At 40.2% G+C, this 115,343-nt stretch carries 124 protein-coding genes, 1 other RNA gene, 3 pseudogenes and 3 riboswitches (2 of these 131 cut by a window edge); of the genes and pseudogenes, 20 read left to right on the top strand and 108 right to left on the bottom strand.

Going from position 1 to position 115,343, the window contains the following annotated elements:
• Both BK583_RS06060 and BK583_RS06055 read right to left on the bottom strand, forming a co-directional pair.
• Positions 1–232 carry the start of an aminotransferase gene (locus BK583_RS06060; protein ID WP_055737474.1) on the bottom strand. 962 nt of this gene lie to the left of the window's left edge, so only the first 232 of its 1,194 coding nucleotides appear in the window; its start codon is at positions 230–232; its stop codon lies beyond the left edge, outside the window.
• Complete coding sequence (locus BK583_RS06055) at positions 232–729, bottom strand: Lrp/AsnC family transcriptional regulator (RefSeq protein ID WP_038482354.1); 498 nt, start codon at positions 727–729, stop codon at positions 232–234. The genes BK583_RS06060 and BK583_RS06055 overlap by 1 nt, the downstream gene beginning before the upstream one ends.
• 129 nt (positions 730–858) lie before the next feature.
• On the opposite strand from BK583_RS06055, the gene BK583_RS06050 reads away from it, so the two are divergent.
• Positions 859–1,407: a cysteine hydrolase family protein gene (locus tag BK583_RS06050; protein ID WP_055737475.1), complete on the top strand. Its 549-nt coding sequence runs from the start codon at positions 859–861 to the stop codon at positions 1,405–1,407.
• Positions 1,408–1,460: 53 nt separating this feature from the next.
• On the opposite strand, the gene BK583_RS06045 is transcribed toward BK583_RS06050, so the two are convergent.
• Complete coding sequence (locus tag BK583_RS06045; RefSeq protein WP_038482360.1) at positions 1,461–1,931, bottom strand: S-ribosylhomocysteine lyase; 471 nt, start codon at positions 1,929–1,931, stop codon at positions 1,461–1,463.
• A 121-nt stretch (positions 1,932–2,052) separates the two neighbouring features.
• Between BK583_RS06045 and BK583_RS06040 the strand changes: the two genes are divergently transcribed.
• Together BK583_RS06040 and BK583_RS06035 are read left to right on the top strand one after the other, a co-directional pair.
• A complete protein-coding gene (locus BK583_RS06040) occupies positions 2,053–2,877 on the top strand; it encodes a YihY/virulence factor BrkB family protein (RefSeq protein WP_055737476.1) in 825 nt (274 codons plus the stop codon).
• Positions 2,878–2,947: 70 nt separating this feature from the next.
• Positions 2,948–3,220 carry an HU family DNA-binding protein gene (locus tag BK583_RS06035; protein ID WP_035397595.1) on the top strand — a complete coding sequence of 91 codons (273 nt, stop codon included), beginning with the start codon at positions 2,948–2,950 and terminating at the stop codon, positions 3,218–3,220.
• Between the two features lie 34 nt (positions 3,221–3,254).
• Here the strand turns inward: BK583_RS06035 and BK583_RS06030 are convergent, their stop codons facing one another.
• From BK583_RS06030 to BK583_RS06020, 3 genes are all read right to left on the bottom strand, one after another.
• Positions 3,255–4,580, bottom strand: coding sequence for a Na+/H+ antiporter family protein (locus BK583_RS06030; RefSeq protein ID WP_055737477.1), 1,326 nt, complete (start codon positions 4,578–4,580; stop codon positions 3,255–3,257).
• A 122-nt stretch (positions 4,581–4,702) separates the two neighbouring features.
• Positions 4,703–4,984 carry a hypothetical protein gene (locus BK583_RS06025; RefSeq protein WP_038482368.1) on the bottom strand — a complete coding sequence of 94 codons (282 nt, stop codon included), beginning with the start codon at positions 4,982–4,984 and terminating at the stop codon, positions 4,703–4,705.
• Between the two features lie 135 nt (positions 4,985–5,119).
• Positions 5,120–6,604, bottom strand: coding sequence for a leucyl aminopeptidase (locus tag BK583_RS06020; RefSeq protein ID WP_055737478.1), 1,485 nt, complete (start codon positions 6,602–6,604; stop codon positions 5,120–5,122).
• 139 nt (positions 6,605–6,743) lie between these two features.
• Here BK583_RS06020 and BK583_RS06015 point away from each other — a divergent pair, with 139 nt between their 5' ends.
• Positions 6,744–7,217 carry a divergent PAP2 family protein gene (locus BK583_RS06015; protein ID WP_038482374.1) on the top strand — a complete coding sequence of 158 codons (474 nt, stop codon included), beginning with the start codon at positions 6,744–6,746 and terminating at the stop codon, positions 7,215–7,217.
• A 31-nt stretch (positions 7,218–7,248) separates the two neighbouring features.
• Here the strand turns inward: BK583_RS06015 and BK583_RS06010 are convergent, their stop codons facing one another.
• From BK583_RS06010 to BK583_RS06000, 3 genes are all read right to left on the bottom strand, one after another.
• Positions 7,249–7,872: a 3D domain-containing protein gene (locus BK583_RS06010; protein ID WP_038482377.1), complete on the bottom strand. Its 624-nt coding sequence runs from the start codon at positions 7,870–7,872 to the stop codon at positions 7,249–7,251.
• Between the two features lie 85 nt (positions 7,873–7,957).
• Complete coding sequence (locus tag BK583_RS06005; RefSeq protein ID WP_055737479.1) at positions 7,958–8,284, bottom strand: YuiB family protein; 327 nt, start codon at positions 8,282–8,284, stop codon at positions 7,958–7,960.
• Between the two features lie 121 nt (positions 8,285–8,405).
• Complete coding sequence (locus BK583_RS06000) at positions 8,406–9,608, bottom strand: NAD(P)/FAD-dependent oxidoreductase (RefSeq protein ID WP_038482382.1); 1,203 nt, start codon at positions 9,606–9,608, stop codon at positions 8,406–8,408.
• A gap of 250 nt (positions 9,609–9,858) precedes the next feature.
• Here BK583_RS06000 and BK583_RS05995 point away from each other — a divergent pair, with 250 nt between their 5' ends.
• The gene (locus BK583_RS05995; RefSeq protein WP_038482385.1) at positions 9,859–10,854 is read left to right on the top strand and encodes an NAD(P)/FAD-dependent oxidoreductase; all 996 of its coding nucleotides are present in this window, start codon (positions 9,859–9,861) and stop codon (positions 10,852–10,854) included.
• A 287-nt stretch (positions 10,855–11,141) separates the two neighbouring features.
• On the opposite strand, the gene BK583_RS05990 is transcribed toward BK583_RS05995, so the two are convergent.
• Genes BK583_RS05990 through BK583_RS05975 form a run of 4 tightly spaced genes read right to left on the bottom strand, consistent with a single transcriptional unit; the run spans position 11,142 to position 16,543 of the window.
• Positions 11,142–12,272, bottom strand: a complete 1,131-nt coding sequence (locus BK583_RS05990) for a mannitol-1-phosphate 5-dehydrogenase (RefSeq protein WP_038482388.1) — start codon at positions 12,270–12,272, stop codon at positions 11,142–11,144.
• The gene (locus BK583_RS05985) at positions 12,272–12,703 is read right to left on the bottom strand and encodes a PTS mannitol transporter subunit IIA (protein WP_038482391.1); all 432 of its coding nucleotides are present in this window, start codon (positions 12,701–12,703) and stop codon (positions 12,272–12,274) included. The genes BK583_RS05990 and BK583_RS05985 overlap by 1 nt, the downstream gene beginning before the upstream one ends.
• Entirely contained in the window at positions 12,700–14,766 is a 2,067-nt protein-coding gene (locus tag BK583_RS05980) for a BglG family transcription antiterminator (RefSeq protein ID WP_055737480.1), read from the bottom strand. Before BK583_RS05980 ends, BK583_RS05985 begins: the two co-directional genes overlap by 4 nt.
• Before the next feature lie 55 nt (positions 14,767–14,821).
• A complete protein-coding gene (locus tag BK583_RS05975) occupies positions 14,822–16,543 on the bottom strand; it encodes a PTS mannitol transporter subunit IIBC (protein WP_055737481.1) in 1,722 nt (573 codons plus the stop codon).
• 211 nt (positions 16,544–16,754) lie between these two features.
• On the opposite strand from BK583_RS05975, the gene BK583_RS05970 reads away from it, so the two are divergent.
• A complete protein-coding gene (locus BK583_RS05970) occupies positions 16,755–17,582 on the top strand; it encodes a transporter substrate-binding domain-containing protein (RefSeq protein WP_038482401.1) in 828 nt (275 codons plus the stop codon).
• An 18-nt stretch (positions 17,583–17,600) separates the two neighbouring features.
• Positions 17,601–18,275, top strand: a complete 675-nt coding sequence (locus BK583_RS05965; protein ID WP_055737482.1) for an amino acid ABC transporter permease — start codon at positions 17,601–17,603, stop codon at positions 18,273–18,275.
• A gap of 284 nt (positions 18,276–18,559) precedes the next feature.
• Here BK583_RS05965 and BK583_RS05960 read toward each other — a convergent pair whose 3' ends face one another.
• Entirely contained in the window at positions 18,560–18,913 is a 354-nt protein-coding gene (locus tag BK583_RS05960; protein ID WP_035398272.1) for a HesB/IscA family protein, read from the bottom strand.
• A gap of 63 nt (positions 18,914–18,976) precedes the next feature.
• Positions 18,977–19,147, bottom strand: a complete 171-nt coding sequence (locus tag BK583_RS05955; protein ID WP_078440065.1) for a Spo0E family sporulation regulatory protein-aspartic acid phosphatase — start codon at positions 19,145–19,147, stop codon at positions 18,977–18,979.
• Between the two features lie 213 nt (positions 19,148–19,360).
• Here BK583_RS05955 and mqnE point away from each other — a divergent pair, with 213 nt between their 5' ends.
• Positions 19,361–20,455 carry an aminofutalosine synthase MqnE gene (mqnE, locus tag BK583_RS05950; protein ID WP_038482408.1) on the top strand — a complete coding sequence of 365 codons (1,095 nt, stop codon included), beginning with the start codon at positions 19,361–19,363 and terminating at the stop codon, positions 20,453–20,455.
• Positions 20,456–20,494: 39 nt separating this feature from the next.
• On the opposite strand, the gene dapF is transcribed toward mqnE, so the two are convergent.
• Genes dapF through BK583_RS05935 form a run of 3 tightly spaced genes read right to left on the bottom strand, consistent with a single transcriptional unit; the run spans position 20,495 to position 21,862 of the window.
• A complete protein-coding gene (gene dapF, locus BK583_RS05945; RefSeq protein ID WP_038482411.1) occupies positions 20,495–21,346 on the bottom strand; it encodes a diaminopimelate epimerase in 852 nt (283 codons plus the stop codon).
• A gap of 7 nt (positions 21,347–21,353) precedes the next feature.
• Positions 21,354–21,593, bottom strand: a complete 240-nt coding sequence (locus tag BK583_RS05940) for a hypothetical protein (RefSeq protein WP_038482414.1) — start codon at positions 21,591–21,593, stop codon at positions 21,354–21,356.
• Between the two features lie 44 nt (positions 21,594–21,637).
• Positions 21,638–21,862, bottom strand: a complete 225-nt coding sequence (locus BK583_RS05935) for a YuzB family protein (RefSeq protein ID WP_038485985.1) — start codon at positions 21,860–21,862, stop codon at positions 21,638–21,640.
• 213 nt (positions 21,863–22,075) lie between these two features.
• On the opposite strand from BK583_RS05935, the pseudogene BK583_RS21260 reads away from it, so the two are divergent.
• A pseudogene (locus tag BK583_RS21260) lies at positions 22,076–22,240 on the top strand (TetR/AcrR family transcriptional regulator); the annotation flags it as partial.
• Positions 22,241–22,633: 393 nt separating this feature from the next.
• A complete protein-coding gene (locus BK583_RS05930) occupies positions 22,634–23,701 on the top strand; it encodes an NAD(P)/FAD-dependent oxidoreductase (RefSeq protein ID WP_038485988.1) in 1,068 nt (355 codons plus the stop codon).
• 40 nt (positions 23,702–23,741) lie between these two features.
• Here the strand turns inward: BK583_RS05930 and BK583_RS05925 are convergent, their stop codons facing one another.
• Positions 23,742–24,074, bottom strand: a complete 333-nt coding sequence (locus BK583_RS05925; protein ID WP_038482417.1) for a YuzD family protein — start codon at positions 24,072–24,074, stop codon at positions 23,742–23,744.
• Positions 24,075–24,304: 230 nt separating this feature from the next.
• Between BK583_RS05925 and BK583_RS05920 the strand changes: the two genes are divergently transcribed.
• Both BK583_RS05920 and BK583_RS05915 read left to right on the top strand, forming a co-directional pair.
• Positions 24,305–24,544 (top strand): NifU family protein, encoded by a 240-nt coding sequence (locus BK583_RS05920; RefSeq protein ID WP_035398283.1) that lies wholly within the window; start codon positions 24,305–24,307, stop codon positions 24,542–24,544.
• A 102-nt stretch (positions 24,545–24,646) separates the two neighbouring features.
• A complete protein-coding gene (locus BK583_RS05915; protein ID WP_055737483.1) occupies positions 24,647–24,865 on the top strand; it encodes a hypothetical protein in 219 nt (72 codons plus the stop codon).
• Positions 24,866–24,910: 45 nt separating this feature from the next.
• On the opposite strand, the gene BK583_RS05910 is transcribed toward BK583_RS05915, so the two are convergent.
• From BK583_RS05910 to yutH, 4 genes are all read right to left on the bottom strand, one after another.
• Positions 24,911–25,132, bottom strand: a complete 222-nt coding sequence (locus tag BK583_RS05910) for a transcriptional regulator SplA domain-containing protein (protein ID WP_038482423.1) — start codon at positions 25,130–25,132, stop codon at positions 24,911–24,913.
• Positions 25,133–25,177: 45 nt separating this feature from the next.
• Positions 25,178–26,068, bottom strand: coding sequence for a homoserine kinase (gene thrB, locus BK583_RS05905; protein ID WP_038482425.1), 891 nt, complete (start codon positions 26,066–26,068; stop codon positions 25,178–25,180).
• 2 nt (positions 26,069–26,070) lie between these two features.
• Positions 26,071–27,132, bottom strand: a complete 1,062-nt coding sequence (gene thrC / locus BK583_RS05900) for a threonine synthase (protein WP_055737547.1) — start codon at positions 27,130–27,132, stop codon at positions 26,071–26,073.
• 125 nt (positions 27,133–27,257) lie between these two features.
• Positions 27,258–28,304: a spore coat putative kinase YutH gene (gene yutH, locus BK583_RS05895; RefSeq protein WP_055737484.1), complete on the bottom strand. Its 1,047-nt coding sequence runs from the start codon at positions 28,302–28,304 to the stop codon at positions 27,258–27,260.
• Positions 28,305–28,421: 117 nt separating this feature from the next.
• On the opposite strand from yutH, the gene BK583_RS05890 reads away from it, so the two are divergent.
• A complete protein-coding gene (locus BK583_RS05890) occupies positions 28,422–28,904 on the top strand; it encodes a phosphatidylglycerophosphatase A family protein (protein ID WP_095150575.1) in 483 nt (160 codons plus the stop codon).
• A gap of 75 nt (positions 28,905–28,979) precedes the next feature.
• On the opposite strand, the gene BK583_RS05885 is transcribed toward BK583_RS05890, so the two are convergent.
• On the bottom strand, positions 28,980–29,744 hold the full coding sequence (locus BK583_RS05885; protein ID WP_055737486.1) for a TIGR01457 family HAD-type hydrolase: 765 nt from the start codon (positions 29,742–29,744) through the stop codon (positions 28,980–28,982).
• Between the two features lie 2 nt (positions 29,745–29,746).
• On the bottom strand, positions 29,747–30,199 hold the full coding sequence (locus tag BK583_RS05880; protein ID WP_206698889.1) for a DUF86 domain-containing protein: 453 nt from the start codon (positions 30,197–30,199) through the stop codon (positions 29,747–29,749).
• Positions 30,200–30,263: 64 nt separating this feature from the next.
• Between BK583_RS05880 and BK583_RS05875 the strand changes: the two genes are divergently transcribed.
• The gene (locus tag BK583_RS05875; RefSeq protein WP_038482437.1) at positions 30,264–30,509 is read left to right on the top strand and encodes a hypothetical protein; all 246 of its coding nucleotides are present in this window, start codon (positions 30,264–30,266) and stop codon (positions 30,507–30,509) included.
• A gap of 38 nt (positions 30,510–30,547) precedes the next feature.
• On the opposite strand, the gene BK583_RS05870 is transcribed toward BK583_RS05875, so the two are convergent.
• Positions 30,548–30,823, bottom strand: a complete 276-nt coding sequence (locus BK583_RS05870) for a YutD family protein (RefSeq protein WP_038482440.1) — start codon at positions 30,821–30,823, stop codon at positions 30,548–30,550.
• 170 nt (positions 30,824–30,993) lie between these two features.
• On the opposite strand from BK583_RS05870, the gene BK583_RS05865 reads away from it, so the two are divergent.
• Complete coding sequence (locus BK583_RS05865; protein ID WP_055737488.1) at positions 30,994–31,599, top strand: YhcN/YlaJ family sporulation lipoprotein; 606 nt, start codon at positions 30,994–30,996, stop codon at positions 31,597–31,599.
• A gap of 39 nt (positions 31,600–31,638) precedes the next feature.
• On the opposite strand, the gene lipA is transcribed toward BK583_RS05865, so the two are convergent.
• Positions 31,639–32,565: a lipoyl synthase gene (gene lipA / locus BK583_RS05860; protein WP_038482443.1), complete on the bottom strand. Its 927-nt coding sequence runs from the start codon at positions 32,563–32,565 to the stop codon at positions 31,639–31,641.
• Positions 32,566–32,738: 173 nt separating this feature from the next.
• Here lipA and BK583_RS05855 point away from each other — a divergent pair, with 173 nt between their 5' ends.
• Positions 32,739–33,734, top strand: a complete 996-nt coding sequence (locus BK583_RS05855; protein ID WP_055737489.1) for a M23 family metallopeptidase — start codon at positions 32,739–32,741, stop codon at positions 33,732–33,734.
• Positions 33,735–33,764: 30 nt separating this feature from the next.
• Here BK583_RS05855 and BK583_RS05850 read toward each other — a convergent pair whose 3' ends face one another.
• From BK583_RS05850 to BK583_RS05725, 27 genes are all read right to left on the bottom strand, one after another.
• Positions 33,765–35,384: a Na+/H+ antiporter NhaC family protein gene (locus BK583_RS05850; RefSeq protein ID WP_307188693.1), complete on the bottom strand. Its 1,620-nt coding sequence runs from the start codon at positions 35,382–35,384 to the stop codon at positions 33,765–33,767.
• Between the two features lie 84 nt (positions 35,385–35,468).
• A riboswitch (Lysine riboswitch) is annotated at positions 35,469–35,641 on the bottom strand.
• Between the two features lie 83 nt (positions 35,642–35,724).
• Positions 35,725–36,471 (bottom strand): sporulation protein YunB, encoded by a 747-nt coding sequence (gene yunB / locus BK583_RS05845; protein WP_055737491.1) that lies wholly within the window; start codon positions 36,469–36,471, stop codon positions 35,725–35,727.
• Between the two features lie 61 nt (positions 36,472–36,532).
• Positions 36,533–37,015: a dihydrofolate reductase gene (locus tag BK583_RS05840; protein ID WP_055737492.1), complete on the bottom strand. Its 483-nt coding sequence runs from the start codon at positions 37,013–37,015 to the stop codon at positions 36,533–36,535.
• Positions 37,012–37,806 carry a thymidylate synthase gene (locus BK583_RS05835; protein ID WP_055737548.1) on the bottom strand — a complete coding sequence of 265 codons (795 nt, stop codon included), beginning with the start codon at positions 37,804–37,806 and terminating at the stop codon, positions 37,012–37,014. Before BK583_RS05835 ends, BK583_RS05840 begins: the two co-directional genes overlap by 4 nt.
• A 16-nt stretch (positions 37,807–37,822) precedes the next feature.
• Positions 37,823–38,134 carry a YunC family protein gene (locus BK583_RS05830; protein ID WP_038482457.1) on the bottom strand — a complete coding sequence of 104 codons (312 nt, stop codon included), beginning with the start codon at positions 38,132–38,134 and terminating at the stop codon, positions 37,823–37,825.
• 38 nt (positions 38,135–38,172) lie between these two features.
• A complete protein-coding gene (locus tag BK583_RS05825; protein ID WP_367576384.1) occupies positions 38,173–39,510 on the bottom strand; it encodes a bifunctional metallophosphatase/5'-nucleotidase in 1,338 nt (445 codons plus the stop codon).
• Positions 39,511–39,556: 46 nt separating this feature from the next.
• On the bottom strand, positions 39,557–40,375 hold the full coding sequence (locus BK583_RS05820) for a sulfite exporter TauE/SafE family protein (protein WP_055737494.1): 819 nt from the start codon (positions 40,373–40,375) through the stop codon (positions 39,557–39,559).
• 18 nt (positions 40,376–40,393) lie between these two features.
• Positions 40,394–41,239 carry a DUF72 domain-containing protein gene (locus BK583_RS05815; RefSeq protein ID WP_038482466.1) on the bottom strand — a complete coding sequence of 282 codons (846 nt, stop codon included), beginning with the start codon at positions 41,237–41,239 and terminating at the stop codon, positions 40,394–40,396.
• A 183-nt stretch (positions 41,240–41,422) separates the two neighbouring features.
• Positions 41,423–42,820, bottom strand: a complete 1,398-nt coding sequence (sufB, locus tag BK583_RS05810; protein WP_035398621.1) for a Fe-S cluster assembly protein SufB — start codon at positions 42,818–42,820, stop codon at positions 41,423–41,425.
• Positions 42,821–42,839: 19 nt separating this feature from the next.
• Positions 42,840–43,283, bottom strand: a complete 444-nt coding sequence (gene sufU, locus BK583_RS05805; protein ID WP_038482469.1) for a Fe-S cluster assembly sulfur transfer protein SufU — start codon at positions 43,281–43,283, stop codon at positions 42,840–42,842.
• Complete coding sequence (locus BK583_RS05800; RefSeq protein WP_038482472.1) at positions 43,270–44,493, bottom strand: cysteine desulfurase; 1,224 nt, start codon at positions 44,491–44,493, stop codon at positions 43,270–43,272. The genes sufU and BK583_RS05800 overlap by 14 nt, the downstream gene beginning before the upstream one ends.
• Positions 44,490–45,800 (bottom strand): Fe-S cluster assembly protein SufD, encoded by a 1,311-nt coding sequence (sufD, locus tag BK583_RS05795; RefSeq protein WP_055737495.1) that lies wholly within the window; start codon positions 45,798–45,800, stop codon positions 44,490–44,492. Before sufD ends, BK583_RS05800 begins: the two co-directional genes overlap by 4 nt.
• Positions 45,801–45,850: 50 nt before the next feature.
• Positions 45,851–46,642: a Fe-S cluster assembly ATPase SufC gene (gene sufC / locus BK583_RS05790; protein ID WP_038482479.1), complete on the bottom strand. Its 792-nt coding sequence runs from the start codon at positions 46,640–46,642 to the stop codon at positions 45,851–45,853.
• Positions 46,643–46,840: 198 nt separating this feature from the next.
• A complete protein-coding gene (locus BK583_RS20650; RefSeq protein ID WP_169789539.1) occupies positions 46,841–47,017 on the bottom strand; it encodes a YuzK family famiily protein in 177 nt (58 codons plus the stop codon).
• A 192-nt stretch (positions 47,018–47,209) separates the two neighbouring features.
• Positions 47,210–47,575, bottom strand: a complete 366-nt coding sequence (locus tag BK583_RS05785; RefSeq protein WP_055737496.1) for a carboxymuconolactone decarboxylase family protein — start codon at positions 47,573–47,575, stop codon at positions 47,210–47,212.
• A gap of 63 nt (positions 47,576–47,638) precedes the next feature.
• Positions 47,639–48,553 carry an ABC transporter substrate-binding protein gene (locus BK583_RS05780; protein WP_055737497.1) on the bottom strand — a complete coding sequence of 305 codons (915 nt, stop codon included), beginning with the start codon at positions 48,551–48,553 and terminating at the stop codon, positions 47,639–47,641.
• On the bottom strand, positions 48,550–49,089 hold the full coding sequence (locus BK583_RS05775; RefSeq protein WP_245804416.1) for a cobalamin adenosyltransferase family protein: 540 nt from the start codon (positions 49,087–49,089) through the stop codon (positions 48,550–48,552). Before BK583_RS05775 ends, BK583_RS05780 begins: the two co-directional genes overlap by 4 nt.
• A 252-nt stretch (positions 49,090–49,341) precedes the next feature.
• The gene (locus BK583_RS05770; RefSeq protein WP_055737499.1) at positions 49,342–50,187 is read right to left on the bottom strand and encodes a MetQ/NlpA family ABC transporter substrate-binding protein; all 846 of its coding nucleotides are present in this window, start codon (positions 50,185–50,187) and stop codon (positions 49,342–49,344) included.
• An 18-nt stretch (positions 50,188–50,205) separates the two neighbouring features.
• Positions 50,206–50,874, bottom strand: coding sequence for a methionine ABC transporter permease (locus tag BK583_RS05765; protein WP_038482491.1), 669 nt, complete (start codon positions 50,872–50,874; stop codon positions 50,206–50,208).
• Positions 50,867–51,889: a methionine ABC transporter ATP-binding protein gene (locus BK583_RS05760; protein ID WP_055737500.1), complete on the bottom strand. Its 1,023-nt coding sequence runs from the start codon at positions 51,887–51,889 to the stop codon at positions 50,867–50,869. The genes BK583_RS05765 and BK583_RS05760 overlap by 8 nt, the downstream gene beginning before the upstream one ends.
• Before the next feature lie 62 nt (positions 51,890–51,951).
• Positions 51,952–52,059, bottom strand: a riboswitch (SAM riboswitch).
• Between the two features lie 68 nt (positions 52,060–52,127).
• Entirely contained in the window at positions 52,128–53,402 is a 1,275-nt protein-coding gene (locus BK583_RS05755; RefSeq protein ID WP_055737501.1) for an MFS transporter, read from the bottom strand.
• Positions 53,403–53,476: 74 nt separating this feature from the next.
• Entirely contained in the window at positions 53,477–53,698 is a 222-nt protein-coding gene (locus BK583_RS05750) for a DUF2553 family protein (RefSeq protein ID WP_038482497.1), read from the bottom strand.
• Positions 53,699–53,803: 105 nt separating this feature from the next.
• Positions 53,804–54,193 (bottom strand): glycine cleavage system protein GcvH, encoded by a 390-nt coding sequence (gene gcvH / locus BK583_RS05745; protein WP_038482500.1) that lies wholly within the window; start codon positions 54,191–54,193, stop codon positions 53,804–53,806.
• Positions 54,194–54,277: 84 nt separating this feature from the next.
• A complete protein-coding gene (locus BK583_RS05740; protein ID WP_055737502.1) occupies positions 54,278–54,634 on the bottom strand; it encodes an arsenate reductase family protein in 357 nt (118 codons plus the stop codon).
• A gap of 158 nt (positions 54,635–54,792) precedes the next feature.
• On the bottom strand, positions 54,793–56,577 hold the full coding sequence (locus BK583_RS05735) for an acyl-CoA dehydrogenase FadE (RefSeq protein WP_038482506.1): 1,785 nt from the start codon (positions 56,575–56,577) through the stop codon (positions 54,793–54,795).
• A 21-nt stretch (positions 56,578–56,598) separates the two neighbouring features.
• Positions 56,599–57,777 carry an acetyl-CoA C-acetyltransferase gene (locus tag BK583_RS05730; RefSeq protein WP_055737503.1) on the bottom strand — a complete coding sequence of 393 codons (1,179 nt, stop codon included), beginning with the start codon at positions 57,775–57,777 and terminating at the stop codon, positions 56,599–56,601.
• Positions 57,778–57,789: 12 nt separating this feature from the next.
• Positions 57,790–60,159: a 3-hydroxyacyl-CoA dehydrogenase/enoyl-CoA hydratase family protein gene (locus BK583_RS05725; protein ID WP_055737504.1), complete on the bottom strand. Its 2,370-nt coding sequence runs from the start codon at positions 60,157–60,159 to the stop codon at positions 57,790–57,792.
• 214 nt (positions 60,160–60,373) lie between these two features.
• Here BK583_RS05725 and BK583_RS05720 point away from each other — a divergent pair, with 214 nt between their 5' ends.
• Both BK583_RS05720 and BK583_RS05715 read left to right on the top strand, forming a co-directional pair.
• Positions 60,374–60,649, top strand: a complete 276-nt coding sequence (locus BK583_RS05720) for a YvdQ family spore coat protein (protein WP_055737505.1) — start codon at positions 60,374–60,376, stop codon at positions 60,647–60,649.
• 12 nt (positions 60,650–60,661) lie between these two features.
• Positions 60,662–60,985 (top strand): spore coat protein, encoded by a 324-nt coding sequence (locus BK583_RS05715; protein ID WP_038482518.1) that lies wholly within the window; start codon positions 60,662–60,664, stop codon positions 60,983–60,985.
• Between the two features lie 86 nt (positions 60,986–61,071).
• Here the strand turns inward: BK583_RS05715 and BK583_RS05710 are convergent, their stop codons facing one another.
• The 23 genes and pseudogenes from BK583_RS05710 to rpoN form a co-directional block, all read right to left on the bottom strand.
• Complete coding sequence (locus BK583_RS05710; RefSeq protein ID WP_055737506.1) at positions 61,072–63,105, bottom strand: catalase; 2,034 nt, start codon at positions 63,103–63,105, stop codon at positions 61,072–61,074.
• 88 nt (positions 63,106–63,193) lie between these two features.
• Positions 63,194–63,859: a glycosyltransferase family protein gene (locus BK583_RS05705; protein WP_055737507.1), complete on the bottom strand. Its 666-nt coding sequence runs from the start codon at positions 63,857–63,859 to the stop codon at positions 63,194–63,196.
• A 73-nt stretch (positions 63,860–63,932) separates the two neighbouring features.
• Positions 63,933–65,222, bottom strand: a complete 1,290-nt coding sequence (locus tag BK583_RS05700) for an aspartate aminotransferase family protein (RefSeq protein WP_055737508.1) — start codon at positions 65,220–65,222, stop codon at positions 63,933–63,935.
• 15 nt (positions 65,223–65,237) lie between these two features.
• A complete protein-coding gene (locus BK583_RS05695; protein WP_055737509.1) occupies positions 65,238–66,626 on the bottom strand; it encodes a YjiH family protein in 1,389 nt (462 codons plus the stop codon).
• A gap of 33 nt (positions 66,627–66,659) precedes the next feature.
• Positions 66,660–67,262: a histidine phosphatase family protein gene (locus BK583_RS05690; RefSeq protein WP_055737510.1), complete on the bottom strand. Its 603-nt coding sequence runs from the start codon at positions 67,260–67,262 to the stop codon at positions 66,660–66,662.
• Between the two features lie 91 nt (positions 67,263–67,353).
• Positions 67,354–67,707: a transfer-messenger RNA gene (ssrA, locus tag BK583_RS05685) on the bottom strand.
• Between the two features lie 77 nt (positions 67,708–67,784).
• On the bottom strand, positions 67,785–68,252 hold the full coding sequence (gene smpB / locus BK583_RS05680) for an SsrA-binding protein SmpB (RefSeq protein WP_035394583.1): 468 nt from the start codon (positions 68,250–68,252) through the stop codon (positions 67,785–67,787).
• Positions 68,253–68,285: 33 nt separating this feature from the next.
• Positions 68,286–68,699, bottom strand: coding sequence for a DoxX family protein (locus tag BK583_RS05675; protein WP_055737511.1), 414 nt, complete (start codon positions 68,697–68,699; stop codon positions 68,286–68,288).
• Between the two features lie 110 nt (positions 68,700–68,809).
• Positions 68,810–71,149, bottom strand: a complete 2,340-nt coding sequence (rnr, locus tag BK583_RS05670; RefSeq protein WP_055737512.1) for a ribonuclease R — start codon at positions 71,147–71,149, stop codon at positions 68,810–68,812.
• Between the two features lie 25 nt (positions 71,150–71,174).
• Entirely contained in the window at positions 71,175–71,921 is a 747-nt protein-coding gene (locus tag BK583_RS05665; RefSeq protein WP_055737513.1) for an alpha/beta hydrolase, read from the bottom strand.
• On the bottom strand, positions 71,918–72,634 hold the full coding sequence (locus tag BK583_RS05660) for an alpha/beta hydrolase (RefSeq protein ID WP_038482547.1): 717 nt from the start codon (positions 72,632–72,634) through the stop codon (positions 71,918–71,920). Before BK583_RS05660 ends, BK583_RS05665 begins: the two co-directional genes overlap by 4 nt.
• Before the next feature lie 98 nt (positions 72,635–72,732).
• The gene (locus BK583_RS05655; protein WP_055737514.1) at positions 72,733–73,608 is read right to left on the bottom strand and encodes an MsnO8 family LLM class oxidoreductase; all 876 of its coding nucleotides are present in this window, start codon (positions 73,606–73,608) and stop codon (positions 72,733–72,735) included.
• 97 nt (positions 73,609–73,705) lie between these two features.
• Positions 73,706–73,936 (bottom strand): preprotein translocase subunit SecG, encoded by a 231-nt coding sequence (gene secG / locus BK583_RS05650; RefSeq protein WP_035394589.1) that lies wholly within the window; start codon positions 73,934–73,936, stop codon positions 73,706–73,708.
• Positions 73,937–74,002: 66 nt separating this feature from the next.
• A complete protein-coding gene (locus tag BK583_RS05645) occupies positions 74,003–74,452 on the bottom strand; it encodes a hypothetical protein (RefSeq protein ID WP_055737515.1) in 450 nt (149 codons plus the stop codon).
• Positions 74,442–75,026: pseudogene (locus BK583_RS05640) on the bottom strand (UbiX family flavin prenyltransferase); the annotation flags it as partial. The pseudogene BK583_RS05640 and the gene BK583_RS05645, both read right to left, overlap by 11 nt.
• Positions 75,027–75,240: 214 nt before the next feature.
• A complete protein-coding gene (eno, locus tag BK583_RS05635) occupies positions 75,241–76,530 on the bottom strand; it encodes a phosphopyruvate hydratase (protein WP_038482562.1) in 1,290 nt (429 codons plus the stop codon).
• Positions 76,531–76,558: 28 nt separating this feature from the next.
• The gene (gene gpmI / locus BK583_RS05630) at positions 76,559–78,091 is read right to left on the bottom strand and encodes a 2,3-bisphosphoglycerate-independent phosphoglycerate mutase (protein WP_055737517.1); all 1,533 of its coding nucleotides are present in this window, start codon (positions 78,089–78,091) and stop codon (positions 76,559–76,561) included.
• Positions 78,088–78,843 (bottom strand): triose-phosphate isomerase, encoded by a 756-nt coding sequence (gene tpiA / locus BK583_RS05625; protein WP_055737518.1) that lies wholly within the window; start codon positions 78,841–78,843, stop codon positions 78,088–78,090. Before tpiA ends, gpmI begins: the two co-directional genes overlap by 4 nt.
• A gap of 24 nt (positions 78,844–78,867) precedes the next feature.
• Entirely contained in the window at positions 78,868–80,052 is a 1,185-nt protein-coding gene (locus BK583_RS05620) for a phosphoglycerate kinase (protein ID WP_055737519.1), read from the bottom strand.
• A gap of 84 nt (positions 80,053–80,136) precedes the next feature.
• Entirely contained in the window at positions 80,137–81,144 is a 1,008-nt protein-coding gene (gene gap / locus BK583_RS05615; RefSeq protein WP_035394596.1) for a type I glyceraldehyde-3-phosphate dehydrogenase, read from the bottom strand.
• A gap of 46 nt (positions 81,145–81,190) precedes the next feature.
• On the bottom strand, positions 81,191–82,240 hold the full coding sequence (locus tag BK583_RS05610) for a sugar-binding transcriptional regulator (RefSeq protein WP_307188694.1): 1,050 nt from the start codon (positions 82,238–82,240) through the stop codon (positions 81,191–81,193).
• A 99-nt stretch (positions 82,241–82,339) separates the two neighbouring features.
• On the bottom strand, positions 82,340–82,588 hold the full coding sequence (locus BK583_RS05605) for a glutaredoxin family protein (RefSeq protein WP_055737520.1): 249 nt from the start codon (positions 82,586–82,588) through the stop codon (positions 82,340–82,342).
• On the bottom strand, positions 82,588–83,904 hold the full coding sequence (gene rpoN, locus BK583_RS05600) for an RNA polymerase factor sigma-54 (RefSeq protein WP_055737521.1): 1,317 nt from the start codon (positions 83,902–83,904) through the stop codon (positions 82,588–82,590). The genes BK583_RS05605 and rpoN overlap by 1 nt, the downstream gene beginning before the upstream one ends.
• A gap of 250 nt (positions 83,905–84,154) precedes the next feature.
• On the opposite strand from rpoN, the pseudogene clpP reads away from it, so the two are divergent.
• Positions 84,155–84,748 (top strand): annotated as a pseudogene (gene clpP, locus BK583_RS05595) (ATP-dependent Clp endopeptidase proteolytic subunit ClpP); the annotation flags it as partial.
• A 42-nt stretch (positions 84,749–84,790) separates the two neighbouring features.
• Here the strand turns inward: clpP and BK583_RS05590 are convergent.
• The 26 genes from BK583_RS05590 to uvrB form a co-directional block, all read right to left on the bottom strand.
• Complete coding sequence (locus BK583_RS05590; RefSeq protein WP_307188695.1) at positions 84,791–85,234, bottom strand: DUF4870 domain-containing protein; 444 nt, start codon at positions 85,232–85,234, stop codon at positions 84,791–84,793.
• Complete coding sequence (locus tag BK583_RS05585; protein WP_038482583.1) at positions 85,234–85,491, bottom strand: HPr family phosphocarrier protein; 258 nt, start codon at positions 85,489–85,491, stop codon at positions 85,234–85,236. Before BK583_RS05585 ends, BK583_RS05590 begins: the two co-directional genes overlap by 1 nt.
• A 31-nt stretch (positions 85,492–85,522) precedes the next feature.
• The gene (whiA, locus tag BK583_RS05580; RefSeq protein ID WP_055737522.1) at positions 85,523–86,473 is read right to left on the bottom strand and encodes a DNA-binding protein WhiA; all 951 of its coding nucleotides are present in this window, start codon (positions 86,471–86,473) and stop codon (positions 85,523–85,525) included.
• 48 nt (positions 86,474–86,521) lie between these two features.
• On the bottom strand, positions 86,522–87,475 hold the full coding sequence (locus tag BK583_RS05575; protein WP_055737523.1) for a gluconeogenesis factor YvcK family protein: 954 nt from the start codon (positions 87,473–87,475) through the stop codon (positions 86,522–86,524).
• Entirely contained in the window at positions 87,472–88,362 is an 891-nt protein-coding gene (gene rapZ / locus BK583_RS05570; RefSeq protein ID WP_095150596.1) for an RNase adapter RapZ, read from the bottom strand. The genes BK583_RS05575 and rapZ overlap by 4 nt, the downstream gene beginning before the upstream one ends.
• A gap of 13 nt (positions 88,363–88,375) precedes the next feature.
• Positions 88,376–88,849, bottom strand: coding sequence for an NUDIX hydrolase (locus BK583_RS05565; protein WP_307188696.1), 474 nt, complete (start codon positions 88,847–88,849; stop codon positions 88,376–88,378).
• Between the two features lie 205 nt (positions 88,850–89,054).
• A complete protein-coding gene (trxB, locus tag BK583_RS05560; RefSeq protein WP_035394612.1) occupies positions 89,055–90,008 on the bottom strand; it encodes a thioredoxin-disulfide reductase in 954 nt (317 codons plus the stop codon).
• A gap of 110 nt (positions 90,009–90,118) precedes the next feature.
• Entirely contained in the window at positions 90,119–91,198 is a 1,080-nt protein-coding gene (locus BK583_RS05555; RefSeq protein WP_055737524.1) for a tetratricopeptide repeat protein, read from the bottom strand.
• 130 nt (positions 91,199–91,328) lie between these two features.
• Complete coding sequence (gene hisIE / locus BK583_RS05550) at positions 91,329–91,943, bottom strand: bifunctional phosphoribosyl-AMP cyclohydrolase/phosphoribosyl-ATP diphosphatase HisIE (RefSeq protein ID WP_055737525.1); 615 nt, start codon at positions 91,941–91,943, stop codon at positions 91,329–91,331.
• Positions 91,940–92,698, bottom strand: a complete 759-nt coding sequence (hisF, locus tag BK583_RS05545) for an imidazole glycerol phosphate synthase subunit HisF (RefSeq protein WP_055737526.1) — start codon at positions 92,696–92,698, stop codon at positions 91,940–91,942. Before hisF ends, hisIE begins: the two co-directional genes overlap by 4 nt.
• Positions 92,688–93,428, bottom strand: coding sequence for a 1-(5-phosphoribosyl)-5-[(5-phosphoribosylamino)methylideneamino]imidazole-4-carboxamide isomerase (gene hisA, locus BK583_RS05540; protein WP_055737527.1), 741 nt, complete (start codon positions 93,426–93,428; stop codon positions 92,688–92,690). The genes hisF and hisA overlap by 11 nt, the downstream gene beginning before the upstream one ends.
• A complete protein-coding gene (hisH, locus tag BK583_RS05535; protein ID WP_038482609.1) occupies positions 93,429–94,061 on the bottom strand; it encodes an imidazole glycerol phosphate synthase subunit HisH in 633 nt (210 codons plus the stop codon).
• Positions 94,061–94,648: an imidazoleglycerol-phosphate dehydratase HisB gene (gene hisB, locus BK583_RS05530; RefSeq protein ID WP_038482612.1), complete on the bottom strand. Its 588-nt coding sequence runs from the start codon at positions 94,646–94,648 to the stop codon at positions 94,061–94,063. Before hisB ends, hisH begins: the two co-directional genes overlap by 1 nt.
• Entirely contained in the window at positions 94,645–95,928 is a 1,284-nt protein-coding gene (hisD, locus tag BK583_RS05525) for a histidinol dehydrogenase (protein ID WP_055737528.1), read from the bottom strand. Before hisD ends, hisB begins: the two co-directional genes overlap by 4 nt.
• 11 nt (positions 95,929–95,939) lie before the next feature.
• A complete protein-coding gene (hisG, locus tag BK583_RS05520; protein ID WP_038482617.1) occupies positions 95,940–96,560 on the bottom strand; it encodes an ATP phosphoribosyltransferase in 621 nt (206 codons plus the stop codon).
• A gap of 4 nt (positions 96,561–96,564) precedes the next feature.
• A complete protein-coding gene (locus BK583_RS05515; protein WP_055737529.1) occupies positions 96,565–97,725 on the bottom strand; it encodes an ATP phosphoribosyltransferase regulatory subunit in 1,161 nt (386 codons plus the stop codon).
• 141 nt (positions 97,726–97,866) lie between these two features.
• The gene (locus tag BK583_RS05510; RefSeq protein ID WP_038482623.1) at positions 97,867–98,355 is read right to left on the bottom strand and encodes an acyltransferase; all 489 of its coding nucleotides are present in this window, start codon (positions 98,353–98,355) and stop codon (positions 97,867–97,869) included.
• Complete coding sequence (ppaX, locus tag BK583_RS05505; RefSeq protein ID WP_055737530.1) at positions 98,352–98,993, bottom strand: pyrophosphatase PpaX; 642 nt, start codon at positions 98,991–98,993, stop codon at positions 98,352–98,354. The genes BK583_RS05510 and ppaX overlap by 4 nt, the downstream gene beginning before the upstream one ends.
• Positions 98,983–99,939 (bottom strand): nucleoside recognition domain-containing protein, encoded by a 957-nt coding sequence (locus BK583_RS05500; protein ID WP_055737531.1) that lies wholly within the window; start codon positions 99,937–99,939, stop codon positions 98,983–98,985. Before BK583_RS05500 ends, ppaX begins: the two co-directional genes overlap by 11 nt.
• Positions 99,940–99,953: 14 nt before the next feature.
• A complete protein-coding gene (gene lgt / locus BK583_RS05495; protein ID WP_236702478.1) occupies positions 99,954–100,787 on the bottom strand; it encodes a prolipoprotein diacylglyceryl transferase in 834 nt (277 codons plus the stop codon).
• Positions 100,788–100,813: 26 nt separating this feature from the next.
• Entirely contained in the window at positions 100,814–101,749 is a 936-nt protein-coding gene (gene hprK / locus BK583_RS05490; protein ID WP_038482632.1) for an HPr(Ser) kinase/phosphatase, read from the bottom strand.
• 152 nt (positions 101,750–101,901) lie between these two features.
• Positions 101,902–102,246, bottom strand: a complete 345-nt coding sequence (locus tag BK583_RS05485) for a phage holin family protein (RefSeq protein ID WP_038482635.1) — start codon at positions 102,244–102,246, stop codon at positions 101,902–101,904.
• 16 nt (positions 102,247–102,262) lie between these two features.
• The gene (locus tag BK583_RS05480) at positions 102,263–102,448 is read right to left on the bottom strand and encodes a PspC domain-containing protein (RefSeq protein WP_038482637.1); all 186 of its coding nucleotides are present in this window, start codon (positions 102,446–102,448) and stop codon (positions 102,263–102,265) included.
• A gap of 29 nt (positions 102,449–102,477) precedes the next feature.
• Positions 102,478–103,545 carry a DUF4097 family beta strand repeat-containing protein gene (locus BK583_RS05475; protein ID WP_055737532.1) on the bottom strand — a complete coding sequence of 356 codons (1,068 nt, stop codon included), beginning with the start codon at positions 103,543–103,545 and terminating at the stop codon, positions 102,478–102,480.
• An 81-nt stretch (positions 103,546–103,626) separates the two neighbouring features.
• Positions 103,627–106,488: an excinuclease ABC subunit UvrA gene (gene uvrA / locus BK583_RS05470; protein ID WP_038482643.1), complete on the bottom strand. Its 2,862-nt coding sequence runs from the start codon at positions 106,486–106,488 to the stop codon at positions 103,627–103,629.
• Between the two features lie 4 nt (positions 106,489–106,492).
• Positions 106,493–108,475, bottom strand: coding sequence for an excinuclease ABC subunit UvrB (gene uvrB / locus BK583_RS05465; protein ID WP_038482646.1), 1,983 nt, complete (start codon positions 108,473–108,475; stop codon positions 106,493–106,495).
• Positions 108,476–108,751: 276 nt separating this feature from the next.
• Positions 108,752–108,878, top strand: a riboswitch (FMN riboswitch).
• Between the two features lie 112 nt (positions 108,879–108,990).
• Between uvrB and BK583_RS05460 the strand changes: the two genes are divergently transcribed.
• On the top strand, positions 108,991–109,971 hold the full coding sequence (locus tag BK583_RS05460) for a DMT family transporter (protein ID WP_236702479.1): 981 nt from the start codon (positions 108,991–108,993) through the stop codon (positions 109,969–109,971).
• Between the two features lie 49 nt (positions 109,972–110,020).
• On the opposite strand, the gene BK583_RS05455 is transcribed toward BK583_RS05460, so the two are convergent.
• The 5 genes from BK583_RS05455 to ftsE all read right to left on the bottom strand — a co-directional run.
• Positions 110,021–111,190, bottom strand: coding sequence for a PDZ domain-containing protein (locus tag BK583_RS05455; RefSeq protein WP_055737533.1), 1,170 nt, complete (start codon positions 111,188–111,190; stop codon positions 110,021–110,023).
• Between the two features lie 84 nt (positions 111,191–111,274).
• Entirely contained in the window at positions 111,275–112,741 is a 1,467-nt protein-coding gene (locus BK583_RS05450; protein ID WP_078440061.1) for a S41 family peptidase, read from the bottom strand.
• A gap of 151 nt (positions 112,742–112,892) precedes the next feature.
• Entirely contained in the window at positions 112,893–114,305 is a 1,413-nt protein-coding gene (locus BK583_RS05445) for a murein hydrolase activator EnvC family protein (RefSeq protein WP_055737534.1), read from the bottom strand.
• A 29-nt stretch (positions 114,306–114,334) separates the two neighbouring features.
• Positions 114,335–115,225 carry a permease-like cell division protein FtsX gene (gene ftsX, locus BK583_RS05440; RefSeq protein ID WP_055737535.1) on the bottom strand — a complete coding sequence of 297 codons (891 nt, stop codon included), beginning with the start codon at positions 115,223–115,225 and terminating at the stop codon, positions 114,335–114,337.
• On the bottom strand, positions 115,215–115,343 hold the 3' end of the coding sequence (gene ftsE / locus BK583_RS05435; RefSeq protein WP_038482661.1) for a cell division ATP-binding protein FtsE. 564 nt of this gene lie beyond the right edge of the window; the window shows 129 of its 693 coding nt (coding positions 565–693); the start codon falls outside the window, past its right edge; its stop codon occupies positions 115,215–115,217. The genes ftsX and ftsE overlap by 11 nt, the downstream gene beginning before the upstream one ends.

Raw genomic sequence — 115,343 nt, 5'->3', positions numbered from 1 at the left:
GTCGAAGTTCCGGTAGGCCAGCGTTTGCTGTATAAGCGGTAAATCCTCTTTCCAAGGAGGAAATGCTTGCTTCACGTACATTCCATGGCGTGACAAAATCAGGTTCACCAACGCCTAGGGAAATAATATTGTCCATTTTAGATGCCAAATCAAAAAAACGTCGAATGCCTGAAGGCTGGATACTTGATGCCTTTTGTGATAAGCGCTCTTTTTTTATAACAGTATGTTTCATTACGGTGTCACCACAATTCTACGGTCTTCTTCAGGTTCTTTAAAGATGACGCCATCATGTTTGTAGGTTTTCAACTGAAAGTGCGTTGTGGTTGATAAAACCGAATCAATTGTAGACAAGCGTTCTGAAACAAAACGAGCCGTTTCTTGCATAGTCTTTCCTTCCACAACGACTGATAAGTCATAGGCTCCTGACATTAAATAAAGAGCCTTCACTTCTGGAAAGCGATAAATTCGCTCAGCAACTTCATCAAATCCGACGCCTCGTTTAGGCGCGACTTTCACATCAATCATCGCTGTGACTGCTTCTTGGACTGGAAGCTTTGCCCAATTTACAACTGCCGAGTAACTTAAAATTACGTTATTGTTTTCTAATTCTTCAATGTACGAATCGACTTCTTTCGCAGTCAAATCAACCATCTTTGCGATTTTCTCTGAATCGATTCGACCATTTGCTTCTATAATTTGCAAAATTTCAATTGATTTTTTATCAAACATAGCCATCTCTCCTCGCCAAATCCTTCTCCTAAAGAGTAATTATACATTGTTTGTTTATCCTAATCATAACACAGGAATTTCCCAATCTCTTGTTTAAAATTAAGGGATCCTTTAGGAGTGTACACAACAATGGATAAACAGACTGCCTTACTTATTATTGATATGATTAATCCGCTCTCGTTTGAGCATGGAGAAGATATCTATCCACAGACAAAAGAGATCGCTGACAAGATCGCCTTACTAAAAGATGCAATGAAAGCTCGGGGTTGCCCAATTCTGTACGTTAATGACAACTACGGTAAATGGCAATCTGACTTTAACCAACTTGTTTACGACATTAAAACAAGCAATGAGTTGGGCGCTTCCATTGCCGCTCGCCTCGAACCAACTGAAGAGGATTATTCTATCATTAAGCCGAAGTACTCTGGTTTTTTTAACACACCACTTCACTTATTATTAGAACATCTTGAGGTCCACACCCTCGTCTTAACAGGCATTGTCGGTAATATGTGTGTACAATTTACAGCGAATGATGCCTACACACTTGAGTATACCCTCGTTATTCCTCAAGATGGCATTGCTAGCTTTACACAAAAAGACACCCATGTTGCCCTCCATCATTTTGAACACATTTTAAAAGCAGACGTACGACCCATTCAAATATGGTTAAAGAAATAGAAAAAAAGCGCAAACTAAACGTTAGCGCTTTTCGAATACTTTCTGAACGGCATTTAAAAAACCTGCTTCAGCTTTTCTTTATCTTCTGCAAGCCATTTCCGCATTCTTTCTTTTGTTCCTTCTAGATCATGCAGAACTGCCTGACCACACTCTTTTTCAGTTGCAGCAGGAACTTGTTCTGTTTGAAGAGAATAAGTCATAGTCTTTTCGAGAACATCAATAATCTCAGCTACAGTTGGTGTTCCACTCATAATAAGGTAATAGCCAGTTTGGCAGCCCATCGGAGAAATATCAATTACATCAAAATGATGATAGTCCTCAGAAAATCGACGAATGTTAATGGCTAGTAAGTGTTCCAAAGTATGAATGACGTCAGGTTTAAGTGCGTCTTTGTTTGGCTGACAAAATCGAATATCGAATTTATTCACTTCCCCATCCGTTCCGATTTTGTGTGTTCCGCAATGTCGAACGTATGGCGCCTTTACGATTGTATGATCGAGCTCAAAGCTTTCTACTGATGGCATTTGCTACACTCTCCTTTCGTATTCGTTTATAGTATAAAGGATAGCAGTCTGTCCTGTCGAAGCTTTGATGGATTTTATCTAAAATAAATTTATTAGGGGATTGATCTTTTAGGAGGAACGAATGAATGTTAAGCTTTTTTTAAAAAAATTAATGGAACAAATTAAAAAGGATCCGATTCCCGACTTAGCCGCCACTCTGTCTTTTTATTTTTTACTCGCCATATTTCCTTTAATGATTTTTGTATTAGCTGGCGTATCTTTTTTTGACATTGACAATGATCAAGTTTCCGAAATGATCACGGAATTCTTTCCTGGTGAAATTGGCATTACCTTTAGTGAGATTGTGTTGAACACCATTGGCGAGCCACAAGTTGGTTTGTTTTCTATCGGCATCATTGGCACACTTTGGTCTGCATCAAATGCCATTAATTCTTTTATTCGCTCTGTTAATCGGGCGTACAATATCGAGGAAACGCGCCATTTCTTACGCTTAAGAGGAACCGCGATCATCCTTACAGTCGCAATGGTTATCGTTATCATTATTACCCTTGCGCTACCTGTATTTGGCAGCCTTATTCTAGATTTCTTGGAGAATTTTTTATCTGTTCCATCTGAATTAATCGCTATCTTGAATAACCTTCGTTGGGTTGTCGCTGTTATTGTGATGATTTTTTCCCTTATGGTACTCTACCGTATTGCACCGAATAAAAGGCTGCAATTAAAAGATGGTCTTCCAGGCGCTGTTGTTGCCACAATAGCGTGGCTGCTTATCTCGTTTTTCTTTTCTCTTTATGTAAATGATTTCACCAACTTTGAGAGTACATACGGACCATTAGCTGGTGTGATCATTTTAATGTTTTGGTTCTTTTTAACAGGGGTTATTTTAATTATTGGTGCTGAAATTAATGCCACTCTCCATCAAATGAAGAAAAAAAACGAGGGATAATGTATAAACTTATGTCAGCTGGGCATGATGGTACCAGTAATTAACTTATACGTTTTAAGGAGTGTTCGTTATGAATAAAACAGAATTAATTAACTCACTTGCGGAGCGAGCAGAGCTCTCTAAAAAAGATGCAACAACAGCGGTTAACAGTATGTTCGATTTAATTGCCGAGTCATTAGGAAAAGGCGAAACCGTTCAGCTAATTGGGTTTGGAAACTTCGAGGTTCGCGAACGTGCCGCTCGAAAAGGACGTAATCCACAAACGGGAGAAGAAATTGATATCTCTGCAACGAAAACACCTGCTTTTAAAGCCGGTAAACAGCTTAAAGACGCTGTAAAATAAAACAAAACGCAGTCGCTGACTGCGTTTTGTTTTTTTATAAAATTAAAGCTGCAATACAGCCAACAAAGAAGAGAGGTACCGTTAAATGAAGAAAAGTAGGAACACATGTATCCCATATATGATCATGTTGTCCATCTGCATTTAACCCTGCAGTCGGTCCTAACGTCGAGTCGGAAGCAGGTGCCCCAGCATCGCCAATGGCTCCAGCTGATCCAATTATAGAAATAATAGCTAGTGTCGATAACCCCACCTCTAAGCCGAGAGGCACAAAAAGCGTTGTAATAATGGGGATGGTCGAAAAGGAAGAACCGATACCTAACGTAATGATTAAACCTACTACCATCATAAGAAGAACGGCAATCACTTGGTTCCCATTAATCATACCTGCTACATTTGTCACTAAACTTTCCACATGCCCAGTTTCACGAATAACAGCTGCAAACCCAGCTGCGGCTAACATAACAAACCCAATAAAACCCATCATTTTAATGCCTTCAGACATTACTTCATCGGTTTTTTTCATTTTAACAGCACCAGAAACAAATAGTACGAGTAAGCCAGCTAAAGCAGCTGGAATCATTGAATCGCGATAGAAGCTCTGAACGATGACTGTCACCACAACAGCAAAAACGGCTAATGATAGTGACGTTACGCTATAGCTTTTCGTTTCGTCATGGTTTTCTTCAGATAATGGTACATCTTTATAGATACGTCGCTGGCGGTACGTAATAAATACAGCCACAAGTAAACCAATGAATGTACTGATTGTTGGTAAAAGCATGGCTTCAGGAATTAAATCAATATTAATTGAGAGTCCACTTGCTTCCATATTATCTGCTATTGTCTTATGAAAAATCTGACCGAACCCATAAGGCAATAACATGTATGGAGCTGTTAACCCAAAGGTTAAGATGCAAGCAATTAACCGGCGATCCACCTCTAAACGATTGAGAATAAGTAAGATAGGTGGTATTAGAATAGGAATAAATGCAATGTGAACTGGCACGGCGTTTTGGGACATACAAGCTACTACAAGTAGCATAAGAAACAATAACATTCTTGTTAATGTATCACGATCACGGTCCCCTTTACGCTTCATCCATAATTGCAAACGATCTACTAGGAAGTCTGGCAAACCAGTTCTAGATAGTCCAATTGCAAATGCGCCAAGTAGTACATAGCTAAAAGCAATCTCGGCGTTTCCGCCAAGTCCACTTCCATATATTTCAACTGTATCTGAAAATCCTAATCCACCTATAAGCCCCCCAATTAAAGCTGAAAGTGTAATAGCTAGGACAACATGCACCCGGGCTAAACTGAGTATAATCATTAAAAGTACTGCAATAATCACTGCATTCATAACCATCATCCTTTAGTCTGATAAATCACTAAAACATTTGTCTAATTTATCACCCTTTCCATTCTTTTGTCAAGACGAAAAAAACCGAAAGACTTATTTAGCCTCTCGGTTTTCTATACTGTTTATATTGCTAGGATTTTTGTAAAAGATAATGATTTATCGCGACACCCTTTTAACTGATAAGAGACTTTGTCACCTTCTTGAATGGATAATTCAAGGGTCTCCGTAAAAGATGCGTCATTTGTTGCGAAAAGTTTATGGGTTCCTGCTGGTACTTCAATCGTCATTTTTTGCCTACGTTTTAACGACCCTACAAAGTGATCATTAATAAAGACTCGATATTTTCGACTTGCGGCATAAAGCTCACGTGCACACTTTATCTCCACATAAGCAGTATCAATCATTTTGTTCCCCTTCCTCATACAGAAACGTTCTGCTTGAATAGGTTCCACTCATTAATACCCTTCATTATAACGATATGCTTCTGACGGTACAAGTATTAATCTCTATTTATCTGTTTACGATTTGTTAATCGCTTTTTATGAATGAGCCACAAACCATGCAAGTGTTCGTGCCATAATACCCGTCGCCCCAGCTGGTCCAAGAGATGATCCTTTGTCTTTAGAAGCTGTGCCAGCAACATCTAAATGGACCCAAGGCGTAGTGCCAACAAACTCTCCAATAAATAAGCCAGCTGTAATGCTTCCACCAGCTCGACCAGGAGCGTTATTCAAATCGGCAACATCACTTGTTTTAAGCATATCCTTGTAAGGTTGGCTGTTTGGAAACGCCCAGACAGGTTCACCTGTTTCTTCACCAGCGCGTCTTACACGTTCCATCAGCTCGGTGTCATTTGTAACCGCTCCTGTTGTCTCATGACCAAGGGCGACCACACATGCGCCTGTCAATGTTGCCACATCAATTAGACGCGTTGCACCAAGCTGTACAGCATAAGCTACGCCATCTGCAAGAATGAGTCGACCTTCTGCATCTGTATTTCGTACTTCTATTGTTTTCCCATTCATTGCTCTTAATACATCACCAGGCTTCATTGCTGAACCATTGATTAGGTTCTCACTAGAAGGAATGACACAAAGAACATTATGCTTCGGCTTTGTTTGACCAATGATATCCATAGCGCCAAGGACAGCACCAGCTCCACCCATATCTGTTTTCATTGTATGCATATTGGCAGCAGGCTTAAGAGAATATCCACCTGCATCAAACGTTAATCCTTTTCCGACAAGTGCCGTTACTTCTTTGCTGTCTTTATTACCGTTATAGCGCATGACAATCATTTTCGCTTCTTGATCACTTCCTTGCGAAACAGCTAGAAGCGCACCCATGCCAAGAGATTCCATTTCATCTTCTTCAAGCACATGAAAGTCGAACCCATGCTTTTCAGCAAGAACTTTCGCTTCGTGAGCAAGATCTGTCGGCGTTAACAAATTTCCAGGAATATTAACTAATCGACGAGCAGTGTTTGCGCCCTCTCCATATGTATATCCAAGCTCTGCCTGTTTTGTGAAACCTTCTTCGTCTACGTAAAAGCTAACGGCTGAAAGGTTTTTCTTCACTTCATTGCTTTTTTCTTTATACGTCACTTTATCGTAAGAACTTAACGCAAGGGCTTCTCCAAAGGTAAATGCAACCTCATCCGTTGATAATCCCCCTTGTAAGAAGCTATCGACAACAAACCCAACTTGTCCTACTTTTTCTTTCTTCAATTTCAATCCAACGTTACCAAGCGCATGACGCAATTCGTCTTTATGTAGCTCCCCTTGCTTGCCTAAATAAACCGCATAGATTTTTTTTGCTCCTACCGTCCCTAGTGTGAAAAAGTCTATACATTCTCCTTTCTTTATAGGAAACGCTTTCTGCTTTGACAATTCGGTTAACTGTTCATTCATTTCACGATCAATCGCTTGAACCCCTTGTGTAAACTCACCTTTACTCCAAACGGCTAATACGAGCACTTCCTCGTCTAGTTGCCCAACATTCCATTGTGCTTTTTCTTTAAACATCCTTACAACTCCTCTCTTTAAAAACTAGTATAGCATGTAAAAAAAATGTCTCAAACAAATCGTACTGCCGGGCAATCACCGTTTCGGTATGCTATAATAGCCTCATTATGATTAACGAGAAGAGCGAAAGGAAGACACTATGGAAATCTTTCAGAACTATCCGCTTTGGACAGCGTTAATTGCGATCGTATTAGCTCAGGCGATTAAGATTCCTCTCGCATTTATTGCTACCCGTAAGCTAGACTTATCGCTTCTAACGAGTACAGGCGGTATGCCGAGTTCCCATTCGGCTGCAGTAACAGGGGTATCAACAGCTATTGCAATCGAACATGGTTTAGACTCTTCTCTCTTTGCCATTTCAGCCGTATTTGCTGTTATTGTCATGTTTGATGCCACTGGTGTCAGAAGACATGCTGGGTATCACGCAACCGTGTTAAATCAACTCGTATTAGACTTTAATCGCCTTGTTGAAGAAGTCAAAACATGGCCGAAAAAGGAAAACGAACAAAAATTAAAAGAACTGCTTGGACACCAACCAATTGAAGTTTTCTTTGGGGCGGTACTAGGGATTATTCTCGCCTTTGTTCTTTATCCACTTTTAGGCTCTATATAAAAAAACAAGCTCTGTCAGTGAGCTTGTTTTTTTAGGTTTCACGGGTACGCTTAAAATCATGAATAGTAGTCCGCTCATTTAATTGGTTTAATTCCTCTTGTGTAATGTTTCCAGTTCCTTCTTTTATTACAAAAACATCTAAATCTTTCTTTCCCCACTCATTAAAGACATCTTCAATGGAATCATAGTACAAGTCAATTTTGGTTCCTTTTATAGCCGATCCTGTATCAGCTACAACGCCATAACCATATCCAGGTATAAACAATACGGTTCCCAAAGGAAATACCGTGGGATCAGCCGCCACTGTTGAATAAGAATCTCTTAAAACTGGCAATCCAGAATACGTAATGCCGTAAGCGGGGTCTCCTGGATTTTTCCCAGTCGATTCTTCACCAGCAGTATAGCCTGTCGCTGTCACATGAACACGATGGTAGTCACTTGTCTCTAATTCTTGTTCCATTAACGTATAAGTAGGCACGGTTAACCCTGGTATCGATCGATCATGTTCATGAAGCGTCTTTTCTCCCACGTCTTGCACATAAAGTTTAGAAAAAGGTACATTAGTAAAAACAAAAATTGTCATAAACACTGCGCCTATAAACAATGCACTCATTAGTAGGCGAAATGCCCATTTAAACGTTGAATTACCATACATGCTTCATTTCACACTCCTCTACTACAGCTTTTCCAGTAGAGAGAACATTATGCAAAAAAAAACAGACCATTTGTGTTAGTCTGTTTTAAAACATTTGATAGCCTGCTTTTCTTAGTAATTTCATTATTATCCCAGCGGCAATAGCACCTAAAAAACCACTCGTTAACACAATGATGTCTGCAACATATAGAGACGATAATCGCTCGAATAGCTGTGTAAATGCCTCCCCAGGCTGTTGAATAAATGCTCCATAAGGTGCTCTGTTCACAATGAGCAGTACAACGATTGGGTATACAAATGCCATAATCCATGTTAATCGTAATACCATATTTAATAGAAAGCCAATTCCGGCAAATAAAATAAAAAACAGTATAATTGATACAATTAATTGTAAAATATGTAAACCTTCCATTGTCCATCCTCCCCTCTCAGTGTACGAAAAAGCGCTTCCTAAAGTCAATATGAATCTACACTCATGAAAAAACAGTAAGGCTTATTCGCCATACTGTTTTTTAATAATCCTCAAATCCATTTTATAGAGGGAACTTTCCTTTTTTAAGGGTAAGCATTGGTCCACCAAGAATGAATAAGGCACGGTTATCAATCATTTTTTTCATGAAGTTCGCTGTTCCACCGTAAATTTTCTTCGAACCAACAACACCAATTGCTTCTTTTCCACCAAGAGAAGCTACAGTACCTTTTATATCTGGCTTAAAGCTCTCAAGGTTTGAACCACCTTTGTTAAGTGTTACGATGTTATTCGCACATGTTTTAGCCATTTGCATGGCAATTTGTGCTGTCGGCGGGTAAGGACGGTTTATTTCTTCATTAATAATCAGCGCACAGTCACCGATTACGAAGACATCATCAAAGCCTGGTGCACGTAAATCCGGCTCCACTTTAATACGTCCGCGATTCGCTTCAAAACCTGATTGATCAATAACTGGATTTCCGCGAACTCCTGTCGCCCACACGATTGTCTCAGATTTAATCTCTTCGCCTTCTCCAACGATAACACCTGATGCTGTAACTTCTTTAATAGGTGTGTTAATTTTGAACTCAACGCCACGACTTTCAAGCAAGTTCATTCCGTATTCAACAAGCTCTGGATCAAAACCAGGAAGGGCACTTGGAGCTGCTTCCACTACGAATAAACGAACTTTTTCACGTGGTACATCATATTTTTTACACAGCTCTGGAATACGCTCAGATAATTCACCGATAAATTCAATACCTGTAAAGCCAGCGCCAGCTACTACAAATGTTAACATGCCTTCATGAGGATCAGCTGTGTTGTTATAGTTAGCGAACTGGGCATCAATGTGATCTTTCACTTGACGCGCGCCGTTTAACGTCCATTTTGTAAAGGCATGCTCATGAACACCTGGAATTCCAAATGTTTCTGATACTGCACCTAACGATACAACTAAATAGTCGTAATCTAGCTCACCATCTTTAAGCATCACTTTTTTGTTGTCTGTTTTAATTTCTAGTACTTCATCTTGAACGAAATTCACTTTGTTTGTATTTAAGACATCGGAAATCTTAACTCGAGTACGGTCTGGGTCCATTGTTCCCGCTGCTGGTTCATGCAACCACGTTGTTTGATAATGGTAGTCGTGCTTATTAACAAGTGTAATGGATGCTTCGTTGTGCCCTAATTTTTTTGACAACGCTACAGCGGTATTCATTCCACCATATCCAGCACCTGCGATAACGATCTTTGCTTTGTTCACTTCAAATCACTTCCAATTTAGTATTTTATTTCTTATGGCGTTAATGTTTGTGAGAAATTTCACGTTCTTATTCACAACAAAGGAATTTCATAGAATCGTCATATAATCCAACACTCTAATAATATTCGTTTTTTCTTCAAAATTCAACTCCAATATACAAAAAAATTATCTTTCATTCCTGTCCTTTGTATTTGTTTCTTCCTCCATGTATAATGAGAAAGGATCTCAATTCAGTCGGGGGTGTAACACATTGGAAGAAAGAGAAGATTTGTATGATTTAACGATTATCGGCGGTGGTCCAGCCGGACTATTTGCTGCCTTCTACGCAGGTATGCGTCAAATGAAAGTAAAAGTTGTTGAAAGTATGCCTCAACTAGGTGGTCAACTTTCAGCACTGTATCCAGATAAATATATTTATGATGTGGCAGGTTTTCCAAATGTAAAAGCGCAGGACCTTGTTGATCAGTTAACTGCTCAAGCCCAACAATTCAATCCTACACTTGCATTAGAGGAAGCTGTTCAAACATTGGTAAAGGAACAGGACGATACATTTACATTAACCACAAATAAGCAATCTCATGCAACTAAAGCGGTGTTAATTACAGCTGGTGCTGGTGCTTTTGCTCCGAGGAAACTAAAAGTAGCAGATGCTGAGCAATATGAAGATAAAAATATTCATTATTTCATACGTGATTTAAGCGCGTTTACTGGAAAACGCGTTGTTGTAATTGGCGGTGGCGACTCTGCTGTTGACTGGGCACTCATGCTTGAGCCAATTGCAAAAGAGGTAACCCTTGTACACCGACGTGATGAGTTCCGCGCTCACGAACATAGCGTCGAATTACTGAAGAAGTCGAAAGTGCGTTTGTTAACTCCATTTGAAACAACAGCACTTCATGGTAACGGTGAACGCGTTGAATCACTTACATTCACGAAAGTAAAAGGAGAAGAAACTGAAACCATTCATGTAGACGATGTTGTTGTCACATTTGGCTTTGTTTCTAGCCTAGGCCCAATTAAAGAATGGGGTTTAGACATTCATAAAAATGCAATTAAAGTGAATTCCAAAATGGAAACAACGATTGAAGGGGTTTACGCTGCTGGTGATGTGAGTACGTACGACGGAAAAGTAAAACTCATTGCTACTGGTTTTGGTGAAGCCCCAACAGCTGTAAACAACGCAAAAGTTTATATTGATCCAAAAGCCCGTGTCTTCCCTGGTCACTCAACAAGCCTTTTTGAATAAGAAGGAGAGGCTGGGACATAACTGAAAGTAGTATTTGAAAAGACGAATAGTCTAAAATATGCTGAGTAGCACCGCTACAGGAGAATCCTTCGCTTTCCGGGGACACGGCCTCAGCCTCCTCCATGGAAAACCGCCACTCCAGAGTCTTCAGACACGTGCTGATCCCCCAGGAGTCTTCGGATTCTCCATCCGCTCATTTTCATAGAAAACAAACGACGAACGTTCCTATTTTCAGGAATGTTCGTCATTTTGGTCTGTCTATCTACTTTTGTCCCAGCCTCTTCTCTTTATTCATGTCGTTTTCGTAGTAATTCAACAAGAGGATGTGAGTCTTCGATGCCCGTTATACTTGTAAATGCCCCGATTTTCCCTTTTTCCTCAATGAGCTGTTTAAGCTTTACACTTTCCTCATCTGTTTCATCATAAAAGTGTAGAGCGTCATCAATCGTTTCTACAAGTGATTCAGGATGCAAGCCTTTTTCCGCTAATGCCTTTGCTGGTTTGACTAAACGATCCTTTACTCCTAATTTACGAATAGGACCTCGACCGACGCGCTGAACTTTATCCTCTAAATAAGGATTTTCAAATCGCGTAATAATTTTATCAATATATGCTTCCTGTTCATCAGGGTCAAATCCATGATCGTCAACAAGAATGGCTTTTGTTTCATTCAAAGCCCCGCGTACACGATGTTTAATATAATCACTCGCTAATGCCTCTTTAATCGTTTCAATCCCTGCTCGAAATCCTGCATAAGAAGCTACAGCATGTCCTGTGTTGACTGTAAACAGTTTTCGTTCGATAAAAGGAGCTAAATCTTCAACCAGTTTCGCTTCACCTAGTGATACAGGATCACCTATTAATGACGGCTCCTCCACCACCCATTCAAAAAATGGTTCCACTGTGACAGCTAAAAGGTCGTCAGACTGTACATTTGGTACAATACGATCTACAGCAGCATCCGCAAAGCCTGTGTATTCTTGAATCGTTTCCCATTCAGCTTGACCTAGCTTTTCGATGACCGCTTCTTTCAGCTGCGACGTAGCGCGAATCGCATTTTCACAAGCAATAATATTAACCGGCTTTACCCCTTTACGCGCAAGCAACCCTTTGGCAATTGTGCTAGCAAGCATTGGCAAAATATGCGGTCCTACAGCTGTTGTAATCACATCAGCATCTTGAATCGCTTCTATTACAGCACCTTCGTTTTCTTTACTGTTGATTCCGGACACATTGTCCACAGTAAACGTCGTATGCTCTTCTCCAACAACATGAACGGTATAACTACCACGCTCATTTAATGCTTGAATAACGGTATCATTCACATCAACAAATTGTACGTGGTAGCCAGCATCAGCTAACAAAGCACCAATAAAGCCTCTACCAATGTTTCCTGCCCCGAAATGAACAGCCTTCATTATTCAGCAACCTCAGAGAAAAAATCAAGTACGTCTTTTTCAGATTTCGCTTTAAGTAGTTCTCGAACATTTTCTTCTTCCGAGCAAGCAATGGCGATCTGAGAAAGAATAGCTAAATGCTCGTCTCCTTTTCCAGCAATACCGATTACTAACTGTACAGGATTTCCGTTCCAATCCATTTCTTCCTCTAATAGCTGAATGGATAACCCAGAAGAACGAACTTCATCTCGAGCATCTTCTGTCCCGTGAGGTATTGCAAGTAAATTTCCCATGTACGTAGACGTTACCTCTTCACGTTCAAACATTTTATCAATGTATGTTTCACTAATGTAACCTTGTTCAGCTAAAATTTCTCCAGCTTGACGAATGGCCTCTTCTTTAGAGCTTACGTTCACGTGTAAACGGATGTTTTCTTCTTTTAAAATACTCATAGTGTATCGACTCCTTCGTTAATATATCGAATTAAGAATGATTTACTTTTTTCTTCAAGCAACGATTGGATACTTGAAATGGTTTCTTCTTTAAAGATTTTCGTTTGTTCTTCGGATTCAATTAACAAGATACTTAAGTAACTCATGTAAGCAAGCTGTTGCTCAGTTAAATCAAGAGGCGCCAGCATCAAAATCACTCTAGCAATGTCTTCTTTTTCTCCTGCCATTGATAACACAGATGTGGATCGGTTTAATGTTAGTATCCCAAAAACAGGCGCAACTATATCTTCTGTACGTGTGTGATATAAAGCCATACCCGCATTTGGAATTGCTAATCCTCCAAGTTCCTCTCGCTCCCTTAAAGCCTTAAGCACCTCGTCATGTCTTTTTAGTTTCTCTTTTTTTTCAAGATCCTTAATGACGTTATCAAGACCGCCCTCAATGATGTCAATTTGACAATGAAACACAGAATCAAGAACTTGCTCCATAAACAAGCTCATTGTTGTAATGTCTTTCATCGTTACAGGTGTCTGTAGTTCTCTTACTGAAGGAACGGTTACCATTGGCGGTTGTTCATGTTGTCGATCTAAAGACGTTCGAATCATCTTCACTTCATTGTCTGTTAAAACAGGACTTACATGGATGGCTTGACGCTTCCGCTCATTAATACGAACCGTAGACAAAAATAGATCAAAGGAATGAGGATCATATTGGTTTAAATCTAATAGTGAGGCTAACGTAATTGATTGCACTTCAGGAAATACATCCCGAATTCGACTAGAAAGCATACGTGCTGATCCTATTCCGCTTGAACAGACAACAAGTGCACGAATGGGTCCACGGTTACGATTTCTTGTAATGACTGCACCGAAATGTAACGTTAAAAAACCAATTTCTTCATCTGGTAGCTCAATTGGTGAAAACACTTTTCCTGCTTTTTCTTTTGTTACATTGAAAAGGGGTCCGTAGTCTGCTTTAATTTTGTCGAGAAGCGGATTGTGTATTTTCATATGCTGCTCAACTCGATAAATGGTTGGTCTTAAATGTGCAAGAAGACCTTGAAAAAACGAAGGATCGCTAAAAGAAATACGCAATGCCTCTTCCATTTCTCTTATAAGCGCTTTTACCCGATAAGACAGCTCAGGGTTCCCTTTAATAAATGTTTCTTCAATTGGTTGAGATGTTCTTGTTCCTCGTAAATGCATAACTAAATAGCCGACTTCTTCTTTTGGAATATGAATGTGAAACGTCTTCTCAAGTGCTTTTGCCAAGCTCTGCGCTAACGGCAACACGTCTTTTTCTCGTTGAAGCACTTCTAGCTGGGTAGCGTCCATTTGAATCTTTTCACCTTGACGGATACGCTCGATTGCTAACGTAATATGGACAACAAGAGCAATATACGATTGGTCGGTTAGTCGCTCTAAAGCTTCGGCATGAAGTTGTGTTAATGTTTTCTGGACGTTTCGTATTGTCCCTAGATCAACGAAATGAAGCAAGCGATTCGCTACTTCTTGCTGTAACTCTTCAGAGAAAACAGCGTGGTAAAACGTTTCTTCCGTTAAATGCTCTGAAAGAACAGCCGACATTGCTCGTCGAATAGACGTTTCGGTTCCAATTGCTTCAACCCCAAACCCTCTTTTTCGCACAAGATCAATCCCAAAATGTTCAAGCCATTCACTCGCCTTATATAAGTCAGAACTGACAGTTGCTACGGCAACGTCTAACTCTTTTGCAAGGGCATAAAGCTTTACTGGTTCTTTTGCATCCAATAAGGTCGCAATGAGTAGACTCACTCGCTCTTCTGCCGTTAAATGCTCTTGTTTATTATCCGCTAATTTATTTGCAAGCTTTTGTTTCGCATCTAATTTGCCAAGTATCCTGACATGCGGCTTTCGTTGTAACGTCAATTCATTTGTTCTAAGCGTATTTTCAACGTCCTTTAAATCACGTTGAACGGTACGGAGACTAACCGAAGCTATATCCGCTAGTTCTTTTATACTCAATCCCAGTTCATGATCCAGAAGCGTTTTTATGAGAATACGCTCTCTCGCCGTTAAGAACACAATAAAAACCTCCAATTACAGCAGGAAGCACCCCTAGAGTTAGGGATGCTATTTTTTATTTCAAGCGTTCAATTAACTCATCATACTTCGGACTGTTCATGAAGTTTTCCACGGAAATGTGTTCAGCGTTTGGCTGTTTTTGTTTTGCACGCTCCGTTAAGTCTTTATGGGTAATCACAATGTCAGCATCCGACGGAATAGAATTAATTGCTGTATTAGATATATGAATACCCTCAATATTCGCCTTCTTAAACTTATTTTTTAATAAAGAGGCACCCATTGCACTTGACCCCATTCCGGCATCACACGCAAAGATAATTTTATCAACTTCTTCTTTTGTCGCTTCTGATGAAACAGGCTCCTCTATCGATTGACCACCTTTTAAATCTTCAATAATTTCATTATAGCGTGGGCTATTCATAAAATTATCCACAGATACGTGTATAGCAGATGGATTCTTTTGCTTAGCACGCTCGGTAAGATCCTTATGGGTAATCACAAGATCGGCACTATCTGGAATATTGCTAATGGACGTATTCGAAACCGACACGCCTTCAATTCCTGCTTTCTTCACGCGATCTTTCATAATGGACGCACCCATTGCACTCGAACCCATACCAGCATCACATGCGAAGATGATAGATGAAACGTTTTCGTATCCATTTCCTGTTTTTGAACCGCTTGTTGAAACAACAGAAGATTTCTTACCTTTCATATCTTGCATCTTTGCTTGTGCTTCCTCAATATTGTCTTCCTCGCCTTTTTTGTCGAAGCGGAGGATAAGAGAAGCAATTACAAAGGAAACAACCGTCGCCACTAAGACTCCTAAAATAACACCTAGATAATCTCCCTGTGCTGTTAAAGCCATGATTGGAATAATACTTCCTGGTGAAGCTGGAGCAACTAAACCAACTTGGAAGAGGTTAAATACAAATACTCCAGATGCACCACCAAAGATGACGGCGAGAAACATTAATGGTTTCATTAATACATAAGGGAAGTAAATTTCATGAATACCACCAATAAAATGAATGATACCAGCTCCATATGCAGAGCCTCGAGCAACACCTTTACCAAATATCATAAACGCTAGTAAAATACCTAAACCTGGACCAGGGTTAGCTTCTAATAAGTAAAAGATTGATTTACCAAGAGTTTCAAATTGTGTTGCTGCTAAAGGTACGAGCACGCCATGATTGATGGCATTGTTTAAGAACAAGATTTTTGCTGGCTCAATAATAATACTTACAAGCGGTAATAAGCCAGTAGAGATAAGAAAATCTGCCCCTGCTCCTAGCGCACTTGTCAGTCCTTTTACAATTGGTGCTACAAGGAGTGATCCTATTACTGCTAAAGCAGCACCAATTAATCCAGCCGAGAAGTTGTTAACAAGCATTTCAAACCCTTGTCTAATCTTCCCATCAACCAATTGGTCAAACTTTTTAATGGCATAACCACCAAGTGGCCCCATAATCATTGCTCCAATAAACATTGGTGCGTCTGGTACAGCGGCAATGACACCCATTACTGCGGTTGCCCCTACTACACCACCGCGCATATCATGAACTAACTTACCACCTGTATAAGCAATTAGTAGTGGTAGCAAGTAGTAGATCATTGGTACAACCATGTTATCTAAAGTTTGTATAAAGAAGAATGCATTAATAGCTGTGATAGTACCAAAAGCAATAAACGCGCCAATGTTTGGCATGATCATGCTGCTTAAATTACTTCCGAATCGTTGTACACGGGATCGGATGCTTTTTTTCTCGGTCATATTCGTTCCTCCTATTCAAGTAAGTACTTTACTTGCATTGTATCCACGAATAGCTTGCCCTTCAAGAAAAGGAAAATACAATTTCGTCGCACTCGTTGCGACAAAACTGTTAAAAGTGCTTTCTTTTATAATAGAAGAAACTGTTTTCAACTTGATTGTTTTATACTTTCGTTGCATACTTACAAAGGACATAGAATTAGGGGGAATTACGATGATTAAAAAACTTATTTTTCCTTCTTTGATTGCGACGGTTTTCCTTACCGCTTGCGGATCAAATGAAGACAATATAGCATCTGAAAACACAGCTTGGAATGCCATTCAAGAATCGGGAACGATGACAGTTGCTACGGCTGGTACTTTGTTTCCGACTTCTTACCATTCGGAAGATGATCAATTGACTGGTTATGAAGTGGAACTGGTTAAGGAAATTGCTTCCATCCTTGATGTTGAAGTTGAATTTGAGGAAATTGGAGTAGATACAATGACACAGGCCTTAAATAGTGGCCGTGTTCATATTGCAGCCAATAGTCTTACAAAAACAGATGAGCGTGAACAAAACTTTGATTTTTCTACTCCGTATAAATACTCGTTCGGAAGTGCCATTGTTCGTGAAGAAGATCTGTCTGGAATTGAAACGTTGGAAGACTTAGATGGAAAAATTGCGCTAGGAGCAATGAATACGACCTATATGCAAAAAGCTGAAGAATACGGCGCAACGCCAAAGTTCTTTGATAATGTCACAAATGACGTCTATTTAAGAGCCGTTGAGAATGGTCAAGGAGACGTTATTCTAAACGATTATTACCTTCAATCCATTACAGTTAATCATCTAACAGATATAGATGTTCAAGTACATCCGACGCTCTTTTACGATCCAAGCGAGCAAGGTATTATGCTTGCTAAAAACGAGCCTCTTTTACTTGAAGCGATAAACGATGCCATTACGCAGCTAATCGAGGATGGAACAGCTACATCACTGTCTGAAGAGTTTTTTGATGGCTATGATGTCACTCAACTTCCTGATATTGATTTTGAATAATGTAAAGGGTGTTTAAGAATGAGTTCTTTTGATCTGACACTTGCCATTGAATCATTTCCCTATATTTTAAAGGGACTTCAATATACCATGCTCGTCGCAGTTGTAAGCATGACTATTGCTTTAGTACTTGGCTTCTTTCTAGCTTTAGGTAGGATGTCCCAGCATGTTTATTTTCGCTGGCCAAGTATGCTTTTCATTTCCTTTAATCGCGGTGTACCGATCCTTGTTCTACTTTTTCTTCTTTACGCCGCACTACCCGAACTTGGGTTTAGTTTAAGCACTGTCACTGCAGCAATCGTCGCCTTTAGTTTAAATACTTCCGCTTATATCGCGGAAGTAAACCGTTCAGCACTTTCTTCCGTACCTGCAGGACAGCATGAAGCTGGTTCTGTATTAGGGTTAAGAAAATGGCAGACAATGCGCTATATTATTTTGCCACAAGCGATTCGTATTGCGCTGCCTCCATTAAGCAACGTCTTTTTAACACTCATTAAATCCACTTCGATTGCCTCTACCATTGCGTTGCCCGAACTCATGTATCAAGCACGCATAATCGGTGGTCGTGAATTCAATTATTTAACCGTTATTGTTGTTGCAGCGCTTATCTACTGGGGTGTATGCTCGTTGCTCTCTTGGCTACAACGGTATTTAGAAAAACGCTACAATCATTACTTGGAACCAGAACAAAAATAAGAAGAGGCTGGGACATAACGAAAAGTAGTATTTGAAAAGACGAATAGTCTAAACTATGCTGAGTAGCACCGCTACAGGAGAATCCTTCGCTTTCCGGGGACACGGTCTCAGCCTCCTCCGTGGAAAACCGCCACTCCAGAGTCTTCAGACACGTGCTGATCCCCCAGGAGTCTTCGGATTCTCCTTCCGCTCATTTTCATAGAAAACAAAAGACGAACGTTCCTATTTTTAGGAATGTTCGTCTTTTTGGTCTGTCTATCTACTTTTGTCCCAGCCTCTTTGTTTTAACAATTTTCTGGTGTACCGGCATTTGTTGCGGTTCTAAATGAAGAGCCACATCCACAATTGGCAATCGCATTAGGATTATCAATCGTAAAGCCGCCACCCATCATATTTTGTTTATAATCAATGACTAGTCCTTTAATAATTGGTTCACTTTCCTGATCAACAATAACATCAATTCCATTCACTTGGAATGCTGTATCGTCCTCTGTCTTCTCATCATCAAAGCCCATGCCATAGGAAAGACCAGAACAGCCTCCGCCCTGTACACCGATTCGGAGCTTTAATGACTCGTCGCCTTCCTCTTTCTTCATGGAAAGAATTTGTGCTGCCGCTGCATCTGTAAGAGTAATCATGTTCGTGCCTCCCTTATTTCTTTCCTATAGTATAGACCCTTTTGTTTTTATACTCAAGTTTTTCTACTCTAAGGGTGATTGGTCTTTACGCATTAATCGATTATGTATATCGTCAATTTGTTCGCTGTATGTCAGTACAAGAGGATGATTTAAACCATGACGCTTAGCCGCTTGCAGCATTTGATTCCGCAACAACTCTAGCCTTTCCAAACATAGGTCATTCCGTACGTTCATTTTACCTCACACCTCAATTTTATAAGTATTCACCAACCTGTATATTACATCGGACACCTATCGTCTTTCAATAAGTCATTCTACTTATTTTCTTCCTTGTGTCTGTTTCACGTTCCTTTCTTTCTTAAAAGTGTAGTAGTATAATAGAATGTGAAATCAACAAAAAGACTTCGTTAGGTGCATCAAGCGATGTTTTAAAGGAGGATTCCGAAGATGAGTGTGCTTTTGACAGACACAAACCTTCAAAACGTAAAAGAGAAAGTTTTGAACGGTGAACGCTTATCCATAGAAGATGGTCTAACATTATACGAAACACCAGATTTGCTTGGTGTTGCTCAATTAGCTAATCTTGTAAACGAAAGAAAGAATGGTCAAAACGTTTATTTTATTGAAAACCTCTATATCAATCCAACAAATGTATGTGAGGCAAACTGTGGCTTTTGCGGGTTTAAACGGAAGCCAGGTGAAGAAGGTGCCTACACTATGGATGAAGAAGCGTTGTTAAAATACGTTTCTGACCGTTGGAACGATAATATTCGAGAATTTCATATTGTTGGTGGTCATAACAATGAAGTCGGCTTTGACTATTATGTTAATATCGTTAAAACATTAAAGAAACATTATCCACATGTAACAGTAAAAGCATATACTGGCGCTGAGATCGAATTTTTCTCCCGTCTCGCAGGCATTTCTATGAAAGAAGTAATTCAAACATTAATGGATGCTGGTCTTTCAACACTTACAGGTGGCGGTGCCGAGATCCTAACGGAGCGCTATCGTGCCATTATGAGCCCTGAGAAAGCTTCTACTGACCAATGGCTTGAAGCACATGAAACAGCCCACAATCTTGGTTTACGTACGCACTCCACTATGCTTTATGGCTCAGTTGAATCAAAAGAAGAACGCTTGATTCATATGCAGCGGGTACGTGAGCTTCAAGACCGTACAAATGGGTTTATGGTATTTATCCCACTAGCGATGCAGCCAAGAAACGTGAAAGCTGGGTTAAATAGACGAACGTCTGCTTACGACGATATGAGAACCATTGCAGTTAGTCGCTTAATGCTTGATAACTTCCCTCATATTAAAGCCTATTGGATTAATATTGGTGTTCAACTTACACAAATGGCATTAACATTTGGTTCAAGCGATATCCATGGTACATTAATTGAAGAACGAATTTCTCATTCTGTCGGTGCATTAACATCTGCCGGTATTACGAGAAAAGAATTGATTCATATGATTAAAAGTGCCGGAAAAAATCCGGTTGAGCGGGATACGTTCTACAACATTATTAAAGAATACTAAACAAAAAAGCTTGTGGCGACAAGGCCACAAGCTTTCTTTCTATACGTACACATCACCACTGCATATATATTCAGCAGGGCCCTTCATCCAGACATCTCCATTTTCTTTCCACGTAATCTGTAAATCGCCACCTAATAAGTGCACGGTAACCTCAGATTCTTTCTCTAAATAGCCATTTAAAACGCTTGCCACTACGGCTGCACAAGCACCTGTTCCGCACGCCTGGGTTATACCGGAACCTCTTTCCCACACCCGAAAGTGAATTTCTTTCGGGCTAACAACTTCGACCCATTCAACGTTTACCCATTCAGGGAATCGTTCATGCTTTTCAAGTAGGGGACCGATTTCTTCAACTGGAGCCTTTTCAATGGAGTCAATAAATTGAACGGCATGTGGATTTCCCATAGAGATGGCGGTTACTAAGATGTCTTGATGGTTCACTGAAATCGCTTCGTTAATAACCATTGCTTCACTCTGCTTATGTTGCATAGGAATGTCTTTTGCCACTAAGCGTGGTTGTCCCATATTAATCGTTATAGATTGAACACAATTTTCATGATCAACTGAAACAGTTGCTTCAACATTCCCACCTAATGTTTCAATAGTAAAAGAAGTCGTTGTTACAAGTCCATGTTCATAGCTATATTTCGCTACACAGCGCAAACCATTGCCACAGTTCTTTGCTTCTGAACCATCATTGTTAAACACCCTCATTTTAACTGCTGCTGTGTGTGATGGATAGATCAAGATCATCCCATCACTTCCGATACCTGTATTCTTATCTGCTAACTGTACAGCGGTTTCACTTAATTTGTTTTCGGGTAAATCTTCATTAAACATATTGATGTAAATATAGCTATTTCCTAACCCATGCATTTTTGTAAATTTCATTTTTGTTTCACCCTCTTAATGGTTGATCAGCCCAGAAATAATCATCATCTGCCTCTACTATCGTCATAACCGTATGACAGCAAGGCATATTTAAACGGACTTTAAACTGTTCTTTTGCTCGTTTCACGTCTTTTTGCTTCATATTCGTTAACACATGTTCCTGCTGACAAAAAGGACATTCTTCAATATAAATATCTTTGCCTTGTACTTCATAAGGCCATGTGTGACTAAATGGTAAAGGGTGCAACGGGTTTCCTCCTCTATTGCTAGTTCAATACTCATTCAAATGCGTTATGTTAAAGTAAAGCACATCTTATTTATCTTTTCTAGTAATTGATCTGGGGTCTCGCCAGCAACAAATGTACCATTTATGAACAAAAAATTCTCTTGGCGACATATGCCACATTGTGTTAAACAACCATATTCCACTATCTCAACGTGGGGAAGTGAATGGAAAGCTTTCAAGACTTCACCTGTTCCATTATGAATATTGTTCATACAGCACTCAATCAACATCTTCACTTCATTCACCTCTTTTTTTATGCTACTTTGTCACTACTGTAAAGTCAATCTGAATCAATTGCATTAGTAAAAGAAGAAAGTGTCCATTTTGGGTTGTCGAATGAAAGCACAATCGGTATAATCAAAACTGACCAGAGTCATTTTCAGCATCAACCACTCGTAACCGAGGTGAAAAAACAAACCGTAATTTTAGGCGGTTTTTTAAAAATGAATCAATCGAAAAAAAACAAAACACGTTCTGCCATACTTCATTCTGCACATACCTTATTTTATGAAAACGGCTTTGAAGAAACAACCGTTGCAGAAATTACAAAAGGCGCACATGTAGCGAAAGGTACATTTTTTAACCACTTTCCTACAAAAGAATCCATTCTACATGCTCTATTTGAGAAACAATTGTTAGAACTATTGAATCAACAACATGAGAACCTTTCTTCTGACACAATCTTAACGCACATTCGTTCATGCTTACTCTTCTTACTAAAGGATTATGATATTCATCCTAGCTTAACAATTCAAACGTTGAAACATGTAATTGAAAATGAAAAGCGCTTGCACACCTATTGGGTTGAGCTGTTAGAACGAGCCTACGAAACACTATCACTAAAAGAAAGAGAGCATTACGCTCATATTATTAACAGTCATATTACCTATACGATGAGTGCTTTCCATCAAGAATCCACAAGAATAGGACTTGTCCATCGAGCTATGTCCTTAATAGAAACTAGTTTTAACGCAATTTCGCTTAAAAGGAGATCTCTACTTATGAAGAAACTTGTTGTACTTGGAGCAGGTTACGGTGGTATGCGTGTCTTACAACGACTGCTACCTAATGACTTACCAAAAGACTGGGAAATTATTCTCGTTGATGAAATGCCTTATCATTGTTTAAAAACCGAATACTATGCACTTGCAGCTGGAACTGCATCAGATCATCATTTACGAGTGACATTCCCAGAAGATGCTCGCCTACACATTAAATACGCAACTGTCACTGCTATCCACGCTGAAGATCACGCGATTGAGTTGAACAACGGCGAAACACTTCCTTTCGATAAACTTGTTATCGGTTTGGGGTGCACTGATAAATATCACGGTGTGCCTGGTGCAGATACGTATACGTACAGTATTCAAACTATGAGTGCAACTCGTCGAACGTATGAAGCGCTAAATAATGTTAGACCAGAAGGTGTTGTTTCCATTGTTGGTGCTGGCTTGAGCGGCGTAGAATTAGCAAGTGAATTACGTGAAAGCCGACCTGACCTTTCAATTAAATTATTTGATCGTGGCGAATCCGTTATGAGTCAGTTTCCTAAGAAATTAAGCGCATATGTTCAAAATTGGTTTGTTGAACATGGTGTTGATGTCAGCAACAATTCAAACATTACGAAAGTAGAACCAGGTGCACTCTACAATCATGATGAAAGAATAGAAAGTGACGCAGTTATTTGGACTGCTGGTGTTCAACCTGTTCAGGTCGTTCGCGATTTAGATGTAGAAAAGGATCGATCTGGACGCATCAAATTAACACCACAACATTTTATCCCAAATCACCCTGATATCTTCGTTGTCGGAGATTGTGCGAGCTTACCTCATGCACCAAGTGCACAGCTTGCAGAGGGGCAAGCAGAACAAATCGTAACCATCTTAAAGCATCAATGGAAAGAAGAACCTCTACCTGAAGAAATGCCTCGCATTAAGCTTAAAGGGGTTTTAGGCTCATTAGGCAAGAAACATGGTTTTGGTATGATGGGCGAACGTCCACTTACTGGCCGTGTAGCGCGGATTTTAAAAAGTGGCGTGCTTTGGATGTATAAGTACCACAGCGGTTGATACTAAAAAGCGTTAAAGGAACTTACTCCTTTAGCGCTTTTTACTGATGGGAAGAGGCAGAAAGAATGGCTTCTACTCGTTGTGTAACCACTTTTAAACTAGGATTTCCTTCTGCAAGAATGTCTCCGTTGACTACCAGCAATGGATAGAAATACTCTTCATTTAAAATGGCTTCTGCTAGCTCTTTTTCTTGTTCAGTTTGTGGGGCCTCGATATCGACATAGTGAAACGATAAATTCTCATGTGGGAATTTCCGGGTTAATGCTGCTTCTAACCAATCTTTTGTCTCTAAGGCACTTGGCAAATGTACGCAAGAAGCACACTTTTGCTCTGCTCCATAAACCGTAAACTCAATTTTTTGCACCCACCTCATCCTTTCAATACTCTTTCCTATTAGCTTACATGAGATACGTTTTAGAAGCTATTAAAAAGGTCATAATTCCTTCTCTCTCCTTTAATAAGTTCACCTGTACAAGTAAGAAGAGCTATTTTAGCTTAACTTACAACTAAACGTTGGTACGAATCTAAAATAATTGAGCAGATGCATGGATTTTTTTCATTTAGGCGATTATAATGAGAATATGATGAAAGGAGTGATTCCTAATGGAAACAAGCACAGATATGATGGAGCAAGTGCAAGAGGTATTGGATAAGCTTCGTCCGTTTTTGCTACGTGATGGCGGAGACGTTGAACTTGTTGATGTGGAAGACGGGATCGTAAAAGTACGTCTACTTGGTGCTTGCGGATCTTGCCCAAGCTCTACAATTACGTTAAAAGCTGGGATTGAGCGTGCCCTTTTAGAGGAAGTTCCAGGGGTAGTTGAAATCGAGCAAGTATTCTAATCACCAGTCTATTCAGCAGTAAAGCAGACGCTTTACTGCTTTTTTGTGTACATAGTTTTCTTCTTTTGTAGAACACTTCTACTAAAGGAAGGTGACAACACGATGACGAATAACGACAATCGTAGCGACAACGCAAGAAAAATTCAATCCGTTATTGAAGACACGAAAAGACGGATGCACGAGGCTGAATTGTACAAGACCGAACATGCTGCAGAATTGCATCCTGACGAAAAACGAGCGTTGATTGAAAAGAAGCGTAATCGAGAATTGAGTATTGACGCGCTTGAAAGGGAAAGAGAAGAAGAAGAGAGAGAACGTTAATGCGGGCAAAGGAGAAGGGCTTAAACAACCCTTCTCCTTTTTTCTCTACATGATATATTGGTTATAAACTTGCTCTGCATCCTCATAAGAAGCAAAAACCGCATCATCTTCTTCTAATGTATGATAATAGTCGTACACAACAACCGATGTTCCGAGGGCGTCAACCGATATATACCCTTCCTGTATTGTTGCAACAGTGGGGGTGTGGGGATTACTATAAATAACAAAAACCGATTGACCATCTTTCAATTCATTTACTTGTAGCATAGCATTCGCCTCCTTTTCACAGTAGTATGCCTACTGTTAGGAAAGCTATGCTTGCACAACAGATAGTGCTGTTCCAACTGTAGCTGGTCTTGCAACTTCTGCTTGATAATATGGAAAACGACGTTGAACTTCTTTGGCGAAGCGTTTTCCACTACCTTGCTCCACAAAACACAATACCGTTGGACCTGCCCCACTTAAAGCAGCGCCATACGAAAAACGATGGTCCTTTACAAAATTCATGATGTCAGACCAGTGGGGGATAAGGTGTTTGCGATAGGGTTGATGATACAAATCTTCCATCATTAATTCACCGGCTAGACTCCAATTATTCGCTAGAATAGCAGCTGTCATAACATTTGATAATGCGCTTGTCTGGATAGCTTGTTTAAATTGAAGTTGCTTCGGTAAAATCCCTCGTGCTTTTTTCGTCTCTAGAATTTCAGGAGGAATGAGTGCGACTAACTCAACTTTCGGCTCTGAGACGTGAATAATGTCTGTACGATGATCTCGGTGAGCCCCTACAATTAAGCCGCCATATATGGAAGGTGCCACATTATCTGGGTGCCCTTCAAATAGAGAACCAATGCGCACTTTTTCTTTTTGAGAAACGGTTCGATCCGCACAATAGCAAGCAATCTCGATACCAGCAACAATCGCTGCTGCACTTGACCCAAACCCTTTTGAGAGCGGAATATCATTTTTCATGGAAACACGACAAGGAAGAAGCGACGTCTCCAAATGTTTCGCTGTAAATGCTGCTGCTTGATAAATTAAATTGTTTGGTCCTAAGTTTTCAAGCCCTGGATTATCGCAATGGAAGGACCATGAGTCGCTTCGTTCTACATCTACGTGAAGATAGCGGTCTAACGCCATTCCAATTGAGTCAAAGCCTGGTCCTAAGTTTGCTGTGCTTGCTGGAATTGTCATTGCTAACATTGTTACACCACCATTTCTTTTCCATGCAGATACGCTTTAAATGCTTCACTTGTTTGATCCAGTACCACTCGCTCAGACGGTGATACATCCATCGCTGTGACAGGATCTTTTAACCCATTTCCAGTTAATACAGCAACCACTTTTGATCCTTTAGAAAGTTGACCATTTGCAACAGCTTTTTTGATTCCGGCAATTGAAGCACATGACCCTGGCTCCGCAAAAATGCCTTCATTTTTCGCCAGTTCTTGGTATGCTTCAATAATTTCTTCATCCGACACCATATCAATCAACCCTAGTGATTCTTTCGCTGCGAGTGTTGCTGTTGACCAACTTGCTGGATTGCCGATACGAATCGCAGTCGCAATCGTCTCAGGATTGTCGATGATTTTATTTCGAACAATCGGCGCTGCCCCTTCTGCTTGAAAGCCAAATAGTTTAGGTAAGCCAGTTTGAAATCGTTGATGGTATTCTTTAAACCCTAACCAATAAGCAGAAATATTCCCTGCATTTCCTACTGGGATAGCCAGCACATCTGGAGCTGAACCTAATTGATCACAAATTTCAAAAGCACTTGTTTTTTGACCTTGCAATCGATATGGATTAACAGAGTTTACAAGTTCAATGGACGAATCCTCGGTTACTTCTCTTACAGTTTTTAATGCTTGATCAAAGTTCCCATCCACTTCAATTACTTCCGCACCTAACATCACCGCTTGAGCTAGTTTACCTTGAGCAATTTTCCCTTTAGGAATAACAACAAATACCTTTAGTCCTGCTTTCGCTCCATATGCTGCAGCCGATGCAGCAGTATTTCCTGTTGAAGCACACATAATAGCGGTCTTGCCTTTTTCAACGGCTTTTGCGACTGCCATCACCATGCCTCTATCTTTAAACGAGCCTGTTGGATTAACACCTTCATGCTTTCCGTACAAATCAATGCCCAATCGCTCAGATAAACGTTCAAAATGAACGAGTGGTGTATTTCCTTCTCCAAGAGAAAGCTTAGGTGTTTGATCTTGCACAGGTAAATAAGCCTTATATTCTTGCAATAAACCCTTCCACATCAACAACTACCCCACTCCTTATCCCTCTGGTCTTGGCTAAAACCAATTAGTCTTTTCCAGAAGAACTATTGTCTTTATATAATGGACATTATATCGTCAGTTGGGATGCTTTTCAAGTGGAAAATTCAAATTTTTTGACCAATGATCCAATCTAATTCTGGAATAGACTGGTAGCGATGAAGTTTGGCTTCTTCTGCTAGCTCATTTAAGAAAGCGCCATTTTCTTTTTCTTTGTCGAGAAATGACTCAATATCGGAAGCAAATTGAAGCTGCTCTTGTGGCATTTGCGCTCTGTAATATTGTTCGATTAATTCAAAATAGTAAAGTGGAAAAAGCAAACGAGCATACATTAACTGCCAAGAATAGCGAGATAACACCTGTGTTTCTTCGTATCCTCTTAAAAAAAGAGAAATCGCTTGTTTCATCTGTGAATGTCTTTCCTCAGGCTGTACACGCCGATCGCGAATCCATTCAGCTAAATCACGAGCTGGATGATCAAACAAAAACGTTGTTGGCAGCTTAATAATTTGGCCACTCTCTGATACTTTTAACCACGATGTGTCTTTAAAACGGCTATGACAGATCGTGCCACTATCCCTTGGTTCCATTGGAATATCTAGCTCTGTGTCTACAGCGTATTGGATGGCGTTTTCCGTTACGCCCATAAAGTAAGGATACGTATATAAAAACACTTCATCTGTTGTTGAGGTCGGTCCAGTTGCTCGTTTTTGCGCATACCAATTTTCAAGTTGTTCTAGACGCTGTTCCCAAATGGTTGGCCAACGACCAGTTGTCAACGTTGTCCAGTTCACAGCACCTTGCTGACCTTTTACATGCCAATCACGAAGTTGTCCTCCTAAATCTTGCGTGGAACGAATGCGTACACTCCGGTCCTCTCGAACATTGGGAATTTTAAATACATACACTTCAGAACCATCAATCAGAGTGGAGGGCTGATTCGAACGATTTTGAACCAGTTCAAGTACTGAATCATCACCAACACTTCTCATATATTCAGAGAAGGCAAGCATTTGCGACTCCTCCATCTGCAGTTCGTCCTTCGGAATAATTAAATAGGATTCTTGATTTGCCTGAAACCCTTCAAACTCTCCAATTGAAAATCGTTCCGTACAGTACAATTTATAATGATCATACAAATTGCGTTCAAGCATGAACATGCCTCCTCTCTTATGTAGTCTTTACTAGTCTATGACCTAATCGCATAAAATGTGTATGACAACGTAAACTATAAGGAACGACTTACTCACGCAAGAGAGATGGGGGATCATATGGATTCTGTCGAAAGAACGGCGCGGGATCTTTTAGTGGAACGAGGCGTTTCAATAGAGGAAATCGCAGAACTTGTTTATGAGTTACAAAGCTATTACCACCCTTCTTTAACAATGGAAGCATGTATTGAAAATATTGATCGAGTATTATCAAAAAGAGAAGTTCAGAATGCGATTATCACTGGTATTCAACTTGATAAATTAACAGAGAAGAAGCTCCTGGATGAACCACTCCAATCCATTTTAGCAAGAGATGAAGGTTTATACGGAATTGATGAAATCATTGCTTTATCCATCGTGAATGTTTATGGGTCAATTGGGTTTACCAACTATGGTTACGTGGATAAAATGAAACCTGGCATTATTAAAAAGTTAAACAATAAGCATTCGCCTTTATGTCACACGTTTTTAGATGACATTGTTGGTGCCATTGCCGCTGCAGCATCAAGCCGTTTAGCTCACCGAGAAGCCAACACAGAATAAAACAAACCTCACATACGCCCGATAAGTGAAAAAAAGACGATTTCCCATCTAGTGAAGGAAATCGTCTTCTCTTTACTAAACTTCTTCCAATTGCCAGCGATCTAATGAGGAAATTGAAAAAGTTGGTTGTTTTTCAAAGTTGGAACAATCGAGGGTCACGCCTGTCTTTACGTGCAAAGTAGACATACCTGCATGAATACCTGTCATAATGTCTGTTTCATAATTGTCGCCAACTAAAATAGTTTTATCTTTTTGAAACTGGAGCTGCTCTAATGCCAATGTAATAATTTCTTTATTTGGCTTTCCAATTGTTATCGGCTCTTTCTGCGCAGCATAGGAAATGGCAGCAACGATTGCGCCATTTCCACAGACAAGCCCATTTGCAGACGGCAGCATGCGATCTGGATTTGTGGCAATGAAAAGAGCTCCTTCTCTTACTAATCGAGCGGCTTGACTCATCTTCTCGTAAGTGATGTGTCGATCAAGGCCAATAATAACGGCATCTGGCTTCATGTGATCTTTATTAAATGACGAAAAAGCCGTTTCTAACCCTATTTCTCCAATAATAAACACGCGGGCTTCTTTTACATTTTTCTTTACATAGAGAGCCGTTGCTAAAGCAGATGTTACAACTTGATTTGCTTCCACATGAAGACCAAACTTGCGAAGCTTATCGGCTACTTGTTCTGGTGTTTTTGTTGAATTATTTGTAATAAAGCCATACGGAATTCCCTTTTGATTCAGTTTAGTAATAAACGAAATGGCGCTATCGATTGGTTTTTCGCCATTGTAAACAGTGCCATCTAAATCAAACAAATAACTTTCATACTGGTTGAACATCTTTATTGTTCCTCCGGAAGAAAGGCTGTAATGACGCCTAATTCATTTTTTAAATACACTCGGACAGCTTGTGGAAAATGCTTTACCCCTTTTAGCTGCTCAGTTACCGTTTGATAAAGCTGATGATGATCAATTGTCGTGTATTCGTACGCAAGTGTTTTTCGTAACTGGATGATTCTTTTCAATTCAACACACTCTTGGCCAGTAATAACGGTTTCATCCTCGAGGATATCAATAATATCTTCGTACCCTCCAGGATCACGCATAATAAAGCCATCAATGAGCTGATTCCCTACATCAATGATGGATTCAATTAAAACGGCTACGGCACGCTCAAGAGCAAGTCCACTTTTTTTATCCGTTAGTAACGGTTCAGACTCTATATATTGCGTTACCTCTTCCATGTATGTAAGAACTTGTTCAATCCGTTTTCTGTCAACAAAATACACAATCATTCCTCCTGATCGTTTTATGTTTTCTCTCGCTTCTGGGCATAATGTTCTTAAAGGAGGAGATCGAATGGCAAAAAAAGACGACTACCATGACTTCAAAAATGTAGAAGCTTCTCATCAATATATTGTTCCAGAAGCAACTCCTGAAGGGCCTTATGGTTCACCCATTCATAAAGATACTCCAGTTGAAAATAAATCAACACCGTGGGAAAAGGATCAGCGAGAATATAGTGCTTTTAATTATAATGACAAAGATCAACACGCTCATCAGCCACGAAAGTATCCAAGCCACCACCCAACTCATGATGAGTAACCTATATAGCTTGTCGGCTTAGTCGATGAGCTTTTTTCTTAATTATTAACTCGTTTCACAACAAAATAGGCACAGCCAAAATTACAGTATTCATACAAATAATCAGGTAGCGTACTTATTTTTTTATCAAACGTTGATTTTTTATTTTTGTCTTCGAAAAAACCACGAAGACGAAGTTGATTGTAACCCCAATCACCGACAATGTAATCGTATTTTGTTAAGACATCGCTGTAACGTGCTTTAAAAGCTTCTTCGTCCCAGCCTTCTTTTTCGTCTTGAACAACTTCATAATGTTGGCCACAAATGGTTAACATCTAAACCACCTCAATTCACTTCTTCAAAAAGTTCTAGCCTTAGTTTAACATATTTGCTCACATTTCTCTGTAGTCTTTCCTCTTTCTCAACCCATTATTTGTTACCACTAGTTTAATGACCCATGTGGAATAGTAAAAGAGCAAGACTATTTATAAAATGGGGGATTATCATGAGGATTGTCATGACGCTACTTGTTGCCGTCAGTATGTTAACAGCATGTAATCAAACGTCACAACAAGGAATGTATCAAACAAATGAAGCACAGCAAACCGCACGTGGGACAGAATATGATTCAAATCTAATGGAACGTGGCTACGGTTTTTCTCGCCACACTTACGAGGAGATGCAGCATAATAACGACCAAGCAGGCGCTTTAGTCGTGAACCGTGATATGTTAGCGGAAGGCATCTCACGAATGATTGTTGACAATCCTGCCATTGAGGAAGCAGCCGTCCTTGTTACTGATAAATATGTGCTTGCCGTTTATGATCAGCAGGATAACGAAAAAGATAACATGGTTGCGGATCAGGTGAAACGTACTGCGCTGTCAGTCGTTCCTAGCTTTTACGATGTGTATGTGTCTAATGATCCTTCGCATATAAAGGATATTGAACGATATCAGAATATGACTGCCGGAAATGCTGATTATGCTTCTTTATTAGAAGATACCATTGAAGAACTTAAGCAAGACCCTCAAGGTGATGTTGATCTAGGTATGGATGAAGATATGGATATTATGCGAGACAAACAAAAAGCCTTACGGGAACAACAGTAAGAAAGAACCATGCTTTCCGCATGGTTCTTTCTTAGCAATTTAATTGTGAATATGTGTTTCATTTTGAACTTTTTTTGCTTCCATGTTAACTTGCGCTTGGTTTACTTGCTCATCGGCATGATAAGAAGAACGCACTAGTGGACCAGCTTCACAATGACTAAATCCCTTACTTAACGCAATTTCTTTTAGTTCAGCAAACTCATCAGGATGGTAATACTTTATTACTTTAAGGTGTTTTTTAGTTGGTTGCAAATATTGACCAATTGTCAATATATCAACATCATTTGCACGCAAATCATCCATCGTTTCAATGATTTCTTCTTTTGTTTCACCAAGACCGATCATAAGGCTTGACTTCGTTGGGATATCTGCATGCATCGCTTTTGCTCGACTTAAAAATTCTAATGTGCGATCATATTTTGCTCGCGCACGTACTTTTGGCGTTAGACGGCGAACTGTTTCAATATTGTGATTCATAATGTTCGGTCTAGCGTCCATTAACGTTTGTAAACTTTGTTCATTTCCAAGCATATCCGACGGTAATACTTCAATTGTGCAGAATGGATTTTTGCGACGAATCGCTCGTACAGTCTCTGCAAATACAAAAGCCCCACCATCCTTTAGATCATCACGAGCAACTGCAGTGATAACAACATGCTTAAGGCCCATCGTTTCCACTGAATCTGCTACACGCTCCGGCTCTTCAAGGTCTAATTCTGTCGGTAAACCCGTTTTAACAGCACAAAAACGGCACCCTCGTGTGCAGATATCTCCTAATATCATGAATGTTGCTGTTTTTCGTACAGCCCAACACTCATGAATGTTAGGACAACGCGCTTCTTCACAAACCGTATGTAGCTTTTTTTCTCGCATCATTTTTTTTAATCCTGTATACGATTCATTAGTATTGAGTTTAATTTTTAACCAATCTGGTTTACGAACATGTGTATCATTTTTCTCTGCCATTCAAAAACGTCCCTTCTTTGGGAAAATTCTTTTTTTCTAATTAATCGTAACATGCTTTTCCATCATTGACCAATGGCGATTAACAAAATTTCTACACAAAATGGCAAGTTTTTGTTGTAATTTTTTTCTTCGACAGTAGGAAACTAAGCAAAAGCCTACGAAGGAGGATACAAATGGCTACGTTCCGATCTACAATAAGTATGATACTCGTATTTATCTTTTGTTTTCATACGATAAGTCCAAATGCACATGCGGAAGAGACCGTCAATCCATACACAGAACGTGAAGCGTTATATCATAAAATGGAAACCATTACAAATGTACCTTGGTATTATTTAGCTGCAGTTGACTCATATGAACGAGGTCTACGAAAAGCGAGGCGAGACCGAGCAGATGCAGACGGTTTTATCTCCATTTATTATGCAAAAGAAGATTGGGTTGGTCCTTTAAACCCTAATCAAGATGACGAAAGCCCAGACACAATAAGCCTATTTGAAGGCATCGGTTTAGATGGAAACGGGGATGGAAAGGCACTTTTAACAGACGATGAAGATGTTCTATATACACTTGCTCGTTATTTAGAATCCTACGGTTTAACTGAAGAAGATTTCCGCATAGCATTATGGCATTTTTATCAACGGGAACAGAGCGTTAATATTGTAGCTGGTCATGCAAAAGTATATCAGCATTATCAAACGTTAGACCTTCATAAACATGCGTTCGTTATGCCTCTCCATCATAATTATAGTTATCGAAGTACTTGGGGAGATCGACGAGGTTGGGGTGGTAGACGCATCCATGAAGGAACAGACATCTTTGCTAATTACCAAGTTCCCATTCAATCTTCATCTTATGGCATTGTTGAAACAATTGGCTGGAACCCTTATGGTGGTTGGCGTGTCGGAATTCGCGATTTAGATAATATTTATCATTACTACGCTCATCTAAGTGGATTCGAAAAAGGAATCGAAAAAGGAACCATCATAGAGGCTGGTCAACTAATCGGTTATTGCGGTTCATCCGGTTATGGAAAACCCGGTACACAAGGAAAATTTCCACCACACTTGCATTATGGCATGTATCGAGATAATGGCATTACTGAATGGTCGTTTGATCCGTTCCCATCATTAAAACAATGGGAGCGAGCGGCTAAACAAGCCAAAAAATAAAAGCAAAGCGCATGATGCGCTTTGCTTTTATTATGAGGCGGCTGTTTCTTTTTTGCTTACACGTTGTAGTATAAAGACAGTAATAGTAAGCAATATACCGACTACGATCCAGGCAATAACTGCTCCAAGAAAACCAAGGATAAAGAAAGCAATCGATGCTAGAACAGCTGTAAGAATGGCATAAGGCAGCTGAGTGATCACATGATCCATATGATGGGAACCTGAACCTGCCGCTGACAGAATCGTCGTGTCGGAAATAGGCGAAATATGATCTCCAAAAATAGAACCAGCTAATACTGCCGCAAGCATAGGGATCAGCATCGTAGGCTCCACAACAACCGCAATTTGAGCTGCAATGGGAAGTAGCATTCCAAATGTTCCCCATGAAGTACCTGTGGCTAATCCTGAAAAGGCAGCAACTAAGAATAGTAAAACAGGTAAAAATCCTGGATGAATCGATTGATCAATTAAGGAAGCTAGGTAATTCCCTGTACCTAATAAGCCAATCATCTCGATAGTCGTCCAAGCAAGCACTAAAATGCCAATTGCAGGTAGCATTGATTGAATGCCAGCCCTTACAGCTTTACCGAAATCACTCTTATTCGGTCGCGCCATAATCGTCATTCCCATTGTTACGGCTAATCCAGTAACGCTTCCAATAAGTAACGATAGTCCAATATCCGTATACTCCATAACCGTTAAAACAGTAACATCTACACCATCATGACTAGCCCCTTGTGCTCCTGTATAAAGCATCATTCCAACTGTTGCAACTACGAGCACTAAAATGGGAATAAACAATTGAGAGACACGCCCGTTAGCCATCGTTAAATCTTCTGATAAACTACCAGGCACCTTACCTTTAGCAGGATCTGTTAATTGATTCTCTTTTTTTGCTCGGTCTTCATGTTGTTTCATTGCACCTACATCAATATTAAAGACAATAACTAGTACGATAAAAATAAGAGCAATCAACGCATAAAAATTAAGAGGAATTGTGTAAATAAAAGCTTGTAAAGGGCTAAATTCAATAATTTGATTCGCCGCAAAAATGGAAGCAAAAATGCCGATAATATATGCACCCCAGCTAGACATTGGCACAATGACACAAATGGGAGCAGAGGTGGAATCAACAATATAAGACAGCTTCGCCCGAGAAACACGGTAACGATCGGTTAAAGGTCGACTCGTGTTTCCTACTGTTAACGCATTAAAATAGTCGTCAATAAAAATAACAAGACCTAAAGCAAATGGGAGAAACAGCGAACCCTTTCTCGTTGTAATGCGCTTTTCTGCCCAGTGGCTAAAAGCTTGTCCACCGCCTGAAAAGGTAATTAGACTTGCAACAATTCCTAAAAAGACGAGGAACAACATAATATACAATTCCCAATCATTAATGGAAATGCCGTTTTCTGTCATCGATTCAACAACCCCAGCAAAGCTTGGTTGATCGAGTGTTTCAAATGAAACAAAGAAAGAAATAACCGTTTGAAAAATACCCGCGACTGCTTGCATCAAGCCATCATACGCAATAAAAGCACCTATTAAGATGGCAATCCCTAAGGATATAAATACTTTCCTTGTTATAATCACTAATGTTAACGCCACAACTGGCGGGACAAGTGATAACCAACCTATATGTTCCATCATTTACCTCTCCTTAAGAGACTGTATTCAATAAAAAAAGACAATCATGGTTTACATCCATTATTGTCTCAAACAATTAACAGTCCCATCCATAGTAGTCCTCCACAGTTTCCTGTGACAGTCCGTCATTTATTCAATGACGACCCAGCTAAAAAGAAGTGAACATTTCTTTTCGCTTCGGCAAAAAAACCTTTCCACACCGCTCATTGCTGTTCTAGCTCCTAATGTGTACTGATTTTTTTTGCGCCTCTACCCCATCAAGCAGATGAGGTGTTCTATTCAATTCGTACTCTATCTTACCACACGATTCTTTAACAAACAATGACAAATTACGACATTTTTACTAATCCTGCTTTATTTCTTCTTCTCCAATAACTGGATAACCAAAACCACCCTGACCACCATAGAATTGAGGCACTGGTCCAGCTACATAAGCAAAACCAGCTGGTAGTTCAACCGAAATCGTCTCTGATACCTCTGAGAATGGCAAGATCACATCCATATTGACGTCGATGTTGACATAGAATGATAAACGCGTGTTGTTAATCCCAAGGGTTTCTGCTTCGTCCCGCATTTGCACTTTTGCATCGCCCATTAATGCAAACCGGATTGGAATGCCCGGTCCTACGTCGGTTAAAAGCGCATTATTTAGTGCTCTTCCTAGAGGAATGGTCGCAACGATCGGGTTATCATCGCCATAACTATTCACTTCTCCACGCTGTACATGGTTAATGACTTCATGAACACGGGTTTGTACTCTCCCCATTAGCTCATTATATTTTTGAGTATTGACATCAAGAAAAACGACAAGTCCATCATTATTCGTTTCTTTAATAAAAATCTCACTCATGTCCATTTGAGATAACTCTTCTGCCATCGCTTGTTCGATCGTATACGTAGCAACTCGCTCCATCTCTCTTTGAGCGATTTGGGATATTATCGGTCTTAATTGAGAGTCTACAAACCACAGCCCTTGTATGGAAAGGATCGCAAACAAGACGAATGATAATAGAAGTACATAGCGAAAAGGTAACGGAGCTTGTGATTGCTTTGAGCCTTTAATTGGTTGAAATCGGTAACGTTTACGCAAAATTAGCCCACCCCCTCTTATTGATTTCTATGCAAGAGGGACTAGGCTTCGAACTAAAAATTTAAGTCTTTCTTACGTACGTACGGTATTCATGGGGATAGCGGTTTTTTTCGTCCATTGTACCAGCAACAGCTTCAACGAGCTCCCACTCGTCATCTTTCAATGCAGGCACAAACGTATCTGCATCAAAAGTGTCTTCAATAACGGTCACAATTTGTTTATCACAATGATTCCAAAACAAGTTAAAGATTTCTGTACCACCGATGACAAAGATCTCTTGTTCTTTACTGAGCGCTAATACGTCATCCACAGAATATACAACGTCTGTATCTGGTGCAGTAAACGATCGATTTCTCGTTAACACGATGTTGCGACGATTCGGTAATGGTCCATTCATAGAATCAAATGTTTTTCTTCCCATCACAATCGTCTTACCCGTTGTCGTTTGTTTAAAATGCTTTAAATCAGCAGGAAGGTGCCAAGGCATGTCATTGTTCTTTCCAATACCATACGCCTGATCACGTGCATATACGAATGTAATCATACAGACACCTCTGCTTTTATATGCGGATGAGCTTCATAGCCAACTAGTTCGAAATCTTCAAATGTAAACGAAAAGATATCGTTTACTTCTGGGTTTAATTTCATCGTTGGCAATGGATGTGGCTCTCTTGAAAGTTGTAGTTTTGCTTGTTCAATATGATTTGAGTAAAGGTGTGCATCACCAAATGTATGAACAAATTCACCTGGCTCTAAATCACATACTTGGGCAATCATCATTGTTAACAACGCGTAAGAGGCAATATTAAATGGAACTCCTAAAAAGACGTCGGCGCTCCGCTGATAAAGTTGGCAGGAAAGTTTCCCATCTTGAACATAAAATTGGAAGAGACAGTGGCAAGGCGCCAGTGCCATATCATCTATTTCTGAAACGTTCCATGCATTTACAATGAGGCGTCGTGAATCAGGATTTGTTTTTATTTGTTCCACCACTTCTTTTATTTGATCAACTGTCTTTCCGTTTGCTCCTTCCCATGAACGCCATTGCTTTCCATAAACAGGACCTAAATCGCCAGTTTCATCTGCCCATTCATTCCAAATGCGCACACCATTATCTTGTAAATACTTTATATTCGTATCACCTTGTAAAAACCACAGGAGCTCATGGATAATGGAGCGCAGATGCACTTTTTTCGTTGTTACAACTGGAAAACCCTCTTTTAAATTAAATCTCATTTGATATCCAAATGTACTTATTGTTCCAGTGCCTGTCCGATCTGATTTTTGCGAGCCGTGTGTTAGCACATGCTCGCATAGCTGTAAATACTGCTTCATTGTTTGCTTCATCCCTTCACTCTGCTTGTTTCATTTTTAGAAGTGCTTCTTTACCAATTGTCCCTTTTGTTATGCCTAATTCTTCGCATTTAAACGTGACCGATTCAAGGGGCGCATCTAACAATTGATCAATTGTACGGACACCGACCGCTCTAGCAGCGAGAATGCCACGTTCTTTTAGTTTTTCATTTAACAGCGCAACATCCAATGCTCCGCACATAATATAACCAGCATCACATGTTACAGCCATAAAGTTGGTTTTTGGCAATTTAACGGTGATCGCCAAAAACGTTTCCCCTTCAATGCTAATTGGATCAACATTAATCATGGAACAATCGCTCCTTTTTCATCTCATTTCTTCACACATTATGAAAAAGTAAGCTTGTTTGTTCCTGTCTGCAATAATTTTGCTAGGATATCACGTAAAAACTCGGGTAGTAAATAATGCTTCCTTTCTGCATTGGCAATATGGGGAAACAAAAACCCAAACGTGTACATATCCAGTGTAGCCAATCGGTAAAGCTTCGTTTCAACAATGGGTTTTTCGTTTACAAGAATCCCTGTTGTTGTAATCGTAATTCCAGTAAACAGCATTAAACCTAATACTTTGCCACGAAATCCAAAGCCTTTTAGCTCTAATTTCACAATATCATCTGTCTGTGCACGACGTATCGTCTCAATTAGCTGCTTCCCTGTTAACTCAACAATACATGGGTTAATGGGATGGGGGCAAATACGGTGAACATCCCCATACGTCACATCGCCTTTCGGCAAACTCTCCATTAGTACACCGGCATTCATCATTCCAATTTCTTCGTCACACCACTCTGTTAATGCATCACATAATGCCTGTGTTGCAACCGATGGCTCAAACCATTTTACATCAAAAGGTTTAACAAGCGAAACAATTGGTTGTGATAGTGCCTCCTTAGCTTCTTTATTTAATGATGCTAACAGCTGTTTACTTCCTTTGTCTTCTATACGATTGGTAGGGTCAATTAAAGTTGGTTGAACGCTTATGAGATCCTTCTTTTCAAATACTAACGTTAGCTCTCCAAATACATTCCCATGCTTTCCTGCTTGGGTTATCCATGTATCTTTTACTTTTAATCCATCTTGTAAACTATGATGGGTGTGTGCGCCAATAATGGCGGTAATTCCTTCCACCTCATTCGCAATCTGTTCGTCTTTAGGGAGTCCTAAATGAGATAGAAGGATCACTGCGTCTACTTTTTCTTTTAATTGGTCTACATGTGCTTGGATTCCTTCAATGGTATATGATACATCCCAACCAAGTTGTTCATAAAAATGCGTCATGGCAGATGTGTAGCCAATATAAGCTATTTGTAACCCTGCAATGGTATCGATATGGTGTGGAACTGCCCAGCTCGGGCGCAAACCAGTTTTTCGGTCAATCAAGTTTGCAACAATAACGTTAAAGTCCGCTTCACTATACATGTCATCTAACATTTTTTGCGAGAACGTAACCCCTTCATTATTCCCAATGGTAGCAAAGTCTACATTCGCTTCATTTAGTAATTGAATGTTTCCGATGCCCCCAGTTGCTTCTGTCATTGGATTTGCTCGATCCGCATGATCTCCTAAATCAACGTAGCGAACGTGTTCTTTTTGGCTATTTTTTATATGACCAACAATATTCGCCCAATGGTTAAAACCACTGTGAATGTCATTCGTATGATAAATGGATATAGTCGTTGTAATGATGGTTTCCTCCTTGAAGCAAGCTGGTTTACATGATGCCTTGAATGATTAGTTGAATGGCAAGAGCAATAAAGACAATTCTCATCACAATCATTAGTACAGTTGATTGTAAACGGCGATTTAGCCAAGCGCCACACTTCGCTCCGAAATAAGCGCCTGGAATAAGGGCAAGAACGAGTAACCACTCAACATGTCCACTCACTGCGTAGGCACCAGTACCAATAATTGCTGAGAATAAGACAAGCAACATGGCAGTGGCAGTCGCAATCTTTATCGGAAAACCGAATAAAAGCATCATCACAGGCACCATAATTGCCCCACCACCAACACCAAATAAACTCGATAAGAAACCGACCACAACGCTAATAAGAATGGCAGTAGGGTAAGAAAACCCATAAGCATACGGCTTTCCAGTGTCATCAATACCTGTTCGCCAGTATGCTTTCTCTACCTTTTTTTCTTTATGCTGTTGAGGTCTAAAAAACAAGCTTAACGCAATAAGCAGCATAAAAAAGCCGAAATAAATAAGAAATGCATCAGTGGGTAGGAGTCGACTTACAAAAGTTCCTAGTATCGCTCCAGGTGCTATACCAATGAGAAAGATAAACCCGCTTTTCACATCAATTGTATGCTGTTTCCCATAAGCGATCACAGAAGAAATGCCAGTAACAATCATTGTAGCGAGGGACGTTCCCGCAGCCGCCTGAGACGATAGTATTGGTACATCTACTAACACTAATGGTAATAGTAGCAATGCAGGAACGACAATAACGCCGCCACCAAGACCGAGCAGACTTCCAAAAGCACCTGCTATAAAACCTACAGTAAGAAAAAGGATAATAAACACAAGTCATTCTCCTAGCTTTTAAAATAAATCAAGCTGTCGCGATGCTAAGTCTTTGTATGCGATATTCATATTTTGGATAAGCGACCGGGCATTGCCTGCCGCATGACCGCCAGAATTGTTATTGAATACAACAAACACATCATCCACTTTTTGCGACAAGCGTTGCAAGTTTTCTTCCCATTCCTTTAATTCTTGCTGATTGTAATCGTAGAGATAACGAACATCACGCCAGTTCTCTCCGTTACGAGGACCATTCCAACCGTGACGATTGCGACCATGGAATCGCACAAGCGTTTTTTCTTTTGTCGTCGGTTCTAAAATGGTAGGAATCGAGCCTGGGCCAGCTTGAGGTTCATCACAAATACTATGTATCCAATCATCTTCTCGCATATACTGTAACGTTTTCTCTTTATATGGAGCATCAAACCATGATTGATGACGAAACTCGAGGGCTGTCGGAAAATCTCTAAGCTTTTCACGAACAAACCTTAGCGCATGAACATGTTTTGTCGTTACATCAAACCACGGTGGAAATTGACATAAAACCATTGCTAATTTATTTGCCTGTATTAGTGGCTCTAACGAATCTTTAAACGCTTCATACATTTGATCTCTAGATGAAAAAGGCGATTCACCGCGCTGGTGCCCCGTAATGTCTTGATAAGCTTTCACAATAAATTTAAACGAATTGGGTGTTTCCCGAATCCATTTCTCCATTGATGCTCTCGATTGCACAGCATAAAAGCTAGAATCTAGTTCCACAATAGGAAAATAACCAGCATACGTCTCTAATTTCTGATGAGACTTAACCCCTTCATATAATGAATAATGGTCGCCCCACCCGGTTAAACCAATGTATATCACATTCTGTTCCTCCAGAGATGTTTTTTTCTATTTTAACGTAAAAAAGAGAGAAATGCGATTCTCTCGTCTACTTAAAACAGGAACCCTTCAAACTAGTTAATTGCAAAAGCTCATCAATTGTCTTTTCCCATAAAAAAGAGAAGAACGGCATTCGCTCTTCTCTTTCTATCAAAAGGGTCTAAATTACCCGATTGAACCTTCCATCTCAAACTTGATAAGACGGTTCATTTCAACGGCATATTCCATTGGAAGTTCTTTTGTGAATGGTTCAATGAAGCCCATAACGATCATTTCTGTCGCTTCTTCTTCACCAAGACCACGGCTCATAAGATAGAACAATTGATCCTCAGACACTTTTGATACCGTTGCTTCATGTTCAAGAGTGATGTTATTGTTCAAAATCTCATTGTATGGGATTGTATCAGAAGTGGACTCATTATCCATGATGAGTGTATCACACTCAATTTTAGATTTTGATCCATCTGATTTACGTCCAAAGTGACAAATTCCACGGTACGTTACTTTACCACCTTGTTTTGAAATGGATTTCGATACAATGGTAGACGAACAATTTGGCGCAAGATGCGTTACTTTTGCACCAGCATCTTGATGTTGACCTTTTCCTGCAATCGCAATGGAAAGAACTGTACCTTTCGCGCCTTCTCCACGCATAATAACAGCTGGGTATTTCATCGTTAATTTAGAACCGATGTTTCCATCTACCCATTCCATTGTTGCACCTTTGTCAGCAACCGCACGCTTTGTTACAAGATTAAATACGTTTGGCGCCCAGTTTTGAATCGTTGTATAACGGCAATATGCGTTATCTTTTACAATGATTTCAACCACTGCACTGTGAAGTGAGTTTGTTGTATAAACAGGTGCTGTACAACCCTCAACGTAATGAACAGAGCTGTCTTCATCGGCAATAATTAACGTACGCTCAAACTGCCCCATATTCTCTGAGTTAATTCGGAAATACGCTTGAAGTGGCGTTTCAACTTTTACACCTTTAGGGACATAGATAAATGAACCACCAGACCATACAGCTGAATTTAGTGCAGAGAACTTGTTATCAGCAGCAGGAATAACAGAAGCAAAATGTTCTCTAAAGATATCTTCGTTTTCTTTTAATGCAGAATCTGTATCTTTAAAAACAACGCCCAACTTTTCTAGATCTTCCTGCATGTTGTGATAAACAACTTCAGATTCATACTGAGCCGACACACCTGCTAGATACTTTTGCTCTGCTTCAGGAATACCAAGCTTATCAAACGTGTTTTTAATTTCTTCCGGTACTTCATCCCAAGAACGCTCTGTTTTATCTGATGCTTTAACGTAATACGTAATGTCATCAAAGTTTAGTTCCGAAAGGTCGCCACCCCATTGAGGCATTGGCATTTTATAAAATTGTTCAAGAGATTTTAAACGGAAGTCTAGCATCCATTTAGGTTCGCTTTTCATACGCGAGATTTCTTCAACGATCTCTTTTGTTAATCCACGTCCAGAACGGAAAATGGATACGTCACGATCCGAAAACCCGTATTTGTATTCACCGATATCAGGCATTTTTTTAGCCATTCGGAATCCCTCCTATTAGTTATGATGATGGTTTATCGTTCAAGCCTTGTTCAAGTGCTTTCCAGGCTAAGGTGGCACATTTGATACGTGCCGGAAATTTCGTTACACCAGATAAAGCCTCAATGTCTCCTAAATCAAACATGTCTTCATCATAGTCTTTTCCTTGCATCATATCTGAAAAAATTTGTGATAATGTTAATGCTTGTTCAACTGGTAGTCCTTTAATAGCTTGCGTCATCATGGAAGCTGAAGCAAGACTAATGGAACAGCCTTCACCAGTAAAAACCGCTTCTGAAACCTTACCATTTTTGACTTTCATTTGTACTTGAACACGATCGCCACACGTAGGGTTGTTCAAGTTGACTGTTAGTGAATCACCGTCAAGTTCACCACGATTTCGTGGGTTTTTGTAGTGATCCATGATCACTTGGCGATACAGTGTATCTAAATCACGAGAAGACATCGCTAAAGTACTCCTTTGCCTTGACTAAACCGTTTACCAGAGCGTCAATATCTTCTTTTGTGTTATAAACATAATAACTTGCTCTCGCTGTCGCAACAACATTTAACCATTTCATTAGTGGCTGTGCACAGTGATGACCAGCACGAACAGCAATACCTTGTGCATCTAATACCGTTGCCACGTCATGGGGGTGTACGTCACCAAGCTGGAATGTAATCACACCAGCACGGTCACGAGGTCCAAAAATCGTTAAATCTGGAAGATCCTTTAACCGCTCAAACGAATAATCAACTAGTTCTTTTTCATGCTGTTCAATTTCATTAAAACCTATATCCGTAATAAAATCAATGGCTGCACCCATACCAATCGCTCCAGCAATAATAGGAGTTCCGCCTTCAAATTTCCAAGGAAGCTCTTTCCATGTGGATTCTTGTAAGCCTACAAAATCAATCATTTCACCGCCAAATTCAATCGGCTCCATGTTTTCTAGTAAGGCCTTTTTACCATATAAAGCACCGATACCCGTAGGTCCACCTAATTTGTGACCGGAGAAAGCGAAGAAGTCGCAATTTAAGTCTTGTACATCCACTTTAATATGCGGTGCACTTTGTGCGCCATCAACGACCATAATAGCACCGTTCTTGTGGGCAATCGTTGCAATCTCCTTTATAGGATTTACCGTTCCTAGCACGTTTGATACGTGCATAACCGAGACGATTTTTGTTTTTTCTGTAACAACATCTTCAACATCCGCTAAGGCAATTGTGCCGTCATGTTGAAGCGGAATGTATTTCAATATTGCACCTGTTCGCTTGGCTAATTGTTGCCATGGAATAATGTTTGAGTGGTGCTCCATTGGCGTAATGACAATTTCGTCCCCTTCTCGAACGTTTTCATCACCATAGCTTTGTGCAACTAAGTTCAGTGCTGTTGTTGTGCCTCTTGTAAAAATGACTTCTGCCGTATCGTTCGCGTTGAGGAAGGCTCGTACTTTATCACGAGCGCCCTCATATTCGTCTGTTGCCATCGTCCCTAGTGTATGAACACCTCGGTGAACATTCGAGTTGTAGCGACGGTAATAGTCATCTAACTTTTCTATAACTTGAATCGGCTTCTGTGATGTAGCCGCACTATCGAGATAGACGAGCGGATTTCCATTCACATGCTGATCAAGGATTGGAAAAAGCTTCTTTATCTCCTTTGCGTTCATCGCTGTGCCTTTCTCTCGATAACAGAACGCATTTGTTTACGAACAGATTCCACTGGTAACTGAGAAACAACTGGCTCTAAGAAACCGTGGATAACAAGACGCTCTGCTTCAATACGAGAAATACCGCGACTCATTAGATAGAACATTTGCAGAGGATCAATTCGACCAACTGAAGCTGCGTGACCAGCTGTTACATCATCTTCATCAATAAGAAGAATTGGGTTTGCATCACCACGTGCACGTTCGCCTAGCATTAACACACGCTCTGTTTGCTCACCGTGAGATTTCGTCGCTGCTTTTTCGATTTTAGAAATACCATTAAAAATACCAAGAGCACGACCAGTCATAACACCATGCTTTAGAATGTATCCTTCAGAATGTTTACCGTAATGTTTAATAAGCGTTGTGAAGTTTTGTTTCTGCTGACCTGTACCAATTGTTACAAGCTTTGCATCCGCAAATGATCCGTCGCCAACTAAATACGTGGTGTTGTCAGCAACTGTATCGCCATCATTCATTTGACCAAGTGCCCATTCAATACGACCATCTCGTTCTACATGACCACGACGAACAACATATGTTGTCGTACCTGTCGCAAGGGTATCAACCCCACCGAAAGAAACGCGGGCACCAGCGCCTACATACACTTCAGCGACTACGTTTGCTACTTTGATTCCCTCTCCATATGCTGCATAGTTCTCAACATAAGTAACAGAGCTATTGTCTTCAGCAACAAGAAGTACGTGGTTAAAAAGCCCACCATTTTCTTTTGATGATGCATAAAGTGCTTGTAGCGGTACTTCAACGTGTACATTCTTTGGTACATAGATGAATACGCCACCAGTCATTAACGCTGCATTCATCGCCGTTAATTTGTTCTCATCTTGTCCAACTGCCTCAGAGAAAAGATACTTTTTAACAAGGTCCCCATTTTCAACAAATGCTGTTGCAAGATCTTTAAAGATAACACCTTTTTCACTTAATTCTGGTGCACTTGTCTGATACACCGTTGATGCATTATCCTGAACAATTAAACTGTTCCCAGTTGCTTCTTCATCAAGATATTCACGAATTTCTGCTGATAGTTCATCTACAGCAGTGACAACTTTCGATTGTCCTAAGTCTTGCGTGAAGTTAACAAAATCCCAATTATGGATTTTCGTTTTATCTGGTTTAGGCAGCTCCAATGCCTCAACTTTTTCAAGAGCCGCTACACGTAGGTCACTGACCCATTTTGGTTCATTATTTAATTCAGAGCGCTTTATAACGTCTTCCGCTCCAATTATTGGATTTGTCTCAACTGACATATAATACCATCCTTTGCTGTTTTATCGTTAAAAGCAGTTTTGTCACTGAATTACGCTTCTTGACCAGCGTCCACTCGCTCATCTTCAATTCCAAGCTCTTCTTTAATCCAGTCATATCCTTCTGCTTCAAGACGCTCAGCAAGCTCTGCTCCCCCAGATTTTACGATACGACCTTGCATCATAACGTGTACTTTATCTGGTGTAATATAGTCAAGCAAACGTTGATAGTGAGTAATAATTAAGCATCCAAAGTTTTCACCACGCATTTGGTTTACACCTTCAGATACAACTTTTAATGCATCAATATCTAAACCAGAATCAATTTCATCCAAGATCGCGATACGTGGTTCTAACATAAGCAATTGCAGGATTTCATTACGCTTTTTCTCACCGCCTGAGAAACCTTCATTTAAATAACGTTGTGCAAACGATTGATCCATATCAAGAACATCCATTTTTTCATCCATTTTACGAATGAATTTCATAAGAGATAATTCGTTGCCTTCTTCACGGTTTGCATTAATCGCTGAACGCATGAAGTCTGCATTCGTAATTCCACTAATTTCACTTGGGTATTGCATGGCTAAAAACATCCCCGCACGAGCACGCTCGTCCACTTCCATTTCAAGGACATCTTCCCCGTCCATTGTGACAGATCCGCTCGTAATTTCGTATTTAGGGTGACCCATAATAGCAGAAGCAAGTGTTGATTTACCTGTTCCGTTTGGCCCCATAATGGCGTGAATTTCTCCACCGTTTATTTCTAAATTAAAATCCTTTAAGATTTCCTTATCGTCAATAGAGACGTGTAAATTCTCAATCTTTAAGTTAGGTACAGACATGTGTATTCCCTCCATGAATTAAGCAAGCCTGCTTGTTCAAACAGACTTGCATGCTTTTTTTAATGATTATCAATCTATTCTCATTCTAATTTTATAACAAATACTCCTATACTTCAAGAAGACCGAGTTAGAAAAATCAACCTCATTTAAAACAGAGCCTTACGCAGAAGCATAAGGCTCTTTAAATTCGAGTTATGATTATGAACTTGTGTGTGACTGGATCGACTGAACAAGCTGATTACACGCATCATGCTCTTTTGTTCGCTCTCGTTCGATTTGCAAGCATTTGTCTAAGCTGCTTTCATATTCGGCGTAGCTCACACCATGTCTTTGTTGTAATCCTTTTTCCATTTCACTTGTGTAGGAAAGTCGCATGTTCGTAATTGTCTCTCATCCTCTCTTGTTTTTAAAAGGGCTTCTTTTTTTTTACCCAGTATATCTATAGTATAGCAATCAGCGTCTTCTTCCTCAAAAGAAAGAGAGCAGCAAAATCGCTACTCTCTCCTCGTATTCCCGATTCCATTTAATTCAAACGTCCCCATCTTAAAAATGCTACTGTTTGCTTCCTTATTGTACGTGATTATCAAGTTCACGGTAGGCTTCTTGAACGAGTGTCGCTCCTTGACTTAACGCTGCCCCACTGCCAAATGCCGTTGCAACAGATACGGCTTCCAGTAACTCTTCTTCACTACAGCCGTGATCGATGCATCCTTTTGTATGATAAATAATGCAATACTCATCTTGAGCATGAATACTCATTGCAAGAGCCATTAGCTGCTTATGTTTTTTTGAGATAGCCCCTTCTTTAAAACACTGTTCTGTAAAGTCATTATACTTTTCAGCAAAAATTGGCATCTTCTCTTCAAATGATCCCACGCCTTTTTTGTAAACCATCATATGATGTTCCGTTGATGTATGTCCTTGTCGGTTCACGTCATTCGCTCCTTTATTTGTTATAAAGGTAGTATGAGCGGATTCATAAAAGGCATACACATTTTATTGAAACGCTTCTGGATAAGCGGTTTCGGCTAAAATTCTTGTTGCTTCTGCGATTCTCGGCCCTGGACGATCCATGATATCTGGTGGCATCTGCTCTAATTGATCTTGTTGAATGGCTTCGATTGTACTCCAACCATCCCGCTGGCGAATGTCTTCAAGCGGATCTTCGGTATAATTGACGGATGTATAAATGAGTTCTGGGTTTCGTGCAACCACTTCTTCATCACTAATACTCGCCCACCCTTCAACGTCTGAAAACACATTTTCTAACCCAGCGATTTCAATCATCTCATGTTGAAATGTACCTACGCCTAGCGTCCAAATATCTGGAGATGGACTTATTTCAAAATAGACGGAACGCTTCTCAACATCTGCAACGGCTTCAGCGATTTCATCAAATTCTGCTTTCATTTCTGCAATTAATCGTTCTCCTTCTTCAGGAACAGCAAGCACATCAGCAATGGTTTGAATATCTTCAAAAATGTCAGCCATCGTTTGTGCCGAGTCTATGGCAAAGGCAGGCAAGCCGACATCATTCAGCTGTGCCATCTCATTCGAACCATAGTCATACCCAATAATAAGATCAGGGTCCAGTTCAAGCATCCGTTCAACATATGGATTTTCATATTCAGCAACAACTTCTATATCAGTCACTTCTTCTGGATAAACATCTGCATCCGATACACCAATCACTTTATCGCCTTGCCCTAAAGCGAAGATAATTTCCGTGTTACTAGGTAAAATAGAAATAATGGTTTCAGGAGGCTCGTCAAACGTCAGTTCCATTCCACGTGCATCTTCCACTGTATAACCTGTCTCTTCATGTTGCTGGTCATTTTCTTCGTTTGCAGCATCATTACAAGCTGTTAAGACAAAACTAAAAGCAACTGTCGTATAAAGCCATTTTTTCATTCTTTTCGTCCCCTTTTTTTTGGATAAGATTGACTCTTAAACGGTATTTCGTTTACGCCTTCTTGTTTGTTTATGTATACAGCTAAAAGAAATAAGACATTTGCTAGCAGGTGTATATAATCCATTAATATCCTTGGTACATCTCTTTCTAAACGAACAAAGTGGAGTGCCCGGACAGACTTCTTGGCTTCACTTCTTGCGATGTGAAGCGCACTTGCCGCATGAGATCCTTGTGGTAGTAAAAATTGTTGAATGTCTTCTCGAACCTCAACTTCATATTGATCATAAACATCACTTAACCACTGTAACGCTTCTTGCCCAATGGCTTGCTCGCCACGAACAGATCCATTTAAATGATAGGCATATTCAGTTAATTGCAGAAGGAGCGCTTTTTCTCTAGGGTACGAATCAACTAACCCTGCTGCTTGTCCAATTCGCACAGCTAGCGAATCGGTGCGTATTTCGAAATCAACTACACTACCTTCTTCACGCATGTACGGATAACATAAAAAACGCATATCTCTCTTTTTAGTCACTGGTTTTCCTCCTCTTCCCCCGCTAATCATACAAATAATTAGACGGCTAAAGCAATAAAAAAGAAAGCGGCTGGGACATAACGAAAAGTAGTATTTGAAAAAGACGAATAGTCTAAACTATGCTGAGTAGCACGACTACAGGAGAATCCTTCCGTTCGTTTTCATATAAAATAAACGACGAACGTTCCTATTTTCAGGAATGTTCGTCATTTTGGTCTGTCTATCTACTTTTGTCCCAGCCTCTTTACTTTATTATTCAGCAGGAATCACCGCACCGTTATATGTCTCTTCAATAAATGACTTAATGTCAGCTGATCGTAAAACCTCAACAAGGGCTTGAATCGCTTCATCGTTCTCATTTCCACTTTGAACAACAATTAAGTTTACATAAGGATTATCTTCGCCTTCAATAGCAATGGAGTCTTCTGTTGGCGAAATGTCAGCACCTAAAGCATAGTTTGAATTAATTGCCACCACTTCTGCTTCATTTGTTTGGTACGCTTGAGGCAAGAATTCTGCATCTGGACTCATATCAAACACTAGATTTTTTGGATTTTCTACAATATCTGCTTCAGTTGCATCTACAGAAACCCCTTCTTCAAGTGTGAGTAACCCGTTTTCTTTAAGCAAAGAAAGGATTCTTCCTTGATCAGCGACTGAATTACTCATCATCACCGTCGCGCCATCTGGAATGTCATTTAAGTTATCGTAGTCTTGCGAATAAAGTCCAATAGGTTCTACATGAATCGCACCAGCTTCAGCAAAATCAAAATTTTCATTTTCAGCCATTTGATCTTCTAAATATGGGCGGTGTTGAAAGTAATTCGCATCAAATTCGCCATCTGCCAACCCCATATTCGGTAAAATATAATCTTGAGCAACTTGAATATCAAGAATGATTCCTTGCTCTTCTAAAATTGGCGCTGCTTCTTCCAAAATTTCAGCGTGAGGAATATTGGATGCACTAATGCGGATCGTTGTTTCTTCTTCGTCTCCACCATTCTCTCCTGTGTTTGTATTGTCTTCATCCCCTGATCCACAAGCTACTAAAGCAAATGATACACCTGCAATCCCTACGGTTTTTAAAAATGTCTTCATTCTAAATCTCTCCTTTTGTTATCTTTTATCTAAACGATTGACTAAGAAATCGCCGATCATTTGGAATATAAATACAATCGCTAAAATGACAATCGTTGCCATAATCATGACATCCGTATTTGTCCGTTGAAACCCTTGTTGAAACGCTAAAGTACCAAGACCACCGGCACCAATAGTACCAGCCATTGCGGTATACCCAATTAAAGCTACCGTTGTTACAGTAATACCTGAAATTAATGCAGGCATGGATTCTGGCAACAACACTTTAAAAATAATATGTCCATTTGATGAACCCATTGCTTGGGATGCTTCCACAACTCCTTTATCAACTTCACGAAGCGCAATTTCTACCATTCGCGCATAGAAAGGTGCTGCACCAATGATTAGCGCTGGTAGAGCGGCACTAGGACCAAACATGGTTCCTACTACAGCACGAGTAAATGGGATAAGCAATATAATTAAGATAATAAATGGAATCGAACGGGAGATATTAACAACTGCACCGACAAAGGTATAAAAGAAGCGATTTTCCCAAGGATTTCCTTTTGCTGTTAAATAAAGAAATAAACCAAGAATAATGCCTAAAAAGAATGTGGCGACAGCCGCAATAACAGTCATATAAACCGTTTCATAGGTGGCTAGCCAGAGATTTTCCCAAACAACATTTGGAAAGAGTCGATCAAGCATGCTTCAACACCTCCACTTCCACTTGCTTACTGCGTATCCATTCTAGTGCTGCCACGATTGTTTCATGTTCTCCTGCAATTCGTAAATATAACTTACCGTAAGAGCCTTGCTGTAACTTTGATATATTTCCTTGTAATATTGAAATGTCGATCGGAAAAGAGCGAATTAGCTCCGTCACAAGTTGATCTTCTGCTGGATTACCGATAAACGTCAAGGCAAAGATTTGCTCACCTTCTGAAAGGGTAACATCGTCTAGCATAAGCTCATCCGATTGAACATGTGCAACTTGCTTAACAAATTCCTTTGTCATTGCTTCTTTTGGACGACGAAATACATCAATAACGGGTCCTTGCTCGACAATCTTTCCATCACTCATTACAGCCACTTCATGGCAAATTTTTTGAATAACGTGCATTTCATGAGTTATAAGCACAATGGTTAAATTAAGCTTCTTATTTATATCCGTTAACAAATCTAAAATGGAATCCGTTGTTTTTGGATCAAGTGCCGACGTTGCTTCATCACACAACAACACTTTTGGGTTATTGGCTAATGCCCGTGCAATGCCAACTCGTTGCTTTTGACCACCACTTAGTTGTGCTGGATAGTTATTTTCTCGTCCACGTAACCCAACAAGATCAATCAGTTCTTCAATTCGTTTTTTTCGCTCAGCCGCAGGTACTTTCGCGACTTCTAACGGGAACGAAATGTTTTCCTTCACTGTTCGTGACCACAGTAAATTAAAGTGTTGAAAGATCATACCGATCTTTTGACGTTCTTCACGTAACGCTTGTTTTCCAAGTGTTGCTAAGTTAACACCGTCTAACAGAACCTCTCCAGTAGTAGGTCTTTCTAATAAATTTAATAATCGTACGAGTGTACTTTTTCCTGCGCCACTATAGCCAATGATACCAAAGACATTTCCTTTGCTAATATGCAAATCTACTTGATCTACAGCATGCACAGTGGTTGTTTTTGTCGCATATGTTTTACTGATTCCTGTTAACGAAATCAAGTCATTCCCTCCAATTATAAAAAAACCTTCCTGTAAGATGTCAGGAAGGTTTACCTATGATCATCTCATCTTTCAAAGCTTATGGCTTTGCAGGATTTAGCACCTTCAAACATTACGTTTGCGGTTGCCGGGTTTCAACGGGCCAGTCCCTCCACCACTCTGGATAAGAATTATTCTTTTAATATAATAAGGGCATCATAGCACGATGGGTATCAGCCGTCAATCCCTTTCTCCATCGTTATAAGTCCAGTTGCTTTTTCGTATCCAGCGTATTCAATTGTTCATGTTCTGCTACCTTTTTTTGAAAAACAAGTAAAAAATAGATAGACCCAATCACATAAAGCGCTGCAGTAATACAGAAAACGATCGCATAGCCTTTGTACGCCCCGTATAATGCCACGATTCCCATTGAAACTGGTCCCATTAACGCCCAACCTAGCTGAAACACCATTTGTGTGACTGAGTTAGCCGTTCCTCTCATCTGAGGATGAATTAATCTCATAACAAGGGCTGCTTGAATTGGATTACCTGCATTCATTAGTGCTTGCCTAAAAAGAAAACCAATAATGGCGAACCAAATGACATTTGTAAATGCTGTCATGAGTAAGAACGGAATTGAACCCATTTGTAGTAAAAAAACGGCACGAACCTCTCCTACCCGGTCAACGACTTTTGGTCCAATAAGCATAGCAAAAACGGTCATAGCCTGGCCTAACGATAACACAAGACCGATTGTTGAATAGTTTAAATGGAATCGATCGTTGAAATAGAGATTCAAATACGGAATAACAAGCCCTGAGCCAAACCCTATTAGTAAGCTGGAGAAAGCAAATAAACCAATGAGTTTCCATTCTCTTTTTTTTGGTATGTACGATGACGCACTAGCTAATTTTTGTACACTGTTTATTTTTTGTGATTCTCGTACCTTAAATAAAGGGAAACATGCGACAACTGCTACTAAACAAGCACTAAATAATGTCACTTGAATCGATTGAAGCATTGTTAACGAGGTCCAAGCAAATAAACTATCTGTCATCATGCCACCAAATAAATGCCCAAAAACATTTGCTGCCATCATTAACGCAGCATGGAGAGAAAACAACTTCACTCGTTGTTTTTCCTTTGAGTGCTCTGCTAATAAAGGAATAGCAGACACTTGTAGAAAAGCGAAGAAAAATCCAGTTACACCTGCTCCTGCTACTAACACCCATTCAGCAGAACCTACTGATCGAATAAAAAAACTGACTGCTAGCATACTCGCTCCAATTAACAACATGTTCTTACGACCAAAGCGGTCACCAATAATACCAGCTGGTAACAACGCTATTGCTGTTGCCGCTGCTTGGAAAGCGATAATGGAGCCGTTTACTTGATCACCATAACCCAGTTCTCGAACAAAAAATGGGTACATGACAATAAAGATACCCATAGCTGTATTAAAGCAAAGTGACGACAGAAAAAAAGAACGAACAGTCTGATTATAAGGATGAAACAACTTTGTTATTATGTTCACAGCAACGTCCCCATTTAGCGGTTATTTCGTCTCTCTAAGTAATTATACGAAATCACCGCTAATAAGGGTAGCGTTTAATGCCAACTATCCTCAATAAACGAAGTTACTTCATTCCAACCTTCATTCTGTGCTTGAAAGATTTGCTCATTATTAAAGATATAGCCAGAATTCATATGATGTTGAAGGCCTTGACTTGTCTCAATGACTTCCCCAATCATTGCACCGTCGACATATAACTTTAGTCGACCTCCGTCATACTTTGCGACAACTTTTTGAGTGATATTTACGTTTTCCATAAATTCCTCCTTGGGCCTCTCCGCCTACCTTTATCGTATGTGCGAGAGCTAGCTCCTATCCGAGGGAAGATCAGCCAAATAAAAAAAAGCCTGTTAAACAGGCTTTTACTCTTCTTCATTAATCATGCTACTATATTCACTTGGAGACATGAGCTTGTCCAGTTCACTTGAATCTGCTGGCTCTACAACAATCATCCATGCTTTTTCGTAAGGTGACTCATTCACATACTCTGGTGAGTCATCTAAGTCTTCATTCACTTCAATGACTTTACCGCTTACTGGCGCATATAATTCTGACACAGTTTTTACTGATTCTACACTACCAAACGGTTCATTTGCTTCAATTTCATCCCCTACTTCAGGTAATTCAACAAACACAATATCACCTAGTTCTGATTGCGCAAAGTCCGTAATTCCAATTCGTACGTTTCCATCTTCCGTTTTTACCCATTCGTGTTCCTCAGAATACTTTAGCTCTTGTGGTAATTTACTCATGTCGTCCCCTCCATCGTTACGGTCTCCCCATCATCATACATGAAAATAACTGTTCCGAAAAGGAGAACTTATTTGAACGTAATCTTAAGCCCAATTTGTTTCAAATTGTTCTTCTTTAAATCCCAATGTAACTTTCGCTCCATCTGTTACAATTGGTCGCTTAATCAACATTCCGTCGGACGCCAACAATTCATATTGCTCTTGCTCTGACATATGCGCTCGCTTATTTTTCAAGTCCAGCTCACGATATTTTTTCCCACTTGTATTAAAAAATGCCTTTAGCTCTAAACCACTTTTTTGATGTAACTTTTTTAGCTCCTCAGCACTAGGGGGGTTGTCTATAATATGAATGGCTTCATATGAAACACTTTGTTCATCCAACCACTTCTTCGCATTACGGCATGTACCACATTTCGGGTATTCATAGAATGTTACGCTCATTTTTTGTCCTCCTTATGTATCCTTCGTTACTCACGGACATTTTACCATAATTGAAAAGGAAACAGCGAATCGCTGCTTCCTTCTCTGAGGAGAACACTCCTTGCGAGAGGAGCATTTATTTTTTTTTTGAGGAATTACCCTCAAAAGTGTTACTATTTTCACACTACGAATTTCTTTTCAGCAATGACTGCTTTGGCAATCTCTCGCTTCTTTCCAACGACGTTAATCGGTGTATGTCTTGTTAATTTCTTTAACATTGACAGCATCGTGCGAAGTGTATCACCCTCTTCAACGTGAACGAGTGCTTTTTTCGCATTTGCTTCAATACGATTAATGGCTTCTTGTGCAAATACTTGAGTCATTAATAATTTTTGATTTTGTGCGTCAATTGAAGACTTCTGAATGGCTTTCTCAGTACGTAAGATGACAGATTCTAGTGAGTAAATATCGTTCACAATATCAGCAACAACCGCTAGAATTTCTTGTTCCTTGTCGAGTTCAGGCCCATATTTTTGCGCACCTGTTCCAGCAATCATCAAGAAAATTTTCTTTGCCATTCCTAATAAATACTTTTCTTGTTCAAGGGGCTCATCGCCTACTTCTTGCGGCATTAACATCATTAATTCTTCTTGAAGCGCTGTAGCCTTTTCAAGAAACGGTAGCTCCCCTTTCATTGCTTTACGCAAGAGGGTACCAGGAACAAGCATACGGTTAATTTCATTTGTCCCCTCGAAAATTCGATTGATACGAGAATCACGATAAATACGCTCTACTTGATACTCAGCCATAAATCCATAACCACCATGAATTTGAACCGCTTCATCAGCGACAAAATCAAGGGTTTCAGAGCCATCAAATTTATTTAAAGAACATTCAATAGCATATTCTGCAATGGCATTTGCTACTGCACGACCATCTTTTTGTTCTTCTTCAGTAAGACTTGCAAACCGATCTTCAATCAAGCCGCCTGTTCGATAAATGGCACTCTCTGATGCGAAAATTTCGGTCGCCATTGACGCTAGCTTTTCTTGGATTAAACGAAACGATGCGATCGGTGTTTTAAATTGTTTACGCTCGGTTGCATAAGTCGCTGCAAGTTCAAGCGCTACTTTTGCACCGCCAATACATCCTACACCTAGCTTATAACGCCCAATATTTAAGATGTTAAACGCGATGATATGACCTCGACCAATTTCACCTAATACATTTTCTACAGGAACGGTTGCATCCTCTAATACTAGTGTACGTGTTGATGATCCTTTAATACCCATTTTCTTTTCTTCAGGGCCAGTCGATACGCCATCAAATTCTTTTTCAACAATAAAAGCTGTAAATTTCTCACCATCAATTTTTGCATACACTACAAACACATCTGCAAAGGCAGAGTTTGTTATCCACTGCTTCTCTCCATTTAGTACATAATGTGTTCCTTCTTCGTTTAAAACCGCTGTTGTTTTGGCGCCTAAAGCATCTGAGCCTGAGCTTGGCTCCGTTAGAGCGTAGGCAGCAAATTTTTCACCTGTTGCAAGAGCGGGTAAATATTTTTTCTTCTGCTCGTGAGAACCAAAGAACACAATCGGTAGTGTACCAATCCCTACGTGTGCACCATGGCTTAAACCAAATGCCCCTACTCGACTAAAGCGTTCGGATATAAGAGAAGAGCTAATCTTATCTAGACCAATACCACCATATTCTTCAGGAACATCCGCTCCGAGTAAGCCAAGCTCACCAGCTTTTTTAAGTAAACGTGTTGTGTGCTGGAATTCATGATTTTCAATTGCGTCAACATACGGTTTTACATCTTTCTCAATAAAATCCTCTGTAGTCCGTGCAATCATTAATTGCTCTTCTGTAAAATCTTCCGGTGCAAAATAGTGTGATGCATCAATATCTTCTAGTAAAAAGCTACCACCTTTTAATAAATTCCCTGTTGCTTCACTCATCTCTATTTCCTCCTCAAGCGTTTAAATAAGTTCAAATACCCCTGCAGCACCCATTCCGCCACCAATACACATGGTTACAACACCAAATTGTTGGCCTCTTCGCTTCATTTCGTGGGCTAACGATAAAGTTAGTTTCGTACCTGTACACCCAAGTGGATGACCAAGTGCAATCGCGCCACCATTTACATTTACTTTGTTATGGTCGAGACCAAGTGTACGGATAATGGCTAATGACTGGGAAGCAAATGCCTCATTTAGTTCAAACAAACCAATGTCCTCTAACTGTAAACCAGCTTGGCGAACGGCTTTTGGAATTGCTTCAATCGGTCCAATACCCATAACTTCTGGAGCTACACCTGCAACTGCAAAGCTTCGAAATGCAAGAAGTGGTGATAGTCCTCGTTCAAGAGCTTCTTCTTTTTCCATTAACAAAACGGCCGCAGCTCCATCACTCATCTGTGATGAGTTTCCTGCTGTAACTGTGCCTTTCAGCTGAAACGCTGGTTTTAGCTTTCCAAGTCCTTCAATGGTTGTATCTGCTCTTACACCTTCATCTAAAGCAACCATTCGATCGAGTATACTTACTTTTCCATCTTCACCCAGTACATGCTCTTCCACATGGACGGGTACTATTTCGTCGTCAAAATGCCCATTTTTCATCGCCATTGCTGCTCGCCGGTGGCTTTCCATGGCAAATGCGTCTTGGTCCGAACGACTAATATCATATTGCCGAGCAACCTCTTCGGCTGTATAGCCCATCGACATATAGTATTCAGGTGCTTCATCAATAAGTTTCGGGTTTGGCTTTACTACGTGACCACCAATTGGAATCATACTCATTGATTCAGCCCCACCAGCTACAATTACTTTACTTTGACCGAGCATAATACGCTCTGCACCGTACGCAATCGTTTGAAGACCTGATGCGCAGTAGCGATTAATGGTCACAGCAGGTACCGACTGCGGAATGCCTGCTAGCACACTTAAGTTACGCGCCATATTCATTCCTTGTTCTGCTTCAGGCATGGCACAACCAATAATGACATCTTCTATTTCATTCAGTTCTACGTTGCCAGCTCTGCGTATTGTCTCCTTTACTGCGGTAGCTCCTAAATCATCTGAACGTACATGGGCGAATGCACCTCGCTTCGCTTTTCCAACAGGCGTTCGCGCACCTGACACAATGACAGCTTCTTTCACGAACGATCCCTCCTAATTACGTAATGGCTTTCCTTTAGTAAGCATATACTGCATACGTTGCTGCGATTTCGGCTCTCCTATCAAGCTAAGAAAAGCCTCTCGTTCTAAATCAAGTAAGTATTGCTCATCCACAAGTGTTCCTTCTTTTAAGCGACCACCAGAAAGGACGAAAGCAAGCTTCTTCGCAATCTTTAAATCATGTTCTGATGCATAGCCGCCCCACTTCATCATTTCTGCCCCTAGCATTAACGTTGCGTAACCAGCTTCTCCTGTAACAGGAATTTTCTTTTTTACTGGTGCTTTATAGCCACTGTTATAAAGGGAAATCACTTTCTGCTTCGCTTCTTCATTTACAAAAAGATCATTCATCACAATGCCGTCCCGATGATTCATGAACCCGTTTTCCCTTGCTTCAGCAGCAGATGTGGATACTTTTGCTGTTGCAATCGTTTCAAAGGTTTCGCGTACAGCTTTTTGTAGTTGAGCAGGCGTTTCCCCAAAGCGCTCTATGTTTCTCAGATACAATTCTTTGTTACCGCCGCCTCCTGGGATGAGACCTACGCCAACTTCCACAAGTCCCATATAAGTTTCATGGCTTGCTTGTATACTTGCAGCTGGTAAGCTAATTTCAGCGCCTCCTCCAAGAGTCATTTGGAAAGGTGCTGTCACAACAGGTACATTGGCATAACGAATATTCGCTGTTGCTTGCTGGAACTGTTTCACGACTAAATCCAGTTCAAAGAAGTTATCATCTTGTGCTTCCATTAGCATCATCATTAAATTGGCGCCAACGCAAAAGTTCTTGCTTTCATTTCCAATTACAAGGCCTTTAAAATTCTTTTCCACTTCTACGATGGATTTATTAATCATTTGAATGACATCAAGACCAATGGAATTATTAGGAGATGTGAACTTCAATAAGGCTACATCGTCTCCAACATCAATTAAAGAAGCACCTGTATTTTTTAAAACTGTATTCGTTTTCACTAAATGATGAAGGGACAAATATTTTTCGTGCTGACGAATTGGTGTGTACTGCCCTTCATGAAGAAATTGACCATCTTCGTAAAAGCCTTCTTTGCCATTGTTATAAAGGTCTTCAACCCAACTCGGAATCGAGCGGTTTTCCTTCTTCATTTTTTCAACTGTTTGTCTAAAACCTAGGGCATCCCAAAGTTCGTACGGCCCCATACTCCAGCCAAATCCCCAGCGCATGGCTTCATCTACTGCTAGAACGTCATTGGCAATCTCATACGTTTTTTCGGCTGTGTAAAGTAATACTGGGCTAATAATTTTCCAAAGCAATTCGCCTGCTCGATCATTAGCAAAAACAACGGTTTGAATTTTTTGATTCTTAGACGTCAACGTTTTCGTTTTTTCAATTGAAGGTGCTTTTAGTTTCTTTCGCTCTTGATACTCCATTGTTTCAGGATTTAGCTCATAAATAACACCGTCTTTTTTTTGAAAGAACCCTTGCCCTGCCTTTGCACCAATCCAACCTTTAGTTGCCATTTCCTGCATAAAACCAGGAGGATCAAACATCCTCTGCTCATCCCCTGTTGCAACATCGTGAACATTTTTTGCTACATGTAAAAATGTATCTAAACCAACAACATCTAACGTCCGAAACGTCGCACTTTTAGGACGACCTATTAGCGTCCCCGTAACAGAATCTACTTCACCGACTGAATAACCACCACGAAGCATTTCATGAACCGTTACAAGTAAACCATACGTGCCAATACGATTTGCAATAAAATTCGGTGTGTCTTTGGCTTCAACTACTCCTTTTCCTAAAGACTGTTCAGCAAAGGAACGTACAAACTCTACTACTTCCTGTTTTGTTTCCTCTAGCGGGATTACTTCAAGAAGTTTTAAGTAACGTGGCGGGTTAAAGAAGTGTGTCCCAAGAAAATGCGCTTTGAAGTCCCCACTACGTTCCTCTGCCATTGCTTTAATTGAAATCCCAGATGTATTTGATGACACAATGGAACCTTCTTTTCTTACACGATCAATTTTTGCAAATAATTCTTTTTTCGCTCCTAGATTTTCAACGATGACTTCAATAATCCAATCGACTTCCTTTAAGCGATGCAAGTCATCTTCCACATTACCGGTTTCAATTAAATCAACATTCTTTTTTGAAGCAAGTGGTGCTGGCTTTTGTTTTAACAGCTTTTTAACCGCCGTATCAGCTAAGTGTTTACGGGCTCGTTTTTTCTCAGCGGTTGCAACACTCGCTGATGCCTCTCCTGCTTCCTTTTCTTTTGGAACAATATCAAGAAGTAAAACAGGAATTCCTGCATTTGTTAAATGAGCGGCGATACTTGCCCCCATAACACCTGATCCAATGACAGCTGTTTTTTTTATGTGACGTGACATCGTTCGTGTCATCCTCCTCTCATACTAAAACGAATGAATACTCATTCATTTTTTGAGCTAAAAAAAACGCTCGTGACATAAGCTTTCTTTCACTATACCGAATAATGATAGCGTTTGCAATACCATTTTTCTACAGTTTTATCTTTATTTTTTGTATAAAACAAGCTCATTACAAAATACTAACAGTGATTGTCATTTCTTAAGGAGGTACACAATGGACCAACAACAACAGCATTTTCAACAACAACCAACAGCTCAAACAAGAATGCAAGAAGCTCCAGCTGTCATTACAGGTAAAGATTTAAATTATATTAACGATATGATGGCCTGGAATTTAACAGCATCTAAAAAAGCTCATGCATTTGCACAAAGCTGCCAAGATCAAGAGATTAAGCAAGCGATTGATCAAGCTGGCCAAATGCATCAACGTCATTATGAACAATTTTTACAATTGTTGCAAAGTCAAAATCAACCACCCACTTATCAATAAGGAGGCTATTTTATGAGTCAACAGCAAAACCTTCAGAATCCAAAAATCCAAATCCCAACTACATCGGCCATGACGGATCAAGATTATATTACCGATATGCTCTCAACAGAGAAATACATCACCGTGTCTTATTCGATTGCAGAGCATGAAGCAAGTCATGAAGCTTATTATCAAACAATACATCAAGCAAATAATGAGGCTTCGCAAATGCAACGCTCTCTTTACGAGACAATGTTCCGTAAAGGACTTTATGGCTTAACACCAACGCAAGATACCCAAATCCAGCAAAGCGTTCAACAACACACAACGGATAAGGCACAGTTACCGTATCAATAATGTGATAATGGGAAATATACAAAAGCTAGGCGTACTGTTTATTCGGGTTCGCCTAGCTTTTTTTGTTACTAAACAGATCCCACCTCTTATGTTCGTGCAAAAAAACGTTGCTTCCCTAAAGCTTTAAGATAATGTTGGAGAAAGTCTTCGTTCTGATTAACCAACACACCTTCTTTTCCTACAATACCTAGTTTTCGCAAGATGGGCTCTACACTTTTTGCAACTCCTATTGGCTTATAATGGACAAATTGTTCTCTTATAAAATAGTCCATTTGACCAACTGAATACGCATCAGGGTTCTTTCCTCCTGCAACATAAATGGAATCATATAGCAACGGTGAACCAGTGAGAAAGCTCGCATCTGGAATAAACGAGACTTGATCCGTACCGTCTACTTTTGCCTGTTTTTCACTTAGATATTCTATTTGAACACCCTCACTTTTTAATCGATCCACAACACGTTTTGTCTCTGGTCCGTCGAATCCCTCTGTCAACAATACTCCTACTTTTAACCATTGAACCGATTCTGGTTGGTGTGCCATACTTAAAGCCGGAGAAGACCTTCTTTCTTTAGACTCAGTTGTCGTTGGTGGTTGAACCCCAATTTGTTTGGCAACAACTGTAGCAAGTTCTGTACTTACGCGACCGATTTGATTAATCATTTGCTTTCGAACAGATTTACTCATCACTTTTCCTAATTCAAAGCTAAATGCGTTTGCTATATGGTCTCTTTCCCAGCTGCTCATACTATTCCAAAACAATCGGGCCTGTGAATAATGATTTACGAAGCTTTTCGCTGTCTTGCGAATCTTTACTCCATTCACTTTTTCTGGATACGTTACGAAGCCACCCTTCTTTGGATTCACTTCATAAGGTGTGTTGTTCCACAATGAATTTTTATGGTAATTTACTTTCCCTTTATCGACGATATAACGCATAGCCCCATCACGTTGATTATTGTGGAAAGGACAAATAGGGCGATTAATTGGCAAGTCTTGATGATTCGTACCAACACGGTACAACTGTGTGTCGGTATAAGAGAACAGCCTCGTTTGTAAAAGCGGATCATCTGTAAAATCAATCCCTGGAACAATATTTCCTGGATGCAAGGCCACTTGTTCTGTTTCAGCGAATACATTTTCCACATTACGATTCAAACGCATTTCACCAATGATGCGCACGGCTACCTCTTCTTCGGGCCACAGTTTTGTTGAATCCAAAATGTCAAAGTCAAAAGAAAACTCATCCTTCTCCTCTATCACTTGAATACCTAGTTCCCAAACGGCTTCTCCACCTGCTTCAATGATATTCCACAAGTCCCGCCGATGAAAATCAGGATCAATGCCACTTAATTTTTGCGATTCATCCCAAACCAGAGAGTGAATACCTGCTTTTGGCTTCCAATGGAATTTCACAAAATGTGCTTTTCCCGCCTCGTTCACAAGACGAAAGGTATGTACCCCAAACCCTTCCATTGTTCGAAAACTGCGTGGAATGGTTCGATCGCTCATAATCCACATCATCATGTGAGCAGATTCTTCGTTATTTGCGATAAAATCCCAAAAATTATCATGTGCAGTGGATGCTTGTGGAATTTCATTATTCGGCTCTGGTTTGACCGCATGGATTAAGTCTGGGAATTTAACGCCATCTTGAATAAAAAAAACAGGAATATTATTGCCAACTAAGTCGAAATTTCCTTCTTCCGTGTAAAATTTCAATGCAAAACCACGCACATCTCGCACGGTTTCTGCAGCTCCTTTTGAACCAGCCACTTCAGAAAACCGAAGAAAAACAGGCGTTTCTAAGCTAGGGTCTTGCAAGAAATGAGCTTTTGTCAGTGCTTTTTGGGATTCATACACACGAAACGTACCATATGCGCCGTAGCCCCTTGCATGAACAACCCTCTCCGGTATTCGTTCGCGATCAAAATGAGATAACTTTTCCCGCATCATAAAGTCTTCAAGTAAACTAGGTCCCCGCTCACCTGCTTTCAATGTATTCTCATCATTTGCAATGCTAATGCCCTGGTTTGTTGTTAATGGTTTATTGTAATTATTTCGAGAAAACTGTTCGACTTGCTCTGCTTTACGATTTGGTCTTTTCGGCTTCCGTTCCACCTGCAACACCTCCACTGACTATCGTATTCATCTTGTATTTCATATATGTTTATTGAAAAACTCAACACAAAAACACACTTTCGCTCATTTAATTCGAAAGTGTGTTTTTCCATAAATGAAATTGATGAACATAGGTGGTATAAGCAAAACTGTCGAATTCTTCTCCACATTCGTGCATAATCCATGGGTGTGGTTGGTGTGCAATGCCTACTTCATAACCATTGTGCTCAAAAAGCACACTTTGGCTAACATCGTAAAAATGCCAGCCATCGAACTGCTCTTGCCATGGCAGGTCATATTGAGTTGCCATCATCACTCCATCAATAACTGCTGCGCTTTGAAATGCATAATCAGCCTCAATAAATGATAAATAACCATACGTATCACGTTTTTCTAAGATTTTGCCTGCTTTCTGTTCACTTTCCCACCAGACGCTATTTTCCGGTAATTCTTTCGCGCCAATCACGCCAAACATTCCTAAATTCGGGTGGTTTTCAAACAGAAACAGTAAATCATGAAGAAACATCCGATTAATAATCATTGTATCTTGGTGAAGATACACTTTGTACTTTGCATTCGACTGTTGAAGGGCCTCATTATAGCCACTGGTCATGCTTTTCGCATTCCGAATGGCAATTTTTTCAACTGTATAGCCTCTAGGTAAATACAACATGTCAATGTGGCTAACAGAACGCTGGTAAAGCACTTCATCATTGACGCACGTTATAAAGCAAATCTTCTTTTTATTCGTCATAGTAGGCCACTCTCCTAACTACCCTATCTGGAGCAGTATATTCAAGATGGCCTGAGGCGTGCCTATGATTTTATTATCCTATTTCCTTTAAACGTTGAAGTGCATTTTTTAATTTCGTTAAGCCCTCATCAATCTGTTCTTTCGTGATCGTAAGCGGAGGAATCATTCGAAGAACCTCGCCTTCATTTCCACAAAAATAAAACAACACACCTTCTTCAAGAGCGAGATCAAGAATCTGAGCTGCTAGCTCGCCATCTTTTCTCCCTGTCTCAGGATGAACAATTTCAATACCAAACATCATACCGAGATGGCGAATTGAACCTATGCAAGGAAATGCCTGTTGAAGTTTAGTCAGTTCCTCGGCAGCGTAACTTCCTACTTCTTTTACATTCGAAAGCACGTTTTCTTCTTTAATAATCTGAAGTGTTGCTCGAGCGGCGGCACAGGCTATTGGATTACCGCCAAATGTCGTTGCATGGCTTCCTAATGGCCACTGTTGCATCAGTGTGTGGTTCGCTACAGTTGCACTAAGAGGTAACCCCGAAGCAATTCCTTTTGCCACTGCCATTATATCAGGAATAACATCAAAGGATTGTGCTGCGAACCATTCACCAGTGCGTCCGAATCCCGTTTGAACCTCATCGAAAATAAGTAAAATTCCATACTTCGTGCAAATCTCACGAATATGCTGAAGCCACTTAGCTGGTGGCACAATGTAGCCGCCTTCACCAAGCACTGGCTCAATGATAAAACAAGCCACTTCTTCTGGTAACGTATAGTGAGCAAACATCGTCTCACAAGCCTTTTCCAGTTTTGCGATTGCTTCGTCTACACTTTCTCCTGGCTGATAATAAGGAAGTTGATAGACTTGATTCTGAGCAGGTTGGTAGGCTCTATATTTTGCTTTTGATGTACTAACACTCATTGCGCCAAGGGTCCGTCCATGAAAGCACCCCGTAAACGAGACTACATTTGGACGTTTTGTCACATGGCGTGCAAGTTTTAAAGCACCTTCAATGGCCTCAGTACCACTATTTCCAAAGAAAAAGCAGTCCAAGTCACCTGGCATGACGTCAGCTAATTCATTGGCCAGTTTTAGAATAGATTCATATTGAATAACACCAATAGGGCCATGAGTGAATGAATCTGCTTCTTTTTTTATTGCTTCAACAACTTTTGGATGACGATGACCAACATTCGTCACGGCTATACCAGATGTGAAGTCTAAATACGTTTTCCCATCAACACCATAGTAATAGCACCCTTCTTCTTTCACAACAGGCAGGTTCGGATGGTCTTTTGCCATACTTGGTGCAAGACGATATGGAATGGTTTCTTGTAGCTCGTTCCAACTTTGTGACATTCTAGATGACTCCTTTTAGAAAATAATAACGTGGGCAATCAACACAACAACAGGAATTGCAATGACCGTTCGTTGAATAAAAATAACAAATAGTTGCCAGAATGAAATCGGAATACTAGAACGCATAAGCATAACACCAATTTCAGACATATAGACGAGTTGAATTAACGATACTGCTCCAATAACAAAACGAGTAAGCTCACTCTCAATCCCTGCACCTAAAATAGCTGGCAGGAACATGTCTGCAAACCCAACGAGTAACGCAGGTGCCGCTTGTGCAGCTTCAGGTATATTCATCCATTCTAATACAGGTACAAGAGGATAGGACAAATACGTAAAGATCGGTGTAAACTCAGCAATGACAAGGGCAATGGTCCCAATTGCCATAACAAGCGGTAACATGCCAAACCAAATATCAAGGGCATTAAACGCTCCTTTTTTTAACACAGAAGTCGTTTTAGGGGCATGTGCCGCTTTCTCAACACCTCTTCGAAATGCTTGACTCCACAATGACCCTCTAGCAGCCGTTTCGTTAATGGCTCCAGACTCGTCTCCAGCATACGTATGATGCATCTTTGATAACGGTGGAATACGTGGACAAATAAAGGCTGCAATAAACACACCAACAAGCACGGTTAAATAAAATGGAACAAAGCGTTCACTTAAATCTAAAATTTGTGCAATGATTAAACTAAATCCGATTGATGTAATGGTAAAGTTCGTGACAATAATAGCTGATTCACGTTTTGTATAATAGCCATTCTCATATTGATTAATCGTAATCAAAATGCTCATCATGTTATTTCCCATCCAAGATGCCAACGAATCTACGGAAGCTCGTCCCGGTAAGTTAAACAACGGTCTCATTATTTTTTTTGCAAGTGTACCCAACCACTCCATTAAACCATATTCAAGCAATAGGGGCATTAATAAACCCATTACTACTGACCACACCGCAAGCACCGGAAGCAAATCAGTGAAAATCGTTCCACCTGTTGCAGGACTATAGATAATAGCAAAGCCAGATTGGGTCATGACCATAAGGGCAAAGAGTGCACCGAGCACACGTATCATCGTCCAAGGAAGACTTGTGTAGAATAACGCTTTTAAAGCTGGTCGATCCATAATAAGAGCAGGCTTTACTACCCAAGCAAGTAACGTGAGTACACCAGATAATAGAATAATAGCTAGTAAAAACATCGGTAACATTGCTGAAAGAGAACGTTCAATCGTTCCAGCTGCAAAACCAATAAGTACAGTCCAAGTATCGTTTATTTTAAAGGGAACAAGAAACAAAAGTGCTCCTAATAGAGAGGGTATAAGAAAAGTAAAAATAGACTTTTTTGATGGTGTTTTTTCAGAATAAGTGTTTGTATCTTGTTGTTGTTCGTTTAATTGCTCCATGATGTTCTCCTTCTAATGCATAATAAAACTAATTTATTTATAATTATACATATAGGAGGGCTTGTTGACTAGCTTTATTTTTTCTCCCCAAACGTTTGTACATGAGAGCATTGTTTGTTTCTCTATTAGTATTTGGTACACATCTGGCATCTCCAGCTGTTGCCAGAACGTAAAATCATAACGAGAATGGAAGTAACCTAACAACAGTGCTAGTATATTCCCATGTGTAGAGATGACAATGGATTCAGAGTCATTCCCTTGATCTAGAATTCTCCAAAGTCCATTAACAGCCCTTCTTCTTGCGGTTTTATTGGACTCTCCTCCTAAGTGAGCAAACGTTTCATCCTCCCAAACTGCTTTGATTGCTGAATCAAAATGAGGCATAGACGTTGCCGCCAGCACCCTCTCCTTAAATGCATCTTCGGTCTTAATGGGTAGCTTTTTTCGCCTCGCTGCCTCCTCTATTGTCTGTATAGCGCGCTTATAAGGGCTCGAGATAAACCGATCAACGTGCACAGTATCTAAAAAATCGGCCACACGCTTTGCATCCTCAAAACCGTTCTCTGAGAGCGGACGTCCCCACTCATCTGGCGTGTAAGGAGAATGAGCGTGCCGTACGAGATATATAGTATGCATGGAAGATGAACTCCTTTTTTAAAAATACTCTGACTAAAGAGGGTATAAAAAAACTCGAAGCAATATAGTGCTACTTCGAGTTCTTGTCCCAATATGGAGACGGTGGGAATTGAACCCACGTCCAGAGATAACGACACTTACGCTTCTACGAGCGTAGTCTTTGTATTAGCATTTCGCTAACACATCGGCCCAAAGACAGGCTTCCGTGTAGCTAGCCTGATTAATCTCTTCCAACTCCCTCAGGCGGAGGGAGTAAGGCGTATCCCACTATAAGTGAGTCTCAACCACTCCACATGGGCGATGGAGAGGAGAGACCGCTTAGCTTATGCAGCTAAAGCGAAGTTATTGTTTTCTTTGCCAGTTATAGGCTAATGCGTTTTAACGAGGCCGCACCTCGACTCGCAACGTAAGCTCGACCTATCCCTGTCGAATCCAGAACGTCCCCGTATAAAAAAATATACAAGGCTTAACGCCTAGATTTATTATTATACTAAATCTGTGTTAAAAAGCAAGTGAAGCGAATTAGCCCTTCATTCGCTCTCTTATCGCTCGATCCATTTCTCGCTTAGCATCTTTTTGCTTCAAGGTTTCTCGTTTGTCGTAATTCTTTTTCCCTTTTGCTAATCCAATTAATACTTTGGCAAACCCGTTTTTAATATACACTTTTAACGGGACAACTGAATATCCTTGTTGCTGCGTCTCACCGATGAGCTTATCAATTTGCTTTTTATGCAACAACAATTTTCTCGCTCTAGTTGGCTCATGATTATACCGGTTTCCCTGTTCATATTCACTAATGTGTGCGTTATGCAAATAAGCTTCACCGTTTTTTATCCGAGCGAATGAATCCTTTAAATTCATTCTTCCTGCGCGAATCGATTTAATTTCTGTACCGGTAAGAACGATTCCTGCTTCATAGGTTTCTTCAATAAAATAATCATGACGGGCTTTTTTATTTTGTGCCATCACTTTACTTTCTGTTTCAGCCACACATACACCTACTTCCTCACATGTAACGGATGATTATCTTCTCCCAAATCGCTGACGCTTCTTCTTCTTTGTTAAAAACCCATCAACAGCCATAAAGTGGGACCCATTGACAACAAATAAAAGTAGTACAGCAAACAATAATAGATCGAATTCAAAACCTCCAATAAAGCCTTGATCGAACTTCACCATATAGACGGCACCAATCATCACAATCATAAGAATAGCACTCATCAAGCGTGTCAGCAAACCTAAAACAAGTGCAAGACCTGCAATGATCTCAACTAAAGCTACCACAACTGCCATTATATCAGGTGATGGAATTGATATGCTCTCAAAAAACGCTACTGTCCCTTCAATACCACCATTAAATTTATCTAAGCCGTGGGCGATAAAGATCACCCCTACAACAAGTCTTACGAATGCAATACCAACTTCTGTTTTCATCATTTTTGTTCCTCCTTCACCTTATTAGTGTAAAGAGGAACAAAATAAGACTCAAGCAGGCACCTTTAGGAAACCGACGGATGTCTTCAGCCAAAAGGGCTACAAAATCGTCATTATGAACGCTTTTTTCTGCGGCCTTTTTTACGCTTTACACTCGGTGCATTTTCGTAAAACGGCTTCTTTTTGCGCTTCCCGCTTTTCGGTTGTCCATCTTTTTTAGGGTCACCTGTTAAACGTGGACGATCTTTTTTCTGCTGTTTATTGACACGTTTACCACCATCAATGACTTTTGGACGATCTTTGCCTCTTTGAGGTTTTCTTTTCTTCATCCCGACAATTTCAAAATCAACAGACGCTTCCTCAGTATTAACGGACACCACTCGAATCTCGAGCTCGTCCCCAATACGAAAGACATTCCCACTTCGTTCTCCGATCATGGCATAATGTTTTTGATCGTACCGGTAATAATCATCGGTTAAATAGCTTACATGCACGAGACCTTCAACTGTATTTTCCAACTCAACAAATAAGCCAAAGTTGGTAACACCACTAATCATGCCCGTATAGACTTCCCCAATTTTATCTTCCATATATTGTGCTTTTTTCACATTATCTGTGTCACGTTCAGCATCAACTGCACGTCGTTCCATATCCGATGCATGTGCTGTTAAGCCTGGTAACTTTTCTTGCCAGTGACCAGTCGTTTTCGCATCTGTTTTCCCTTGAATGAGATACGTTCGAATTAATCGGTGGACAAGTAAATCTGGGTACCGTCGAATAGGTGATGTGAAATGTGTATAAAATTCTGCAGATAAGCCAAAGTGACCGACTGAATGTACATCATATTTTGCTTGCTTCATGGAACGTAGCATGATTCGGCTAATGATGGTTTCCTCAGGCTCACCTTGAATTTCTTTTAATAACGATTGCAGTGCCCTTGGATGAATAGTGTTCGCTGTCCCTCTAACAACGTAACCAAAGCCTGTAATGAACTCAAGAAATGAATTTAATTTCTCTGCATCTGGATCTTCGTGGATTCTATATACAAAAGGTAGCTTCATCCAATGGAAGTGTTCTGCTACTGTTTCATTTGCTGCTAACATAAATTCTTCAATCAACTTCTCTGCAACGGATCGTTCCCGTAACACAACATCTTCAGGGGTACCTTCACTGTTGACTAATACTTTTGCTTCTTTAAAGTCAAAGTCAATGGCACCACGACCAAAACGCTTGTCTCTTAAAACTTGTGCAAGTTTTTCCATTTCTTCAAACATCGGTACGAGTGTGCTGTATCGTTCTCGCAATGATTCGTCTTTGTTTACTAAGATGTCATTAACATCGCTATACGTCATTCGTTCCGTTGTATTGATCACACTTTGGAAAATGTCATGCTTCACAACACCACCATTTTGATCAATCTCCATTTCACAAGACAACGTTAAACGGTCCACTTGTGGATTTAAACTACAAATACCATTGGACAATCGGTGCGGAATCATTGGAATGACACGATCAACTAAGTAAACACTCGTCGCTCGTTCAGACGCCTCTTTATCTATCGGGCTACCTTCTTTCACATAGTGAGAAACATCAGCAATATGCACACCAAGAAGATAATGTCCATTTGGTAACTTTTTCACTTGAACCGCATCATCTAAGTCTTTCGCGTCGGCTCCATCAATAGTTACAATTTGCTCGTTACGTAAATCTCGACGTCCCTTTAAATCGTTTGGATCAATGGCATCTGGCACGTTTTCTGCTTGTTCCAATGTGTCGTCTGAAAAACTTTGTGGGATGCTGTATTTATAAATAATCGACAGAATGTCCATACCAGGATCATTTTTATGACCGAGAACTTCTTTAATTTCAACTTCTCCACCGAAGCGTCCTTCTGGATACTGAGTAATCGTTGCAATGACCTTATGACCATCAACTGCACCCTTTTCCTTGCCTTTTATAACAAGAAAGTCAGCGCTAATTCGCTTATCGTCTGCTACAACGAGGGCATACGATTTAAACTCTTTGTATTCCCCGACAATTTCTGTCACTTTGCGCTCGATAATTCGGATAACCTTTCCTTCTGCTCTTGAACCGTTTGCACGTTCATCAATTCGCACAAACACAATATCACCGTTCATAGCGCCAGACAGTGATCCTTGAGGTACATAGACATCTTCATCACCATCATCTGGAATAATGAAAGCAAACCCTTTCGAATGACCTTGCACACGGCCACGAATTAAATTTAGTTTTTCTGGAATTCCATAGCGATTCGTTCGAGTACGAATCACTTCCCCTTCTCCTTCAAGCTCATTCAGCAATGTAATTAACTCTTTAAATGCGTCACTTGATGTTATTTGAAACCGTTCCTCTAGCTCTTCTACAGAAACAGGTTTTGTTGCTTCTTCTTTAAAGTACTGTATTAGTTCTTTTTTATTTATTTGGTCAGACATTGTTTCACTCCTTTTCGTTCTAGTATTAGTTTGACCATTCTAATTCATTTAAAAACGACAGAATATCTTGGTGAAGTGTTTCTTTTTCATCACCTAATGTGATGACATGAGTAGACTCTTCATACCATTTTAATTCTTTGTCGTCTGTTTCAATTTCTTCGTAAATCATGTTTGCACTTTCAATATCGATCATCTCATCGTGCCTTGCTTGTACAATAAAAGCTGGAGAATAAATGAGATCTAACTCTTTTCGTACGTCGTCCATCAATCCACGTAATTGATACAACGTATTCATGGACGTCTCCTTTAGGGCAAGAAGGTCTTTATCGATTTCTTCTTCCGGCTTTTTCTCTAATTGTTTATATTCTTTGGCGTATTTTAGAAACCCTTCTTTAATCGCTTCTTCTGTTCTTGGTCGAACAGGTGCGCACATCGAAACAATTCCTTTTACAGGTTTAGAGTAACCCAGTTTTAATGTAAATACGCCACCTAAGGATAGCCCGCAAACCGCAATTTCGTCGTAGCCTTCAGTTTGGAGATGCTCATATGCGGCTTCAACATCCTCCCACCAATCTGCTGGACTATATTGGACAAGCTCTTCAGGAGGAACGCCGTGGCCTCGGTAGAGTGGCGCATGGCACGTATAGCCTTCATTTTGCAAAAAACGGCCAAGCATCCGCACATCAGCCGTCGTACCTGTAAAGCCATGCAACAGCAAAACAGCTCGCTTTCCTCCTTTAAAAGTAAATGGTTTCGGTGCAACAATCTTCATGTTGTTTTCTTCCTCTCTTGACTACTTTCCAATAGAAAGTCTTTAATTTGATTAATGACTTCTTCTGCTTCATAACCGTGAAAGATCATATGTCTTGACCGCTTCATGGCAATTAATTCTTTCTCATCCGACTCTATAATATCATAAAGGTGGTAGGCTGATTTCATCGGAACAAGCCCATCCATTTCTCCTTGAATAATTAACGTAGGTACACGAATTTTACTCGCATAAGGCTTTGTTTTTTGCACAAGTTGTAAAAATTGGGCTAAAGCAGCAAAAGGAGTTTCTCTAAACTTTTTCTCGTAAAGATCGATGAGCTGGTCCTCTTCTTGATTTCCTGTAAAGTGATAGCGTACTGCCGCAATCATATCTTTTAAAAACTGTTTCGGGTTAAAATAGTAGGCTGCAGCATTTAACAGAACTAATTTTTTCACTGAGTACCGTGCAGCAATGTAGGTCGCAAGCATTCCCCCCATAGAAAAACCAATGACATAAACGTCAGTACAGCGCTTCTGTAATTCTTCAAAGGCTACTTCTACCGTGTAAACCCATTCTTCATAAGTTGCACCTTTAAGAGCACTTAATTCTTTGCCGTGACCTGGAAGCACAGGGCTGTAAACAAGCCATCCATCTAACTTTTGTAACTCCTGACAAATCGGCTCTACTTCCCAAGGGTCACCAGTGAAACCATGAATACATAAACAGCCAATCAAATCCATCGCCTCTTTCATTAAGATGACATTATCGTAGCTAAGCGTTCAAAGGATTTTCGTTTTTCTTGATAATTATAGATATTCGTTAGCACAAGAAATTAATCCGTTTGTGTCAGTTCCGCCATTTGCTCTAATTTAGATTGAACCGTTTCTTTCGATCCAATAATCATACGCGAACGGTTTTGCTGAATGGTTTCTTTTTCTCGAACGGTCAAAGCCCTTTCCAAGTTAACTGGAATTCGACTGTCGATCCCCTTCTCCGTTTGCAACAACCACAAATCTTGTTGCTCTGCAAGGAGCTGGGCATGCTCATTATCCTCGCCACAAATGACAAAGACCGCTGTTAAAGCATTCTCGTTGTCTTTCGCTACACGTCGATATGCTCGATGCGCTTCTTTTACGCGATTAGGCTGAATGAAATAACCATGAACAAACCCTAGATGCTTCTCTCCAGCAATTTGTGCGCTTCTTTCCCCTAATCCCAATATATAAAGAGAAGGACTTGTAAGAGGTAACGGCGATGCTGTCATACCTCGATAATTCCGATTTGTCGTCCACTCAATCACTTCATCTACTTTATCCCAAAAGCGATGTATTTCACTCTCTTTTCCATTCGCAAGTGCCTCTCGAATCCGCTCATTCCCGCCTGGAGAGCGCCCCATTCCCCCATCAATTCGATTAGGAAACATCACTTCGAGTTGATTAAATAAACTCGCCACTTTGTAGGAGCTATATTGAGGCAGTAACACACCACCCGATCCTATTCGAATGTGTGACGTTCGTGCAGCAGCTGCTGCCATCCATATTTCTGGAGAGCTTGAGACCATCCCCTTTGTACCATGATGCTCTGCAAACCAGTAACGTTCATAACCTAATGCCTCCGCCAGCTCTACTAGATTAATCGTTTGACTTGCCGTTTTTTCCGCTGTAGTTCCAATTGATAAAGGGACTTGATCTAAAATACTAAGCCGCACGTAACGATCACCTCTTCATGCCCAGTTTTCCTCTTTTTGCCCTTTTTCAAACACAAAAAACGTCTGGAATGAATCATGTCCAGACGTTTCGTACTACTTATAGGAAATACGCATTTGCTGCTGTTAATATGAAAAACAATACAGCTAGCACAATAGTCGCTCGATGCAAAACCGCCTCAAGACCCCGCGCTTTCTGTTTTCCGAGTAACTGCTCTGCTCCACCAGATATTGCGCCGGCTAAACCAGAACTACGACCTGGTTGTAATAAAACGACCGTTACAAGTAAAACAGATACAATAATTAACGCAATCATTAAAAACAGTTGCATCCCTACACCTCCGTAAACACATTCAGTGTTTCTATCTTAACATAGTGGATAGGTGTAGACAAGGGGTCATTTTTTCAATAGCTTATGCTTCATAGACCACTGTTGTACTGTTTGCTGTTCCTCTTTAAAGCGACATTGTACACTTGATACAATCGTTGCATAAGGCGCTTCATCGACCTTTACCTGTTTAAGTGCGCCTTCAAAAATCACCTGTCCTGCTTCAGTTCTCACATACGTTACGGTCAACTGAAGGTCGTACGCAGTTGGCGGCAAAACAAGAAAGAGTGTTGCTTTTTTTGCTTGTTTTGTAAACGATGCCGATTTAGAATGCTCCCAAAGTGCAATGCGGAGAGTGGTCTCATCCAAAGCGATTACTTCACCAACACTTATCATCGCTTTATAAGGAAAACCTTCATCATCTACTGTCACAAAGTACATCGCCAGTTCTTTTTTTTGATCAAAATCTTGCCCATTCAAGAACGCTTGCACCTGTTTAGGTAAAGATTTATTCACCATTCAAGCCCTCCCAGCGTTTGTTCCATTGATGATCAATTCCAAATTGATCAAGAGCACGGTAAACAAGATGGTCAATGATGTCATCAATGGACTTCGGTTGGTTGTAAAAAGCAGGCATTGGTGGAAAAATGGTTACACCCATCCTTGAAAGTTCTGTCATATTTTCTAAGTGGATCGTATTGAATGGTGTTTCTCTCGTCATTAATAGTAACGGTTTTCGTTCCTTTAACATCACATCTGCTGCTCTAGCAACAAGATTGTCTGCTAGTCCTACTCGTATAGCTGCCAACGTTTTCATAGAACAAGGTACAATCATCATTCCATCCATTCGCTTAGAGCCACTCGATATCGCCGCTGCTTGATCTTCACTACTATAGGTATAATCAGCTAACGCTTTCACATCCTGAACACTATAGGATGTCTCTTGAGAAATAGTCACTGCTGCCCATTTGGACAGAACGAGATGCGTTTCGATTTTTAATTCTTTTAATGTCTCAAGTAATCTAATTGCAATTGGTGCCCCTGTCGCCCCTGTTACGCCAATAATTAATTTCATTTTTCTTCTCCTATATGGTTCAGCTTCTTCTCTTTATTATAACGTGAGCTAGAAGGAAGAAAAAGCGAGACACATTACGAACGAAATCAATTTTTACTCCTATATCCTATGAATGAGAGTAATTCCAATGATTGTGAGGATTCCACCATTCAAGTGTGTGACTACTTTTGCAGACGCAAAAAAACCTCTTAACTCCATTTAGGGAGCCAAGAGGTTCATAAGAACAAAACTCTTACTTGCTTAAGTTATAGAAAGACTTAAGACCATTGTACTGTGCTAAATCAGCAAGCTCGTCTTCGATGCGAAGAAGTTGATTGTACTTCGCAACACGGTCTGTACGTGAAGGTGCACCTGTTTTGATTTGACCTGCGTTTGTTGCAACAGCAATGTCCGCAATTGTCGCATCTTCTGTTTCACCAGAACGGTGAGAGATAACAGCAGTGTAACCAGCACGTTTCGCCATTTCAATCGCATCAAATGTTTCTGTAAGTGTACCAATTTGGTTTACTTTGATAAGAATTGAGTTACTAATTCCTTTTTCAATTCCTTCAGCAAGCTTCTTCGTGTTTGTTACAAACAAGTCATCTCCGACAAGTTGTACTTTATCACCAAGGCGCTCTGTAAGAAGTTTGTGGCCATCCCAATCGTTTTCATCTAAGCCATCTTCAATCGAGATGATTGGGTATTTTTCACAAAGCTCAGCGTAGAAATCAACCATTTCTGCTGAAGAAAGAACTTTTCCTTCACCAGATAAGTGGTATTTGCCATCTTCTTTGTTGAACAACTCAGAAGAAGCAACGTCCATTGCCAATTGTACTTGCTCTCCAGGCTTGTAACCTGCTTTTTCAATAGCTTCAATAATTGTTGATAAAGCTTCTTCGTTTGAAGAAAGGTTTGGTGCAAATCCGCCTTCGTCACCTACAGCAGTGTTGTAGCCTTTAGACTTAAGAACAGATTTTAGGTTATGGAAAATCTCTGCGCCCATACGTAATGCTTCTTTAAAGCTTTCAGCACCTACTGGCATAACCATAAATTCTTGAATATCAACGTTGTTATCAGCGTGCTCACCACCGTTAATAATGTTCATCATTGGTACCGGAAGTTGTTTCGCATTGAATCCGCCAAGGTAAACATATAGTGGAAGGTCAAGTGCTTCAGCCGCAGCATGCGCACAAGCCATAGATACGCCAAGAATTGCGTTTGCGCCTAGATTACCTTTGTTTTCTGTTCCATCAAGCTCAATCATCAAGCGATCAATGCCAATTTGGTCAAGAACGTTTTCACCAATTAATTCTGGTGCAATGGTTTCGTTTACGTTTGCTACAGCTTTCTCTACACCTTTGCCCATGTAACGCTCGCCACCGTCACGTAATTCAACAGCTTCGTATTCCCCAGTTGATGCGCCACTTGGAACTAGCGCGCGTCCCATAACGCCTGATTCAAGATGTACTTCTACTTCTACTGTTGGGTTACCGCGAGAATCTAGTACTTCGCGTGCATAAATATCAGAGATAATTGTCATGTTAAAAGTCACTCCTATTAATAATAGTTTATTTTCTTAGTGTTGTTCCTGTCATTTCTTTTGGCTTTGTAGCCCCTAGTAAATCAAGAACCGTTGGTGCAAGATCAGCTAAAATCCCATCTTCTCGTAACGTTGCATGCTTATCCGTCACGATAACCGGAACTTTGTTTGTTGTATGAGCTGTCATTGGATTGCCTTCAAGCGTAATCACTTCATCAGCATTACCGTGATCAGCAGTAATGATAGCTTTTCCGCCTTTTTGATGAAGGGCTTCAACGACTCGTCCTAAACACTCATCAACCGCTTCAATTGCCTTTACCGTTGGCTCTAATTTACCAGAGTGACCGACCATATCAGGATTAGCAAAGTTTAAGATAATCACGTCATGCTTGTCCGCTTCAATATCTGCTACCAATGCTTTCGTTACTTCGTACGCACTCATTTCTGGTTTTAAATCGTACGTGGCAACTTTAGGAGAATCAATAAGGATTCGCTCTTCTCCCTCAAACGGCTGTTCTCTTCCTCCACTAAAGAAGAACGTAACATGTGGGTACTTTTCTGTCTCCGCAATACGGAGCTGCTTATATTGTTGCTGGGCCAACACTTCCCCTAAGGTATTGTCTAAGTTTGTCGGCTTGAATGCAACATACCCGTCCACTGTTTCACTAAATTTCGTTAAACAAACAAAATGCAATTGATGTGGATGTTCTGATCCACGATCAAATCCTCGGAAATCTTCGTTCGTGAACACTTGTGATAATTGAATTGCACGGTCAGGACGGAAATTACAGAAAATAACAGCATCGTTGTCCTTCACAGTTGCAACAGGTGAACCATCTTCGTTCGTAATGACAGAAGGAATAACAAACTCATCATGAATATCATTTTTATAGCTGTCTTCAACTACTTCAATTCCTGATTTGTATGTTGGACCTTCTCCATATACCATTGCTCGGTACGATTTTTCCACTCGATCCCAACGTTTATCTCGATCCATTGCATAGTAACGTCCGTGCACAGACGCCAACTGGCCAGTACCAAGTTCGTCAAGTTTTGCTTGTAACCCTTGTAAATACACTTCGGCTGATGTCGGGCCTACGTCTCTTCCATCAAGAAAGCCGTGTACATAGACTCGTTTCACACCTTTTTGTTTTGCTAGGTCAAGTACTGCATAAATGTGCTCAATATGACTGTGAATTCCACCATCAGATAGTAACCCATAAATGTGTAACGCAGAATCCTTTTCATTTACATGATCCATTGCCTGTTGAAATGTCTCATTTTCAAAGAACTCTCCTGTGCGAATCGACAAGTTTACCCGCGTTAGACTTTGATAAACGACTCGTCCTGCACCAATGTTTAGGTGACCCACTTCCGAATTACCCATCTGACCTTCGGGTAAACCAACGTATTCTCCATCTGCACGTAATGTAGCATGAGGGTATTCGCTCCAATAGCGGTCAAAGTTAGGTTTGTTTGCATGCGCAACGGCATTGCCTTTTGCCTCATCTCGTAGACCAAAGCCATCGAGAATAATTAGCGCAACTGGCTGTTTACTCATTTTGCAGCACCAGCTAATTCTTTAAATGAATCTGCTTCAAGACTTGCTCCACCAACAAGGGCACCATCAATATCGCTTTGCGCCATATAGTCTTTAATGTTTGCTGGTTTTACACTTCCACCGTACTGAATTCGAACCGCATCAGCAGCTTCTGGAGAAAACGCCTCTGCCACAACTTTTCGTACAAATGCACATGCTGCATTTGCATCTTTTTCCGTTGCAGACTTGCCAGTGCCAATCGCCCAAATAGGCTCATAAGCGATAACAGTCTGCTTCACTTGCTCTTCGCTTAATCCCGCAAGACCTTTTTCAACTTGCTCTTTAACGACAGCTTCCATTTTTCCAGATTCGCGCTCTTCATCCGTTTCCCCACAGCACATAATTGGTACTAAATTGTGAGCGAATGCAGCGTGAACTTTTTTATTAACCGTTTCATCCGTTTCCGCAAACATCTCGCGACGCTCTGAATGACCGATAATGACATAAGAAACATTTAAATCTTGAAGAGCAACAGGGCTAATTTCGCCAGTAAATGCGCCATTCTCTTCAAAGTGCATCGTTTGTGCACCAATTCGTAAGTCTGTTCCTTTTGCAGCATCAACGAGACGCTCTAAGAAAAGTGCAGGTGCACAAACAACAGTATCCACACCTGATTGACTTGGGATATCGTTTTTAACTGCTTCTGCGAAAGATGTTGCTTCGCTTAATGTTTTGTTCATTTTCCAGTTACCTGCAATAATAGGCTTACGCATACGTTCTTTCACCTCTTCTTTAAATTACTTATCTGTTAAAGCAATAACGCCTGGAAGGTCTTTTCCTTCCATAAACTCTAGGCTTGCACCTCCGCCAGTAGAAATATGGCTCATTTTTTCAGCTAAACCAAATTTCTCAACTGCAGCAGCAGAGTCTCCACCACCAATAACAGAATAAGTGCCTTCTGCTTCAGCTAAAGCATGTGCAATGGCTTTTGTTCCATTTGCGAATGAATCAAGCTCAAATACTCCCATTGGCCCGTTCCAAATCACAAGCTTTGATTCTTTTAACACATTTGCATATGTGTTGGCTGTTTTTGATCCAATATCGAGTGCTTCCCAGTCTGCTGGAATCTCAGAAATCGCTACTTCTTTCTTGTTTGCATCATCTGAGAAATCATCGGCAACGATAACATCTTCTGGCATGTAGAAGTGAACACCTTTGTCTTTTGCTTTCTGCATAAATTGCTTCGCTAAGTCAATTTTGTCTTCTTCTAATAGTGATTTCCCGACTTCGTGACCTTGTGCTTTTACAAAGGTATAAGCAAGTCCGCCACCAATAATTAGGTTGTCAACTTTATCTAATAAGTGATCAATTACACCAATTTTGTCTTTCACTTTTGCTCCACCAATAACAGCTGTAAAAGGACGCTCTGGTGTTTCAAGGGCTTTCCCTAAAACATCAAGCTCTTTCTCCACTAAAAACCCAGCAGCTGATGGTAAGTATTGTGCAATGCCTTCAGTAGAAGCATGCGCGCGATGAGCCGCACCAAATGCATCATTTACATAAAGGTCTGCTAGACTTGCAAATGCTTTCGCTAGTTCTGCATCATTCTTCTCTTCGCCTGGATAAAAACGGACATTTTCAAGCACTGTAATATCGCCATCGTTCATCGATGCCACCGCATGCTCTACTTCTGAGCCGTAAGCTTCTTTCACTGCTTTTACGTCTTGTCCTAATAAATCACCTAAGCGTTTTGCCACTGGCGCTAAACGTAATTCTTCAACCACTTCACCTTTAGGACGACCGAGGTGACTCGCAAGAAGAACTTTTGCCCCTTGCTCTTTTAAGTATTGAATCGTTGGAATAGCCGCTTTAATTCTTGTTTCATCTGTAATGGCTCCGTCTTTCATTGGTACGTTGAAATCAACGCGACAAAAAACGACTTTTCCCTGTAATTCATAATCATGAAGGGTTTTTTTATTCATGGGATAAACCTCCTAGTAAATCTTACAGACAGCGCAAAGGAGGGAGGCAACGAGCCTTCCTCCTCTCACTTGTCTATTTTAAACTTAAAGCCCTTTGCTTGCAATGTAGTCTACTAAGTCAACGACACGGTTAGAGTAACCAGACTCGTTATCGTACCAAGAAATGACTTTAACCATGTTCCCTTCCATTACCATTGTTGATAATGCATCAATAGTAGAAGAATGTGGGTTACCATTATAGTCTTGAGACACAAGTGGATCTTCTGAATAAGCAAGGATTCCTTTAAGATCACCTTCAGCAGCTTCTTTAAGCGCTGCGTTTACTTCTTCAGCTGTTACTTCTGTATCAAGTTCAGCAACAAGATCAACTAAAGATACGTTTGGTGTAGGAACACGCATAGCCGCACCATTTAATTTCCCTTTAAGTTCAGGAAGAACAAGCGCTACTGCTTTTGCTGCACCAGTAGAAGTTGGAATAATGTTCTCAGCTGCTGCACGAGCACGACGGTAGTCTTTGTGTGGCAAGTCTAAGATTTGCTGATCATTTGTATAAGAGTGAACCGTGTTCATTAAACCACGGCGAATACCGAACTTATCATTCAACACTTTTGCGAATGGAGATAGACAGTTTGTTGTACAAGATGCATTTGAAATAACGTGGTGGTTCGCTGCATCGTACTTATCTTCGTTTACACCCATTACAACAGTAATGTCTTCATCAGAAGCTGGTGCAGAAATAATTACTTTTTTCGCTCCTGCTTCAATGTGTTTAGCAGCATCTGCACGCTTTGTAAAGAAGCCAGTTGATTCAACTACAACCTCTACACCACGCTCGCCCCAACCGATTTCAGCAGGGTTACGCTCAGCAGATACATAAATTTCTTTTCCGTCAACAACTAGCGTGTTGTCTTTTGCTTCTACCTGCACGTCAAGAACACCATGTACAGTGTCATATTTAAGTAGGTGTGCAAGCATGTTTGCATCTGTTAAATCGTTAATTGCTACAACCTCTACATTCGGGTTGTTTAAAGCTGCGCGAAATACGTTACGTCCAATACGTCCAAAACCATTAATACCAATTTTAGTTGCCATTATTTATTTCCTCCTAGTCATTTATGAAAAAGGGAGTCCCTTTTTTTCAAGCTTTGTGTTGCAAAAGTTCCCTAGCAGCTGCTTCATCAGTAACAAGAACATCACTCGGTCGATGCTTCATAAAGGCATGTATCGCATTCGCCTTTGACTTGCCACCAGCAACGGATATGACATGCTTCCCTTCTAACTCGTTCAGCTGAAGACCTATTGTTCGCTGTTTGTAGATGATTTTGCCAGCAGCATCAAAGTAGTAACCAAAAGCTTCTGCTACCGCTTCTTCCCGCTCAAGCGTTTCAATAAACAAGTCTTTTGAATGACGCCTTGTAGCCATTCGTTGCGCATCCCCAATACCGTGAATAACAACCGCTGAAGATTTTATCACTTCTAGAATATCCTTTACGGTTGGTTCTAATACAAGAGAGTGGTATGCATCTTCACTGAGCTGATCCGGAACATGTAACAAACGATAGGCTGCGCCAGTTCGTCTGGCAAATTCAGCACTAATGGTATTTGCCTGTATTTCCACTTTCTCACCAAGCCCACCTCTAGCAGGAACAAAGATTGTAGAAGCAAGGGTTTCATTTCGCTCTGCCATGTTTGCTACCGCAGCGAGAGTCGTCCCGCCCATAACAGCAAGTACATCGTTTGCGTTTGCAATAGCTTGTATTTCTTTCATACAGGCTCTACCAAGCTCTTGTTTCACCCATTCTTCTTCATCACTGTTACCGGCTACAACAATGACATTCGCTACGCCAAGATGAGCAGATAACCGATCTCCTAACTGACTTAAACCGAGTAATTCAGAAACGACTTCCTCTAATTCAAGAAAAACCGCTTCTCCGTGAGTTGTTAGCGTCATACCAGCTGTGCTAAGGTCAATCAGCCCTTGATCTTTCAAGAAGGTAACCTCACCTCGTACAATTCGCTCTGACAGCTGCATGTTCGTCGCTAATCCACGTCTTCCGATCGGCTGCATTAACCGAATGGATTGCAAGAAACGATATCGTTTTAACATCGTTTGCATGAGATCAGGTACTAAATGTTGCTGTAATTTTAATAACGAACGAATGAAATCACCTCCAAAACCGGGACTCATTTAGTCCACCTGTGACATATTATGTCCCGACAAGGGTAAAAAAATATCACTTACGCTGTTATTTTAACAAGGAAGTGATAATTAAACAAGTTAAAGTACTTATTTTTCTTTTTCTATTTGATTAAAACGGTCTACCAGTTCATCTGCATTTAGCTGACCAAAGCCTAGTTCATGGCTTTGGTAATAGACTACCGGAATCATTAGTTGAAATTTCTCCAATAACGTATCATCTGAATAAATATCAATCTTATTTATGGAAAGCCTCTTTTCCCTAGCAAAAGCGCTTACCTCTTTATAGCCTTTCTCGCATAGAGGACAATTCTCTTTTGTGTAAAACGTTACTATCATTAGCCAATCCTTTCGTGATCGTCATATCGCTTTCGTTTAACAGATGATAAGATACCAAGTTCATCACGATATTTTGCTATTACTCTTCTTGAAAGCGAAATTCCTTCATTGTTTTTTAACAACTCCACAATTTGTTGATCAGATAAAGGTTTCTCTTTGTTCTCTGATTCAATCATTTGTTTGAGCAATGCTTTCACAGATGCATTTGATATTCCGTCATTTACCGCAGAAGCACGTGCCGTAAATAATGATTTTAATTCAAGTAAGCCACGCGGAGTCTGTGCATATTTATTAGCTGTTGCTCGACTTACAGTTGATTCATGAATATCAAGCTCAGTGGCGATCATTTGTAAAGTCATTGGTTGAAGCTGCCCTTTCTTTGATAAAAAATAAGGCGCTTGAATAAAACTAATGACTTCAGCTACTTGCAGTATTGTTTTTTCTCGTTGTTTTAAACTCGTTAACAACCATTCAATCTGTTGTTCCTTCTCGATGCAATAACGACGTGTCTGCTGATCAAGCTGGAGAAGCTCTTTGTATTCGTTATTTATTCCAACAGTAGGAACAATTGTTGAACTAGCAGAGACAAGGATTTCACCATTGAATAGCGTAAAATGAACGTCAGGTTCAATATAGGCGGTTGGGTTCGTATAAAACGATGCACCTGGCCGAGGTTGAAGCGTGCGAATCACATCATAAATTTCTTGAATGTCAAGCATTGTAACACCATATGTTTTCGCTAGTTGTTTCCATTTTCTTGCTGCTACTTTCTCTAAGTCATTCAGTATAACGGCTCTTGTGACTGGATGATCTAGGTGCTGCCTTATTACTTGAAGGTACAGGCATTCTGCTAATGAAAAGGCTCCTACTCCTGCAGGCTCTAACGATTGTAGAATTTGAACCACTTCTTGCAAATCTTCTTCTGAACATCCTAACCAGTTACAATAAAAAACAGTCGATTCTGGTAAATAGCCATCTTCGTTCAAGCTTTCAATTAAAAAAGCAAGTCGCTTCGTTTGTGACGGTGTAAGAGACAAATCAACAAGTTGTTGGTTAACATATTCTTTTAACGTACCGTTTGCATTCGGTGTATTTTCTAATGCTTGGTGCTTTTCATCACTCGTCTTACTGCTTAATTTAGGATGATTATCTTTTTGATACGTATTCTTCAACTCTAATAGTGGATTTTCTAATGCTAATTCCTCTAGATAAGAGCGAACATCTAACGTTGAATATTGTAATAAATGTATGGCTTGACGCAGTTCATGTGTCATGACTAAATTTAATGTTTGTTTTTGAAAAAGACCTAGCTCCATATCGGATCTCCTCCTATACTGATCATATCACAAATTCCGTCTTCTTTTATTGTAAACGCTTACTTTTTGACCTTCTTTTTTCTTTAGGTTTATAACAGCGTAGATTAGGCTATGATGAAAGCAGACTCATACTTTGTTTCCACGGCTCTTTACATACGTCAAACAATTAATTTGACCTTAATTGACCATTAGGTTAGAATGGACTTAGAGTAGTGAAGTACTACTATACTATGACGAAAACGAGGAGGAATCACACGTGAACTTAATTCCTACTGTAATTGAACAAACAAACCGCGGTGAACGAGCATACGATATTTATTCTCGCCTTTTGAAAGACAGAATTATTATGCTTGGGAGCGCTATTGATGACAACGTAGCAAATTCAATTGTGGCACAATTACTCTTCCTACAAGCGGAAGACCCTGAGAAAGATATTTCGATTTACATTAACTCTCCTGGTGGCTCCATTACTGCGGGAATGGCGATTTATGATACGATGCAGTTTATAAAACCTGACGTATCTACAATCTGTACAGGAATGGCAGCATCTATGGGTGCATTCCTTCTAACGGCAGGTGCAAAAGGAAAGCGAATGGCTCTACCTAATAGTGAAGTGATGATTCACCAACCACTAGGCGGTATGCAAGGTCAAGCTTCCGATATGGAAATCCATGCTAGAAGAATTATTGAAATGCGCCAGAAGCTTAATGAAATCATGGCTGAGCGCACTGGTCAACCGTACGAGCAAATTGCAAAAGATACTGATCGTGATAACTTTATGACGGCAGATCAAGCAAAAGAATACGGTTTGATTGATAAGGTATTCGAAACGAACAAAAAATAATGACAAAAACCTCAATTATTGCTAAGCAATAATTGAGGTTTTTTATGGCTTAAAGAATTGAATGCTTAGCGGTATCACATAGTATTCACCGTAATAACTCTTCACCGCAGCAACGATGGTAAATATAATTCCCAATAACCATACAATTGGTAAAATGATAAAGCCAATTACTACGAATATAAGAATGCTACCGATAAGGGAATAGATCGTGTACGAAAGAAAGAAGTTAAAATATTGTTTACCGTGAAAGTCAACAAAATCAGATTCTCTTTTTAACAAAAGCCATATAAGCAGTGGTGCAAGAATCGGTGCAAAAAAACTCAAGACATAAAGCAATGTAACTGCAACTCTTCCATCTGGCTCTTTCTCTTCTCGATAATCAATGATATCATTATCACGCATAGGCTCAACCCCTTTTGATTGTATACGATCAACTACTTTCTTCGGTTTCAAAAAGAACATAGTCTCTAAACTATGTTCAATCATTACTCCTTGTCTTGAACGTACCCAACAAGAGCATCTAGCGCTTCGTCTTCATCATGCCCCTCCGTTATGATGGTAATAACGGTTCCTTTTCCAAGAGCAAGGCTCATTAACCCCATAATGCTTTTTGCATTTACTTTAGAATGATCTTTTACAATATAGACATCTGCTGCAAAACGATTTGCCTCTTGTACAAACAGTGCCGCAGGACGTGCTTGCAAGCCCGTTTTCAACTCGATTGTTACTTCTTTTTGCGCCATAATCCTTCTCCTTTATACTTTATAGTTACCATTATTTCTGATTATACGTACCGTTTCTAAGCTTGTCTGCAAATTCGTCAATTTTTCTTAAACGATGATTCACTCCAGATTTGCTTACTTTACCACCTTCAACCATTTCCCCAAGTTCCTTTAACGTTACATCTTGGTGGGTCACTCGTAGCTTAGCCATTTCTTGTAGTTTTGGAGGAAGCTGTTCCAAGCCAATTTCTTTTTCAATGAAGCGAATATTTTCGACCTGGCGAAGGGCAGCACCAACCGTTTTATTTAAGTTTGCTGTTTCGCAATTAACGAGTCGATTTACCGAGTTTCTCATATCTTTTAAAATGCGCACGTCTTCAAAATAAAGCAAGGCTTGATGTGCTCCAATGATGTTAAGGAATTCTGTAATTTTCTCGCTTTCCTTTAGATACGTAATAAACCCTTTTTTCCTCTCAAGTGTTTTAGCTGACAAGGAAAATTCGTTCATTAATTCACATACTGCTTGATTATGCTCCTCATAGAGAGAAAATATTTCAAGATGGTAAGAAGAGGTCTCTGGATGGTTAATGGACCCCCCTGCCAAAAACGCCCCTCTTAAATAGGCTCGTTTACAGCACGCATTTTTCACAATAGAAGCAGAGATTGTACGTATAAATTCAAATGGTTCTTTTAGAATGTGTAAATCCCCTAAAAGCTCTCGCGCTTCTTTTGTAATGCGTACAAGGTAAACATTGTTTTTCTTTAGCCTCATTTTTTTTCTGACAAGCAACTCAATGTGTATATGAGGGTATAATCGTTTAATTAATGTATACATCCTTCTTGCAATTGCTGCATTTTCCGTTGTAACATCTAGGCTGACCTGCTGATTTGCTAACGATAATGAACCATTCATGCGAATCAACGCAGAAAGTTCAGCTCTAGCACAACAGGACTTCACGTCAAGCTGTGTTAACTCCTTTTTGGCGCTTGCTGCAAAAGACACGCCGACCACCCTTTCTAACTGAACGGATCCAACATGCGTTCTTACTCTTTATTTCTCTAAATCCAATAAACTTAATAATGCTTCAGACACTCTTTTTGCATCGTGCCTAAGCTTATAATCTGATTCTACCACAAACTGATCTTTTATAATCGAAACACCTAATTCTTTTAACTTTTGTTCGTCAATAACAACCTGCTCAGCTTTTTCAATGCGGTAACGGGAAAGAGCTGTTTCTGTCAACTGTTGATGATTGACTAACACATGCTGCACAATTTGGCTTTGGCAATGGGTAAGAATAGCTTGAACATGATCTGAGACTGCATAATGATCCGTTTCACCAGCTTGAGTCATAACGTTACAAATATAAGCTCTTTTTGCATTTGAAGTCATAATAGCTTCAACAATTCCTGGTACTAATAAATTCGGCAAAATACTCGTATAAAGAGAACCAGGACCTAAAACAATCAAGTCTGCTGTTTTTAGTGCATGTAACGTTTCTGCTAATGGAGAGATTTCCTCTGGTGTTAAATAAACACGCTTAATTTTCTTTTCAGCAAGGGGAATTTTTGATTCACCACTTACATGAGTACCGTCTTCCATTTCAGCATGTAAAATAATACTCTTATTCGCTGCAGGTAAAACATTTCCTCGAACGTTTAATACCCGACTTAATGTGGCAATCCCCTTCTGAAAGTCACCAGTTATAGAGGTCATGCCTGCCAATAATAAGTTTCCAAGTGAGTGACCATTTAATCCGTCACCACTCGCAAATCGATGTTGAAATAACTCTTCCACTAATGGCTCTACTTCAGCTAGCGCCACTAGAACATTTCGAACATCTCCTGGAGGAGGAATATCTAATTCTTTTCTTAGTATGCCAGAGCTACCACCGTCATCGGCAACCGTTACTATGGCTGTAATATCCACAGGGTATGTCTTTAATCCTTTTAAGATGACAGATAGCCCTGTTCCGCCGCCAATTACGACAACTTTTTTTCTCATAAGGAGTTAGCCTTCCTCTTATCGATGTCACGATGGGATGCATATACATTATAGTGTGGGTTGTAATGGTCTGCTAAATATTCAGCAAGTGTTACGGAACGATGTTGACCCCCTGTACACCCTATGCCTATAACGACTTGACTTTTCCCTTCTCGTTTATAGTGTGGAAGCGTAAAATCAAACAAATCCGTTAATTTATCTAAAAATTGCTTCGTTTCTTTCCACTTTAATACGTAAGATGAAACTTCGGATTGAAGACCGGTTTTTGGCCGTAGTTCATCTAAATAGTGCGGATTAGGTAAAAAGCGAACATCAAACACAACATCTGCATCAATTGGAATCCCATACTTGAACCCAAACGAGACAAAATGAATCGTAAATGACTCACTGACATTAGATGAAAAGCGCTCCATAATTTTTGAACGTAGCTGAACAGGCTTTAATTCAGTTGTATCAATAATTTGCTGTGCTCTTCCCTTCATTTCTTCAAGAAGTTCACGCTCTTTCTTTATTCCTTCTAATGGTAATCCACTCTTAGCTAATGGGTGCGTCCGCCTTGTCTCTTTATAACGCTGCACGAGCTTAGCATCTTTGGCATCTAAGTACAAAATTTGAATGTGAATCCGTTCTGCCGGTTCCTCACGAAGTGAATCTATTGCTTGAAAAAATTCATCAAAAAATGATTGTCCTCTTAAGTCCATCACTAAAGCCACTTTTGTTACTTTATCAACGCCGCCTTCAATTAGATCAATGAACTTAGGCAACAGTGCTGGAGGAAGGTTGTCAACGCAATAATAGCCTAAATCTTCAAAGCTTTGCACAGCTACCGTTTTCCCTGCACCAGACATTCCAGTTATAACGACAACCTCTACATCTGCACTTTTCAACGTCGAGCCCTCCTTACGTAGAAGCCGAACTTCTTCTTTCTTTTAATAAATTATGGGATGTATCATAATAAAACGTGCTATATAAAATTCCCTCACCGTGAAAGACATGATCGAATATAAGCCGATCCCCTTCAGCCATTGGCAAGGTTTGATATGCTTGATTAGGTTGCCACTGCAACTTTCCTTCAGGAGAATGTTTAAACAGTTGACCTGAAGCTTCAACAGCTTTAAAGGTAAACATCATCCACTCATTCTGAATGCTATCGTCTTCATTTACAATCACCATTGTTGTAACGGCTTGAAGTTCTGGCTGCATCACAAGAAGACCTGTTTCTTCTTTCAATTCTCTAATCGCTGCTTCTTGAATCGTCTCTGTTGGTTCCATTTTCCCACCTGGAGCGACCCACCAGCCTTTACTTGGCTTTTGCAACAAAAGGCATTGTTCTTTAGAAGTTAAAATACAATTGGTTATCCGTTGCAACTTCATCACCCCACGTTCCTAATTCTATAGTATACAGTTAAATGAGAAAAGCGACAATGATTCTCCCTTCTTTGAAAAGACAAAAAAAGAGCACGGATTCCATCCGCGCTCATCAAGAAAACTCTATAATAAAAAAGGGGGTCAATTACAATTCTTATTTTAGCACCCCTCTGTTTCAAATAGGTTACAGATACTTTAAAAGAAAATATCTTTATTCTGAAATGACTTTTTTCTGGTCATCTAAATGCTCAAGGTAGTGTTGAACATTTTGCGCGGCTATAGACCCATCACCTGTAGCTGTTACAATTTGTCGAAGTGATTTTTCTCGAACGTCCCCAGCAGCGAATACGCCAGGAATCTTTGTTTCCATTTCCTCATTCGTTTCAATATAGCCTTCTTCGTTCGTAATAGAAAGATTTTTAACACTTTCGTTAAGTGGCAACATCCCAATATAGACAAACACTCCATCTGCACTCATAGTAGATGTCTCTCCTGTTTCTGTATCTTCAAGGGTAACGCCACCGACTTTTCCGTCTTTCTCATTAATCTCGGTTACGACTTTATTCCAAACAAATTCCACTTTATCGTTGGCAAATGCTCGATCTTGCAATATCTTCTGAGCACGAAGCTGATCACGACGATGCACAATCGTTACTTTTGATGCAAAGCGCGTCAAGTAAACAGCTTCTTCCACTGCAGAATCTCCACCACCAACAACAATTAGCTCTCGCTCTTTAAAAAATGCCCCATCACAAACTGCACAATACGAGACGCCACGACCGCCTAATTCTTGCTCTCCTGGAATACCTAGCTTCTTGTATTCTGCCCCTGTTGACACGATAACCGCACGGGCTCTATATTCTTTTGAACCAGCAATGATTTTCTTCGTATCGCCTTCATCAATGATTTCTTTTATATCTCCATACCCATATTCTGCACCGAATTTCTTGGCATGCTCAAACATTTTATTTGATAAATCAGGTCCAAGAATGTGGTCAAATCCTGGATAGTTCTCTACTTCCTCTGTATTGGCCATCTGACCACCTGGCATGCCTCTTTCCAGCATTAAGGTTTTTAAATTCGCTCGTGATGTATAAACAGCAGCTGTCATTCCTGCTGGACCTGCACCTGCTATAATGACATCATAAATTGTTTCAGTTGACATATTTAACACTCCTTACGCGCCAGTCATCTCTCTTATCCATGCGCCTCATCTAAAGAAGACCCACTCTTCTTGTAGTCTTTTCTATTTCGAATATCTTATCCGTTTCATTCTTATCCTAGCGGAGTCTCTGGCTGATTGTCTACTAACATGCTCAAGCCTGCCTCACGTTCCATCATTGAGAAGAAAACAGAGTCGCTTTCGCCACGTTCCATTTTCGTCATACAAGTTTCCGCTTTTTTATCACCGTTACTAATCGCTTCTTTCATCAAGTCAATTGCTGACTCAACATTTCCAACATGATAGTCTGCTACAGCAAAACAGTGAAAAAGCGAATGCTCTTTTAGCAGTGTATGATCTTTTTTGCGTACAGCTACTTCCTCATACGCACCAATGTGGCAAAGAACATGTAAAAGACGAATTTTAGAATCATGGTGAATTGGTTGGATCTTTTTTAAGATCTCTCCAAATTGGTTTGCCTTAGTTGTATAGCCTAGTTGATAATGAAATACGGCTATATTACAAAGTGCCAGTAAATTACCCTGATCGGATTCCAAAATCTCTTCACATTTATCGAAAGCCAATTGTTCTTGTCCCGTCCGAAAAAAGGCCTCTGCTAAATGGTTTTGAGCTGCCCAATTTTCAGGCTGTATATCAAGAACCTTTTTAAGCAGTGGAATAGCCTCTCTTACATTTCCTTCAGTTAAGAGGATCCATGCATTCTCATGGTTATTTAATGACTCTTCTTCCTTCTCTTCTTCATCAAGAGGATCCTCTTCAAATAGCTCAGCTAATTCTTTTGCATCGTCAACAAATGCTCCTTCTGGTTCCAATGCTAAATAACGGGTAACATGCTTTTCCGCTTGAAAGAAATGGCCAAGAAACACTTCATTGTTCGCAATAAAGAAATGACATACCGGATGCTCATCGTTGTTCGTCTCTATAATTTGATGAAGCAACTCATTGGAACGCTCATATTCACCAAGCTCTGTTAATACTGCAGCTAATTGTATTTTAAAAATCGGTTCTGTTTCCGTTAGTTTCACAGCTCGTTCAAATAGCTTCGCTGCACGGGATAAACGCTTATCTTGAAATGCAGCCAATCCTTTATGAAAGAAATAATCGCCACTTCGATAAAAAGGGATGACGACATTTGAATGAATTTTATTACTTGATTGCTTTTTACGCATCATCCGTTGTTACCTCCAAGCAAATCTAATCTATGCTCAAGTATTTATTATAGCTTATTCCAGCTCTCGTTCCGACTACATTTTTGCTAAAAAAAAGAAAAAAGTCAACGGATCGTTGACTTTTTTCGGAATTCTAGACTTTATGACGCTGCTCTAGCGTTTTCATAATAGCTGCTAATGGGATCTTTTTTTCTTCTAATAGGACAAGGAGGTGATAGAATAGATCAGCGACTTCCCAATGCATCTCTGTTTGATCGTCATTCTTCGCTGCAATAATAACCTCACTAGCCTCTTCACCAACCTTTTTAAGGATTTTATCAATCCCTTCTGTAAAGAGGTACGTTGTGTAAGCACCTTCTGGCATATGTTCTTTCCGATTAGCAATTGTTTTTTCAAGTGATTTAAGTATGGCAAATGGGTCACGATCATTTCTATCGCTTTCACCGTCGCCTTGAAAGCAACTTACTGCTCCGGTATGGCAAGCAGGACCTTCGGGATGAACGAGAAGCAAAATAGCATCTTGATCACAATCATAACGGATGTCAATCACTTTCTGCTTATTCCCTGACGTTGCGCCTTTATTCCAAAGTTCATTTCTAGAACGACTATAAAACCACGATTCTTTCGTTTTAATCGTTAAGTCGAGTGCTTCTTGGTTCATGTACGCTAACGTCAACACTTCCTTTGTTTGGGCATCTTGGACAATGGCTGGTACAAGGCCATTTTCGTTAAATTGAACGTTCGTCATCGTACATGCACTCCTTTTTCTTTTAATACCCTTTTCACGGCACGAATCGTTGTTTCTTTATAATGAAAAATCGATGCTGCCAGAGCCGCATCCACAGCTGCTTCTTGAAAGACATCAACAAAATGAATCGCTTCTCCTGCACCTCCTGAAGCAATAATAGGTACATTTACACAATTAGTTAACTTTTTCAAAAGAGCTACATCAAAGCCCGATTTCTCACCATCTTTATCCATACTTGTGACAAGCAGTTCTCCTGCTCCTAATTGAACCGCTTCCTTAGCCCAAGCTTCAGCTGTCCAATCAGTCTCTTTACGACCACCATGCGTATAGACTTTCCAAGTATCGGTTATAGAGTCATACTTAGCATCAATGGCAACAACAATACATTGTGAACCAAAGAAACGAGCTGCTTCTTCAATAAATTCGGGTCTTATGAGTGCTGCTGTATTTAACGAAACTTTATCCGCACCCGCTTGTAAAATGTTCCGAATGTTTTCGTTTGTATTAATACCCCCACCAACTGTAAATGGGATAGAAATAGACGCAGCTACTTGTTCCACAACATCTAACATCGTTTTTCTACCTTCATGAGATGCCGAAATATCTAAGAAAACAAGTTCGTCAGCACCTTGCTCATCATAATAGCGAGCAAGCTCTACTGGATCGCCAGCATCTCGTAGTGAGAGAAATTGTGTTCCTTTTACGACTCTTCCTTCTTTCACATCTAAACATGGGATAATACGTTTAGTTAGCATTCGTTTCCTCGCCTACTTTCACTGCTTCTTCCAAGGAAAAACGATTGGCATAAAGTGCCTTACCAACAATGACTCCGGAAATCGTCGTGTGACGAATGGATTCTAAATCTTGAAGCTGACTCACGCCACCTGAAGCAATGATTTGCGCTCTGTCCCCAGCTACGTTCGCCAGTTTTTCGCAAGCGGCAATATTTGGTCCTTCAAGCATACCATCCTTTGAAATGTCCGTATAAACAATTGTTTTTACACCTGAATCAAGTAGGGTTCCAGCTAACACTTCTGCTTGAACACTTGATGTTTCAACCCAACCCTCTGTTGCTACTAATCCATCTCGTGCATCTAAGCCAATTACGATTGCCTCACCATACTTTTTTACCATCTCTTTCGTAAACGCCAAGTTATTGACCGCTACACTTCCTAAAATCACTCGTTTTACACCAAGATTTAAATAGTAAGCAATGTCTTCCTCTGTACGAATGCCACCACCAACTTGTACTGGAATCGTCAATTTGGCTGCAATTTCTGCTATAAGTTGATTGTTAACAGGCTTTTTCTTTTTTGCTCCATCTAAATCAACAATGTGAACCCATTTGGCACCCGAATCTTGAAAGGATTGCGCAGTTTGTAGCGGTGAATGACTATACACCGTGTTTTTTTCATAATCGCCTTGCTCTAAGCGAACACACTGTCCATTTAAAATATCGATTGCTGGATAAATCGTCATCCCCATTCATTCCACTCCCTTTTCTGCCAGTTCACAAAATCGTTTTAACAATGCCGTACCTACTTGTCCACTCTTTTCAGGATGAAATTGCATTCCGAAAACGAGGTCTTTCTCAACGATTGCAGGCACATCACACCCATAGTCTGCTTTTGCAGCCATTAGCTCATCAGGCGCTTCTACAACGTAGGAATGAACGAAATAGACATAGCCCTCTTCAATGCCTCCTGTGCTTGCTTTTTCATTTAAAAAAGCAAGTCGATTCCAGCCCATATGAGGAATTTTTAATGATGAATGTGCATGGTGTTGTTTTTCAGAAAAATGGATCACATTTCCTTTTAAATAAGCGAGTCCTTCCGTTTCTCCATATTCTGTGCTTCTTTCAAATAAGAGCTGCATGCCTAAGCAAATGCCTAATAGTGGTTTTAGCTGATATACATGCTGGTCGAGAAACGTGCGTAAACCGGTTCCCTCTAAATTTTTCATAGCATCAGGAAAGGCCCCTACTCCTGGCAAAATAAATGCATCGCATTCTATTAATTCATCTGGCTTACCGCTAATAAGATAGGGAAATTGTAGTCGTTCTAACGCTTTCGAAACAGAATGAAGGTTGCCCATGCCATAATCAATAATACCAATCATTAGAGCATCCCCTTCGTCGACATAAGCCCTCTCTGATTTGGATCAATACTTGCGGCTTCACGAAGGGCTCTGGCACATGCTTTAAAAATGGCTTCAATAATATGGTGGGTATTGTGTCCATAGTGAACAACAATGTGTACGTTCATTCTAGCTTCTAAAGCGAGCTTCCAAAAAAATTCTCGAACTAATTCTGTATCAAACGTTCCCACAGTTTCACTCGGAAGCTCCACACGATATTCTAAGTGAGGGCGATTGCTTAAATCGACTACAACTTGAGCAAGAGCGTCATCCATTGGGACAATCGCCGATCCATAACGTCGTATTCCCTCTTTTGAACCAAGTGCACGTTTAAACGCTTCCCCTAAACAGATCGCTATGTCTTCAGTTGTATGGTGGGCATCGACTTCTATATCCCCCTCAGCTTGGACAGTTAGATCAAATTGTCCATGCTTTGCAAATAAATGCAGCATGTGTTCGAGAAAAGGAACACCTGTGTTTAACTCAATTTGTCCTTCACCATCTAATTGGACGCTTAATTGAATATCTGTTTCTCCGGTCTTTCGCTTAATAGAAGCCTCTCGACTCATTTCGTCTCCTCCTTTAATCGAACTTCGATCGCTCTTGCATGGGCTTCTAGCCCTTCCATTCGAGCTAACGTCATAATCGCTTGAGCATCTCCTTGAAACGCTGCTTTACTGTATGAAATAACGCTTGTTTTTTTGATGAAATCATCTACTGACAATGGACTTGAAAAACGAGCTGTCCCATTTGTAGGCAAGACGTGACTCGGTCCTGCCATATAATCACCAACAACCTCTGCACTGTAGGGGCCGATAAATATAGCACCTGCATGCTTTATTTTCCCTACCATCTCCATCGGGTCTTCTGTCATAATTTCAACATGTTCACATGCCAATTCATTGACTACATCAATGGCTTGATTAGCAGAAGAACAGATGAAAACCTGCCCATAGTCCGAAATTGCTTGCCTTGCAATCTCAGAATTAGGTAGTTCATTAAGCTGGTTTATTACTTCATCTCGAACCGCTTCAGCTAATGAATTGGACGTCGTTACAAGTATAGCCGATGCCATTTCGTCGTGTTCAGCTTGCGACAGTAAGTCAGCTGCAATGTATGATGGGTTTGCACCTTCATCCGCTAACACACAAATTTCACTAGGACCAGCGATCATATCAATATCAACTTCTCCAAACACTGCTCGTTTTGCTAACGCCACATATTGGTTTCCAGGGCCAGTAATTTTGTCGACTTTGGCAATAGATTCTGTACCAAAAGCAAAAGCAGCAATCGCTTGAGCACCACCAACCTTATAGATAGATTGGATGCCTAATTCATTTGCAGCAACGAGAACACCTGCTGGAAGATGGCCGAATGGATCTGGTGGGGATGCGATAGCGATCCTTTCAACGCCTGCAACAAGAGCGGGAACTGCATTCATAATAACAGAAGAAGGATACGCAGCTTTACCACCAGGGACATAGAGCCCGACGGCTTCTAGAGGCGTTACTTTTTGGCCTAGCAAGGACCCATCCTTTCTAGTTATCATCCACGATGTTTTAATTTGTTCTTCATGATAATCTGTGACATTTTTAATTGCCTGCTTAATCGCGTCAAGCTCCTCATTACGAATGGTTCCATAGGCAGTCTCAATCTCTTCTTTTGTTACAAGAAATGAGGAAACAGTTGCCTTGTCAAATTGCTTCGTTAGCGCAACTAACGCTTTATCGCCTTCTACTTTTACTTGTTCAAGAATCGTTGCAACGCTTTGAACAGCTCTTTCATTCTCTTGTAAACGAAGATTCTTAGGCACGACAGTATCTTCTTTCTCTAGACGTATAAACTGCATCTAGTAGCCTCCTACACTACAGCTTGAAGCTGTTTAATCATTCTCTGAATCTCTTTGCCTTTTAAACGATAGCTCGACGCGTTGACAATAAATCGCGAGGTGATTTCTTGAATTTTTTCTAACTCAACTAATCCATTATCTTTTAAAGTTTGACCAGTTGAAACAATATCAACAATACGATTCGCGAGACCCATTATAGGCGCGAGTTCAATAGAACCATTCAGTTTAATGACTTCTACTTGCTCCCCTTGTTCCTTAAAATATTGAATAGCCAAATTCGGATATTTCGAGGCTACTTTAGGGTGCAATTCGCCTTTTTGATAGTTTGGCAAACTTGCTACCGCTAAATAGCAAGAGCTAATTTTTAAATCAAGCATCTCATAAACATCACGCTTTTCTTCAAGCATGACATCCTTTCCAGCAACACCTACGTCGGCTACGCCTTGCTCTACATAAGTAGGAACATCCATTGGCTTCGCTAAAACAAAACGCAAATGTTCTTCAGGTACATCTATAATTAATTTTCGCGATTCTTCAAAAGTCTCAGGAAGACGATAGCCTGCAGCGCGTAACAATTTTACAGCTTCATCAAAAATTCGACCTTTTGGCATCGCAATCGTCAGCGGTCTCATGTACTTACTCCTCTTCTAAATGAATATACGCCAGTTCTACTTGTTCGTTCATCCAATTTTCTGATAGACCAGCTTGATCTTGTACAATAACAGCTTTTCCACTTTGACGTAATTCAGCGGCTTTGCTGTACGCTTCTTTCCTTCTGGAATGATGATACAACACACACCACTTTTGGTCGGGCTCATTTTCTCGTGAATACACTTCACTAAGTAAATCAACTCGTAAACCAAACCCTGTCGCTGGAGCTGTACGTCCAAACTTTTTCAATAGTTGGTCGTATCGTCCCCCACCACCTAAAGCTTGTGCAACATCTTCATGAAAAGCTTCAAATACAAAACCTGTATAATAGCTCATATGAAGAACCGTGCTTAAATCAAATTGTACAAACGATTCAATCCCTTCTTCTTGTAAAACGTCCCAGATGCCTCGCAATTCGTCAATCGCTTTCTTACCTTCATCTGAAGTTACCAACTGCTCTGCTTCATCCACCACATGGGCATCACCTCGTAACTCAAGCAATTGAATCAAGCGATTTTCAATATCCAAGGGAAGCTCATACGTATGGACCGCTTCGCGATAACCAACGTCATTTTTTTCAAATAAAGAACGTTGAAGTTGTTCAGCTTGTTCTCCAGGCACCAACTCATTTAATAACGCTCGAATAAAACCGATATGCCCTAAAACAAGCTGATACTTCTCTAAGCCAATCGTTTGCATTGCTTCTTGAAAAAGAACAACGATCTCACTATCACCGCTTGTTGTCGCATCACCAATTAGTTCCACACCAACTTGTTCAAATTCTGCTGGTCTACCTCCCTCTAATTGCTGAGCCCTGTATAAATTCGAATGGTAAGATAAGCGTAATGGGAACGATTCCTTTTTCATTGTAGAGGAAACAAGACGTGCAATAGGCGCAGTCATATCAGGGCGTAACACAAGTGTGTTCCCTGACAAGTCAAAGCATTTAAACAGCTGCTGATCTGGAATAGCCGAGAGCTTTCCCACTGTTTCAAAATATTCTAATGCAGGCGTTTGAACTTTTTCGTATCCCCATTCCCCAATGGTTTTCAATAACTGTGTTGAAATTTTATTTTGCAAATGGTGTTGATGAGGTAACCGATCTCTCATCCCCAAAGGCTTCTCAAATAAAAATAGCTGTGACAAGGAAAACACCTCAAATGCTTTAGTTTGGTAAATCACTAATGAATTAAAGTTTTTTAATAGTTTACATTTGTTCACTTAGAAAGTCAACTAGCTCAAGGTTTAAAAAAAAGACTTGGTTTGATTTCCAAGCCTTTCGTTCTACTAAACATTTCTCTTTATCAAACGCATCGGACTTCCAGCGACAAATGTATCACGTTCAACATCCTTATGTACCACAGTGCCTGCACCAATTACGGCTCGATCACCAATAGTAACTCCAGGTAGAATGGTGCAATTTGCACCGATCATCACATCGTCCCCAATGATGACATCGCCTAAGCGGTATTCATGAATAAGATATTCATGGGCCAAAATGGTCGTATTGTATCCAATGATGGTGTTTGAGCCAACCTTTATACGCTCTGGAAACATGGCATCGACCATGACCATTAAAGCAAAGGCTGTGTAGTCGCCAATCTTCATATTCAAAAACGTGCGATAGAGCCAGTTTTTTATACGAAATGAAGGCGTAATTCGTGCAGTTTGACTGATAATAAATATCTTTAATACTTTCCAGAAAGAGACTGTCTTATAAAGCTGCCAAAGTGAATTCGTTTTCGACACCGGGTATCGCTTTGTTCGTCTACTCATCTTTCTTCTACAATTGCAAGAAGATGATCCATGGATTGTATAATATAATCAGGTTCAAATGACTTTAAAAATGCCTCTCCTTTAAGCGCCCAGCCAACACCTACGCTAATGATTCCTGCATTTTTTGCTGCCAAGATATCATGAGAATTATCTCCAACCATAATTGCTTCTTCTGCTTTAGCATGTAATTGTTCAAGCGCTTTATAGATAGGCTCAGGATTAGGCTTTTCTTTCGTTACATCGTCTAGACCTATAATGACATCAAAATAGTCGTCCAAGCCTGTAAGCTTTAGACCCATCATTGCCGTTTCCTTAATTTTCGTAGTGACGATAGCAAGCTTATAGCCTTCATCATGTAATCGTTTTACACCTTCTTTTACACCAGGGTAGATGGTCACAAGAGAATCATGATGATGATGATTATGTGTTCGATAAGTCTCAATATACGTTGCTGCTTTCTCTTTGTTTATGGATGAAAAGGTTTCTAGAAGAGATGGACCAATAAATGGGAGAACAGTCTCTCTTGTATACCGACCTGGATAATCTGGCTCAAGTGTATGCAAAAACGATTGAATAATAAGCTCATTTGTGTCAATGAGGGTTCCGTCTAAATCAAATAAAATGGTGTTAATGGTCATAAGCGGTTTCCTTTCTATACGACGATTCTTTTCTTTTTTCTAGTCGTGTCCACACTCTTGAAATAACAATGGTTAATAACAATGCCGTAATGACACGAATAACGAGAAGGGGCCAAACTGGAATTCCTAGTACAACAAAGACAAGAGTATCCTCTACAACCGCATGACAAGCGACAAGGAAAATAAACACGATATAAAGATCTTTCTTCTTCACTTTGTCTTCTTTAACAGCATCAATCATGACCCCCGCTCCATAAGCAAGACCAATCGTTAAACCAGAAGCCAAAGTCACCGAGGTATTTCGATCGACACCGATTAAACGCGTTAGAGGAGAAAGCCATTGAGAGATTACTTTTAACCAGCCACGCTCCCGCATAACTTGCACCACAAGCATAAGTGGAATAACGACTAATGCCAATTGCGCTACACCCCAAAAAGCAGTTTGTAACCCTACAGCGATCATGCCTAGTAGTGTTGTTGGTTCAGCTGCTTGTGTAGCAGAAGCAAGACCGTAAACCGCCTGTTCACTTCCACCATCCCATACTAGATTGATCACAAATGCTGAAAATAGTGCAAGAAAGATTCGAACAGCTACAATTGGGAGCACTTTTATGCCAACCTTTGTAGCGACTGCCGACTCCACAATGAGATTGTGGGAAAAAGATAACATAATAGCGAGAATGAATACTTCTTTAATCGTCAAGTCAAGGGAAAGAATAGCACCAATTCCCGCAAATAGGTTCAATACATTTCCAATCACTAACGGAATTGCCGCTTCGCCTGGCAAGCCAATCAAATTCATGATAGGCGCTATACCTGAAGCGATCCAACCAAGCACCGGCGTGTAGCCGAGCAACGTGACAAACAATGTAATGGGAAAAATGATTTTTCCTAACGTCCATGTTGTCTGTAAACCTGATAACAGCCCTCGTTTCACCACTCCCATGGTATCCCTTCTCTCTAATTTTTCTTTTTGCTTTCGCTATCTGTATCTAAATATCTTGGTGGCTTTACGACGATGCGTCGATACATCCAAAGAATAATGGATAAGCCGATTAGAATAAGTGATAACAACTGAGCCGTTCTAAGGGTCTCTCCAATTAGTAAATAGTCCAAACGGATACCTTCAATGAAGAATCGTCCTACTGAATACCAAATGACGTAAGAAAAGAACAGTTCCCCTTGGCGTAAATTCACTTTTCGCAACAAAATAAGGAGGACGACACCGAGAATACTCCATAAAGATTCATATAAAAATGTTGGGTGATAATAAGCCCCATTAATATACATTTGGTTAATGATCCAATCAGGTAAAAACAAACTTTCTAAAAAGGAGCGTGATACTTCGCCTCCATACACTTCTTGGTTAACAAAATTTCCCCAACGACCGATCGCTTGACCAATTAAAATAGCCGGTGCTGCAACGTCAGCAATTTTCCAGAAAGACAGCTTCTTGACACGTGCAAAAATAATAGCTGTAACGACTGCTCCAATTAAGGCGCCGTGAATGGCAATTCCACCTTCACGAATGTTAAACACACTCATTGGACTATCAGCGAATTGATCCCATCTAAAAATGACATAATAGGCTCTTGCGGAAATAATGGATATTGGTAACGCCCACACAAGTAAGTCTGCAAACGTTTCTTTTGGTAACCCCCGCTTTTCTCCTTCATAGCGAGCCCATAAATAACCAACCCCTACACCTAAAAGAATTAAAACGGCATACCAATAAATATCAATTGGACCAAGAGAAATAAACACTCGATCCATCGGTTCAAATTGTGTATTCACTTCAGTTCACCTCACACATGTTCATTTTAAAATTCTTCATTGTCACCTTGTTCAATCACTTGTGTTAAACGTTCAGAGAACTCCTGGGCTGCATTAAACCCTAGACGTTTTAGTCGGAAATTCATCGCAGCAACCTCAATGATAACAGCTAAGTTTCGTCCTGGTCTTACAGGCACCGTTAGTTTCGTAATTTCTGTATCAAAAATTTTCATTTTATCTTCTTCGAGTCCAAGTCGATCATAGGCTTTCTTTTGATCCCATGTCTCTAAGTTCATACATAAACTAATTCGTTTAAAAGGGCGAACGGCTCCGGCTCCAAAGAGTGTCATAACATTGATAATGCCTAACCCACGAATTTCTAGTAAATGCTGGAGTAACGGAGGAGGATGCCCAACTAATGTATCCTCGTTTTGTTGTCGAATTTCTACAGAATCATCAGCAACAAGTCGATGCCCTCTTCGTACAAGATCAAGTGCCGTTTCACTCTTACCTACACCACTACCACCTGTGATTAATACGCCAATACCATAAATATCAACAAGTACACCATGAACAGCAGTTACTGGCGCAAGCTCGCTCTCTAAATAGTTTGTTACACGACTACTTAACTGGGTTGTCGTTAAAGTCGATCGTAAAACAGGTACATTTTTTTTATTGGCTGCCGCAATTAATTGAGAGGGAGCCTCAAGTCCACGAGATAAAATAATACCAGGTGTATCATATGTACATAATTTTGTTAATCGTTCTTCTTTTTCCTCATCAGATAGCGATTTAATAAACGATAGCTCCGTTCTACCAATAAGCTGCAGTCTTCTTGCTGGATAATACGTAAAAAAACCAGCCATCTCTATACCGGGACGAGAAATATCGCTCGTTGTAATAGGGCGATAAATGCCTTCTTCTCCAGCTAGCAACTCAAAGTGGAACTTCTCTAATATATCGTTTGCTGTCACTTTTATCATTTTGTGCACCTCTTTTACATTGCTTTTCACTAGCCATATTGTAGCACGATTTTCTCTAGAGTCATAAAACTTATAAAAGATCATCTCATTGAACAAAAAGAAAGACGTGGAAATGATGCATCCACGTCTGCTCCCCTTTATTAAATTGACCATTAACTCCTTTTAACTGGATTAATAAGCAAAGTCTGAAACAATGCAATGATGATCGCTGCAAGCAGCGCAATGCCAAAACCATCAATTACAAAATAGCTTCCCATTAACCAAGCTGTTAGCATTAACGTTAACGCACTAATGACGAATAAAAACAGTCCTAGTGTTAAAATGGTAATCGGTAACGTTAAAATGGTTAGCACCGGTTTCACTGTCCAATTTAAAACAGATAAAATAAGTGCCGCGATCAACGCTGCTCCAAAGCCACTTAGCGTAAACCCAGAGAATAGCGCTGATAGAAGTAATAACACGAGTGCATTCAGCACCAGGCCAAGTAACCATCTCATCAAAAGCCCTCCTTACTTACTCTGCCGGCATAAGAAATGTAGCAATAATATAGGCAAGTACGACGGGCCAAACCGTTGTGACCAATGCCAAAACCACAGCAATTAACCGAATGATGGTCGGATCAATTGAAAAATACTCTCCAATTCCCCCACATACGCCTGTTATAAAACGCTTCGTTGTCGATCGTTTTAATTGTTTCAATGTTGTAACGTCCTTTCAAATCAAACTGTTTATTGATTTCTTAGCGTAATACTACCTGTATTTGCAACAGCACGGACTTTCATTTTCCCAGGAAGCGTATCGTTTGCCGTCACATGCATATAGCGTTGTGCCAATTCTTTTTTCTCATCATGAATCTCTGATGACTCCAGATGATTGTGAATGGAACCAACATTAGATCGCAGCTTCCCTTCAAATCGAACATCGTCTGCTACAAAGAGCTTCACGCTTCCTGTCGTTGTTTTCACATCTAAATAACCAGCGGATTCGTTGTTTTTATTCACATAATAGGTAATGGATCCATTCACCGTTTCAACGTCAGCATCCTCAATTTTTCCTGTTACTTTAATGGTTCCATTAAAGGTTTTTGCAAATAATGATCCTATCGTATTTTCGTCAATAGTAATAGATCCGTTCATTGTCTCGATTGTAGCTTTAGAGGCTTGAAGGTGACTCGTTTTAATGGAACCGTTTGTTGTATTGGCTTCAAACTCTTTTGTCTTTAGCGATTCACCAGTTAGAGAACCATTAAATGTATAGAGCTTGATGCTATCATATGTTGAAGTAGGTACATAGAGCGTTCCGTTAACTTTCATTGTTTTTGATTTCGTTTCAAAAAGCAGGACACCTTCTTCTACAGAAAAAGACGATTCCTTCAAGAGAAAATCATGCGCTTGTTCCGCATTGTTTGTACGGTAGACTTTTGCATCTAACTCCAGTCGTACCCCTTCCTTCTCCCACGGAACAATCGTAAAGGAGCCATTTTCTAAAGACACCTTTACTTTGTTTAGATCAACGTGATCCTCTTCAAACGTATGTTGAATGTCCATGCCATTCCCAAAATTAAAGTCAAAGTCGCCATCTCTTACTTTTTGGAATGCCGATTCAAAAAAACTTGTAAACTTTGTGAAAGGAGACTCTTCACGGTCTGTGCCTTCTTCACGTGCCTTACTTGATGCTGATTGAGAAGTCGGTATTTCTTGCTCATCTTTTCCAACCGCTTCAAGTAATTTTAGTCCTTCTTCAGCAGAAACTTTACCGTCTTCAATCATCTTAAGAATCATTTTACGTTCTTCCATCACGATCGCTCCTTTTTACTTAATAGCCTTTATAATCTTATTACGAAGAAGCAAGGTCACATGTTTCATTTTCCCTAAAATTTATGATGAAAACTCGAATTTTTCTGCGTAACGCGCTTTATCTCTTTCCAAAATTGGTTTTAAATACCTTCCAGTATAAGAACCTTCAACTTCAGCCACTGCTTCAGGAGTGCCTTGAGCAACAAGCTGTCCGCCACCCGTCCCACCTTCTGGTCCAAGGTCAATAATATGATCTACAGTTTTAATAACATCAAGATTATGCTCAATGACAAGTACCGAATCGCCATTATCAACAAGTCGTTGAAGAACGTGCAATAACCGGTCAATATCATCTACATGCAAGCCCGTTGTTGGTTCATCTAATATATAGAGGGTTCTTCCAGTTGGGCGTTTATGAAGCTGCGATGCTAGCTTGACTCGTTGGGCTTCTCCACCAGATAACGTTGTTGCTGGTTGACCAAGGCGGACATAACCTAAACCAACATCAATAAGCGTTTGGATTTTGCGCTTAATTTTCGGGATGCTACCAAAGAATTCAACGCCTTCCTCAACTGTCATTTCTAGCACATCAGCAATCGTTTTGTTTTTGTAGGTCACTTCTAGCGTTTCTCGGTTATAGCGTTTTCCATGGCATACTTCACATGGAACGTACACGTCAGGCAAAAAGTGCATCTCAATTTTAATAATCCCATCACCTTTACACGCTTCGCATCTTCCACCTTTTACGTTGAAGCTAAACCGACCTTTTTTATACCCTCTCACTTTTGCTTCATTTGTTAAGGCAAATACATCACGAATATCATCAAAGACACTCGTATACGTTGCCGGGTTTGATCTAGGCGTTCGTCCTATTGGTGATTGATCAATATCAATGACCTTGTCCATCTCTTCGATACCGACAATTTCTTTGTGCTTTCCTGGCTTTTCTTTCGCACGATGAATTTTTTGCGCTAACGATTTATGAACAATTTCATTAACAAGCGTACTTTTACCAGATCCCGAAACACCAGTAATCGCAGTAAACACACCTAAAGGAAACGTAACATTGATATTCTTTAAGTTGTTCTCTGTTGCACTTTTGACCACAAACTGTCTTCCTGTAAGTGGTCTTCGTTCGCTAGGCACTTGAATAAACTTTTCCCCAGCCAAATATTGACCTGTTAACGAATTCGGATCAGCGATCAGCTCTTGAGGTGTACCTTGTGCGGTTACATAGCCTCCATGTACGCCTGCCCCTGGACCAATATCAATAATATGGTCTGCCGCTAGCATCGTGTCTTCATCGTGTTCAACGACAATTAATGTATTGCCTAAATCACGCATCCTCTTTAACGTCTCAATTAAGCGGTCATTATCTCTTTGATGCAATCCGATAGAAGGCTCATCAAGAATGTACAATACCCCCATGAGGGAAGAACCGATTTGAGTGGCTAGCCGAATCCGCTGCGCTTCCCCACCTGATAACGTGCCGGCAGCGCGTGATAACGTTAAATAATCTAGCCCAACATTTATAAGAAAGCCGATTCTGTCTTCAATTTCTTTTAAAATTAATCTAGAAATGGAACGATCTTTTTCAGATAGCTCTAGTGATTGCATAAATTGTAGTGCTTCTGTACATGAGTATTGATTCACTTCCCCTAAATGCTTTCCACCGACAAATACAGCTAATGCTTCTTTCTTTAAGCGGTACCCTTTACACGTCGGACAGTTTTTTTGCGACATATACGCTTCCATCTGTTCACGAATATAATCTGAGCTCGTCTCTCTATATCGGCGACCAACATTTGCTAGCACACCTTCAAATACAATCATATGCTCGCGCACACGACCAAAGTCGTTTTCATAATGGAAGAAAATCTTTTCTTTTCCGCTTCCGTTCAGAATAATCGATTGATGCTTTTCAGGAAGCTGATTAAACGGCACATCCATATCAATCGAAAAATGCTCACATACAGCCTCAAGTAATTGTGGATAATAATTCGAACTTGTTGGCTCCCACGGTGCAACAGCATGATCTCTCAACGTCCGGTCAGAATCCGGTATGACAAGCTCAGCATCTACTTCCTGCTTCACACCTAAACCGTCACAAGAAGTACAGGCACCATAGGGGCTATTAAACGAGAAAAATCTCGGCTCTAGCTCAGGAATGGAAAAGCCACATTCCGGACAAGCGTGATGTTGACTAAAAAGTAGTTCTTCTCCATCAATTACATCAATTAATACTCGTCCTTCTGCCAGATTTAAAGCCGTTTCTAGAGAGTCAGCCATTCTTGTTTGAATGCCTTCTTTTACAACGATCCTGTCAATGACGACTTCGATGCTATGTTTTTTATTTTTATCAAGCTGAATATCGTCTGTCGCTTCTCTCATTTCACCATTAACACGCACACGTACAAATCCATCTTTTTTAATTTGATCAAATACTTTTGCATGCGTTCCTTTTCGCCCCGATACCATTGGAGCAAGAATTTGCATTTTTGTACGTTCAGGGAACTGCAACAATTGATCGACCATTTGCTGAATTGTTTGCGACGTAATTTCTATACCGTGCTTAGGACAGATAGGTTTTCCAATTCGAGCATAAAGGAGCCGAAGGTAGTCGTGAATTTCTGTTACAGTTCCAACCGTTGATCGTGGATTTCGACTCGTTGTTTTTTGATCAATTGAAATGGCTGGAGATAGCCCCTCAATGGCATCAACATCAGGCTTATCCATTTGTCCTAGAAATTGACGGGCATAAGCGGACAGTGATTCTACATAGCGTCTTTGACCTTCCGCATAAATGGTATCAAAGGCTAAGGAAGACTTTCCAGACCCAGACAAGCCTGTCAAAACGACTAGCTTTCCTCTAGGAATGGATACGTCCATATTTTTTAAATTATTTGATCGTGCACCTTTAACGATAATCTCTTCTTGTGCCATACCGTCATCCTTCCGCTTTAAGCTCTAACAGCATATCTCGAAGCTCTGCTGCCCGCTCGAAGTTTAGATCTTTTGCCGCTTGCTTCATTTCTACTTCTATTTGCGCAATTGTTTTTTCGCGTTCTTTTTTCGTCATTTTTTGTTGAGGTTTCTTCGTTACGTCATATTCTCCGTCTTCTTCAGCGGCATAAGTCGCTTGTACTACATCTGGAATTTTCTTTTGAATGGTTTGTGGCGTGATGCCGTGTTTTCTATTAAACGCTTCTTGAATTTCTCGACGACGTTTTGTTTCACTAATCGCGACTTCCATAGAACCAGTTATCTTATCTGCATACATAATGACCCGGCCGTTTTCATTTCGCGCAGCACGACCAATGGTTTGAATTAGAGACCGCTCTGCACGTAAGAATCCTTCTTTATCAGCATCTAAAATCGCAACTAGTGATACTTCTGGTATATCTAAGCCTTCTCTTAGTAAATTGATTCCAATCAGAACATCGAACGTTCCCAATCGGAGCTGACGTATGATTTCTAAACGATCTAACGTTTTTACTTCTGAATGCAAATAGCGAACTTTAATACCAATTTCTTTTAAATAGTCCGTTAAGTCTTCAGACATTTTTTTCGTTAAAGTTGTTACTAAAACACGTTCGTTACGCTCAATTTGCTCATGAATTTCACCAATTAAATCATCAATTTGGCCTTCAATTGGTCGAACCTCAATTGGCGGATCAAGCAAGCCAGTTGGTCGAATAATTTGTTCGACCATTTCAGGTGTGTGCTCTAGCTCATACGGGCCAGGCGTAGCCGATACGTATACGGCTTGACTTATTTTTTCTTCAAATTCGGGGAACTTTAATGGTCTGTTATCAAGAGCAGAAGGTAAACGAAACCCATGATTAACGAGTACTTCTTTTCGGGCGCGGTCACCGTTATACATCCCTCTTACTTGTGGTAACGAGACGTGAGATTCGTCCATAATTAATAGAAAGTCTTTTGGAAAGAAATCAATTAACGTGTATGGCGTTGCCCCTGACTCACGTAAGGTTAAATGCCTAGAATAGTTTTCAATTCCTGAACAAAAACCCATTTCCGCCATCATCTCAAGGTCATAGCGTGTTCGTTGTTCAAGTCTTTGTGCTTCAAGCAACTTTCCATCTGCGTGAAGTGATTTTAATCGCTCTTCTAATTCTGCTTCTATATTTTCAATTGCTTTTTTCATTTTTTCTTCGCGGGTAACAAAGTGAGAAGCCGGAAAAATGGACACGTGATTTCGCTCTCCCTTAATCTCTCCAGTTAGTGCGTCTACTTCGGTCATACGATCAACTTCATCACCGAAAAATTCCACACGAATACATTGCTCATCTCTGGAGGCCGGAAAGATTTCAACCACATCGCCTCTTACTCGAAAGGTTCCACGTATAAAATTCAAATCGTTCCGATCATACTGAATATCGACAAGGCGTCGTAACAATTCATTCCGATCCATCTCCATTCCAGTACGAATGGACAAGACAAGATCCCGGTATTCTTCCGGGTTCCCTAAACCATATATACACGATACACTCGCTACAATAATGACATCTCGTCTCTCAAACAACGCACTAGTAGCTGAGTGGCGTAATTTATCAATTTCATCATTAATACTTGCATCTTTTTCAATAAATGTATCAGAAGAAGGCACATATGCTTCCGGTTGATAATAATCATAATAACTCACAAAGTACTCAACTGCATTATGAGGAAAAAATTGTTTAAATTCGCTATAAAGCTGACCTGCTAGCGTTTTATTATGGGCCATAATGAGCGTTGGCTTATTCACTGCTTGAATGACGTTGGACATCGTAAATGTTTTTCCAGTACCTGTTGCACCTAATAACGTTTGATGTCGATCTCCATTTTCAATTGCACGTACAATTTTTTCTATTGCATTTGGTTGATCACCTTGCGGCGAGTAGTCTGATACTAATTGAAACGTTTGATCCATCGTCTTTAGAACTTATCAAAGAACGATCTTTCTTTTGATAAGTTCACCCCTCCTTTGCAAAAGAACATGATCCTACTGTTATTCCCATTTTAGCGTCGTTAAAAACCCAATCAATTCATTTCCTGTAAACACACGTTCGCTTAAGTATACCATAAAAATGAATACTTGCACCAACTTTTACGAACGCACGTGCGTAACCAAAAATTGCTAGCAAACAAACTTCTAGACGACTCAAAAAAAATCCAGTATGATAACGATAGATTATATAAATTGAATAGGTATCTTCGGGGCAGGTGAAATTCCTGACCGGCGGTTAAAGCCCGCGACTCTGCATAGTTTTTATGTGGACTGATTTGGTGAAAATCCAAAGCCGACGGTATAGTCCGGATGGGAGAAGATCAAATAGAAAGAACATAGTCTTTGCTATGTTTATTTCTCCAGCCCTGAACACACTCGTCGTCCAGGGCTTTTTGATTTCTACAGAAGACCTTTTCATTGAAAAGGAGCTCACAGCTGTGAATGAACAACCGCAATCAAATAAGACGTTTTGGTTTATCGTGATTGGTGCCGCTTTTTGGGGGATTAATCCACTTTTTCGTATTTTGTTACTTGATACGATGACGTCTTTACAAATTGTTTTTATTGAACACATTATTTTAGCTTTTATTGCGATTCCCATTCTTTTAAAGTTTAAAGGAGATTTAAAGAAACTTAGCTTTAAAGATTTAGGAGCGTTATTATTTATTTCTTGGGGAGGCTCTGCTTTTGCCACTCTTTTATTTACACAAGGGTTAACCATTGCTGCATCTAGTGGTGAGATAAATTCCGTACTGCTCTTACAAAAATTACAGCCACTATTCGCCATTACCCTCGCTCACTTTCTTTTAAAAGAAAAGTTGCCGCAGCATTTTGGCGTTTACGTACCGATTGCGTTAATTGGGACATACCTTTTGACATTTGGTTTTTATTTCCCGATCAACAATCCAGGGGAAATATTCCAACTAGGAAGTTTGTACGCCATCGGAGCAGCAGCACTTTGGGGTGGCTCGACGGTAATGGGACGTATCTTATTAAAAAAATGTCGTCATGAGACTGTCACAGCACTACGCTTTTTACTTGCACTCCCATTACTCGGTGTCTTAATAAGTGTATCTCCTGATATATGGGCAAGCCCTGAATCAACCATTGCATTAACGTTCATTGCCCTTAATTTGCTTGCTTCAGCATTATTACCTGGTCTTGTGTCCATGCTGTTATACTATCGTGGATTACAGTCTGTTAAGGCCTCCGTTGCTACAATCGCTGAACTAAGCTTTCCAATGACAGGGTTGCTTGTATCATGGATAACCCTTCAAGAAACCGTAACAATTGCACAGCTAATTGGTTTTGCTCTTATTTGGTTCGTTCTATTTAGAATCTCTAAGCAACAAGATACGATTTCTCAGCTGCCACCTGTAAAAAAGCGTAAGAAAAACGCGCTTCAGCCATTAAAGTAATTGGCATCAGTAAAAGACCTTCCCCAAATGGGAAAGGTCTTTTACGTCGTTAAATAATCGAGTTACTTAATTTTTCTTGTTTGCGAACAAGCAAGACACCAAGCTGGTAGTGCTCACCACTGTAAAGGGGTCCTTGTACAAAACGTTTTTCTCCGTTCTTATCTTTTACTTCAATTTTACAGTAAACAGGATTTTTTTGGAGCGCCTGGTAAAGCGTCATCTCATCATGAACCGTCTGGCCATTTACCTTTGAAATTTGTTCTCCTAATAAAATTTTCATTTTATCAGCTGGACTGTTTGGTAAAACCCCAACCACTCGACAACTTTCTTCCTCCTCCGTAAAGAACACAGTGTCCTTCTTTTCTTTGTTCCTAATGGTCATTTGGCTTATAGCATGAAGTAAGGCGATAAAACCAAGTATACTTACGAATAACCATTCATTAGGAAAATAGAGAAGAATCATCGTAGAGACAGCAGCTATTCCAGCGAGCAATAAATAGACGCGTGTATAGTGATAAAATCGTGTTTCTAAGTGATTATGAGATTGTTGTTTAAACCCTAGAAGAATTGGAAATAGAATCGGCTGAATCGACTCAGAGCCTATTGAAAAAGTTGGCCATGGCCAAGGGAGGATAAAGGCACTCTCTGGAATAAAAAAGACAACAGGAACGATCCATAAACGATTGATTTTATGCACCCCTATAAATCTTCCTCTTTTTCCTTTTTTTAGCTGTGGTGAAATGAGCTTTCTCCCATCCTTTTTTACGAGGATCCCTTGAGAAAACAGTAACACCGCTACACTAAACATAATGGCAGCGTAAAGGTAAGGTTGCTCTCCAATTTCTAAAAAAGTAAATTCGATGAACTGTGGAAAGACGACTAGATAAAGTGCAACCAGGAAAAAAACATATGTAGGCGTGAGCCAATGCATTTGGCCGGTAAGTAAAAGAAGCAACGTCGCTAGTGTAATGGCCACAAGTATATCGGTCGGCAACACAACTCCTGCCGCAATGGTTACTATACTGACAAGCACACCTGTTACAATAGAAGGGATCGTACTTAACAAAAAATCAGCTCGCCGAGCATAAACTCGTGTATGAAACGATGACCGTTCTTGCTTCACACGCCAATGAGCAATTATAAATAGGGTAATGAAGCCGATACAAACAATTGGATTCAAAAAAAAGCTAGCGAATGCAGTTAGAATGGTTTCTACCATGAACTTGTCCTCCAACACTTACTTAAAAAGGGATATCTGTGCAGTTGAATACAGATATCCCTTTTTTACTCTCAACAATAATTCTTAAGATGCTTGTTCTACCGCAAGCTCAATCGCTCGATTCAATTGTGCATCATTCTCAACGTCTCTAATGTGCGCTTGTATTTCTTCTTGAATCTTTTGTGCGGTTTCTTCATCTAATTGACCGGTTTCATCTAAATCATGCTCTTCTTGAAATTCTCTTATTGCCGATTCTGTTTGTTCATCAAAGTACCCATCAGTACGATCAATCGAATAATCAAGGCCTTCTAGCATACTTTGTGCACGTGCTATTTGATCAGATACCTGATCTCTTTCGTAAGGTTCTTCAATGGAAAGAGCTACAGCATAAAAATACTCAGGCTGATCTACCTCTACAGTAGGCTCAACTCCCTCATGATCAATGGTGTTGCCTCCAGCTGTCAACCAGCGATCGGTAGTAATCTTTAAAGCACTGCCATCCGTCATACGAATTGACTTTTGAACAGTTCCTTTACCAAACGTCGTTTTCCCAACAAGATCATAGTCCCCAGATTCTTTTAAAGCAGCAGCTAAAATTTCAGAAGCCGATGCACTACTTTCATTAATTAATCCAACAATCGGGTAAGGCTTTCGTTCATCTAAACTTGATTCATAACTTTCAATACTTCCGTTACTATGCTCAATTTGAACAATTGGCTTATTATCTGGAATAAGTAAATTACCAATATTTTGCGCTCCATCTAAATATCCACCTGGATTACGACGAACATCTACAATGAGTCCATCAATCCCATCATCTTCTAATTCCTGTAGCAATTCTTCAAATTGAACTCCTACATCTTCAGAAAATGACGTAATCTCAAGACGCCCGATCAGTTGACCATCCACTTCAAAGGTATCCGCTCGAACTGCATCCACTTGAATACGATCACGCTCAATGGTTACATCAAATGGCTCATTTTGTTCTCCACGTTGAATGGTTAATGTAACTTCTGTACCGCCTTCTCCACGAATTAATTGAACCGCTTCATTAACTGAATAACCTTCTATTGATTCGCCATCAATTTCTAAGATCGCATCGTTTGGCAATAAGCCCGCTCGTTCAGCTGGAGATTCTCTCATCGGGCTAATAATAGAAACATAGCCATCCACCATACCTACTTCTGCACCAATACCCTCAAAATGAGAGCTTAACGATTCTTGAAAGCTTGCCGCAGATTGAACGTCCATATAGTCTGAAAAGGGATCCTCTAACGTTTCCACCATACCATTAATAGCGCCTTCGATAAGCTTTGTTCGTTCTACTTCAGAAACATAATTATTTTCAATTGTTGTTAGTGCTGTCTCAAATTTTTCAATCAACTCATCGTCATCTAAAATGACATCTGGCACATCAGAATCATCTGCATTTGTCGCAGGCGGTGATTCATTCGCCCCGCCTAATTGGATTCCATCATTTATAAAAAAGATAGCAGCCACAGCAATAATCACCATTACCGATAACGTAAAAAACAACTGCTTTAATTTCAAAACACTTCACCACTCCCAATGAGTTAGACATCCAGTTCTCAACTAATACTTTTATTCTAAGTTGTTCAATCATTATTGTCAAAACACGTTTGTCTTAATTTTGTCAAAACATTTAAAAATAGCGTCCATCGAAACGGACGCTATTTGTGTTTTATATATAATTCAGTGGATCAACTGCATTTGTTCGTGACCAGTTGAACGCTCCTTTATGCACTTCAAAATGTAAATGAGCGCCAAATGAATTCCCTGTATTCCCCATTGTTCCAAGTTGTGTACCTTGTCCAACACGTTGTCCTGCACTTACGTCAATTCGATCTAAGTGTGCATACACAGTAGTGTATTGTTGGCCATTCATTTGATGAGTCACAAGAACCCAGTTTCCAAAGCCGCCACTATGGTAGCCAGCTTCAACAACAGTTCCGTCTAGAACAGAAACAATTGGTACATCTCCACTCCGACCGTTTTTACCAATATCAATACCCCAGTGCATTCTTCCGCCACGCATACCGTATTGAGATGTTACCGAACCTGTCGCTGGACGAATAAACGATGAAGAGTTATTCGACGCTGGAGCAGCATTCTGAACGTTATTGCTTCCGCTAGATGAAGGAGTTGCTTCTCTGCTACTTGGCTCACTTGCTGCTGAAGTCGCAGCTTTTGCTGGCTCTGAAGCCGTCTCTACCTGTGCTGCTTCAGCTGCTTGTTTTGCTTCGCGCTCTTGTTTTGCTTCACGTTCTTGTCTTTCTTTCTCTTCTTGCTTACGACGTTCTTCTTCTTCTCGTGCTTTTTTCTGCTCTTCTTCCCATGCTGCTAGTTCTGCTTCAAGGGCATTTTCTTGTCCTTTAAGTAACTCTTCGTCAGAAATAATCGCATTCAGTTCTTCCTGAAGCTGTGTTTCTTTTTCGTTTAAATCATCTTGAAGACTATTTAATTCTTTCTTTTGAGCATCAAGCTCGTCTTTAATGGTTACTAAAGCCGCTTTGTTCTCTTCTACTTTCGCTTTCTTCTCTTCTACCTCTTGCTTTGCTTTATGTAGACGCTCTTCATCAGCAATATGTTCATCTAGTAACTCTTGGTCACTTTGAGCAATTGTTGTAATAGCACTTAACCGTTCAATAAAGTCACCAAAGCTTTGAGCACCTAGAAGCACCTCTAAATAGCTTACTTCTCCATCAGACTCATACGTCGCAACGGCACGTTCCTGTAAAATCGCTCTTCGCTCTTCAATACGTTCTTCAATAATGACTATTTCTTCTTCCAAAGCTTTAATCTCTGTTCCAAGCTGAACAAGCTCTTCTTCTGTTTCTTTTAATTTTTGCTCGTTTTCTTGTTGCTTCGCAGTTAATGCTTCGATTTCTGTTGAAAGAGCACTTAGCTCGCTTTCAAGCTCGGTAATTTCAGAGCGTGTTTCATTTGCAGAATCTTGCTTTGATACTTGTTGTTCACGAACTTGATCTAATTTTGTCTGAATTTCAGTGTTTGCCATCGCTGGCTGCATTCCTGTAAATAGGAGAGCTACTGCCGCAGTAACTGCAACAGTTGCTCGAATTGTACGCTTTTTCAACCTTATTTCCCCCTTGAATTCTAAACCAATTATACTTTTAAGAACTTACGAACAGACATGACGCTTCCCCATATTCCAACGCCAAGTCCTAAAATAACTAATAGACTGGAAAGCTGTATGATTAATAGATTAGGTGCTAGCAGTTCATACGGTACACCTTGTAAAAAGCTTGCTGACTCATTATACAAATACGTGTATCCAAAACTAATGAGGAGGATTGGAATGATGCTTCCTAATAGTCCAAGTAGCATCCCTTCAATTAGAAACGGCCAACGTACGAAGCTATCCTTCGCACCTACTAACTTCATAATTTGTATTTCATTCTTTCTTGCTAAAATGGTCAATTTAATTGTATTTGATATTAAGAACATCGCTGTGAATAATAAGGCACCAATTACAATGGCTCCGGCTATTCTACCTGTATTGGTGATGGTAAACAGATCGGATATAATTTCTTCTCCATACGAGACGCGACCAATATAAGGATGGTCACCTATAGATTCAGCAATCTCTTCTGTATACTGTGGTGTTGTTGCAATTATACGTAATGCATCTCGCAGCGGATTGTCATCCCGTAAACTTCCCCAGTAATCTTCTCCACCAGTGGAGGCAATTAAATTCTCAAGTCCTTCTTCTTTATCAATAAACTCTACTTCGTCTACATCGTATTCTGTTTCTACTTCTTCCATTAGCTCCGTTATTTCCGCTTCATCAGTGCCTCGTTCAATGAAAGCCCTGATCTCGACATTTTCTTCAATCGTTGACGCAATATGATTTCCGTTTAAAAAAACGATCATAAAGAATCCAACAATAACAAGCATAACGGTAACAGCGCTAATAGAAGCAAATGTCATCCAGCCACTTCGTCCAATATTTTTGAAGCCTTCACGGAGGTGGCGTTTTGGTGCATTAAACTTCATATCCGTAATTCCCCCTAGCTTCATCTCGAACGACACGACCTGCTTCAATCGCAATGACTCGACGCTTCAAAGTATTCACGATTTCTTTATTATGAGTAGCCATGATAACCGTCGTTCC

Source organism: Shouchella oshimensis (genome assembly GCF_002019765.1).
GTDB lineage: Bacteria > Bacillota > Bacilli > Bacillales > Bacillaceae_D > Shouchella > Shouchella oshimensis.
The sequence above is the reverse complement of the archived record's forward strand: the minus strand, read 5'-3'. Positions and strand labels throughout refer to the sequence as shown.

Coding starts and splice junctions, on each gene's coding strand:
- BK583_RS05930 (WP_038485988.1), top strand. CDS start 22,634: ATGAAGAAACTTGTTGTACTTGGAGCAGGTTACGGTGGTATGCGTGTC.
- BK583_RS05970 (WP_038482401.1), top strand. CDS start 16,755: ATGATTAAAAAACTTATTTTTCCTTCTTTGATTGCGACGGTTTTCCTT.
- hisA (WP_055737527.1), bottom strand. CDS start 93,428: ATGGGGATGACGATTTATCCAGCAATCGATATTTTAAATGGACAGTGT.
- hisB (WP_038482612.1), bottom strand. CDS start 94,648: ATGAGTCGAGAGGCTTCTATTAAGCGAAAGACCGGAGAAACAGATATT.
- hisIE (WP_055737525.1), bottom strand. CDS start 91,943: ATGACGAACGTTCAATTTAACGAAAATGGCCTTGTACCAGCCATTGTC.
- hisF (WP_055737526.1), bottom strand. CDS start 92,698: ATGCTAACTAAACGTATTATCCCATGTTTAGATGTGAAAGAAGGAAGA.
- trxB (WP_035394612.1), bottom strand. CDS start 90,008: ATGTCAACTGAAACAATTTATGATGTCATTATAGCAGGTGCAGGTCCA.
- sufD (WP_055737495.1), bottom strand. CDS start 45,800: ATGTCAGTTGAGACAAATCCAATAATTGGAGCGGAAGACGTTATAAAG.
- BK583_RS06045 (WP_038482360.1), bottom strand. CDS start 1,931: ATGCCATCAGTAGAAAGCTTTGAGCTCGATCATACAATCGTAAAGGCG.
- BK583_RS05500 (WP_055737531.1), bottom strand. CDS start 99,939: ATGGGAGTGGTGAAACGAGGGCTGTTATCAGGTTTACAGACAACATGG.
- yutH (WP_055737484.1), bottom strand. CDS start 28,304: ATGCTTGAACGCAATTTGTATGATCATTATAAATTGTACTGTACGGAA.
- hisH (WP_038482609.1), bottom strand. CDS start 94,061: ATGATTGGTATTATTGATTATGGCATGGGCAACCTTCATTCTGTTTCG.
- BK583_RS05975 (WP_055737481.1), bottom strand. CDS start 16,543: ATGACCGAGAAAAAAAGCATCCGATCCCGTGTACAACGATTCGGAAGT.
- BK583_RS20650 (WP_169789539.1), bottom strand. CDS start 47,017: ATGCGACTTTCCTACACAAGTGAAATGGAAAAAGGATTACAACAAAGA.
- thrC (WP_055737547.1), bottom strand. CDS start 27,132: ATGTGGAAGGGTTTATTGCAAGAATATAAGGCTTATTTACCTGTGCAA.
- BK583_RS05920 (WP_035398283.1), top strand. CDS start 24,305: ATGGAAACAAGCACAGATATGATGGAGCAAGTGCAAGAGGTATTGGAT.
- BK583_RS05690 (WP_055737510.1), bottom strand. CDS start 67,262: ATGCATACTATATATCTCGTACGGCACGCTCATTCTCCTTACACGCCA.
- BK583_RS05750 (WP_038482497.1), bottom strand. CDS start 53,698: ATGGAAAACGTAAATATCACTCAAAAAGTTGTCGCAAAGTATGACGGA.
- rpoN (WP_055737521.1), bottom strand. CDS start 83,904: ATGGAGCTAGGTCTTTTTCAAAAACAAACATTAAATTTAGTCATGACA.
- BK583_RS05885 (WP_055737486.1), bottom strand. CDS start 29,744: ATGTTCAACCAGTATGAAAGTTATTTGTTTGATTTAGATGGCACTGTT.
- BK583_RS05965 (WP_055737482.1), top strand. CDS start 17,601: ATGAGTTCTTTTGATCTGACACTTGCCATTGAATCATTTCCCTATATT.
- BK583_RS05985 (WP_038482391.1), bottom strand. CDS start 12,703: ATGAGTATTTTAAAAGAAGAAAACATCCGTTTACACGTGAACGTAAGC.
- tpiA (WP_055737518.1), bottom strand. CDS start 78,843: ATGCGTAAGCCTATTATTGCAGGTAACTGGAAAATGAACAAAACATTA.
- BK583_RS05850 (WP_307188693.1), bottom strand. CDS start 35,384: ATGATGGAACATATAGGTTGGTTATCACTTGTCCCGCCAGTTGTGGCG.
- BK583_RS06040 (WP_055737476.1), top strand. CDS start 2,053: ATGAATGTTAAGCTTTTTTTAAAAAAATTAATGGAACAAATTAAAAAG.
- BK583_RS05870 (WP_038482440.1), bottom strand. CDS start 30,823: ATGTTAACCATTTGTGGCCAACATTATGAAGTTGTTCAAGACGAAAAA.
- BK583_RS05865 (WP_055737488.1), top strand. CDS start 30,994: ATGAGGATTGTCATGACGCTACTTGTTGCCGTCAGTATGTTAACAGCA.
- BK583_RS05780 (WP_055737497.1), bottom strand. CDS start 48,553: ATGAAAAAATGGCTTTATACGACAGTTGCTTTTAGTTTTGTCTTAACA.
- BK583_RS05565 (WP_307188696.1), bottom strand. CDS start 88,849: ATGAAGTTGCAACGGATAACCAATTGTATTTTAACTTCTAAAGAACAA.
- BK583_RS05960 (WP_035398272.1), bottom strand. CDS start 18,913: ATGATTACTCTTACAGATGCAGCGGCAGCACAAATTCTTTCCATGAAG.
- ppaX (WP_055737530.1), bottom strand. CDS start 98,993: ATGACCATTAACACCATTTTATTTGATTTAGACGGAACCCTCATTGAC.
- BK583_RS05510 (WP_038482623.1), bottom strand. CDS start 98,355: ATGAGTAGACGAACAAAGCGATACCCGGTGTCGAAAACGAATTCACTT.
- hprK (WP_038482632.1), bottom strand. CDS start 101,749: ATGATAAAAGTGACAGCAAACGATATATTAGAGAAGTTCCACTTTGAG.
- eno (WP_038482562.1), bottom strand. CDS start 76,530: ATGACAATTATCTCTGATATTTATGCACGCGAAGTACTAGATTCTCGC.
- BK583_RS06010 (WP_038482377.1), bottom strand. CDS start 7,872: ATGTATGGTAATTCAACGTTTAAATGGGCATTTCGCCTACTAATGAGT.
- BK583_RS05890 (WP_095150575.1), top strand. CDS start 28,422: ATGGATTCTGTCGAAAGAACGGCGCGGGATCTTTTAGTGGAACGAGGC.
- BK583_RS05840 (WP_055737492.1), bottom strand. CDS start 37,015: ATGATTACATTCGTATATGCACGTGATCAGGCGTATGGTATTGGAAAG.
- rnr (WP_055737512.1), bottom strand. CDS start 71,149: ATGTCTGACCAAATAAATAAAAAAGAACTAATACAGTACTTTAAAGAA.
- BK583_RS05590 (WP_307188695.1), bottom strand. CDS start 85,234: ATGATTGAACATAGTTTAGAGACTATGTTCTTTTTGAAACCGAAGAAA.
- secG (WP_035394589.1), bottom strand. CDS start 73,936: ATGCAACTGTTTTTAATGATTGCGTTAATTATTGTATCTGTTTTACTT.
- BK583_RS05835 (WP_055737548.1), bottom strand. CDS start 37,806: ATGAAGCAGTATTTACAGCTATGCGAGCATGTGCTAACACACGGCTCG.
- BK583_RS05610 (WP_307188694.1), bottom strand. CDS start 82,240: ATGAGTCCCGGTTTTGGAGGTGATTTCATTCGTTCGTTATTAAAATTA.
- BK583_RS06035 (WP_035397595.1), top strand. CDS start 2,948: ATGAATAAAACAGAATTAATTAACTCACTTGCGGAGCGAGCAGAGCTC.
- BK583_RS05575 (WP_055737523.1), bottom strand. CDS start 87,475: ATGAGAAAAAAAGTTGTCGTAATTGGCGGCGGAACAGGGCTATCTGTC.
- BK583_RS05935 (WP_038485985.1), bottom strand. CDS start 21,862: ATGTTGATTGAGTGCTGTATGAACAATATTCATAATGGAACAGGTGAA.
- BK583_RS06005 (WP_055737479.1), bottom strand. CDS start 8,284: ATGGAAGGTTTACATATTTTACAATTAATTGTATCAATTATACTGTTT.
- gap (WP_035394596.1), bottom strand. CDS start 81,144: ATGGCAACTAAAATTGGTATTAATGGTTTTGGACGTATTGGACGTAAC.
- BK583_RS05665 (WP_055737513.1), bottom strand. CDS start 71,921: ATGAAGATTGTTGCACCGAAACCATTTACTTTTAAAGGAGGAAAGCGA.
- BK583_RS05910 (WP_038482423.1), bottom strand. CDS start 25,132: ATGCTACAAGTAAATGAATTGAAAGATGGTCAATCGGTTTTTGTTATT.
- BK583_RS05765 (WP_038482491.1), bottom strand. CDS start 50,874: ATGCTTGATCGACTCTTTCCAAATGTTGTTTGGGAAAATCTCTGGCTA.
- BK583_RS05955 (WP_078440065.1), bottom strand. CDS start 19,147: ATGAACGTACGGAATGACCTATGTTTGGAAAGGCTAGAGTTGTTGCGG.
- BK583_RS05880 (WP_206698889.1), bottom strand. CDS start 30,199: ATGATTGTGTATTTTGTTGACAGAAAACGGATTGAACAAGTTCTTACA.
- BK583_RS05725 (WP_055737504.1), bottom strand. CDS start 60,159: ATGTCACGTCACATAAAAAAAACAGCTGTCATTGGATCAGGTGTTATG.
- BK583_RS06020 (WP_055737478.1), bottom strand. CDS start 6,604: ATGTTTAAAGAAAAAGCACAATGGAATGTTGGGCAACTAGACGAGGAA.
- lipA (WP_038482443.1), bottom strand. CDS start 32,565: ATGGCAGAGAAAAATGATACACATGTTCGTAAACCAGATTGGTTAAAA.
- BK583_RS05700 (WP_055737508.1), bottom strand. CDS start 65,222: ATGTCACAAAGTTGGAACGAGCTACAAGAAACCATTCCATATCGTCTT.
- BK583_RS05585 (WP_038482583.1), bottom strand. CDS start 85,491: ATGGCGCAAAAAGAAGTAACAATCGAGTTGAAAACGGGCTTGCAAGCA.
- BK583_RS05605 (WP_055737520.1), bottom strand. CDS start 82,588: ATGATAGTAACGTTTTACACAAAAGAGAATTGTCCTCTATGCGAGAAA.
- BK583_RS05800 (WP_038482472.1), bottom strand. CDS start 44,493: ATGAACGCAAAGGAGATAAAGAAGCTTTTTCCAATCCTTGATCAGCAT.
- BK583_RS05455 (WP_055737533.1), bottom strand. CDS start 111,190: ATGGTAGAAACCATTCTAACTGCATTCGCTAGCTTTTTTTTGAATCCA.
- BK583_RS05485 (WP_038482635.1), bottom strand. CDS start 102,246: ATGAGATGGTTACTTGGCCTGGTGCTGAATGCACTCGTGTTATTACTT.
- BK583_RS05695 (WP_055737509.1), bottom strand. CDS start 66,626: ATGGAGCAATTAAACGAACAACAACAAGATACAAACACTTATTCTGAA.
- BK583_RS06050 (WP_055737475.1), top strand. CDS start 859: ATGGATAAACAGACTGCCTTACTTATTATTGATATGATTAATCCGCTC.
- BK583_RS06015 (WP_038482374.1), top strand. CDS start 6,744: ATGGAAATCTTTCAGAACTATCCGCTTTGGACAGCGTTAATTGCGATC.
- thrB (WP_038482425.1), bottom strand. CDS start 26,068: ATGTTAGCAATGACAATTCCAGCAAGCACAGCAAACTTAGGACCAGGC.
- BK583_RS05675 (WP_055737511.1), bottom strand. CDS start 68,699: ATGATGAAAACAGAAGTTGGTATTGCATTCGTAAGACTTGTTGTAGGG.
- BK583_RS05855 (WP_055737489.1), top strand. CDS start 32,739: ATGGCTACGTTCCGATCTACAATAAGTATGATACTCGTATTTATCTTT.
- BK583_RS05620 (WP_055737519.1), bottom strand. CDS start 80,052: ATGAATAAAAAAACCCTTCATGATTATGAATTACAGGGAAAAGTCGTT.
- BK583_RS05705 (WP_055737507.1), bottom strand. CDS start 63,859: ATGACGAATAAAAAGAAGATTTGCTTTATAACGTGCGTCAATGATGAA.
- BK583_RS05720 (WP_055737505.1), top strand. CDS start 60,374: ATGGACCAACAACAACAGCATTTTCAACAACAACCAACAGCTCAAACA.
- mqnE (WP_038482408.1), top strand. CDS start 19,361: ATGAGTGTGCTTTTGACAGACACAAACCTTCAAAACGTAAAAGAGAAA.
- hisG (WP_038482617.1), bottom strand. CDS start 96,560: ATGAGACCGCTGACGATTGCGATGCCAAAAGGTCGAATTTTTGATGAA.
- ftsX (WP_055737535.1), bottom strand. CDS start 115,225: ATGAAGTTTAATGCACCAAAACGCCACCTCCGTGAAGGCTTCAAAAAT.
- dapF (WP_038482411.1), bottom strand. CDS start 21,346: ATGAAATTTACAAAAATGCATGGGTTAGGAAATAGCTATATTTACATC.
- sufU (WP_038482469.1), bottom strand. CDS start 43,283: ATGTCTTCTCGTGATTTAGATACACTGTATCGCCAAGTGATCATGGAT.
- BK583_RS05555 (WP_055737524.1), bottom strand. CDS start 91,198: ATGATGCGTAAAAAGCAATCAAGTAATAAAATTCATTCAAATGTCGTC.
- BK583_RS05740 (WP_055737502.1), bottom strand. CDS start 54,634: ATGAGCGTAACATTCTATGAATACCCGAAATGTGGTACATGCCGTAAT.
- sufB (WP_035398621.1), bottom strand. CDS start 42,820: ATGGCTAAAAAAATGCCTGATATCGGTGAATACAAATACGGGTTTTCG.
- BK583_RS05990 (WP_038482388.1), bottom strand. CDS start 12,272: ATGAAGGCTGTTCATTTCGGGGCAGGAAACATTGGTAGAGGCTTTATT.
- BK583_RS05915 (WP_055737483.1), top strand. CDS start 24,647: ATGACGAATAACGACAATCGTAGCGACAACGCAAGAAAAATTCAATCC.
- BK583_RS05475 (WP_055737532.1), bottom strand. CDS start 103,545: ATGGAAGAACGTAAAATGATTCTTAAGATGATTGAAGACGGTAAAGTT.
- BK583_RS06025 (WP_038482368.1), bottom strand. CDS start 4,984: ATGATTGATACTGCTTATGTGGAGATAAAGTGTGCACGTGAGCTTTAT.
- gpmI (WP_055737517.1), bottom strand. CDS start 78,091: ATGAGTAAACAGCCAGTTGCGCTAATTATTCTCGATGGCTTTGGTCTA.
- BK583_RS05830 (WP_038482457.1), bottom strand. CDS start 38,134: ATGATTAATGTTGATCCAATTAGCATTGAAGGGGAAACGTTTTTGGCG.
- uvrA (WP_038482643.1), bottom strand. CDS start 106,488: ATGGCACAAGAAGAGATTATCGTTAAAGGTGCACGATCAAATAATTTA.
- BK583_RS05925 (WP_038482417.1), bottom strand. CDS start 24,074: ATGAGGTGGGTGCAAAAAATTGAGTTTACGGTTTATGGAGCAGAGCAA.
- BK583_RS05645 (WP_055737515.1), bottom strand. CDS start 74,452: ATGGTGAATAAATCTTTACCTAAACAGGTGCAAGCGTTCTTGAATGGG.
- BK583_RS05770 (WP_055737499.1), bottom strand. CDS start 50,187: ATGAAGACATTTTTAAAAACCGTAGGGATTGCAGGTGTATCATTTGCT.
- gcvH (WP_038482500.1), bottom strand. CDS start 54,193: ATGAGTAAATTACCACAAGAGCTAAAGTATTCTGAGGAACACGAATGG.
- BK583_RS05735 (WP_038482506.1), bottom strand. CDS start 56,577: ATGAGTGAAGCAACAGGGAATTTATTAAAAGGTGGTAGCTTTTTACTA.
- BK583_RS06055 (WP_038482354.1), bottom strand. CDS start 729: ATGTTTGATAAAAAATCAATTGAAATTTTGCAAATTATAGAAGCAAAT.
- uvrB (WP_038482646.1), bottom strand. CDS start 108,475: ATGGATCAAACGTTTCAATTAGTATCAGACTACTCGCCGCAAGGTGAT.
- BK583_RS06030 (WP_055737477.1), bottom strand. CDS start 4,580: ATGAATGCAGTGATTATTGCAGTACTTTTAATGATTATACTCAGTTTA.
- BK583_RS05875 (WP_038482437.1), top strand. CDS start 30,264: ATGGCAAAAAAAGACGACTACCATGACTTCAAAAATGTAGAAGCTTCT.
- BK583_RS05715 (WP_038482518.1), top strand. CDS start 60,662: ATGAGTCAACAGCAAAACCTTCAGAATCCAAAAATCCAAATCCCAACT.
- hisD (WP_055737528.1), bottom strand. CDS start 95,928: ATGCAGTTTATACGTCTAGAGAAAGAAGATACTGTCGTGCCTAAGAAT.
- sufC (WP_038482479.1), bottom strand. CDS start 46,642: ATGTCTGTACCTAACTTAAAGATTGAGAATTTACACGTCTCTATTGAC.